Genomic DNA, 92830 nt, shown 5'->3' with positions numbered 1-92830 from the left:
TGGCAGCGGCGGTCAACGACCCGCTGCTGCCAGTACCACCTCGCCAGAAGATCAGTACCACCTGAGTGGACTAACGGTTCCAACTACGGCTACTCGCCACCTGGGATTCGAGGAGTGCAGCTTCGATGAGCGCGACCTGCGCGAGCGCGAGCGGTGAGCCGAGGGGTGCGAGTTCGTTGTCCACGACCGAATCTATGCGCGGTCAAACATTGATAATGCTCGGGACTCCTGGAGTCACGCTAAGCGTGGTTATCGCTCGTTGAACCTGCCGCTAGGGGACTCGCACGTTTCGGCGAATGCCAGAGGCGGAACCGGCGGGCCTCGGCGATGAGTGGACCGATTGAGCGCCGAGCCGCGAACAGCCACGTGGTTACCATGGCCACTTCAATCCGAGTGTCCCCCAGAGACTAAAAGCCAATAACGTACCGCCCATTATCACGAGTCCATGGCCAGCAACTTTGAACGTGTCCTGCAGCTTGCCGCGAACAAGCTCTGATAGCGCTTGGAAAATCAAACCGACCAAGGTCACAGTCCCGAGAACTGCGTTGAGCGATGGAATCCCCAACGGTTGACTAAATGAGTACACCATCGTGGCATATACGGTGACCGCAATAATCCCTAGAACCAAGACGATGACAACCATCTTTCCTACCCGGGCCAGCAATGACTCCTCGGCATGTCCGGACTTGTCATCGGTCTCAGAAGGTGCCGTCGGCGGCTTATTCTCAGGTCCTAGGATCTCCTCGTCTGATCCAGACGCGTCATCGCGCTGAGAAGCTGCCATCGGCAGCTCGTTCTCAGGTCGCACGATCACTTCCTCCGCGAATTTATCCTTCGTGCGCGGCGTGAAAAGACCAAACACGACCCCTGCGAATGCGAGGAGTGCAAAAGCACCTACGGCAATCGAGCGGCGTGGGATCGCCGTCAGGATCTGTCTACTCATTCAACTGTCTCGTTTCTGGGTGCGGCAAATAGGAGTGGGCTGATACAAAGATTCGAGCATCAGTCAGGCACCCAGTACCGAATTGCAGAGGCTCCCGGATCGTCCAACACGATGGCCACGCTGTGCCGAGCTCTTGTGGCTGCAACGTAGAACTTTGCGCGTGCGCCCTCCACCAGGACAGAACCGTCCGACAAATACTTCGCAATTGGTCCCGTTGGTTGAATGAGGACGCGCGGGAATGTCATGCCTTTGACCTCACCCATGTTCCGTCTGGGCAGACCGTGGTGTTCGCTGCGACGGTCCCAGACGAGGAGTTGTGGCGAATAGGTAGCGACGTACTGAGGAATTTGATCTTTCCGGAGGAGAAAGACGCCATCGTGCCCGGTAGCGCTCACGTTGAGTGATCTTGTGTCGGCAAACTCTGGGTAAAGTGCATCGGCGAAATCGCAGATCGCTTGCCCGCAGCGCCAAGAATGGTTGCGCTCTTCCAAGCTCAGGAGGTCGAGTTTCTCCATCTGAGCGAGCCATTTGATAACGTTCGACTTGGTCAGACCACGATTGGTTCGAGATGCCGTCGTCGAGTACGTGCCTTGCCTAGGGTCACCGGAAAGCGTCATCGTCACAGGCGATTCGAGCAGTAGCTGCAGAAACTCGAAGTCGCGGGCGGATACATCCTGAATCTCATCGAAGAAGAAGTGCCCATAGATTTGTGCGATTCTCGCGACGACCGCGCCGCCCGACTCCTCATTGAGGAGCAATGCGAACTCGGCCAAGAAGTCACGGTAGACACGAAAGGACTTGTCCAAGTAGTAAGGCGCGGTGCTCTTTTTGGGAAACCCAGGTCGTCTTTCGAAATGTAGACCACTCACGAGGTTCGGCCCCAAAACGGGATTCTGGTAGGGCTTGACACCGTGTCGAATGAGGAATGTCAGCCATGGGATTACTTCGATGTTTGAAGGAATAACACCGTTCTTCAAAACTATGCGGGCGCGGATCTCCCTGGCGCCGTTGTCCGTGTAAGTGGTGAGAACGACCCCCTCGCTAGCAGGCACAGCCAGGGCGCGATTGACAATGTCCTCAGTCTTGCCTGAGCCCGCAGAAGCGATGAACGCTTTACTTGACGAACGCAATTGCTTCGTCGATATAGTTCGGCATGGGAATCGTGTCTGCATACGAAAATACAGCAAGAGCCGCTTCGGTCTTTTCGGCGGTCATATAGTTTTGCAGCAAGTCGTCCGTATCGAAATCAGTCTTGAACACGGCATTAAGTAAGTCCCGCCCCGCGGCGGCCACCAGCTGAGGCTCTAATGTCCTGCCGTTTGGCGCTTGGCCGACGAAGCCTCTAACGACGCCGTCCCGCTCAAATGCTTCGAATCGTTTTCTGGCTTTCGCGTCACTGGCATCGTCGTCGAGGTCGGTCACGACGGCGATCTTGCACCCAAGAGCTTGACCCAATGCGAGGAACCTCTTGAAGGCTAGAGCCTGCACGCTCATTACGTCGACGCCGTCTTCAAGCGGCATGCACCCGTATTTCTGGACGTACGCCTTTTGCACGACCAGTTCGTCCGACGGACCCTCGACGAGAATTACAGCGCGCGCGAGCACCATGCGGAGGGTGTCGTACCCCGACAATCGAAGAAAGTAGCTTTGGGTATCGGCCTCAAGGCCGTTTAGGACCCCGACCGTCCCGTTCGAGATGAGACGAAGCTTCTCGACACCGAGTTTATTAAGAACAAACGAGCTGTGTGTCGTCAGTACCAACTGCTGGCCGACGCTACGCTCGCGAATCAATCCAATTAGGGTGTTCAGGTTGCTATGTGACAGGTGGTTCTCTGGCTCTTCAATCATCACGACGTTTCGGTCCGAAGCGCTCTTCTCCAGAGCGAGCAGAATCTTGAATGCAGATTGCTCGCCCTGCCCAATTTGAGAGAACGGAATTCCGTCAAGGTGCGGGATAATTCCGGATTCCCATGAGGCCCGAGCAGAAGAATCTGTGGAGAGAGCGAGACTCTTTTTGCTGAGCGTGGTGCGCTCAGAGCCAAGCTGTGCGTTGGCAGCAACAAAGGCCGGGTCGGACAGCAGTCCCTCACGATGGCTTCGAAAGGCCAGGGACAGTTTGGCGCGCGCCTCAGGCGTCAGGTTCTGAGATATTGATTTCCGTAAGTAGTAGTCGGTACCGCTTTGCAGACGCAAAGTCGATGCATCGATGACCACTGCAGTCACTAACGCTCGCGTTCCGACGACGCTCTCTCCGGCAAAGTCCCGACGGTCCACACGATAGAACTCGATAGGCACGGACTTGACAGCTGTCGGCTCGGATATATAGGCAGCGTATTCCGCTGAGTAGGCGCGGTCGAGGCTTACCTCGAGACGGATTCCAGGCACATCTCTGGCCAGGGAGTTGTTCTTCCCCTTGAGCCGAGCCAACGCCGCATCGTCCCGAAAATACACCTCGATGACAATTGTCGGCGGTTCAACCTGGTTTCCGGCGATGATCCCGGAAAGGTAGTTCTCTACTGCAGACTGAGTGAACCAAAAGGGGGACAATTCTGGTTCTAGAGAACGTCCTCCAATCCGGCCGGCAAGCACCATCTCTAAAGCTTGGATAACCGTCGACTTACCTGCATCATTATTGCCAACGAGGATGTTGAGCTCCGGATCCAGGTCAAAAGCGAGGCTTTCAAACTGTAGAAAATTCTCGATGACGAGCTTCTCAATCACTGTGCGCCCCTCGGTTCTGCAGTTTCGGTCCCCGATGCAGGCCCCGAAGCTCAGTCTGGCGCATCGCGGGAGCGAGCACGCACCTACTCGTCCTTGCAGGGTTGATGTCGGTCTGGTTCTCGCGAACCGTTAAATGTTAGATCGCGGCTACAAACGAAGAACTGCTTCAGCTAACGCCAAGCGAGGTCACCACTGGTCGAAGCGTCCGTTCCATAGCAACGGTCACGCTTCACCCCGGGGTGATTCGCTATCTTCCATCCTCCATAAACCGGTCTTTGGCCGAGCATGAAGGGCCGTCTTTTGCTGGAGCATGTGGACTTGCTGAAGACATGGCGTCCAGGATCGCTTTCGGATGCATTAGTGTCCCTTACGCTCAACGTGTGCCCAGCGACGCAGCGTCCGCCCAATTGTCATTTACAAACCGATATCCGGCCATTGTCCCGGCGACGTTTGCCGGAGGCTTGGCTCTTGTCGGAGCATTAGACCTGCCATACGGTTTCTACTTCTACTTCCGAACCGCATTGAGCTCTGCAGCCGTTTTGCTTGCGTTCTTTGCAATCCGGTCTGAGCGCCCAGCTTGGCTTGCGCTTTTTGTTCCAATATGCATCCTGTGGACCCCGGTCGCGTGGATCCATCTCTCCCGTGGGACTTGGCAAGTTCTGGACGTAATTGTGGCTGGATTCCTCATCGCCGTTGGCTTTGCAATCCCAGCACCGCCGGAACAAAAGAACGACGACGACGGAACAGTCCTCAAGCGCATGGTGTGGTGGAAGATGACAGCCATCGCCCTTGCGCTGACCATCTTTTTCGTGATGGCGTTCAGCGGGTCCGGCTCCGGGAACCCGGATTGCGTAACGACGTATGACCGAGTCGCGTCATGTGAGTAGTGGACACGGCACTTCTCCATGCTGCCCCTCAAAAGAGCGCCTCGCCGTCTCCAGACGGACCCCGTGGGTTAGGCGCCGGGGCATCGATCTCAATGACTCGGCAGACCTGGGAACAGCTGCCCTGGGTGAGCCCCCAGGGTCCGGGGTCGATGACGACGATGTCGATGACGCGGTCCTTTATAAGCCCACTGAGGGCGCCCGTTACGAGCTCGCGTCCAGCCGTCCCCCTCGCCCCGGAGTCGAGCACAACCAACCGTTCCAGCTGGCTCAGCGACGGTTGCTCAGCAAGGAAGGCTCGCAGCGCGCGGATGCGCCGGCTGAAGTCCTCGAACTCCCCGGCCCGTTCGCCAGCCAGCCTCACACTCGTCAGGGAAATATCCACCAGCGGGCCGACGTCCACACCCGCCGCACTTCGAAGGTCAAGCTCAACTTCTTCTTCCTCGGTCTGACCGGCCCAGCCGTCGCTGATGGTGGCGATACGGATGCCCGCGGCCGCTGCCCTTGCGATGAGCTCGAGAGAATTCTCTCGGCCTGCCATCGCCGGCGGAGCATCTAAGACATCGCCCGATGCCCGAGCAAAGAGCTCACGCTCCAACGCTCCGTTGCGAGACGTGTCACGGTTTATTGCGCTGGGGCCGAGTACAAGGAGTTGCATACATGCTCCCTATTCGCTGTGGCGCGGAGAGCTGGGCTCAGGCACCGGCCAGCCGCCAAAAGTGAACACCCCAGCGCGGTGATCATCGGTCTCCGCGTGCTCCCACGAATAGGACATGCGCGCGTCCCTGGCGTTGTTCTCACGCCGTGGAGCGAGCTCCCGCATCTCCCGGACAGTCAACACCCTATAGACGCGCAACGGCGCATCGAGCTCCTCCATGAGTTCCCACTGCCGCGTCTGCAGGCCGGACCGCGACGCGAATCGCGAGGCCTCGGTAAGAGTGCCGGTCATGAGCAGGTCGGGATTGAAGATGTCCATAACTACCTCTATGCGCGGTGCCTCAGAAGCCTCACTCGATTGCACCGCCGACAATCGAGGTGAGCACCTGGCCAGGTGCGGCGGCGGCCCCAGTCAGCCAGGCGCGAGCTCTATGCGCGGTGCGCCTGCCTAGCCGTGAGCACAAACATTTCACAAACAATTTCCATCCACGGCAGTCATTTCCGGTGATCTGGAGTGACCAAAGTTCCGCGGAATTATACGGTTCTCTGGACGGTGACTGGGGTCGCAGCTTCCTTCACACGGAAGAGGTCATCGGTTCGAGTCCGGTATCGCCCACTCCTACACAGGAGAAAACCCCGCCGGAGCGGGGTTTTTTTGTACCCTCGACTGGGGGGGCCAATCCCGCCAACCTGAGTGCGTCCTGTGCCAAGCTCTTCTTCAAGCCGAAGGACCATCCCATTGGATCCCCGGCCCAGCGAACCCTCCTTCGTCTTCATCACGAAAGAGCGCTGTACTCCCGTCCTGTTCCGTGAAGTGAACCGAGTCGCATCGTTCGCTTCCCGGGACTCGTGAACGCCGCACGACGACGGCTGCGTTCGACCTGCCGCATGCACGCCTCGCGGCAGACCTCGTGCGTCCGTCGTCGGCCGTTCCAGACACCACCCGGTAATCCCCCCAGCAGTAGTACAACAGCCAGAAAGGCTCCTCTCATGACTTCCGTCGAAACCACAACGGCCACCCCCGGCAAGATCCTCGGCATCGTCGGGTTCATCCTCGCCTTCATTCCCTACCTCCAGCTGCCCGGCCTCATCGTGAGCATCATCGGCTTCAACCAGGCCAAGAAGGCCGGCGCCCCCAACGGCCTCGCCAAGGCCGGCATCATCCTGAGCGCGATCTTCCTCGTGCTCTTCGTGGTCATCCTTGTCGTCATCTTCTCTGTGGCAGCCGCCAACCCGACGCCCAGCGCCTAAGCACCCGGTTCAGCGCGTCCCGCTCCCCCTCAGGCCCCGGCCTTCAGGGGAGCGGGACGTTTTCCATGTCCGGCGCTCTGACCCTGGCAACGTCCGGATGGCCTCGCCCACCTAGTCTGTGAACATGGATCTCCTGCTCGGCTTCTGGGAACGTGTCACGGCCAGGAACGATGTACTCCCCCTCATCCCCGCCTGGCTCACCATCGCGGCCGCGGCCGCCATCGTGCTCGTCCCGGCGTTGTGGCGGGCCTGCAGGAATGTGGTCACCATCGCGCATGAGGGCGGCCACGCGCTCGTCGCGACCCTCGGCGGCCGACAGCTCGACGGCATCCGGCTGCACTCTGACACGTCGGGGCTCACCGTCAGCAGGGGCAAACCCAGCGGACTCGGGATGGTGCTGACCCTGCTCGCCGGCTATTCCTCGCCCGCCCTGCTCGGACTCGGTGCGGCCTGGCTCCTGAGCCTGGGGTATTCGGTCGGACTGCTCTGGCTCCTGCTCGCGGCCCTCGCCCTGCTTCTCATCCAGGTGCGCAACTGGTTCGGACTCTGGTCCGTGCTCGCGACGGCCACGGTGATCTTCGCGGTCACCTGGTTCGGTTCCGCGTTCGTGCAGAGCGTCTTCGCCCTGCTCGTGACGGCATTCCTTCTTCTCGGCGCCGTACGCACGGTGCTCGAGCTTCAGGGATCACGCTCCCGCCGCCGCGGCACAGCCTCGGATGCCGACCAGCTCGCCCGCCTCACGCACATCCCCGGCCTGCTCTGGGTGGGTGTCTTCCTGATCATCGCGATCGCGTGTGCTGTGCTCGGCGCCGGCCTCCTCGGATCGGGCGGCTGAGCCGAGATCCCCGTCGCGACGGGGGTCGACCGGAGGCCGGCGCGAGCGTGGAGAATCCTCCTTGCACTCTGAGTGTCCGCTGTGCCATGCTCGACCCAAGCCAGACAAGAACTACAGTTCCCGACGACTGACCCAGCGAACCCTCCGGCGCATCAGTGCGACAGAGGGCACCTTCTTGTCCAGCATCGATCTCTCGGCGCAGCGCACACGACGCCCCCTGCTGCCGTTCGTGCTTTCTGCTGCCGCACGTCACCCGAGCAGCCGCCACCCGGACGATCACCCGACCGACCTCCGGTTCCTTCAGCTGTCTGGGTTCCCCATACCCATCTGCCGCCTGCCCGTCCGGGTTCCGGCGCCCACAGAAAGGCCGTCACCATGACGACTCCCGTAGCCTCCGCAGTCAACCCCGGCAAGACCCTCGGTATTGTCGGTCTCATCCTCTCCCTCGTCTCGCTGCAGCCCTTCGGGCTCATTGTCAGCATCGTCGGCTTCGTCAAGTCGAAGAAGGCAGGACTCGGCAACGGCTTCGCCCTCGCCGGAATCATCATCAGTGTCGTCGGCATCATCGTCGTCGGGATCGTGATCGCGGTCGCAGTCAGCGCGGGCGTCAACCTTGCGGCATTCTGCACGGAGCACGGCGCAGGCGTCTTCGACAACAACGGAGTCACCGTCACCTGCGGGGCATAGTCCCCCGGCTTCCCGAACGCCCGACAGGGCCCCCTCGACCGTTACCGGCGAGGGGGTCCTGTTGTCAATGGGCTCCCCGCTCGGCCGCCGGACCGCCAGTGATACGGGTCAGCCCGTTCCGAAACGGGTCGTGACGCCCGGCGAATACAGCACCGAATCCGGTACGCGCCCGCTGAGCGCCGGGAAGCCGGCCTCGGCCAGCAGAGTGTCGTCCAGGTGCACGAGCTCGGCCTGGACGAGCTCCCAGGGCTCGTGGTGGTTACGGAGGTAGACCGTGCGCCCCCTGGCACGGGTGAAAAGCGCCCAGCGCGCCGTGAGGAAGTCCGCGAGCGGTTCACCGGTCACCGGTTCCATCCCCGGCCGGACGACGATATCGGTCCTGGCCCGGCCTGCGAAGTGCCGCAGGGAGGAATAGCGGTACTCGCCCGCCACGACGGCCAGCCGCGTCCGCGACCACATGTACGGAAGTGCGAACGCGGCACGGGCAGCGAGCACCGCCGCGAGCCGCGACGCCTCGAGGGAGACGAAGACGACTCCGCGTCGCCCCTCGGCGTCGACGGCGTAGAGCCGGACATTCACCTCCACGAAATTCCCGAAGTACGGAATGGGTGGGCTGCCCCAGATCGTGGCCCGATCCAGGACGAACGGGATGAGGCCCACCCAGCTGGTGCCGTCGAATTCGTCGGGAACCAGGCCCGCGGGCAGGAGCGGTGCGACCTCGGCGGCCGGCACGCGCCAATGCACGAAGCAGAGGTGCGACCAGCGCTGGCTCGCAACAGCCCGGCCGGCGAGGGGCGGCGCAATCGACGAGGCCGGGTGACTGCTCGGCATGGTCCTAGTTCCAGCCGTAACGGCCGCGCAGGACCGTCGCGATGCGCCCGTAGCGCGCGGCATCGACCCTGGCGGCCTCACGACGCATGCCGCCCGGGTTCACGATGAAGACCCGGTCCACGTTGACCCAGCTGGGACGGCCGCTCCTGTCCCAGTCGCCGACGCCGAGCGCCACATAGTCGGGGTGCCCGGTTCGGTCCTTGCTCGTCAACTGGACGGCCAGGACGGCCCCTTTGCCCGCCTCGGCCACGATCACGACCGGGCGGTCCTTGCCGCGCCCGTCACGTTCCTCGAAGGGAACCCAGGTCCAGACGATTTCTCCAGGGTCCGGACTCGCATTCCGGGTCGGCCGGTAGGCGAGCCGTACATCACGAAGACTCCGCGGGTCGACTTCGACGGTCGCGCCCGCTCCGGTTCGACCAGGGCTCGGAACCGTCGACCGGTCACTGCGAGGCCTCGTCGGCGCGAAGAGTCGCCGCAGGGCACTGAAGAAACCGCGGATGGCTGACACAGCCACACTGTATCGCACCCGATCCGTCAGGCGCTGACGGGCGACTGCTGGGTCGACGGTCAGCATCCGCTCGTGCACAGGCACCGGATCGGACGCAAGAAGGGGCGCATCCGCGTGCCGCGGATGCGCCCCTTCTTGTTTCGGCTGGCTCTGGTTTCAGCTGCCCGCGCAGAGAAAGTGCCGGTTAGACGGCGTCGAGCGCGTAGCCCTCTTCGCCGTGCACGATGGTGTCGACACCGGCTACTTCGTCTTCGTTCGTGATGCGGAAGCCGATCGTCTTCTGGATGATCCAGCCGATGGCGTATGCCATCACGAAGGAGTAGATGCCGATGCCGAATGCCGCGAGGGCCTGCACGCCGAGCTGGTTGAAGCTGCCCGTCTGGAGGAGGCCGACGTTGTTGCCGACGAGACCGACGTAGAGCGTTCCGATGATGCCGCCGACGAGGTGGATGCCCACGACGTCCAGGGAGTCGTCGAAGCCGAGCTTGAACTTCAGGTCGATCGCGACGGCACAGACGGCGCCCACGATGAGCCCGAGGAGGATGCCCCACATCGGGGTCAGGATGTTACACGCGGGGGTGATCGCGACGAGGCCTGCGACGGCGCCCGATGCTGCACCGATCATGGTCGGCTTGCCGTCCTTGATCTTCTCAACGATCAGCCAGCCGATGATACCGGCGGCGGGTGCTGCGAGGGTGTTGATCCAGGCGAGGGCGGCGATACCGTCGACGGCGGCTTCGGAGCCGGCGTTGAAGCCGAACCAGCCGAACCAGAGCAGTGCGGCGCCGAGGAGGGTCAGCGGCACGTTGTGCGGCTTGGAGATGCCCTTCTTGAAGCCGACGCGCTTGCCGAGGACCAGGGCGAGGGCGAGGCCGGCCGCACCGGCGTTGATGTGCACCGCGGTGCCGCCGGCGAAGTCGTTGACCTTGAGGAGGAAGGGAGCCCAGCCGTCCGTGAGGTTGAACACCCAGTACGCGACCGGGAAGTAGACCAGGGTGGCCCAGACGCCGGCGAAGATCATCCACGCGCCGAACTTGGCCCGGTCGGCGATCGCTCCGGAGATGAGGGCGACGGTGATGATCGCGAAGGTGGCCTGGAAGCCGGCGAACGCGAGGGCGCCCAGGTCGGGTCCGCCGTCCTTGCCGCTCGTCAGGAGTGCGTTGAGGCCGATCAGCTCGGACGGGTTTCCGAGCCAGCCGCCGATGAGCGGCGGTCCGAAGGACAGGCCGTAACCGTAGAGGACCCACAGCACGCCGATCAGGCCCATGGCGCCGAAGCTCATCATCATCATGGAGATGACGCTCTTCGCCTTGACCATGCCGCCGTAGAAGAAGGCCACGCCCGGAGTCATCAGGAGGACGAGGGCTGCCGCGACGAGGAGCCACAGGGAATTGATGTTTGTGGTAAGTGCATCAGTCGTATCGTCCAGCAGGACCGACAGTTCAACCATGGATATGGTTACCTCTCTCTAACTAACAGGGATGACCGCCGACGTGCACAGGGTGAGCGTGAAGCGTGTATCGGCAGGTACAGAGACAGTGTGGAGTGCACACGTTTCCGCACACGCTCAGGGATGTTTCGACCGCGTTACGCGATTGTTGACCGTGTTAACATCGTGTTTCCTGACGCCCGGTATCTCCCGACTCCGCGTTTCCCGGCTTGACTCAGCCGCCGATTCGACAGGGCCGTTCCGGCAAACAGGCACGTCAGAGCCGCATTCGGCCGCGACGGATCCCGGTTTCAGTCGTGCGGAGGGAGCTCGCCCGTTGTCAGTGCCACCATCCGCGACTGGGAGCGCTGGTACTTCTTCCGGTAGCCGCCCGCGAGCATCTCATCGTCGAAGACCTCCGCGAGGGGCAACCCGCTCGCGACGATCGGTATTTCGGCGTCGTAGACGCGATCGATGAAGGCGACCAGCCGCAGGGCATCCGTCTGGTCGGTCAACAGGTAGCTGTCGGTCAGGGCGATGACCTCGACCCCGGCGATCAGTTTGATGTACTTCGACGGATGCACGGTGCTGAGATGCCGGATCAGGGAACCGAAGTCGTCTTCCGTCACGTTCGCTCCCCTGGCCACGAGCGCCGCGACGAGCCGGTCGAGTTCGGGTCCCTCGACGGCGACGGAGTGGCCTTCGATGTCGCGCCTGCGGTAGTCGAGCCCGTCGATGCGGAGGATTTCGAAGTTCGCGGACATGGCGCGGATCTCGCGAAGGAAGTCGATGGCCGCGAACCGGCCCTCACCGAGTGAATTCGGCGGCGTATTGGAGGTCGCGGCGACCCGGGTGCCCGAGGCCACGAGCTCGCCGAGCAACCGCGTCATCAACATGGTGTCGCCCGGGTCGTCGAGTTCGAACTCGTCGATGCAGATGAGCTTCGCCCCGGAGAGCTGCCGGACCGCCGCAGCATAACCGAGCGCCCCGACGAGGGCGGTGTATTCGATGAAGGTGCCGAAGTACTTGGGGCCCGGCGCGGAGTGCCACAGCGCGGCGAGCAAGTGGGTCTTCCCGACGCCGAACCCACCGTCGAGGTAGATCCCCGGGAGTTGCGCTGGAGCCTTCCGGGTACGTGAGAAGAATCCGCCGGGGCGCTGCGGTCGCCAGGCCTCGGCGAAGGCCGTGAGCCGGTCGACGGCCTCGAGCTGGGAAGGGAAGTTCACATCGGGCCGGTAGGACTCGAATGAGGCGTGCTCGAACTGGGGAGGCGGCACGAGTTCGGCGACGATTTCGGCCCCCGTGATCTCGGGAGAGCGTTCCGCGAGCCGATGCAGCCGACTGGGAGCCCGGGGCGCCTCTGGAACCATCGTGGAATACCCGTGTTTCTGTCTCGGTTGGCCATATGGGCTGCTTTTCGGACATTCGTGTTGAAGTATTTCACCACGAATGCGCGACCAGGCCGGACCGCGTACATTCGAAGCGCGGGCCGGAAGACCAGCCTAAACCGCGTTCAAATGATCCCGGGGCACCGCCCGGCCCCACTGGAGGTTCCCATGCCCGTCGATCTCGATCCGGATGCCAAGTTCGCCGCGTACGCTCATCCCGAACGGCTCGTCAGCACGGCCTGGCTGCGCGAACACCAGGGTGATGCCGGACTCACTGTCCTCGAGTCCGACGAGGACGTGCTCCTCTATGAGAGCGGCCACATCCCCGGCGCCGTCAAGATCGACTGGCACACCGAGCTCAACGACGCGGTCCAGCGGGACTTCGTCGACAGCGCTGCCTTCGCGGCCGTCCTGGGTTCGAAGGGCATCGCGCGCGATTCCACCGTCGTGATCTACGGCGACAAGAACAACTGGTGGGCCGCGTACGCGCTCTGGGTGTTCAGCCTCTTCGGCCACCCCGACGTGCGCCTGCTCGACGGCGGCAGGGACAAGTGGATCGCCGAGGGCGGAGCCCTGACCCGCGAGGCCACGGAGGTGGCTGCCGCGGAGTACCCCCTCGTCCCCCGCAACGACGCGCCGATCCGCGCCTTCAAGGACGACGTGCTCGCACACTTCGGCCGCCCGCTCATCGACGTCCGCTCCCCCGAGGAGTACACCGGGGAGCGCACCACGATGCCCGCATACCCGGAGGAAGGCGCCCTGCGCGGCGGCCACATCCCCTCTGCGGCCTCCGTGCCGTGGGCGCGCGCCGCGGCACCGGATGCAACCTTCAAGTCCCGCGCGGAACTCGAGGCGATCTACCGCGGCGAGGCGGGGCTCCGCGAGAACGATGCCGTGATCGCGTACTGCCGGATCGGCGAGCGGTCGAGCCACACCTGGTTCGTGCTCACCCACCTGCTCGGATTCGAGGACGTGCGCAACTACGACGGTTCCTGGACGGAATGGGGCAACGCCGTGCGGGTCCCGATCGTCACGGGAGCGGCCGCCGGTACGGCCCCCGAACCCCGCTGAACCAGGACAGGATCTGATTGATGACCACCACCGAACTGCCCGCGAAACTGGCCGAGATCCAGGAAGACTTCCTCGAGCTGGAACAGAAGGACCGCTTACTCCTTCTGCTCGAGTTCGCCGATGAACTCCCCGAGCTTCCGAGCCGGTACCAGGAGCATCCCGACCTGCTCGAACGCGTCGTCGAGTGCCAGTCACCCGTGTTCATCTTCGTCGATGTCGACGACCGGGACGCGGTGCACCTGCACGCGACGGCGCCCAGGGAGTCCCCGACGACCCGGGGATTCGCGTCCATCCTCGCGCAGGGCCTCGACGGCCTGTCCGTCGCCGAGGTGCTCGCCGTGCCGGACGACTACCCGCAGACCATCGGACTCACGCAGGCGGTCTCGCCGCTCCGCATCCGTGGCATGTCCGCGATGCTCGCCCGCACCAAGCGCAAGCTGCGCGAGCGCCCCTGAGACCGCTATCCGGCCGGGTGGAGCGGATCATCAGGCCCGGTCGGTTCCGCCGGGGATTCGAGTTCGCCGAGCCAGGTCCCGATCGCCGCGTTCCATCCTTCCCTGTCATAGTTCCAGAGTTTGGTGTGCCGCGCGACGGTGAACGGTAGAAAGGTCACGATGTCGGGCCGGCGAACCGCGAGGGCGCGCGACGGGCTCGAGGGCACGTAGCCGTCGTCATCGCTGTGCATCAGGAGCACGGGGAGCTCGAGGTCGTCGGCGCGGGTCACGAAGTCGAGCCTGCGGAAGTCGATCGGACTCGCCTGGCCGGTGAGGCGGCCGCCCCACCGCCGGCCGAGGACCTGCATGGCCCCCGTGGCAACGAGGCCGGGCAGGCGAAGCGTGCTGCCCTGGAACGCGACGACGTCTGCCCAGTCGATCACAGGCGAATCGAGCACGATGCCGGAGAGCAGGTGCGGGTAGCCCGTACGCGTCGCGGTTTGCAGCACGATCGCGCCGCCCATCGACCACCCCATCAGCACGATGCTCGTCGCGCCGCGAGCCGCCGCGAAACCGATCGCCGCATCGATATCGCGCCATTCGGTATCCCCGAGTCCGTACCGGCCGTCGTCGCTTCCCGGCGCGTCGCCGTCGTTGCGATACGAGACCAGGAGGCAGCTGTAGCCCCTGTCGTGGAACACAGGGACGGCCCGCAGGGTCTCCTGCCGTCGCACACCCCGCCCGTGCACCTGGATCACCCAGCGACCGTCCGGCCGCTCGGCGGGGACCAGCCAGGCCGGGGCCTCGCCGACCTCCGTCTGCACCTGCACCTGCTCGAACGGGAGGCCGAGATCCCAGGGACCCAGATAGGAATACCCGCCGAGGCGGCCTCTGCGGGCCTCGCTCAGGTCCCCGTAGTCGATTCGGGCTATCCGGCGGATGACCGCCGTCTTCGTCACGCGGAGGACCTCGCCGAGCTGGGCGTGCCCGGACTCACGCTCGAACCAGAAGCTGTAGTCACCGGGCAACACGGAATCCGGCGTCACCGCGAGCGTGATCGTCGCGGCCTCGAGATCGACGCCGAGAACGTCGGTGTCGTCGGCGCGTGCGTCGGACGGCGTCACGATACGACGCGCCATCACGGCGGCCAGCACGCTCACTCCCGCCACCACGACCGTGGCCGCGCCGGCAACTACGAGAGCCGTGACCGCGACGACCAGTCCGCCCGGCGTCCCTGACCTCGATTTTTCCCGCACGCGTACCTCCGGCTGCCCGGCGTGCCTCACCGACCCGCCCGGAAAAAACTCTAGTCTGCAGACGTGCCCGAAACACAAGAACCACTCCCCCCGGAGTTCGCCGCTGCGCTCGCGGCCATCCGCAGAGCGCACACCCGCACCGACCTGGTGCTCAGCGAAATCCCGGCCCCCGGGAAGCTCGCCCCGCACGCCGTTGCCCTCTCCGCGGATGTCGCCCCGTCACGCCACGGAGGCAACTCCGATCTCGGGACCGGCCGTTTCATCCTCCTCTATGACCCTGAGGAGCCGGAGGCCTGGGGCGGAGCACTCCGGGTGGTCTGCTTCGCGCAGGCTCCCCTCGAGACGGAGATCGGTGTCGACCCTTTCCTCGCCGAAGTGGCCTGGGCCTGGCTGATCGATGCCCTCGACTCCCACGGAGCCCGCTATACCGCGGCATCCGGAACCGCGACTAAGATTATTTCGTCGGGCTTCGGCGAACTTGCGAAGCAAGGCGACGGTGCGCAGATAGAGCTGCGTGCTTCGTGGACACCTGTGGACCACAATCTCACCGCTCACGTCGAAGGCTGGGGCGAATTGATCTGCATGCTCGCAGGTCTTCCCCCGATTGGCGAAGGAGTCAGCATGTTGTCCGCACGCCGAACTGGTCGTGGTTGATCACCGCGTGATCGATACGCGGGACGCCTATCTGGCGGCCACCGCTGCCCTCAGCGAGGGAACGGGACCGATCGGCATCGACGCCGAACGGGCATCCGGTTTCACATACTCCCAGCGCGCGTACCTGATCCAGATGTACCGGCGCGGCGCGGGCACCTTCCTGTTCGATCCGCCGGCGATCGGGGACTTCTCCGAGCTCAACGCGGCGATCGCGGGAGACGAATGGATCTTCCACGCCGCCAGTCAGGACCTCGCGTGCCTGAGGGAGGTCGGCCTCGACCCGCACATCATCTTCGACACCGAACTGGCCGCACGCCTTCTCGGCTTACCGCGGGTCGGCCTCGGCACGGTCGTCGAGGAACTCCTCGGCATCCATCTCGCCAAGGAGCATTCCGCGGCGAACTGGTCGACCAGGCCGCTCCCGGAGAGCTGGCTCGTCTACGGCGCCCTCGACGTCGAGCTCCTCCCCGACCTGCGCGACCGTATGGTCGAGATGCTCGCCGCCGACGAGAAGACCCAGATCGCCGCCCAGGAATTCCAGGCGACGCTCGACCACGAGCCCAAGCCGATCAGCGCAGAGCCCTGGCGCAGGCTGTCCGGGGTGCATTCGATTCGTTCCCAGCGCAACCTCGCCGTCGCGAGATCCCTCTGGCTTGCCCGCGACGACCTCGCCAGGCACCTCGACGTGTCGCCGGGGCGCCTCGTCCCCGACGCGTCGCTCGTCGCCGCTGCACGGGTGTTGCCGGCCAGCAGGCAGGCGCTCGCCGATCTCCGCGAGTTCAGCGGCCGCGCGAGCCGCAGCGAACTCGACAGGTGGTGGACTGCGATCCAGGACGGCATCCGCGCGACGGACCTCCCCTCCCTGCGCGGAACCGGTGACGCCCTTCCCCCGCCGCGGGCGTGGTCTGACCGGAATCCAGAGGCCGACCTGCGGTACAAGGCAGCGCGGCTTGCTCTCGGCCAGATCTCCGAGTCCTTCGCGATCCCGATCGAGAACCTCGTCACTCCGGACTTCGTGCGCCGGATCGCCTGGACGCCACCGGAGCCGATCGAAGTGGAATCCATCAGCGAGGCGCTCGCCGCCCTCGGTGCCCGCGACTGGCAAATTGAACTCACTGCACAACAGATCACGGCTGCCTTTGTCGAAGCCAACCAAAACATCGCCGTAACCGTCGAGGTCGATTCGTAGGATCCGTCCAAGGATTCGACCCGTCAATCGTGCCACCCTAGGATCAACCGACACCTGATCTGATTGATGGAGGCACCGTGGCCGAAAGAGCAGAAGTCGTGTTTGTGGATGGGGTTCGTACCCCGTTCGGACGCGCCGGCGAAAAGGGCATGTACTGGAACACCCGGGCGGATGATCTCGTGGTGAAGGCCATGATCGGCCTGCTGGAACGGAACCCGAAGGTTCCGGGGGAACGTATCGACGAGGTTGCGATCGCCGCGACGACGCAGTCGGGAGACCAGGGACTCACCCTCGGTCGCACCGCGGCGCTGCTGGCCGGGCTGCCGAAATCGGTGCCCGGATACGCGATCGACCGGATGTGCGCCGGTGCGATGACCGCCGTGACCACGGTCGGCGCCGCGATCGGCTTCGGGGCATACGACCTCGCCATCGCCGGCGGCGTCGAGCACATGGGCCGGCACCCGATGGGCTCCGGCGTCGACCCGAACCCGCGGTTCCTCTCCGAGCGGCTCGTCAGCGAAGACGCCCTGAACATGGGCTCGACCGCAGAGCGCATCCACGACCGCTTTCCCGAGTACACCAAGGACCGGTCGGACCGGTACGCGCTGCGCAGCCAGCAGAAGGTCGCAGCGGCGTACGCGGCAGGCAAGATCCAGCCGGACCTGGTCTCCGTCGCCATTCGCAGCGAACAGGGCTGGGGGCTCGCGACCCGCGACGAAGCGCCGCGCCCCGAGACGACCCTCGAAGGCCTCGCCACGCTGAAGACCCCGTTCCGGCCCTTCGGCCGGATCACGGCAGGCAACGCGTCCGGGCTCAACGACGGCGCGAGCGCCTGCCTGCTCGCGAGCGGCGCCGCCGCCAAGGAACTCGGCCTCAGCGTCAAGATGAAGCTCGTGAGCTTCGCCTTCGCGGGTGTCGAGCCTGAGGTCATGGGCCTCGGCCCGGTACCGTCCACCGAGAAGGCCCTCCGCAAGGCCGGCCTCGGCATCACCGACATCGGACTCTTCGAGCTCAACGAGGCCTTCGCGGTCCAGGTCATCTCCTTCCTCGATCACTTCGGCATCGACGACGACGACCCCCGCGTCAACGAGTACGGCGGTGCGATCGCGATCGGCCACCCGCTCGCCTCCTCTGGCGTGCGCCTGATGAACCAGCTCGCGCACCAGTTCGCCGAACACCCCGAGGTCCGTTACGGCCTGACCGCCATGTGCATCGGCCTCGGGCAGGGCGGCACCGTCATCTGGGAAAACCCGCACTTCAATCGGAAGGCAAAGTAAGCGATGACCGACTACACCGCACTCGATTTCTCCGAACTCGTCGCCCTCTCCGGTGACGAGGTCGTCACGCATTCCTTCGTGCGCGACATTCCCCTGTCCGGGGCGCGCACGCTCGCCCTCGTCACCCTGGACAACGGCAGGGACCACACCCGTCCGAACACCCTCGGTCCGGTCACCCTTCTCGAGTTCGCCGCCACCCTCGACGCCCTCGCCGAGCGGGCGGCACGCGGTGAGATCCACGGCGTCGCCGTCACAGGCAAGCCGTTCATCCTCGCCGCAGGCGCCGACCTCGGCAAGGTCAGCGAGATTCCCTCGCTCGCGACGGGCAAGCTGCTCGGCCAGCTCGGCCACCACGCCCTCGGGAAGCTCTCCACGCTCGGTGTGCCCTCGTTCGTCTTCATCAACGGGCTCGCACTCGGGGGCGGTCTCGAGATCGCCCTCAACGCCGACTACCGCACGGTCGACGCATCCGTCGCCGCCGTCGCCCTCCCCGAAGTGTCCCTCGGGTTGATTCCCGGCTGGGGCGGCTCCTACCTGCTGCCGAACCTGATCGGCATCGAGAACGCCCTCACCGTGATCATCTCGAACCCGCTCAAGAACCGGGTCCTCAAGGCCACCGACACCGTCGAGCTCGGCATCGCCGATGTGCTCTTCGGGTCCGCGGCATTCCTCGAGCATTCCATCGCCTGGGCGGACGGCGTGATCGCCGGCACGACGACGGTCACCCGGCCGAACAAGCCGGGAAAGATCGAGCGCCTCGTGAAGTGGGACGCCGCGATCGGAATCGCCAGGCGGATGCTCGAAAGCCGGATCGGGACTGTCGCGCTCTCCCCGTATATCGCACTCGACCTGCTCAAGGCCGCCAAGAGCGGCACACGCGAGGAGGGCTTCGAGCGCGAGGACGATTCCCTCGCCGCGCTCATCGCCGGCGACCAGCTCCAGGCCAGCATCTATGCGTTCAACCTCGTGCAGAAGCGCGCCAAGCGCCCGGCCGGTTCTCCGGACAAGAAGCTCGCGCGCCCGATCACGAAGGTCGGCGTCATCGGTGCCGGCCTGATGGCGAGCCAGTTCGCCCTGTTGTTCGTTCGCCGCCTGCAGGTGCCCGTCGTCATCACGGACCTCGACCAGGCCCGCGTCGACAAGGGCGTCGCGTACATCCACGGCGAGATCGCGACGCTGCAGTCCAAGGGCCGCATCACAGCGGACGAGGGCAACCGGCTCAGGGCTCTCGTGACGGGCACGACGGACAAGGCGAGCTTCTCCGACGCCGACTGGGTGATCGAGGCCGTGTTCGAGGAACTCGGCGTCAAGCAGGATGTCTTCGCCGAGATCGAGAAGTACGTGTCGCCGGAGGCGATCCTCGCGACGAACACCTCGTCTCTCTCCGTCGAGCAGATCGGTGCGAAGCTCGCCCACCCGGAGCGCCTGGTCGGCTTCCACTTCTTCAATCCGGTCGCTGTGATGCCGCTCATCGAGGTCGTGAACACCCCGCAGACGAACGAGACGACCCTCTCGACCGCGATGGTGATCGCGGGCAAGCTGAGGAAGAACGCCGTGATCACGCGTGACACCCCCGGCTTCGTGGTCAACCGCATCCTCGCGAAGCTCCTCGGTGAGGCCATGCACGCTGTCGACACCGGCACCCCGTTCGAGGTCGTCGACGGCGCGATCGCGCCGTTCGGACTCCCGATGACGCCGTTCGAGCTCCTCGAACTCGTCGGGCTCAAGGTCGGAGCGCACGTCCTCGACACGCACCATGCCGCGTTCCCCGACCGGTTCTTCGAGAGCGACAACCTGCACCGGCTCGCCGAGCACGGCAAGATCCTCGAGCGCGATGCCAAGGGAAAGGTCACGGGCTTCGACAAGACCGCGAAGAAGATCGTCGCCGGCGGCACGACGCCGATGACGGGCGAGGAGATCCTGCGACGCATCGAGGACGGACTCGCCGACGAGATCAAGCGGATGCTCGACGACGACGTCGTGCACGCGGCGGAGGACATCGACCTGTGCGTGATCCTCGGGGCTGGCTGGCCGTTCCAGATGGGCGGGGCCACCCCGTACCTCGACAGGGTCGGCGCGAGCGAGCGCGTCTTCGGCGGCACGTTCCACACGCCGATGATCCGCGGAGTCTCGTCGGAGGTTCCCGTAGCCCTCTAGCGTCCGCTGCCCGCCTGAGTTGCGCAAAAAACACCCTCGTCGAGTCGGCGAGGGTGTTTTTTGTGTGGCTCAGGCGGGGAGGCGCCCTGGTTACCTGTTGACCCCTGACATGTCGGCGTAGCGGTCGCCCGCGGGGGCGTCGAGCGCGCCGAGGGTGGCGAGCTGCGCTTCCGTGAGGATGAGGTCACCGGCGGCGACGTTCTTTTCGACCCTGGCGACCCGCTTGGTCCCGGGGATCGGGGCGATGTCGTCGCCCTGGGCCAGCAGCCAGGCGAGCGCCACCTGGGCAGGGGTCGCGTCGAGTTCCGCAGCGACGGCATCCACCTGTTCGACGATGCGGATGTTGGCGGCCAGGTTCTCGCCCTCGAACCGAGGGTTCGAGCGGCGGAAATCGCTCGCGTCAAGCTGGTCGAGCGAGCGGATGGTCCCGGTCAGGAAGCCGCGACCGAGCGGCGAGTATGGCACGAAGCCGATGCCGAGCTCGCGCAGGAGTGGGAGAAGCTCCTTCTCCGGGTCACGGCTCCACAGCGAGTATTCGGTCTGCAGCGCCGTCACGGGGTGTACGGCGTGCGCGCGGCGAATCGTGTCCGGTGCGGCCTCCGAGAGCCCGTAGTGGCCGATGACGCCCTCCTCGATGAGTTCGGCGAGGGCGCCGACGGTCTCCTCGACCGGGACGCCCGGGTCCATCCGGTGCTGGTAGTACAGGTCGATGTGGTCGGTTCCGAGTCGGGACAGGGAGCCATGCACCGAGAGGCGCACGTTCTCGGGGCTGCCGTCGAGGCCCCTGCTTCCGTCGCCGCGGTGCAGGATGGTGCCGAACTTGGTCGCGACGACGACCTCGTCGCGCCGGTCGGCAAGTGCTTTTCCGAGGAGTTCTTCGTTGAGGTACGGTCCGTAGATCTCCGCGGTGTCGAAGAGCGTGACGCCGAGGTCGATCGCGCGGTGGATGGTGCGAATGGACTCCGCTTCATCCGTTCCGGCACCGGAGTAGAACGCGGACATGCCCATGCAGCCGAGTCCGAGCCGGGAGACGATGAGGCCGGTGCTTCCGAGAGTGATGTTCTTCATGCTGGAGAGAGCCTTTCCGATTCTGAGTGGAGGGAGGTCGTCGCCGACCTCGGGGATCGAGACCGTGCTGGGCGGGGTGGGCATGCTGCAACCCTAAAACCTCGAGGGCGGTTCAGGGATGACGGATGCCGACGCCGGCGAGGAGGGAACGGTACCCCTCCCGATAACTCGGGTAGGCGAAGCGGAACCCGCTCGCGAGCAGGAGGGCGTTGCGACAACGCTTGTCGCCGCCGCGAGGTCCGGGCGACGCCCGGCCCGCTGACCCGACGGGACTCGCGGGACTGTCGGCCGACTCCCCCACCACTGTCGATGCGCGGCTCGCGAGACCGACCGGATCGGGAACGCCGAGTTCTGCGGCGAGGAAGGCGAGGACGTCACCGCGCCGCGCGGGAAGGCTGTCCGCGCCGAGGTAGAGCGGCGCGGGCTCCGCGTCGCCGGTCACGAGGTGCACGATGGCCGCTGCCGCGTCGTCCCGATGGATGCGGTTGGTGTGGCTGGACAGGCCCTCCGCAGCGGTCGTCCCGTCGCGGACCTGGCCGATCAGGCGTTCCCTGCCGGGCCCGTAGATCCCGGCGAGCCTCAGCACGGTGGCGCCGGGCAGGCGGCCGCGCAGCAGGTCCTCGGCTTCGAGGAGCACGGCACCGGTCCCGGACGAGGGCACAGCGGGAGTTCCCTCGTCGATCCAGCTCCCGTCGTTCACGCCGTACACGGCGGTCGAGGACACGAGCAGGAAGCGGCTCGGTTCGACGCCCGCCGCATCGAGGGCGTCGAGGAGGTTGCGCAGGCCGTCCACGTAGGAGGTGCGGTAGGCATCCGCGGTCGGGCCGGCCGCGGCGATCGCGACGATCACGATGTCGGTATCGGCGGGGACCACGGGCCGCTCACGGGTGAGGTCGACGGCCTGGCCCTCGATCGCGAAGGGAAGAACGCCCGGCGACCTGCGCAGCCCGACGACGCGGTGTCCGAGTGCCGCGAGCCGCAGCCCGACCTCGGTTCCGAGATCGCCGCAGCCCGCGATCATGACCGTCATCGGCATGCCCCGTCGCGCATACGCGGTGCGGGCGAGCCGGCCCAGGGTCGCCCGGTCACTCCGCGCGGCCGCCGCGCATCGTGATCGATCCCGTGTCCGTTCGATCGGCGGGGAGCGGCCGCGCGTGCGGGAGCTTGCTGCCGAGCACCATCGCCACGACGTCGCGCGCGATGTGCTGTGGCGTGAGGCCGACCCGTTCGAGGATCTCGGCGCGGGTGCCGTGGGCGAGGAATTCGTCGGGCAGTCCGAGTTCGGTGACGGCCGTGTCGACGCCGGCCTCGCGCAGGTCCTGGCGGATGCGCGTGCCGATTCCCCCGACCCGGATCCCGTCTTCGATGCTCACGACGAGGCGGTGCTCAGCGGCGAGCCCGACCAGGCTCCTGGGCACAGGGACGACCCAGCGCGGGTCGATGACGGTCGCGCCGATCCCCTGCGCTGACAGGCGCCTGGCGACGTCGAGGCCCATGGCCGCCATCGGTCCGACCGTGACGATGAGCACGTCTTTCTGCGTCGATTCGAGGAGAACGTCGACGCCGTCGTCGAGGCGGGCCACAGCGTCGAACTCGACCCCGGTGCTGCCCTTCGGGAAACGCAGCACGGTCGGTCCGTCCTCGACGGCGACGGCCTCTCCGAGCTCCTCGCGGAGCCTGGTCGAGTCGCGCGGCGCAGCGAGACGGATGCCGGGGACGACCTGAAGGATGGCAAGGTCCCAGATGCCGTGGTGGCTCGGCCCGTCCGGGCCGGTCACGCCCGCGCGGTCGAGGACGAAGGTCACCCCGGCCTTGTGCAGGGCGACGTCCATCAGGACCTGGTCGAAGGCGCGGTTGATGAAGGTCGCGTACAGGGCGACGACGGGGTGCAACCCGCCGAAGGCTAGGCCGGCGGCGCTCGTCACGGCGTGCTGCTCGGCGATGCCGACGTCGTGCACCCGGTTCGGGAACCGTTCCGCCATCCGGTGCAGCCCGGTCGGACGCAGCATGGCCGCCGTGATCCCGACGATCCGCTGGTTCTCGGTCGCGAGGTTCAGGAGTTCGTCGGCGAAGACCGAGGTCCAGGACGGCGCGCCGGGGGTCTCGGTCGACTCCCCCGTCTCCGGGTCGATCTGGCCGACCGCGTGGAACTGGTCTGCGGTGTCCTGCATGGCAGGGTTGTAGCCCTTGCCCTTCTGGGTGATCGTGTGCACGATCACCGGCGCACCGTAGTTCCTGGCCTGCTGGAGCGCCTCGAGCATCGCTTCCATGTCGTGCCCGTCGACCGGGCCGATGTACTTGATGTCGAGGTTCGAGTACAGCGCCTCGTTGTTGGAGAATCGGGCGAGGAAGCCGTGCAGCCCGCCGCGGACACCGCGGAAGAACGCACGGGCCGGTGCGCCCATGTTGTCGAAGGCGCGGCGGCTGCTCAGGTAGGCCGCGTGATAGCTGCTGCGGGTGCGCACGGTGTTGAGGAACCGGGCCATGCCGCCGATCGTCGGGGCATAGGAGCGGCCGTTGTCGTTCACGACGATGATCAGGCGGCGGGTGTTGTCGTCGCTGATGTTGTTGAGCGCTTCCCAGGTCATCCCCCCGGTGAGCGCACCGTCTCCGACGACGGCGATCACGTGCCGGTCGCTCTGCCCGGTCATCTCGAAGGCGCGGGAGATGCCGTCAGCCCAGGACAGCGAGCTCGAAGCGTGGGAGCTCTCGACGATGTCGTGCACGGACTCCGAGCGCTGCGGGTACCCCGCGAGGCCGTCCTGCTGGCGGAGGCCGCTGAAGTCCTGGCGGCCGGTCAGGAGCTTGTGCACATAGGACTGGTGCCCGGTGTCGAAGACGATCGCGTCGCGCGGCGACTCGAAGACGCGGTGGATGGCGATGGTCATCTCGACCACGCCGAGGTTCGGCCCGAGGTGCCCGCCGGTCTTGGAGACCTCGCTGACCAGGAAGCCGCGTACTTCCGCCGCGAGCTGGACCAATTCTTCGAGCGAGAGGCGGTCGAGGTCACGCGGCCCCGTTATGGTCTCCAGCAGGCTCATCGGCAACACCTTTCGAGTACGACGTCGCGGGCAGAAAGGAACCGGCGCGTAGCTTCAACAGGAGTTGAGTCTACGCGCCGGTCCCGAACGGTTACCCGGTAATCGTGCCGGTTACGCGACCAGTGAACGAAGAACGTACTGCAGGATGCCGCCGTTCCGGTAGTAGTCGGCCTCACCGGGCGTGTCGATGCGGACCACGGCGTCGAATTCGACGGTCGCCTTGCCCGCTGCCGAGTTCTCGCTCGGGGTCGCGGTCACGTGGACCGTCTTCGGGGTGACGCCGGCGTTGAGTTCCGTCAGGCCCGCGATCGAGACGATCTCGGTGCCGTCCAGTCCCAGGGACGCCCAGCTCTCGCCGGCCGGGAACTGCAGCGGGACGACGCCCATGCCGATCAGGTTCGAGCGGTGGATCCGCTCGAAGCTCTCGGTGATGACGGCCTTGACTCCGAGGAGGCTGGTTCCCTTGGCCGCCCAGTCCCGTGAGGAACCGGAGCCGTACTCCTTGCCGCCGAAGATCACGAGCGGGATGCCGGCGGCCTGGTAGTTCTGGCTCGCGTCGTAGATGAACGACTGCGGCGCGCCCGCGACGGTGAAGTCGCGGGTGTAGCCGCCCTCGACGTCGTCGAGGAGCTGGTTGCGCAGCCGGATGTTGGCGAAGGTGCCGCGGATCATGACCTCGTGGTTGCCGCGGCGCGATCCGTAGGAGTTGAAGTCGCCGCGGGCGACCCCGTGCTCGACGAGGTACGCTCCGGCGGGGCTGTCGGCCTTGATGTTGCCTGCCGGGCTGATGTGGTCGGTCGTGACAGAGTCGCCGAGCTTCGCGAGCACCCGGGCGCCCACGATGTCGCTCACCGGGGTGGTCTCGAGCGTCATGCCGTCGAAGTACGGGGGCTTCCGCACGTAGGTGGACTCGCTGTCCCACTCGAAGACTTCGCTGTCTGGCGTCGGCAGGGAGCGCCAGCGCTCGTCGCCCTCGAAGACGGCGCCGTACTCCTTCGTGAACATCTCGGTGTCGATCGAACTGTCGATCGTCGACTGCACCTCGGCGGAATCCGGCCAGATGTCCCTGAGGAACACCGGGTTGCCCTCGGTGTCGTCGCCGAGGGCATCCGTCTCGAAGTCGAAGTTCATCGAACCGGCGAGGGCGTATGCGATCACGAGCGGCGGGCTCGCCAGGTAGTTCATCTTGACGTCCGGGCTGATCCGGCCCTCGAAGTTGCGGTTGCCCGAGAGAACGGCCGTGACGGCGAGGTCGTTCTCGTTGATCGCGGCGGACACCTCGTCGATGAGCGGACCGGTGTTGCCGATGCACACGGTGCAGCCGTAGCCAACGGTGTAGAAGCCGAGGGCTTCGAGGTCACCGGTGAGGCCGGCCTTCTCGTAGTAGTCCGTGACGACCTTGGAGCCCGGTGCGAGGGTCGTCTTGACCCACGGCTTGCTCGTGAGGCCCTTCCTGACGGCGTTGCGGGCGAGGAGCCCGGCCGCGAGCATGACGCTCGGGTTGGACGTGTTCGTGCAGGAGGTGATCGCGGCGACGGCGACGGCCCCGTGGTCGAGGGTGTAGCTCGCCCCCGCGGCGGTCTCGATCGCGACCGGGCTGGAGATGGTCCGCGGCGGGTGGCTCACGTGGGTGTGCGAGATCGCGTGGGCGCTGCTCTCGTCCTGGGCGGTGAACCCGATCGGGTCGGAGGCGGGGAAGGTCGCCTCGACGGCGGCATCGACCTGGGACAGGTCCTGGGTCGCGTAGCTCTGCAGGTCGGTCTCGAACTGGTCCTTGGCGCGGCTGAGCTCGACCCGGTCCTGCGGACGCTTGGGACCGGCGATCGAGGGGACGACGGTACCGAGGTCGATCTCGAGGTACTCGCTGAAGACGGGCTCACGGGCCGGGTCGTGCCAGAGGCCCTGCAGCTTCGCGTATGCCTCGACGAGGGCGACCTGTTCCTCGCTGCGGCCGGTGAGGCGCAGGTAGCCGAGGGTGACATCGTCGATCGGGAACATGGCGGCGGTCGAGCCGAACTCGGGGCTCATGTTGCCGATGGTCGCGCGGTTGGCGAGGGGAACCTCCGCGACGCCTTCTCCGTAGAATTCGACGAACTTGCCGACAACGCCGTGCTTGCGGAGCATCTGCGTGATGGTGAGGACGACATCCGTCGCGGTGACGCCGGTCGGGATGGAGCCGGTGAGCTTGAAGCCGACGACCTTGGGGATGAGCATGGAGACGGGCTGGCCGAGCATGGCCGCCTCTGCCTCGATGCCGCCGACGCCCCAGCCGAGAACGCCGAGACCGTTGACCATGGTCGTGTGCGAGTCTGTACCGACGCAGGTGTCCGGGTAGGCCTGCAGCACGCCGTTGACGACGCGGGTCATCGTGACGCGGGCGAGGTATTCGATGTTGACCTGGTGGACGATGCCGGTTCCCGGCGGGACGACCTTGAAGTCGTCGAAGGCGGTCTGGCCCCAGCGCAGGAACTGGTAGCGCTCGCCGTTGCGCTCGTATTCGATCTCGACGTTGCGCTCGAGGGCGTTCTCGCTGCCGAAGAGGTCGGCGATGACCGAGTGGTCGATGACCAGTTCGGCGGGTGCGAGCGGGTTGATCTTGTTCGGGTCGCCACCGAGCTCTGCGACGGCCTCGCGCATCGTGGCGAGGTCGACGATGCAGGGCACGCCCGTGAAGTCCTGCATGATCACGCGGGCGGGCGTGAACTGGATCTCGGTGTCCGGTTCGCTCGTGGGAACCCAGGCGCCGAGGGCGCGGATGTGATCGGCCGTGATGTTGGCGCCGTCTTCGGTGCGGAGGAGGTTCTCCAGCAGCACCTTGAGACTGAACGGCAGCAATTCGTAACCCTGCACCGAGTCCAGGCGAAAGACCTCATAGTCTGTCGCTCCGACGCGGAGGGTGTCCTTGGCTCCAAAACTGTTTAACGCAGACACGATGCCCTCTCCTTTGTGGAAACTGACGGGAATCCGTCCGCAGTCCCCAATCCTGACGAACGGACCAGCGCAAGGCCAGCAAGGGTAACCTAACCGGCGGCGTCACCGAACGATATCACCGTCAAACTATCTTGACGTAGAGATAACTCTAGCAGGGAGCGGCTGCCCGGTCTTCCCCTGGCGCGCCCTATTCGCGGTCGAAAACGAGACCGGTGCGCCGCGCATGCCGGTACATGAGCTCGATGCCCGCCGCTCCGAGCGCCCCGATGCCGATCCCGAAAAGCAACGGGAGGTCGAGGCGCACGTCGATGACGAAGAACGCCCGGGTGAACGGGATCGTGCACGCGAGCACCATCGCAGCGGCCATTCCCGTGACGAGGGCGAGACGGGGACCCGTGAGCGGCCGGGCGAGCACGCAGAGAATCCAGAGCGAGACGACGAAAAGCGCGATGGTCGTGACGCTCCGCGCCTCGTGGAGCGGAATCCTGCCGTAGAGGAAGAGGAACGTCACGAGGGCCGTCGCCGCGGCGATGGCGCCTGTCGGCACGGCGTAGCGGAGGATGCGGCGCAGGACCCCCGGGGTGTAGATCCGCCGGTTGGGCGCAAGCGCGAGCACGAACGAGGGGATGCCGATCGCGAGGCCGGAGACCAGCGTGAGCTGCCGGGGCAGGAACGGGAACGGCAAGGCGAGCAGGGAGGTCGTCAGGGCGATCAGGATGCCGTAGACCGTCTTGGACAGGAACAGGTTGGCGACGCGTTCGACGTTGGCGATGACCCTGCGACCGAGGCCGAGCACCTCGGGGAGGCGGTCGAAGCGGTTGTCGAGCAGGACGAGGCGCGACGCCGCCTTCGTGGCAGGGGTCGCAGACCCCATCGCGATGCCGAGGTCGGCGTCCTTGATCGCCATCGCGTCGTTGACGCCGTCCCCCGTCATCGCGACCGTCCGCCCCTGTCCCTGCAGCAGGGCGACGGCCGTCCGCTTCTGCTCGGGGCTGACCCGTCCGAACAGGCTCGTCGTTTCGAGCGCGGCCGCCAGTGCTTCGTCATCGTCGAGTTCTGCAGCGTTGACCGTCTCGCCGGCCACGCCGAGGCTGCGCGCGATCGCGGCGACCGTCACGGGGCTGTCCCCGGACATGACGATCACGCGCACCCCCTGCGTCGCGAAGTACCGCAGGGTCTCTGCCGCGTGCGGGCGAACCGATTCGCGGAACACCACGAGGCACACCGGTTCGAGGCTGGAGTGCTCCGGGTCGATCGCCGTGTCGAGGGGTGTCGTCCCGTCCAGGCGCACGAGCGCGAGGGTGCGGTGTCCCTCGGCGGCGATAGCGGATGCCGCCTCCAGCGATTCGGGGTGCGCCGCGAGCAGCCGCTCGGGGGCCCCGAAGAGCCACGACGAACTGCCGCGCCCGGGAAGGTCGAGGGTGATGCCGCTGAACTTGCGGGCGGAGCTGAACGGGAGCCGGGCGCCCACGACGGCCGCCCCCGGTTCGAAGTGCAGCCCGAGCACCCGCGCGGTGAGGTTCGCCGCATCGTCCGTGCCGATCAGGCCGAGCACGAGCCGGGCATCCGCTTCATGCGCCGCCGACTGCACGACGAGCCTGTCGAAGTCGAGCGTGCCGCTCGTGAGGGTGCCGGTCTTGTCGAGGCAGAGCACGTCCACCCGCGCGAGCACCTCGACAGCGGCGAGTTCCTCGATGAGGACCTTGTGCCTGGCCAGCTGGATGGCGGCGAGGCCGAAGGCGAGGCTGATCAGGAGGACGAGGCCCTCGGGGATCATGCCGACGACGCCGGCCACCGAGTCGCGGAGTGCGCTGCGCCACGGAGCATCCGGCCCGGTGAAGAGCGCGTCGAGCCCGCCGTATGCCGCGATGCGCCCGATCAGGGTGAGGAGGATCACCGGGCCGAGCAGCCACGACAGCAGCACGAGGATGCGGTTGGTCGCCGCCCGGAGCTCGGAGTGGACGAGGGAGTGCCGCTTGATCTCGGCGGTGAGCCGGTTCGCATACGAGTCAGCACCCACGAACGTGAGCCGCGCGTAGCCGGAGCCGCCCGAGATGTACGAGCCGGACAGGAGTTCGTCGCCGACGACCTTGACGACCGGATCGGACTCCCCGGTGAGGAGGGACTCGTCTGCGACGAGGTCGTCTCCGTCGAGGACGACGGCATCAGCGGGCACCTGGTCGCCCGGCCGGAGGATGAGCACGTCGTCCTGGACGACCAAGCCGAGCGGGACGATGTGCGCGAACCCATCGCGCTTGACCGCGACTTCGGGAACCGCGAGGAGCGCGAGGCGGTCGAGCACGAGCTTCGCACGGACCTCCTGCACGATCCCGATCAGCGCGTTCGCGACGACGACGAGGTAGAAGAGGCCGTCCCGGTAGTCGCCGAGCACGGCGACGGCGATGAAGCACACGGTCAGGATCGCGTTGAACAGGGTGAAGACGTTCTCCCGCAGGATGTCCGCCACCGTGCGCGACGTCGACTGCCGGACGTCGTTGCCGCGACCGTCCGCGAGCCGCTCGGCGACCTCGGCGCCGCTCAGCCCATCGTGAACCCCCGCGCCGGTCATGAAGCTGCGCCGGTCACGACGCTGCTGTGGTCATGGATCAGTTCCCGGATTCACCGTCGGCGGGCGGGCTCGGACGGTAGACGGACCGCACCATCAGCCACGACACGATGAGGAGCGGCGCATACAGCGGGATGCCCATCAGGAGCTTGGTCGCGCCGAGCCAGGCGACGTTGCCTGCGTAGTACAGCGGGAGTTCCACGGCGAGGCGCAGGAGGAACAGCCCTGCCCAGAGGGCGGTCAGCAGGGTGAGCACCCGGCGCTTGGACGGGTCGGACCGCCAGTTCACGCCGTCGCCGACCAGGAAGCCGACGGCGAGGCCGATGAGCGGCCACCCCACGATGATCGAGATCACGAGGGCTCCCCCGTACACGCCGTTGATCCAGAACCCGGAGAGGTAGAAGTCCTCTGCCTTTCCGGAGAGCAAGGCGAGCACGGCGCTGATGCCGATGCCGACGAGTCCGCCGACAGCCTGCGTCACGGTCTGCCTCGCCGCGACACGCAGGCCCGCCATCACGACACCGATCACGATCGGGGCGACGAGGGACGGAACCAGGGCCCGGGTCAGGGTGTATGTGACGAGGAAGACGAGCCCGGGCACCACGGCCTCGACCAGGCCGCGGATGCCGCCCATCGCTGCGAGCAGGGCGTGGCCGCTGATCGGCTCCCCCTCTGCCGCGGGCGAGAAGCCGGCACGTCGCGCCGCAGCGGCCATGCCGTCGGCGAACACGGCCTTCGGGGCCGGCTCCACCGGGTCGGGGGTCTCCGGCTCGTCGCGGGATGCTGGGGTGTCCGTCATGTCGGGGCGATCTTCCTGGCGGGAACGGGTGGGGTCAGGCGTCGGACGGTTCTGCGGGGCCGGCGGGCGTGACCGGCATGCGCAGCGGGATCAGGTCGCGCGGCGGCATCGGTGCGGACCCCCGCACGACGACGATGCTGCGGAAGAGGTCCTCGATCTGCGCGGCGGCGTCCGGGTTGATGGCGCCTTCGCCCGCGATCACTCCGCGGAGGAACCAGCGGGGGCCGTCGACGCCGATGAAACGGGCCAGCCTGCTGGTTTCGGAGGCGTCCTGGCCGGTGGCTACTGGGATCTCCGCGACGAGCTCCGGACCGAACGGTCCTTCTCGCAGCGTCGTCGTGCCGCCCTGCTTGCCGATCTGGTCCGCGATCTGGTCGCGGATCTCGTGCCACAGCCCACTCGACCGCGGTGCGGCGAACGGCTGGACCTGCAGGGTCGAACCGGCGTAGTCCAGGCCGATGGCCACGACCCGCTTGCTGCCCTCTTCGATCTCGAGGCGCAGGTGCAGGCCCTCGCGCGGCAGGACCTTGACGCCGCCGAGGTCGACGTACGGTCGCACCGGGTTCGCCTCGCTCTCGTCGAGGGGCCCCTCTGTCTCACGGTCCTCCGGCGCCGACTTGGGCAGTGGTTCCGGGAATTGGTCCGCATTCGCGACGTCGGTCACGGGGTGTCTCCTGACATTGGTGAGCCGGCGGTCTGCCGGCCGTTTCCCGATTCACTCACACCCGTTGATCCGAAGCCGCCCGCGCCGCGCTGGCTGTCTGGCAGCCGGTCGACGGGAATGAAAGCGGCCCGGGAGACGGGCGTGATGATGATCTGGGCAATGCGATCGCCCACGGCGATCGCAAAAGATTCGGTCTGGTCGGTGTTGAGCAGCGAGACCTTGATTTCGCCCCGGTAGCCGGCATCGACGGTACCCGGCGAGTTCACGATCGTGATGCCGTGCTTGGCCGCGAGGCCGCTGCGGGGCACGATGAACGCCGCATAACCGTCCGGGAGGGCGATCGACACGCCGGTCCCGACCAGGGCACGCTCGCCGGGGGCAAGAACACGCTCTTCAGCCGAGTGCAGATCTGCTCCGGCGTCGCCCGGATGCGCGTACCGCGGAACGATGGATGCGGTTATCAACACTTCGACGCTTTCTGCCACGTGTCGAGGGTAGTGCAGAAGTCTGATCGAATAGAGCCATGCCTGAATATCGTGAAAAACTCTGGGCCTCACCAGCCCCATTCCTCGCGACCGCACTGCTGATGCCGGCGAGCATCCTCGTTTTCGCACCGATCTCGATGCTCTGGGGAATCATCATCGCCATCGTGCTCTACGGTGCCGCTATCCTCACGCTGCTGCTGACTGCTCCGGTCGTCTCCGTCGCGGACGGTGTCTTCACGGCGGGTCGCGCGCGAATAGGAACGGAGCTGATCGGGGAGGCCGTGCCCTTCGAGGCCGCAGAAGCGACGCTCGAGCGCGGGCGCAGGCTCGACGCGCGGGCCTGGCTGTTGATCAGGGGCTGGATCGGTCCCGTCGTGCGGGTCCCGATCGAGGATCCCCAGGATCCGGCACCGTACTGGCTCGTCTCGACACGCCACCCAACGACGTTGGCCGCCGCGATCAATGGATCACGACGGCCGGCATCAAGTAACTAAAACGCGCTTTTAGGAGTCGCACTCCAGGCAGACCGGGCCGAGCTTGGTCTCGTGCGACATCTGCGAGCGGTGCTTCACGAGGAAGCACTCTACGCAGGTGAATTCATCGGCCTGCGGGGGCAGGACGACGACATCGAGGTCGAGGTCGGACAGATCGGCACCGGGTAAATCGAACCCACCGGGGTTGTCTGAGTCGTCTACATCCACGACGCCAGACATCTTGTCCGGTACGCGCTCCTTGAGGGCCTCAATCGACTCAGAGTCGTCTTCGGACTTTCGGGGTGCGTCGTAATCGGTTGCCATGCCCATCCATTCATTCATTTAATGCCGATTAACGAAATCAGCGGGCACAGTTTGCAACAATCCCGAAGGAATAGCAAACTCTCGCCGCTGATAACTTCGGCTGAGTGGTCAACTTACGGCACGCCCGGCGTATTCCCCGGAATGAGGGGCGTTTCATGACAGTGTTGGCCAATCAGTGATCGCGAGAGGGCTTTCGCCATGCAGGATTTGAAGGTAATCGGAGTAGAGAACGGCGCGCTGCTTGCAGCGAGCGAGGATGGTGACCGTTTTCGGATCCCCATCGACGAGGTTCTCCAGTCCCGGCTTCGCCAAACCCAGATAGAACACACCCCGAAAACAAAGCTGTCGCCGCGGGACGTACAGGCGCACATCCGTTCCGGCATGTCGGCTGAGGACGTCGCCGCCGTGACGGGAGCCCCGATCGACTTCGTCCGTCGCTTCGAGGGTCCGGTTGTCGCCGAACGCGAGTACATCGTCTCGTGCGCCCTCGGCGTGCCCGTCCACACCGCGATCGAGCCCGATCCCGGAGAGGGATCCGCGACGTTCGGCGGCGTCATCCGCGAGCGCCTCGCCTCCCTCGGGGCAACGGACGAACGTTGGGCCAGCTGGAAGGAACCCGGCGCCGGCTGGATCGTCAAGCTTGCCTTCACCGCGGACGACATCGACCACGATGCCCGCTGGTCCTTCGAACCGAAGAAGAACGCGCTCTCCCCCCTCGGCAACGAGGCCATCGCACTCTCCCAGCAGGGCGAGCTCAAGGGCGCGCTCATCCCCCGCCTCCGCGCGGTCGGCGCAGAGACGAGCCCCGCCGACGTATCCCGCTTCGACAGCGGCGCATTCACGTTCAAGGAGTCCCTGCCGGACGAGCTCATGAACGACACGGCGCCCCAGCTGGATCCGATCCCCTATTCCCGCTCGGCCGGAACGACGGAGGCCGTGTCCAAGGCGGCGATCAAGCGTGCCGCAGAACCGCCCAAGAGCCTGAGCGAGACCGCGGACCTGCTCGAGTCCCTGCGCCGCCGCCGCGGCGAGCGTGAAGCCGCCGTCCTCGGCTCAGGCACCCCCGTCCCGGACTCCCGGGGCGAAGCGCCGGCACCGGGCGGACCGCGACTCATCGACGACCCGGCCCAGGCATCCGTCGCCGATACCCCGGTCGAGGCCCCGCGTACGGACCCGACCCGCAACGCCTGGGCCTCCCAGGCGGCCACCGGGCAGCCGCGCAACACCGGCAACCTCGGAAAGCGTGGACGCGCCTCGATGCCGAGCTGGGACGAAATCGTCTTCGGCGCCCGCACCGACGACGACCTCGCCTGAGCGCTCACCCCCTCCTCCTCCCCCCGCTTCCGTTCTCCGCGGGCGGGGACCCGGCCCGGCCACGATCCGACTTCGTCGCCGTGGCTGGTATTCGGCGAGCCTCGTTGTTATAGTTTTATCGAACATACGTTCGATACGGCAGGCGAGGTGATCAGTGGTCCCGATCGACGGGCAACACCCTGAACCCGTCACGGTCCAGACGAACAGCCGGGGAGAACCCCGCCGGATCTTCTGGCGCTCGCGGCGATTCCGGGTGACGGACACGCCGACCGCCCTCGTCGGCACGGCGGACTGGTGGCGCCCCTTCGCACCGAACACCTTCGGTGTCGGGCATCCGCCGCTGTGCATCGCCGGCTGGCGGTTCCAGGCGACGGCGGAGGACGGCGAAACGCACGTCTTCGACGTGCGCCATGCGACGGAAGACGACGACTGGTTGCTGCTGCGGACCTTCGACTGACCCGGCCGGTTCCACAGTGTCCCCGCCCGGCGTCATACTGGCCGCATGCCCACGCGTGCCTCCCGCTCCGATGTCCTGCGCCTCCGACTGGTGAGCCACGGGCTTTCCGGGCCCGCAGGAGAGGCCGGCGGGCCGGACGGCCCGCTCGCCGTGGTCGAGCGGATGCTCGCGGTGCAGGCCCAGGACCTTCCCGCGGCGAGCTGGGCGCTCGGGGTGCGCTCCCCAGGCACCGTCGCCGCCGACGTCCTGTCCGCGCTCGATGCCGGGTCGATCGTGCGCTCGTATCCGATGCGCGGAACGCTGCACCTGGTCGCCGCGACCGACGTCCGGTGGATGCTGGACCTCACCGCCACGAGGGTGCTCGCATCGATGGCGACCAGGCAGAGACAACTCGGGCTCGACGACACCATCATCGCCGCGGCCGCTGAGGCGGCCACCGGCCTCCTCTCCGGCGGCAGGCGCCTCAGCCGCACCCCGTTCCTCGCCGGGCTGCGGTCCGCGGGGATCAACCCCGACGGCCAGCGCGGCTATCACCTGATCGCCGCGCTCGCGCTCGCGGGGCTCGTGGTCTGGGGTCCCAACCAGGACGGCCAGCCTGCGCTCGCCCTGCTCGGCGAGTGGGCGCCCGCGCAGCGCCGCCTCGACCGAAGTGAGGGACTCGCCGAGTTCCTCGTCCGCTACCTCGATGGCCACGGCCCCGCCACCCTGCGCGACTTCGCGGCGTGGACCCAGCTCACGGTCGCTGACACCCGGGTCGCTCTCGCGGAAGCCGGCGACCGGCTGGAGGAGCTCGAGGTGGACGGCGAGACCCTGCTCCTCCCCGCGGCCACGGAACGCGGCACCCTCGGCTCACGACCGGCACAGCGCACCCCCGTGCTCGCGCTGCCCGGCTTCGACGAGTACCTGCTCGGCTACCGCGACCGGTCGTACGTCGTGGACGACGCCGATTTCCCGCGGGTCGTCCCCGGTCTCAACGGGATCTTCCTGCCGCTCATCGTCGCGGACGGGCGCGTGATCGGCACCTGGCGGAAAGAAACCACGCGCACCAGGGCGGCCGGACCTATCGTCGCGGTCGAGGCTGCGCCGTTCGGCACCCTCACCGCACGGCGAACCACCGGCTTCGCCAGGGCGATCCGCGACTATTCCGCCTTCACCGGACTTCCCACGACGATCACTCCCCCGACTGCCCCTTCCGCTCGAGCGGGCACGATATCCTGAACGGGTGAGAATATCGGCCCGCGTTCGATCCTCGAGCCGGATTCCGTTGCTCCAGGCTGTGAAGACCTCCCTCGCCGTCATGCTCGGCTGGGTGCTTTCGCAGGGACTCCTGCACACTGAGCTCCCGATCTTCGCCGCGATCGCGGCGCTTCTCGTCGTGCAGCCGAACATCAACCAGACCCTCGGCCGGGCGATCGAGCGCAGCCTCGGCGTCGTCGGCGGGGTGCTCGTCGCCTATGGCGTCGGCGTCGCATTCGGCAAGTCGAGCTGGATCGTGCTGCTCGCGATCGTATTCTGCATCCTGCTCGCCTGGGCGCTCCGCCTGGCCCCGAGCTCGGCGAGCCAGATCCCGATCAGCGCCATGATGGTGCTCTCCATCGGAGCCACGACGCCGGAATACGCCAGGGATCGCATCATCGAGACGATGATCGGCGCCGCGGCCGCACTGTTCGTCAACGCGCTCATCGTGCCGCCGGTGCTGCTCGCGCCCGCGCACGAGACGGTCATCCGCCTCGCTCGCGAGGTCGCGGACACCCTGGACCGCATCGTCGACGCGCTGCGCTTCCCGCAGACGCAGACGCAGATCGAGGAGATGATGATCAAGGCGCGGCTGCTCAGGCCGATGCTGAACAAGGCGGAGAAGGCCCTCAAATCAGCGGAGGAGAGCCTGACCCTGAACCCGCGCCACACCACGAACCGACGCCTGCTCGACGTCGACGAGGAGTTCTACAACCGGCTGACCTCTCTCGTGACCCGTGCGATCGGCATGACGAGGTCGCTCAGGGACCACTACGACCATTCCCTGCATCTCGAGCCGACGGTGCTCGCGATCACCGTCGAGCTGAGCCGCTCCGCGCACGACCTCCGGCTCCTCGCTGCGGAGGCGGACTATCCCGATCGGGATCACCTGCCCGTCGCGGTGGAACCGCCCGCCCTGACCGAACCGCTCCTGATCATGACGCCGCATCCGCAGCACTGGATCCTGATCGGATCGCTCATGGAGGACCTGCGGAGGGTCCGCGAAGAGATCAAGGGCGAGTAGTAGCCCCCAAAAAGGGGCCCCACCGAAGTGGGACCCCTTTTCACGAACCGGGAAGACTACGCCTGGTTGAGGACGGCCTGCAGCTCGATCGTGATGGTGACCTTGTCACCGAGGAGGAAGCCGCCGGTCTCAAGCGCTGCGTTGTAGTTGAGGCCGAAGTCGGCGCGGGTGATCTCGGTCTTGGCCGTTGCACCGGCCTTGTAGTTGCCGTACGGGTCGGTGCCGAAGCCGCCGAACTCGAAGTCGAAGGTGACGGGCTTGGTGACGCCCTTGATCGTGAGGTTGCCGTCGACGAGGAACTCGCCCTTGACTTCACGGACACCGGTGGAGACGAAGTCGATCGTCGGGTAGGTCTCGGCCTCGAAGAAGTCGCCGGTGCGGAGGTGGCCGTCGCGGTTGGCTTCGTTGGTGTTGATCGAAGCGACGTCTGCCGAGGCGGTGACGACGGAGTCGAGGGGGTTCTCGCCGGTGACGAAGGTCGCTGCGAAGGTGTCGAACGTGCCCTTGACCTTGCTGATCATGATGTGGCGGATGCTGAAGCCGACCTCGGAGTGGGTCGGGTCGATGGTCCAGGTTCCGGCCTTGTAGCCCGGGATGGTCGTCGCGGTGGTTTCGGTCATGATGCTCCTCAAGTCTGCGTGACGGATGGATCGCCGCCCTCGGATACATGCAAGCGCATAGAGAGCGGGATTATTCCGGATCGGGGAGAAACTCCCGAAATACTTTTGCCGGACTACACTCGGCCATCACAGGGGAGGCCGGTCATGCTGCAGCTTCGGGACATCGCGGGCGAGGCCGTCATGCTGCTCGCGGGCGGTCGCTCCATCCTGCTCCAGCTCGCGGATCCGGCGATCGGGCACGGGGTCGCCCACCACAGCGATTTCGAGAACCGGCCGCTCGACCGGCTGGCCGGCACCCTGAGCTACGCATACGCCGTGACCTGCGGGACTCCCGATCAGGCCAGGGCTGCGGTCCGGCGGGTGAACCGGGCCCACGTTCCCGTCGTCGGCGCGGCAGCCGGCGGGGCGCCAGCGTACAACGCCTTCACGCCCGAGCTGCAGCTCTGGGTGGCCGCGACGCTCTACGACTCGGCCGTCGGCATGTACGAACGGGTGTTCGGAGCGTTCGACGAAAGCACCGCCGAGTCCCTGTACCGGGAATACGCGGTGCTCGGCACGGCCCTGCAGGTCCCCGAAGCGCTGTGGCCGCGCGATCGGGCGGCCTTCGCGACCTACTGGCAGGAGAGGCTCGATGGGCTCCGGACGGATGACACCACCCGGGAGGTCGCCAGGCGGCTCCTGTACCCCCGCAGCGGGCCGCTGCTGTTGCGCCTGGCCATGCCCCTCGCCCGCCTGGTCACCGTCGGACTGCTGCCACCCTCCGTGCGCGACCTGTTCGACCTGAGCTGGTCTCCTCGTCGGCAACGCCGCTTCGACCGGATGCTGCGCCTCACGATCCGCGTCTACCCGCTGCTCCCGAGGCGCGCGCGGCACTGGCCGCGCGACCACTACCTCGGCTCCCCCGCTCCGTCAGCCGCACGGATTCGTGTTCGCTGATCCGTTTCGCTGATCCGTGGAACGCCGCGTTTGCCGGGGCGATACACTCTCGCCATGGACAGCACGACGGACACCGTTCGCCCCACGACGACGCAGCATGAAGAGCTGGGCCGTGCAGCTCGGATGCGGCTGCCGCGATCGTCGCTCGCCGCCTGGGAGGCCCCGGCGAATCGCTCCGATCCGGTGGACCTGCTCCTGGGCCAGGCGAGCACGAGAGACCCGTCCCTGATCCCGCTGCGGCATGCCCGGATGGGCGTGTCACCGTTCACGTTCTTCCGTGGAACGGCGCTCGTGATGGCGCGGGACCTCGCCGCGCTTCCGGACACGGGGCTCGGCACCCAGCTCTGCGGTGACGCGCACCTGTCCAATTTCGGCCTGTTCGCGAGCGAGGACCGCCGCGTCGTCTTCGACGTCAACGATTTCGACGAGACCTGGCGCGGACCCTTCGAGTGGGACGTGAAGCGCCTGGCGACCTCGTTCGTCCTCGCCGCTGCCGACGCCGGCCTTCCTGCCGAGATCGGCAGGGCTGCTGCCCTCGAGGCCGCGCACAGCTATCGCAGCACGATCGCGGACTATTCGAGCATGCCCATCATGCGCGTCTGGTACGACCGGATGGAATCGAGCCACGTCGAAGCCATCATCTCCGCGTCGACGGGCAAGACCGGTCGCCGCGCGGTCAGGGACAGCGTCGCCAAGGCGGAGACCCGCGACACCTGGTCCGTCGTGCGCAAGCTCACCCGGGTGGTGGACGGGCACCGGCGGTTCCTCGACCAGCCGCCGCTGCTGACCAGGATCCCGCTCGCCGGCTCGACGGCCGAAATCGTCGAGGCGACCTTCGCCGCCTATCGCGCATCGCTCAACGAAAGCCGCAGGCGCCTGCTCGACCGCTTCCACATCATCGACTTCGCCCACAAGGTCGTCGGGGTCGGCAGCGTTGGCCTGTACTCCTGGGTCGTCCTGCTCGAAGGGATCGGACCGGAAGACGTGCTCGTGCTCCAGCTCAAGGAGGCACAGCGATCGGTGATCGACCGGAGTGATACGGCGACTGGGTCGAACGCGGGGCCCGCCCATGCCGGCCAGCGCGTCGTCGAGGGCCAGCGCCTGATGCAGGCCTCGGGAGACGTGTTCCTCGGTTGGGCGACGACCCCGCTCGGCGGGCAGTACTACGGGCGTCAGCTGCGCGACATGAAGTGGTCGCCCGATCCTGCGACGTTCACCGCGGCAGGGCTGCTCGCCTATGCCCGGCTGACCGGCACGACACTCGCGCGCGCCCACGCCCGCTCCGGAGACCCGGTGCCGATCGCCGCCTACCTGGGCCTGGGCGGCAAGGCCGACAGGGCGTTCGCCGACTTCGCGGTCGCATACGCGGAGCAGGCCACGGCGGACTACGCCGGTTTCGTCGCCGCGATCAGGTCAGGGCGCCTCGTCAGCGCTTAGTGGAAACCGTCGCCTAGAAGAAACCGTCGGGCGTGCCCGCCGCCTTGGTGACCTCATCGGTGCCGATGTGGGCTGCGGTGAGCTTGGCCATCGCCACGCGGAGTCCCGATTCCATCTGGGCAGCCCAGACCTCGGTCTCCCGGCTCGACGCGTCCGCGACGTCGGCCCGCTTGATCGCGGTCTCCTTCTCGGCGCGCTCGTTCTTGACCTGCTGAATGCTCAGGGTGATTCCGTAGTACGCCGCGACCATCGACGCGATCGGAGTCGCGAAGACGGCGAGGGCGTTGATGCTCTCGCTCGAGACGCCGACGAGGATCATCACGACGAACGCCAGTCCGAGCATCCCGATGGCGGCGAGCACGACGAGCGCAGTGCGCGACGCGCCGCTCCCGCTGGCCGAAACGGCGGATGCCGGCCGAGGCTGCTTCTCCGGCGGGGCCGAGATCGCCCGGGACCCGGTCTCCGTTCCAACGACCGGGGTCACGGCCGTGTTGTCACCCGTGTTGTACGGGGTGGTGCGGTTGAAGTTCTCTGTCGGAAAATCAGTCATGGTGGTACTCCGTCATCCCTGTGGTTTCGGCACGTATGTGGTTTCGGCACGTGTGTGTGGGTCTGAAGCTGCGGGCATCCGCCCGATCCGGTTCACGTGGTCTGGCCGGCCTGGCCGGACGCGTCCGGCGGGCTCGGCACGTCGTCCGCTGCGTCGAGGAAGACCCGTTTATACGAGCGGCCGTCCGGCAGCTCGATGGTCTGGCTGGCCAGTTTACCCCGGCTCACCCGGAGATAGACGGCCTGGACGGTGATACCGAGCCTCGTCGCCGCCTCCGCGACCGAGTATCCGGGCAGTTCGGTCGGCACGGAACTCGGACGGGCCGATCGCTTCCGGCCTGCCTCGAGGCGGGCGGCGATCTCGGAATCCGAACCGCTCCACCGCCACCTGGCCGCCGGTGGTTTCAGCCCGGCCGCCGCCGCGATAGCCTCCCAGCCGGTACCGGCGGCGAGGGCGTCCCGCACCGCGGCGAGGGTCGCCGGGTCGGCGTCGAGGGCGAGCAGCAGCCGGCGGATGCCGCGTACGCGGTCGAGCGGGTCCGCTGCGGAATCGAGGGCCGCGAGTGCGGCAAGGGCCGTTCCGGTCTCCGCGGACAGGAAGCCGCGCTGACCGCTCACGAGGCCGCCTGGGCGAGGACGAGCACGGAGTGCGGTGCCAGCACGACGGACCCGTCATCCGCACGGGAGAGCAGCGCAGGCCCGTCCGTCCCGAAGTCGAGCAGCACGGCGCCGGTCCCGGCAGGCATGCGCCGGGCATCCGCTGCGAGGTTCACCAGGATCTCCGCGGAACCACGGACCAGGCGCAGCCAGGACCCCTCGGCGTCGTACTCGACACCGACCCGGTCAAGGCGCGGTTCCGTGAAGGACGGCACCTCGCGGCGCAGTTCTGCGAGCCGTCGGTAGAGGCCGAGCAGCCGTGCGGGTCCTGGACGCTCGGATTCGTCCCAGTCGAGCCGGGACCTCGTGAACGTCGCCGGATCCTGCGGGTCGGGCACGAGTGCGGGATCCCAGCCCATCCGCGCGAATTCGCTGATCCGCCCGGTCGCGGTCGCCGCGCCGAGTTCCGGCTCCGGGTGCGAGGTGAAGAACTGCCACGGCGTGGTCGCACCCCATTCCTCCCCCATGAAGAGCATCGGGGTGAAGGGGCCGAGAAGGGTCAGGGTCGCGGCGATGGCGAGCTGGCCTGCGTCGAGCGTGCCGGTCAGGCGATCGCCGGTGGCGCGGTTTCCGATCTGGTCATGGTTCTGGCTGCCGACGACGAGACGCCAGGCCGGCATCCGTTGCCTGTCGATCGGACGGCCGTGCCTGCGGCCGCGGAAGCTCGAGAACGTTCCGTCGTGGAAGTAGCCGTCGGTGAGGACCTTGGCGAGGGCGCTGAGCGGGGCGAAGTCGGCGTAGTAGCCGGTGGTCTCCCCGGTCAGTGCGACGTGCACGGCATGGTGGAAGTCGTCGCTCCACTGTGCGTCGAGGCCGTAGCCTCCGGCCTCCGCCGGGGTGATCAGGCGTGGATCGTTGAGGTCGGACTCGGCGATCAGGGTCAGCGGGCGACCGGCGAAGGCACTGAGCGCGGCGACCTCCCCGGCCATTTCCTCGAGCAGGTGGGTTGCCCGATCGTCGCGGAGGGCGTGCACGGCGTCGAGGCGCAGCCCGTCGACGTGATATTCGTCGAGCCACATCAGGGCGTTGTCGATGATGTGCCGCCTGACCGGATCGGAGTCCGGTCCGTCGAGGTTCAGCGAGGAACCCCAGGTGTTCCCGGCCGCCTCGCTGAGGTACGGCCCGAATTCCGGCAGGTAGTTCCCACTCGGCCCGAGATGGTTGTAGACGACGTCCTGGATCACTCCGATGCCGGCCTGGTGGCAGGCGTCGACGAAGCGCTGGTAGGCGGCGGGTCCCCCGTAGCCCTCGTGGACGGCGTACCAGAGCACGCCGTCGTAGCCCCAGTTGTGGGTTCCGTTGAAGGCGTTGACCGGCAGGAGCTCGACGAAGTCGATCCCGAGTGAGACCAGGTGGCCGAGGCGTGCTGCCGCGGCGTCGAGGGTGCCCTCCGGGGTGAAGGTACCGAGATGCAGCTCATAGATCGTGGCGCCCGCGAGCTGGCGGCCGGTCCACCGCGAGTCCTGCCAGGCGTGCGCGCCGGGGTCGAAGGTGCGGGACAGGGCATGCACGCCGTCGGGCTGGCGGCGGGAACGCGGGTCGGGGAACGGCCCTGCGCCGTCGATCACGAATCCGTAGTCGCGAGGCTCTGCCCGGCCGTCGGACATCCGCAGGCGCCACCAGCCGCCCTCCGCCCTGGCCAGGGACCGGGTGACCGGTTCCCCGGCAGAGCCGGGGGCGGTGTCGCGCAGGAACAGGTCGACCGCCTGGGCGTGCGGCGCCCAGACCTCGACATCCCAGGCCTCGTTGGTGGGCTCTGCTCTGCTCATCTGCCGGCCTCCCCCGTGACGATCGGTGATTCGATCCCCTGGCCCGTGCCCTGATCCGGCACGAGGAGGGCGACCGGGTAGCGGCGCAGCAGGTCGCGCACGAGGAGGGTGCCGCCGGCGAACCGTTCGCCGGTGAGGACGTCGGTCACCGGGATGCCGGCGAGCACGATCGTGGTGTCCCGCCAGCCTCCCTGTGCTGCGAGGCCGAGCGGAAGCCGGGTGGCGACCGTGACGGCGTCGCCGCGGTCGAAGGCGAGCAGGTGTGCCGCGGCGGCGCCGTATGCCGGAACGGCCGCGTGGCGGAAGAACCGTTCGGGGGCGTCGCGGCGCTGGCGCAGCGCGCGGCTCGTGACGAGCATCTTCGCGGCGCCGGTCTCGTCGATGGGCGGCAGCCATCCGTCGTCGATACGGGCGAGGATGCCGCGGCGGACGGTGTAGTCGACGGGGCGCCGGTTGTCCGGGTCGACGAGGGAGGTCTCCCAGAGTTCGCTGCCCTGGTAGACGTCCGGTGCTCCCGGCATGGTGAGCTGCACGAGCTTGGCCGAGAGGGAGTTGCTCCAGCCCGCCTGCCGCACCCGTTCCACGAAGTCCGTGAGGGCGGCCGTGACGGTGGGGTCGTCGAAGGCCGCGGCGACCAGGGTCTCGAGCTTCTCCTCGAAGGCGGCGTCCGGGGCGTTCCAGGTCGTCGACGTTCCGGATTCGCGGGCGGCCTTGAGCGCGTATGCGCCCAGGCGTTCGCGGCTGGCCGGCCAGGACCCGACGACCGCCTGCCAGAGCAGGTTCTCGAGCGGGCCGTCGCCGAGCGGCACATTCGTGCGAAGCGTGTCCAGGGTCGCCTCCCACTCCGCGGGGATCTCGGCGATGACGGTGATGCGGGCGCGGACGTCCTCTCCCCGTTTCGTGTCGTGGGTGGAGAGCGTCGTCATCGAGTCAGGGAAGGTCGCCGCCCTGGCCTGCTGGCGCGCGTGGAAGGTATCCGCATCGATGGAGAATTCCGAGGGGTCTGCTCCGACCTCGTTGAGCGAGGTGAGCCGGCTGTAGCGGTAGTACGCGGTGTCCTCGACGCCTTTGGCCATCACCATGCCGGAGGTCTGCTGGAACCGGACGGCAGCGGGGGTCCGCGGGTCGGCCAGCACGGCCAGGAGCCGGCCGATCGTTCCGGCGAGGTCCGGCCTGCGGTCGGACGCGCGCCGTGCGGCCTCGTCGACCAGCTCGAAGCCGAGCGGGAGGTAGGAGCGGTACACCGGCATGGCGGTGAGCAGCTCTGCGAGGGCGTCGACCGCCTCCGGCCCGGGGATCCCGGGGATGAGGCGTGCGATCCTGCGCACCTCTGAGCCCAGGATGCCGTCGGCGATGCCTCGTTTCCGCTCGGAGACGAGCTCGGCCCAGGTCTGCGGGCGGCCGTTCTCCCCCGGTTCCGGGGAATCGTCCTGCAGGCGTTTCTCGAGGGCGTCGAGGGCCGGCCGTCCCGCCGGGTCGACGAGGATCCCGTCGACGTCGGCGAGGGCGTCGTAGCCCGTCGTGCCCCTGGTGGACCAGCTCGTCGGCAGGGTCTCGTCGCCCTCGAGGATCTTCTCGACGAGCACGTACGTTCCGTCGGTCGCCAGGCGCAGCCGGTCGAGGTAACCGCCCGGGTCGGCGAGGCCGTCGGGGTGGTCGACCCTGATGCCCTGAACGAGGCCGTCCCGCACCCAGCGAACGATCTCGCGATGCGACTCGTCGAAGACCCAGGGAACCTCGACGCGGATGCCCGCAAGGCTGTTCACGGCGAAGAAGCGCCGGTAGTTGAGGTCCCGGTCGGCACGGCGCCAGTTGACCAGCGTGTAGTGCTGCCTCGAGTGCACGGTCCGGGGATCGGCGCCGTCGTCGGCCGTGCCGGGGAGGATCGGGAACCGGTGGTCGTAGTAGTGCAGCTCGTCGCCGACGATCTCGAGCCGGTCGAGTTCGCTGCCCTCTCCCGCGTCGCCGAGGGCCGGAAGCAGGATCTTTCCATCGCCCGCCGCCCAGTCGACGTCGAACGCCTCCGAATAACGGGAGTCCTGCCCGAATCGGAGCAGGTCCCACCACCAGGCGTTGCGGTGCGGGTCGTCGACGCCCATGTGATTGGGCACGATGTCCACGAGGATGCCGCGCCCGGCATCCGCCACCGCTGCAGCGAGCAGGCGGAGCCCCTCAGGCCCGCCCCTGGCGGGGTCGATGGCCGCGTGGTCGACGACGTCGTAACCGTGGTCGGAGCCGTCGGCGGAGGTGAGGAGCGGCGAGAGGTAGATCCAGTCCGCGCCGAGGCCGACGATGTAGTCGAGGACCCTCTCAGCGGCGGCGAGGTCGAAGGCCGCGGTGATCTGCAACCGGTAGGTCGAGTGCGGGATCCTCATGGTTCGACCGGGTGGTCCGGGTTGAGCGCGAGCGCCGTCGGCGTTCCGGCGAGGCCGGCGAGGGAGGCTGCCACGGAATGGTCAGGCGCGACCTCGGGCGCCTGGTAGGCACGCAGCACGACGACGGACCGGGACTTGACGGTCTGGATCGCGCCGGCCGGGCGCGGGATCGCGTCGGCGCCTTCGCCGGCCGTGTCGACCACGATCTCCCACTGCGGGGCGTAGATCGCAGGGGGCAGCCGGAATTCGACGTCCTCGGCGTCCGTGTTGAAGCACACGAGGAAGTTGACGTCGACGACGGGCTGGCCGCGATAGTCACGTTCCCGGATGCCGTCGCCGTTGAGGTACATGGCGACCGTGCCTGCCCTGCCCTCGTCCCAGTCCTCCGTGCGCATCTCCTCGCCGTCGCTGTTCAGCCAGACGATGTCGCTCAGGGTGTCGCCGTCGGCGGCGCGGACGTTGGGATGTCCGTCGAAGAAGCGGCTGCGGCGGAAGGTGGGGTGGTCCTTGCGCAGCCGGGAGATCGCGGCGGTGAATTCGATGAGCGGCTGGTCTGCCGTGTCCCAGTGGATCCAGCTGAGCTCGGAGTCCTGGGCGTAGGTGTTGTTGTTGCCCTGCTGGGTGCGGCCGAGCTCGTCGCCGTGCAGGAGCATCGGCACGCCCTGGGACAGAAGGAGGGTGGTCAGGAAGTTGCGGTGCTGCCTGGCGCGCAGGGCGAGGACTTCCGCGTCGTCCGTCGGGCCCTCCGCACCGGAATTCCAGGACCGGTTGTGCGACTCACCGTCGTTGTTGCCCTCGCCGTTGGCGTCGTTGTGCTTCTCGTTGTAGGAGACGAGGTCGGAGAGGGTGAAGCCGTCGTGCGCCGTGACGAAGTTGATCGAGGCCACCGGACGCCGCCCGGAGTGCTCGTAGAGATCCGCGGAGCCCGTGATCCGCGAGGCGAACTCTCCGAGGGTCGACGGCTCACCCCGCCAGAAGTCGCGGACGGTGTCCCGGTACTTCCCGTTCCATTCCGTCCACTGGGCCGGGAAGTTGCCGACCTGGTAACCGCCGGGGCCGACGTCCCACGGCTCGGCGATGAGCTTCACCTGGGAAACGATCGGATCCTGCTGGACGAGTTCGAAGAAGGTGGAGAGCTTGTCGACGTCGTAGAGGTCCCTGGCCAGGGCGGAGGCCAGGTCGAACCGGAAGCCGTCGACGTGCATCTCGATCGCCCAGTACCGCAGGGAATCCATGATGAGCTGGAGGACATGGGGGTGGCGCACGTTGAGCGTGTTTCCCGTGCCCGTGTAGTCCATGTAGTACCGCTTGTCGTCGTCCATCAGACGGTAGTACGCCTCGTTGTCGATGCCCTTGAACGAGATGGTCGGGCCGAGGTGGTTGCCCTCTGCGGTGTGGTTGTACACGACGTCGAGGATGACCTCGATGCCGGCATCGTGCAGGCTGCGCACCATTCCTTTGAACTCCTGCACCTGCTGGCCGCGATCCCCCGTTGAGGAGTACGCGTTGTGCGGGGCGAAGAAGCCGATCGTGTTGTAGCCCCAGTAGTTGCGGAGCCCCTTCTCCTCGAGCGTCCCGTCGTTGACGAACTGATGCACCGGCATCAGTTCGATGGCCGTGACTCCGAGTTTCTGCAGGTGGTCGATGACCGCGGGATGCGCGACCCCCGCGTATGTGCCGCGCTGCGACTCAGGGACGAGCTCCATGAGCTCGGTCAGGCCCTTCACGTGGGCCTCGTAGATGAACGATTCGCTGTACGGCGTGCGCGGCGGGCGGTCGCCGAGCCAGTCGAAGAACGGGTTCACCACGACACCGAGCATCATGTGCGACGCAGAGTCGTCGTCGTTCCGGGAATCCGGGTCGCCGAAGTTGTAGGAGAAGAGCGACGGATCCCAGTCGATCGTCCCGGAGGTGGCCTTGGCGTACGGGTCGAGCAGGAGCTTGTTCTCGTTCAGGCGGTGTCCCGTTGCTGGGTTGTAGTCGCCGTGCACCCGGTAGCCGTACCGCTGCCCCGGCTGCACGAGCGGCAGGTAACAGTGCCAGATGAACGCACTCGACTCGATGACCTCCACCCGGGTCTCGGTGCCGTCATCGTCGAAGAGACACAGTTCGACGCGTTCCGCCGCCTCGCTGAAGATGGCGAAGTTCGTTCCGGTTCCGTCGAACGTCGCTCCGAGGGGGTACGCGGTGCCTGGCCAGGTTTCCAAGGGACTCCTTATGCTGATTTCCGGTGGATGCGCTCACCCGAGCGGGCAGGCGGCACCCCTTGTACGCTACCGCGTCACGAACCTCCCCAGCTGGAAGATCAACCCAGCGCGTCCCGCACCAGCGGAGCCACCCGGGTGCCGTACAGCTCGATGCTCGACATGAGTTTCTCGTGGCTGAGGGTGCCGAGGCTGTACTTCAGGTCGAAACGCGACAGGCCGAGGCCCTGCGCCGTCGTGACGATCTTGGCCGCCACGGTCTCCGGCGAGCCCACGAACAGGGCGCCCTCCGGTCCGGCATCGTGTTCGAACTGGGCGCGGCTCACGGGACCCCAACCCCGCTCCCGCCCGATGCGCTCCTGCATCGCGGCATAGTGCGGCCACATCTCCTCGCGCGCCTGCGCATCCGTTTCGGCGACGTACCCCGGGGAGTGTTCACCGATCGGCTGGGTCGGACGCTTGAATTCGCCGAGGGCGCGGTGGTAGAGCTCGACGAGGGGTGCGAAGGCGAGGGGTGAGCCGCCGATGATCGCGAGCATGAGCGGGAGCCCGTAGTGGGCGGCGCGGACAACGGACTGCGGGCTGCCGCCGACGCCGACCCAGGTGCGCATGGACCCGGACTCCGTCGGCGGGTACACGCTCTGGTCGGTGAGCCCCGCGCGGGTCGTTCCCGTCCAGGTCACCGGTTCTTCCTTGAGGAGTTCGGCGAAGAGGTTGAGTTTCTCTTCGAAGAGCCGTTCGTAGTCACCGAGGTCGAGACCGAAGAGCGGGAAGGATTCGGTGAAGGAGCCGCGGCCGAGGATGACCTCCGCGCGGCCGTTCGATACGCCGTCCAGGGTCGCGAAGCGCTCGAACACCCGGACCGGGTCGTCGGAACTCAGCACCGTCACGGCAGATCCGAGCCGGATGCGTTCGGTCCGCCCTGCGATCGCCGCGAGCACGACCTCGGGCGCCGAGACCGCGAAGTCCGTGCGGTGGTGCTCCCCGATGCCGAAGAAGTCGAGGCCGACCTGCTCGGCGAGGACCCCTTCAGCCACGACGTTGCGGAGCACCTGCGCCTGGTGCAGGGGCGCGCCGTCGGCATCCCAGGTCACGTCTCCGAAGGTGTCGAGTCCGAGTTCAAGCTCCTGTGCCATGCCATGCTCCTCTGTTGCCGGTCGTGGTGTTGCCGGGTCTGGTCCTGCCGCGCATCCCTGCACATGTCTATGCAAATGCATCCACTACCCGAACCTCCGGCACCACGCTGGTATTCCGCCCGGATCGCATTATCGTGTCAGCATCCGTCTTTCATCGCCACGTCGCGTCGCACGCCCCCCACGAATGGAGAAAGCATGGACTGGAAGATCGAGCTCATCTTCGTTCCCGTGACCGACGTCGACCGGGCGAAATCCTTCTACGTCGATCAGGTCGGCTTCCATGCCGACTTCGATTCCCAGGTCAGCGACACGCTTCGTTTCGTGCAGCTGACCCCGCCCGGTTCCGCGTGCTCGATCGCATTCGGCACCGGGATCACCGATATGGCACCGGGCTCCCAGCGTGGGGTGCAGGTCGTCGTGCCGGACGCGGACGAGGCCTGGCGGCATTTGCGCGACCACGGTGTCGACGCCACGCCCGTCGATGAGCAGCCCTGGGGTCGCTTCGTGACCTTCGCCGATCCGGACGGAAACGCCTGGACGCTCCAGGAGCTCCCTCCGCGCGACTCGTGACCGGGCCCTCCCGCGCCCGGTCGGGGCACGGGTCGGGTCAGACCTCGGCGTCGACGTAGTACCAGCGCTGGGCGACGCGGGTGAAGCGGCTCACCTCGTGTTGGGCGCTCCGCACACCGCCCTGGCGGCAGTATGCGGTGAATTCGACCACACCGGTCGAGTCGAATGGTCCGCCCTTTTCGGTGCGTTCGATATCGAGACGTGTCCAGTGGAGGGTGTCGTCGAGTTCGAAGTGCGCGGGTCGGGTGCTCGGATGCCACGAGTCGAGCAGGTAGTCCACGTCGCCGACGGCGAAGGCGGAGTAGCGCGATCGCATCAGGCGCTCAGCCGTCGGTGCGGAACTGACCCCGGCGTGCAGCGGGCCGCAGCACGCCGAATAGCGCTCGCCGCTCAGGCACGGGCAGTGTTCCGGGCGTTGCGCGTGCGGATCGGCGCGGGGGTCACGGGGGTTCGGCACAGCACCATTATCGCCGCCGCCGGAAGACCGGGGCGAATTCCGGGCAACGGGATCAGGGGCGAGGAGATCAGTACTGGACGTCCGACTCCGGTTGGGCGCGCACCTCGGTGGCGTCGTCACCCTCCGCAACGCCGACCAGCCCGGCAGCCTCGCCGGATTCTCCGGTCTCGGCCCCGGCCAACAGGTAGGACACGAACCAGTCGCACGCGAGGTTCGCCGCGGTGGCGAGGGCTCCGGGTTCCTCGAAGAGGTGGGTCGCACCCTCGACGACCGCGAGCCGGTTGCGACAGCGCATCCGGGTCCTGGCCCGGCGATTGAGGTCGAGCACGCCCGGGTCTGCGCCGCCGACGATCAGGAGCGTCGGGGCCGTGACCTCGGGGAGCCGGTCCCCCGCGAGGTCGGGACGGCCGCCGCGGCTGACGATGGCCGCGAGCCGTTCGTCGGCGTCGGCAGCGGCCCAGAGCGCGGCGCCGGCACCTGTGCTCGCACCGAAGTAGCCGATCCGGCAGGACCGGGTGTCCGGCCGGCCGAGGAGCCACTCGGTCGCCGCGGCCAGGCGCCCGGCGAGGAGCCCGACGTCGAACACGTTGGCCCGGTCTGATTCTTCCCCCGGCGTGAGCAGGTCGAGGAGCAGGGTGCCGAGGCCGGCGCGGTGCAGGACGTCGGCGACGAACTGGTTGCGCGGGCTGTGGCGGCTGCTCCCGCTGCCATGGGCGAACACGACGACCGCGGGGGCGTTCTCGGGAAGGTACAGGTGCCCCTCGAGGACGACCGTGCCGACCGGGATCTCCACGTCACGGTCGAGCCCGGATCCGCCGGCATGGCGTCCGGAACGGATCCGCCTGGCGGCGGCGTCCAGCAGCGCGGTCACTTCGTCGTCGGTTGTGGCCGCGAAGTCGATGTAATGGTTGCCGACGGCCACGAGGCGGCGCGGCACGTTCACGCAGACCAGTTCGTCGAAGCTCGTGAGGTCGAGCAGCGCTTCCGCCGAAGCCACCGGGACGGCCAGGATCACCCGCGTTGCGCCGTGCAGCCGGGCGACGTCCCCGGCGGCGCGCGCCGTCGCACCCGTCGCGATCCCGTCGTCGACGATGACGACGGTGTGACCGCGCACGTCGACCCGTTCCCTGCCCTTGCGCAGCTCCGCGACGCGGGCGTCGAGAATGGCCCGTTCGTGGCGTTCGACCGTCGCGAGCTCGTCCGCGCTGATGCTGGCCATCGAGAGGATGTCCGGGTTGAGTTCCCTGACGCCGTCCTCGCCGATCGCTCCCATCGCGAGTTCCGGCTGGAAGGGAACGCCGAGTTTTCGGACCACGATCACGTCGAGCGGCGCGGCGAGAACCCTCGCGACCTCCGCAGCGACGGGCACCCCTCCCCTGGGCAGGCCGAGCACGATCGTGTCGGTACCCCGCAGGTACTCGAGCCGCTCGGCAAGCTGCCGGCCGGCATCCACCCGGTCACTGAACAGGACCATCGCCCCCACCTCCTCTGGACTGCAGAATCGTTCACCATCATGGTCCGGTGCGGCGAATCGCAATAGGGCGTGTTCGAGACGGGCACGGCCGAAAGCCGATTCATTCCGCGGTCGGAATGAATCCCGGAGGGGTGGCGGATCGCCGAAAGGCGCACCGGCGACCGGGTGGACGAGCGATTCAGACCGCCACGAGCGAGCGAAGTCCGGGGTGGAGGTCGCGCAGGGCGCGCTCGACGCGGGCGTGCAGGGTGAACCCGACGGCGGGACATCCGCTGCAGGAGCCGGTCAGGCGCACCGTGACGACCTCGTCGTGTGCAGAGACGAGCTCGACGACGCCGCCGTGGGAGCGGATGAAGTCGCCGACGCGCCCGGACAGCACGGTGCGGGCCGCCACGGCGAGGTCGGCGTCGCGCGTGCCGGGAGTCCCCGCAACGGCAGGAACCCACTCCGCGGGATTCTCGAGGGCGGCGTGCAGCGCGCTCCGCACCGCCGCGCCCTCCGAGGACCAGCTGCAGGTCGCGGAAAGGCACGTCGTGACGGAGCCGGCACCGACCGTGAGCCCGGTGAGCACGCCGGTGTCGAGCAGGCGACCGAGGTCGCCCGGTGCCGATCGGACGGCACCGGTGAATCCGAGCGAACCGGGCGGCATCGCCCAGCGGAGCGCCTCTGGGCGGTCGTGCACGGCTTCCGGGTGCAGCGGGATCATCTCAGGCCGTCCCGGTCGCGAGTGCGACGATGCCGTGGACGATCCACGCCGAGCTCCAGGCCAGCACGAACATGTACCCGAACGCGATGGCCGGCCACTTCCAGGTGCCGGTTTCCCGCTTCATCACGCTCACCGTGGACATGCACTGCAGCGCATACACGAAGAAGACCAGAAGCGCGGCGATCGTCGGGGCCGTGAAGACCCGGTCGCCGGCATGGGCGCCGTCGGTGTACGTCATGGCGGAGAGGGCAGCGGACGGGTTGTCCGGGTCGTCGGCTGCGGCGATCTGGCCGAGCGTTGCCACGAAGGTCTCCCGCGCGGAGAGGGAGGCGACGACGCCGATGTTGACGCGCCAGTCGAAGCCGAGCGGCGCGAAGACCGGTTCGACGGCACGGCCGATCGAGGCCGCCGCACTGTGGTCCATCACGAAGGACGTCACCGCGCCCTCATCCGTGACGTCGACACCGGATGCCGTCAGTTCTGCGGTCGAGTGCAACGGGAAGTTCAGGAGGAGCCACAGCACGATCGTCGTGAGCATGACGATCGTTCCGCACTTGCGCAGGAAGGCCCGGGACGAATCCCACATCGTGAGGCAGATGGACCGCAGCGTCGGGACGCGATACGGCGGCATCTCCATGTAGAACGGCATCAGGAGGCCGTTCCGGTCCTGCACGGTCTTCACGATCCAGGCCGCGAGCATGGCAGACACCGCCCCGAGAAAGTAGAGGCAGAACATGATGACGCCCTGGGTCTGCAGCGGGCCGATGCGGGACTCCGGGCTGACGAGCATCCCGATCAGGAGGATGTAGACCGGCAGCCGTGCCGAGCAGGTCATCAGGGGCGCGCCCATCATCGTCGCGATGCGGTCCTTGGCCGACGGCAGCGTGCGGGTCGCCATGATCCCGGGGACCGCGCACGCGAAGGAACTCATCAGCGCGACGAACGCCCGGCCCTCGAGCCCCGCCCGCGACATGATGCGGTCCATCAGGAACGCGGCCCGGCACATGTAGCCGACGCCCTCGAGCAGGGAGATCAGCAGGAACATCAGCATGATCTGCGGGATGAAGACGACGACGGCGCCCACCCCTCCGATGATCGCGTCACCGAGCAGGCCCGCGAGCCAGGGCACCGGCACGAAGACGTCGACCAGTCCGGCGAGCCAGCCGAAGAACGTCTCCACGAGTCCCTGCAGGGGTGCTGCGAAGGAGAAGATGATCTGGAAGAAGGTGACCATGACCGCGATGAAGATCGCGGTGCCCCACACCGGGTGCAGCAGCACCGCGTCGATCCGCTGGGTGGTCTTGTCGGGCTGCGCCGGGCGGTACTCGCTCGCCAAAAGGATGGATTCGGTCCAGGCCTCGAGCTCGGCCGGGTCTGTCGGTGGATCGAGCACGGGCACCGACCAGTTCCGCCAGCCGGCGATCTTCGTGCGGAGTTCGGGGATGCCGATGCGCCGGTTGCCGATCACCCGGACCACCGGCACGCCGAGGGCCCGTTCGAGCCCGGCGATGTCGAGGCGCCCGCCGCGGGTGATGAGTTCGTCGGTGAGGGTCACGGCGATGCACACCGGCCGGTGCAGGCGCAGGACCTGCGACACGAGCCGCAGTGACCGCCAGAGCGTCGTCGCGTCGATCACGACGACCAGGGCGTCGGGCGATTCGACCCCGGTGAGCCGGCCCTGGAGCAGGTCGGTGACGATCTGCTCGTCCGGACTCACCGGCTCGAGGCCATAGGTGCCTGGCAGGTCCTCGACGACGAAATCCTGGCCGCCCGAGCGGAAGACGCCGACGGACCGGCCGACGGTGACGCCGGGATAGTTGCCGGTCTTCGCCCGGAGTCCTGTGAGGGCGTTGAAGATGCTCGTCTTGCCGGCGTTCGGGCTGCCGACGAGCGCCGTGCGCGGGGCGCCGGTGACGACGGTGCCGCCGGTCGGTCCGCCGTGGCAGTCCTGCCCGCTCGATGCGTCCGTCACAGAGTCGTTGTCACGCGGATGCCGCGGGCCTGCGCGAGTCGGAGGCAGATGTCGTAGCCGCGGACCCGGTACACGGCAGGGTCTCCGAGCGGCGCCCGGCGGAGGAGCTCGATCCTGGCGCCGGCGACGAAGCCGAGGTCACCGAGGCGACCGGCGTACGGGGCCGTACCGTGGTCTCCCACATCGATGATGCGGGCAGGCACTCCGATCGGCAGCGCCTCCAGGCCGCAGGGGTTCGACAGCGGAGGTGTGGTGGCCGCAGGCGATCCGTCTACCCGGCTGGACACTCTCACTTCACGTTCTCCTCGGCGTCGTCGGGTCTCCCCGCCGACTGCGGAGCGCTCACCCTCAGCCTAGCTGAAGTTAGGGCAGGCTTACCTACTCCCGCTCCCGGCCGGGTGGGTTCGCCCGCTCGCTCGCTGCGCCTATGCCGGATACTGGGTTCGGAAAGCGGGAGCGAAAATGACAGGAATAACGCCAGGGCGGTACCGGCACTACAAGGGCAATCTGTACGACGTGATCGGCGTCGCCCGGCACTCGGAGACCGAGGAGGAGCTCGTCGTCTACACGGCGCTTTACGGCGATCGTGGCCTGTGGGTGCGTCCCCTGGTGATGTTCCTGGAGTCCGTCAACATCGACGGACAGGCGGTTCCCCGGTTCACCCCGATCGACACCGACAGCGGAGCACACTCCGTGCTGGATATCCGGGACTGAATATTCCGAGCTGAATATTCCGAGCTGACATCGTGCTGGAAGCAGCTCTGATACAGGAAAAGCCCCGACCGAAGTCGGGGCTTTTCCTGTCTTGGTGGATCCGAGGGGATTCGAACCCCTGACCCCCTGCATGCCATGCAGGTGCGCTACCAGCTGCGCCACGGACCCAGATTGTGTTTCAGGTTTTCCCCCGAAACAACTTCTCTAGGCTACTACATGCGGAAGCCTGTTGTGACCACTGTCAGTCCTGGACCTTGTGGACGGGCAGTTCGATCGGGATGACGGGGCAGTCCTTCCAGAGTCGCTCGAGGGAATAGTACACGCGCTCCTCCTCGTGGAAGACGTGCACGACGAGGTCGCCGAAGTCGACGAGAACCCAGCGACCCTCAGCGCGGCCTTCGCGGCGCAGCGGCTTGTGACCGGCTGCGGTGAGCTGGTCTTCGATCTCGCCGGCGATGGCGACGACGTTGCGCTCGGAGCGGCCGGTGACGATGAGGAAGATGTCGGTCAGTGGGAGAGGGCTGGAAACGTCGATCGCGACGAGGTCCTCCCCCGCTTTCGAGTCTGCGGCGGCGGCGGCCAGCTTGAGGAGCTCGAGAGCGTGGGCAGAAGCGGTCATCGAATGAATCCCTGTGTTAGTGAAAGCGAGTGAAATGGCATTAAAAGATGTGGAGGAAGTAGCCGACCGCGAACAGGGCCAGCACGCCGACGGCGAGCACGCCGACGGTGACGGTGAGAACGGTGGGAAGCGTGAGTCCGCGCTGTTTCGGCGGGGCCATGACGCCTCGGGTCGACGCGTGGGTGCTGACGGCGCGACTGGCGCTCACCGGGACGATCCCGTTGCGGTGGCCGCCCTCGTCGAGCTGGTCGAGCATGCGGTCCATCTCGGAGGAGTCGTAGACGTTGGGGTGCACCCCGGTTTCGCCGAGGCTGCGTGGCAGGTCGATCGAGCCCGTGATCATGATTTCACCGGTACTCGTCAGCGGACCAGAGGAGTTGCCCTGGTGCGGGATCGAGGGAAGGATCAGCGCGTTCGTCGTGGTCGGGATGCCGCCGGCGCTCACGCCCTGGTTCACCAGCTGGTCGAACGGGGCGAGCGTCTCGAACCCGGGCAGCAGGTCGTTCTCTTCGCCGCGGTCGAGCGACCAGTGCCCGACAGGAGGGTGCAGGGAGCCGGGACGGGTCTCGCCGAGGGGGCTCGGCGCGACGTCGACCATGAAGGCGATGGGTTCCGGCTCGACCGGGGGACCCTGCGGGCGGACATTGTCCTGCTCCTCGGCGCGGGAAGCTGGCGTAGTGAGGGGTCGGGATGCGGTGAGCGTCGCGACGGCCGCGAGCAGGGAATCCTCGGCCGGAGGCGCTTCGGCGGCTTGCAAGGCGCGGAGTTCGCGCCGGGTCAGGGTGTGCTCGCGGACCGGAACGTCCGCGGCAGTCCCGGCGCTGGTTTCACCGGGAGTCTCGACGGCGTCGGTCGTTGCGCCGGATTCCGGCGCCGCCGGGGTTTCAGCTTCGGCTTCAGCTTCGGCTTCGGGAACGAGCTCAGCGAGGATAACGGGTCCGGATTCGGCCGCGGGTCCACCGGTCGACGGCAGGACCAGAAGAGACTCGGGCTCGACAGTGGGGGCATCCGCTGACGGGGCCGCCGGGGTGACCGGTTGCGCGGGCTGCGTGTGGTGCGGGGAGTGTTTCTGCGCAGCGGAGGGCGCGTCGGGCTGGTGCCCGTTTGCCAACTCGCGCGCTTGACGACGCGTCAGTGGCGGTGGGTTGATACCCAACGTCATGCCACACTCCGATACAGATGATGCTTTGAGATGTACTGGACGACCCCGTCGGGAACCAGATACCAGACCGGGAAACCCCGGTTCACGCGTGCACGGCAGTCGGTGGACGATATCGACAATGCCGGAACTTCCAGCAAGCTTACGTCCTGGTTCGGCAATCCCGAAATGGTGAGCTCATGTCCCGGTCGACTCACAGCGACGAAATGGGCGAGGTCCCAGAGTTCCTGCACGTCTTTCCAGCTCAGGATCTGGCGGATGGCGTCGGCACCGGTGATGAAGAACAGTTCGGCATCAGGGCGCTGGGCGTGCAGGTCGCGCAGGGTGTCGATCGTGTACGTCGGGCCGACCCTGTCGATGTCGACGCGGCTCACGGTGAAACGGGGGTTCGACGCCGTCGCGATCACGGTCATCAGGTAGCGGTGTTCGGTTTCGGTCACGTCGCTCTTCTGCCACGGCTGCCCGGTCGGCACGAAGACGACCTCGTCGAGGTGGAAGCTCTGCGCCACCTCACTCGCGGCGACGAGGTGGCCGTGGTGGATGGGATCGAAGGTGCCGCCCATGACGCCGATGCGGGGGCGGCGCTCAGTCACGGAGACGGTGTCCCTAGTGCTCGTCGACGCGGCCGTGCGCTGCGGCGTATGCGCGCGCCTTTTCGGCGTGGCGGTTGGCGACATCGCGGTAGGACCAGACGACCCCGCCGAGGGCGCCGAAGGTGACCAGGGCAATCAGGCCGTAGACGAACGTCGGCATATACACTCCTTTTCTGCGGGACGGCACGCGTGACGTGCAGTACCGCACCATTCTAGTGGGGCCGTTCGGACTAGGCCCGCACCTGTCCGCTGCCGCGCACGATCCACTTCGTGCTCGTGAGTTCCTGGAGTCCCATCGGGCCTCGGGCGTGCAGTTTCTGGGTGGAGATGCCCACCTCGGCACCGAAGCCGAATTCGCCGCCATCGGTGAACCGGGTCGATGCGTTGACCATGACGGCCGCGGAATCCACTTCGTTCAGGAACCGTTCGGAGTTGACGATGTCGTTCGTGATGATCGACTCGGTGTGGCCCGTCGAATACCGGCGGATGTGCGCGAGCGCCCCATCGAGGCCGGGAACGACCGCGACCGCGAGGTCGAGGCTCATGTATTCCGTCTCCCAGTCGAATTCGGTCGCGGGGACGGCGTCCGGGAAGAGCGCCTGGACGCGGGCGTCGCCGTGGATGGTGACCCCGGAGGCGGCGAGACGACCGAGGACGGCAGGCAGGAGACGGTCAGCGGCGCCCTCGTGGACGAGGAGGGTCTCGACGGCGTTGCAGACGCTCGGGCGCTGCACCTTCGAGTTGTGCACGATCTCGACGGCCCAATCCCGGTTGGCGCTCTCGTCGAGGAAGATGTGCACGACGCCGGCACCGGTCTCGATGACCGGGACCTTCGACTGGGTGACGACGGCATTGATCAGGCCGGCGCTTCCGCGCGGAATGAGCACGTCGACCTGGCCGCGGGCCTGCATGAGTTCGGTCGCGCCCTCGCGCCCGAAGGGATCGATGGTCTGCACCACGTCCCCCGGCAGGCCGACGGAGTCGATGGCCGACTGGAGGAGGGCGACCAGGACCCGGTTGGTGTTCTCGGCGGCGGATCCGCCGCGGAGGACGACGGCGTTGCCGCTCTTGAGCGCGAGCGCCGCGATATCGACGGTCACGTTGGGCCGCGCCTCGTAGATGACGCCGACGACGCCGAAGGGCACCCGCACCTGGCTGATCTTCACACCGTTGGGCAGGCTGCTGCCTCGGACGACCTCGCCGACGGGGTCTGTCAGGAGCGCGATCTGGAGCACAGCGTCCGCGAGGCCGGCCACGCGGGCCTCATCGAGGGTGAGCCGGTCGAGGAGACCGGTACTGAGTCCGTTTGCGGCGCCGGCGGCGAGGTCGTCACGGTTCGCCGCGAGGATGTCTGCCGTGTTCCTGCGCAGGGAGTCCGCGATCGCGGTGAGCGCCCTGTTCTTCTGCGAGGTCGGAGTGGACGCGAGGACGATCGAGGCCCTGCGCGCCGCATCGAGGGTCAGGGTGAGCCGGAGGGAGTCGACGGGTGACTGCAGCATGCCGGTAGTTTACGGCACGTTTCCCACCCCCGCGGGGCCAGGACCGGACAGGTTACAGCCGGGGAGTCGGTTCGAACCAGGTGCCGACGTAGTCGCCGCGCAGGGCCTGGGCGACGAGCCCTGTCGAGGTGACCAGCACGGCCGTTCCTGCTTCCGCTGCAATCCGGGCCGCTGACACCTTCGTACCGGCCCCCCCGGTGCCGACACCGGAGGAGCTCGCGCCGAATTCCACGCCGGGAAGCCGGTCGCCTGCCGCGATGTGCGGGATGCGTTCCGCCCCTGGGAGATGCGGCGGGCGGGTGTAGAGGGCGTCGACGTCGCTCAGCAGCACGAGGAGGTCGGCTCCGATCAGGGTCGCGACGAGGGCCGCGAGCCTGTCGTTGTCGCCGAAGCGGATCTCGTGGGTGGCGACGGTGTCGTTCTCGTTCACGATCGGGAGGATCCGCAGCCCGAGCAGCCGGTTCATCGCGCGGCGCGCATTGGACCGGTGTGACGGGTTCTCGAGGTCGCCGGCGGTGAGCAGCACCTGCCCGGCGATGATCGAGTAGCGACGGAGACTGTCCTGGTAGCGGAAGATCAGGAGGTTCTGGCCGACGGAGGCCGCGGCCTGCTGGGTTGCGAGGTCGGTGGGCCGTTCCTCGAGGTTGAGGTACGGCATCCCGGTCGCGATCGCACCGGAGGAGACCAGGACGATCTCGGCGCCGCGGGCGTGCGCCTCGGCGAGGGCGTCGACGAGCGGGGAGATCTGCGACACGTTCGCTCCGCTGATCGAGGATGACCCGACCTTCACGACGATGCGTGCCGCCGTCTTGATGTCGTCCCGCCCGAGGACGCTCACTCGGAGTCTTCCTGGCTGCTTTCCGAGCCTGCTGGGGCGCTCTCGCCGTTGTACTCGACCTCGCCAGAGGTCCACATTCCGGCGTCGCGCTCGCGGATGAGCTCGGCACGGGCGGCCGCCTTGGCGTCCATCCGGCCGAAGTACTCTTCCCGGCGCTCGCTGCTCGTGCGACGCTTCGAGTCGTCGAGGCGGGTGTCGGTGCCGCGGGGGGCCGTGATGAGCTCCGCCGTCGACGTGAGAGTGGGCTCCCAGTCGAAGACGACACCGTTGCCTGCGCCGATGATCACGGTCGAGCCGGCGACGGCTCCCGCCTTGAAGAGTTCGTTCTCGATGCCGAGCTTGGCCAGGCGGTCGGCGAGGAAGCCGACGGCCTCGTCGTTGGTGAAGTCGGTCTGCTGCACCCAGCGCTCGGGCTTGGTGCCGATGATGCGGTAGATGTTGCCGAACGAGCCGCCCTCGACCTTGACGACGAAACCGCTGTCGTCGACGGCCTTGGGACGGATGATGATGCGCGGCTTGGCCGCGAGTGCGGCGGCGGACTCGATGCGGCCTGCTTCGACGAGTTCGGCGAGGGCATAGTTCAGCTGGCGGAGGCCCTCGTGGCTGACGGTGGAGATCTCGAAGACGCGGTAGCCGCGGGCTTCGAGGTCTGCCTTGACGAAGTCCGCGAGTTCGCGGGCCTCTGGAACGTCGATCTTGTTGAGCGCGACCAGCTGGGGACGGTCGAGGAGGGGTTTCTGGCCTTCGGGAACCGGGTAGGCGCCGAGTTCTCCGAGGATCACGTCGAGGTCGCTGAGCGGGTCGCGGTCGGGGTCGAGGGTCGCGCAGTCGAGGATGTGCAGGAGAGCTGTGCAGCGTTCGACGTGGCGCAGGAATTCGAGGCCGAGGCCCTTGCCCTCGCTCGCGCCCTCGATCAGGCCGGGAACGTCTGCCACCGTGTAGCGCACCTCGCCGGCGTCGACGACGCCCAGGTTCGGGAACAGGGTCGTGAAGGGGTAGTCGGCGATCTTGGGCCTCGCGGCGGACATGGCCGCGATCAGGCTGGACTTGCCTGCGGAGGGATAGCCGACGAAGGCGACGTCCGCAACGGTCTTGAGCTCGAGCTGGACATCGCCTTCCCAGCCGTAGGTGCCGAGGAGTGCGAAACCGGGGGCCTTGCGCTTCGAGGAGGCGAGTGCGGCGTTGCCGAGCCCGCCCTGGCCGCCGGGGGCCACGACGATCCGGAAACCCGGTTCGGTCATGTCGGCGAGTTCGTTGCCGTCGACGTCCTTGACGACGGTGCCGAGGGGTACGGAGAGTTCCATGATCTCGCTGCTGAAACCGGCGCGGTGGTCGCCCATGCCGGGACCGCCGTTGACGGAGCTGCGGTGCGGGGACCGGTGGAAGCCGAGGAGCGTGGTCACCTGGGGATCGGCGACGAGCACGATGTCGCCGCCGTTTCCGCCGTTGCCGCCGTCGGGGCCGGCCAGGGGCTTGAACTTCTCCCGCTTGACGGACACACAGCCGTTGCCGCCGTTGCCCGCGCGCAGGTGCAGCGTGACCTGGTCAACGAATGTGGCCATGGGGGTGCCCCTTTCAGGTGGCGTAAAACAAGCAGAGGGCGAGCCGAAGCCCGCCCTCACGCTTACAGATTGTGGATGCCTACGCGGCAGCCACCACGATGTTGACGACCTTGCGGCCACCCTTCGCGCCGAACTCGACCGAGCCGGCCTCGAGGGCGAACAGCGTGTCGTCGCCACCGCGGCCGACGTTCACGCCGGGGTGGAAGTGGGTGCCGCGCTGGCGGACGATGATCTCGCCCGCTCCGACAACCTGACCACCGAAGCGCTTCACGCCGAGGCGCTGGGCGTTGGAGTCGCGACCGTTGCGAGTGGAACTCGCACCTTTTTTGTGTGCCATTTGTTCTGCTCCTCGGGCCTAGGCGATGCCGGTGACCTGAACGCGAGTGAGCTCCTGACGGTGCCCCTGACGCTTCTTGTAACCGGTCTTGTTCTTGAACTTCTGGATGACGATCTTCGGGCCGCGGAGGTCGTTGAGGACCTCGGCGGTCACGGTGACTTTGGCCAAAGACTTCGAGTCAGAGGTGATCTTGTCGCCATCGACGAGGAGCACTGCGGCCAGCTCGACGTTGCCGTCCTTGTCAGCCTTGATTCGGTCCATCGTTACGATGGTCCCGACCTCTACCTTCTCCTGCCGCCCACCGGCGCGCACAACTGCGTAAACCACGTTACGTACCTATCTCTGGGGAGCCGTGAGGCCCCGATTCCTATGATGGAAAGTTACTGCGTAAACGGCCCAAGTCGGCCCGTCTCTGTCAGAAAACCTTAGGTGTCAGCGCGGGCTCAGGCCCAACGCACACCAACAGTCGAGTTTAGCTGATCAACCTGCCCCGGTCAAACTGGGGCTGGGATCGACCGGGGATCGCCTGCTCCCCCGGCACAACGCTGCGGGGAACATACAATCTTGGTATGACCGTGTTGATAGATCAGCCTACATGGCCCGCGCACGATACGGTCTGGTCGCACCTCGTCAGCGACGTGTCGCTCGAAGAATTGCACGGTTTCGCCGCGGCGAACGGCATTCCCCTGCGGGGTTTCGACCTGGACCACTATGACGTGCCCGCGCACCGCTACGAGGCCCTCGTGGCGGCTGGGGCGCTTCCGGTGGGCAACAGGGAGCTCGTGCTGCGCTTGCGCGCGAGCGGGCTCCGCGTGTCCGGACGCGAACGCTCCGGACGCTGAACCCACCGCGGCCCGGCGGCGTGTCTCGGCGTGTCGCGGGTACGGAAAACGGCGGCCGACCGAAGTCGACCGCCGTACGGCCCCGATGTCCCTGGGCTCGTGCTGAACTAGTTCTGCGTCTCCCGTGCCGGCAGCACGATGGGCTGCGCGTTCGACGTCGAGCCGCCGGCCGTCGTGACCCTGCGGCTGCGCGAGCGGCCCTGGCCGGGCTGCTTGGGCTCAGGGAGCGACTCGAGCACCGAGTCGAGCAGCTGGTCGGTGACCTGCTTGCTCACGGTACGACGGGCGCGGGACGACTTCCGCACCGGGATGTCGAGGATCTCGACGGAACCGGTGTTGGCCTCCGTCAGGTCCGCGGCAACGGCCTGGGTGATGCTCGGCGCCTCCACGGGGGCGGATGCCTCGGCGACGGGCGTGACCGTGGGCTCGACCGGGGCTGTGGACTCGTTCGCGTGCACCTCCTGCTCTGCGGAGACGGGGACGGACGCGGGGGCATCCGGCACGTGGATGATCGGGATGGACCCGGTCAGGGCGCGCGGGATGGTCCTGGCCGCGATCAGGGCGAGTGCGTGCTTGGCGTCCTCGGTGATCCCGTGCGTACCCGATGTGGCCTTCGCCTGCTCGGACACGGAGCCGTTGGTGCCGGAGTTACCGCCGCGGTGGCCGTTGTTGCCGCCGTTGCCGTTCCCGTTGCCGCCGTTGCTCCCGTTGCCGTTGCCGTTGTCGTTCCCTGAGTTGCCCGACTTGCTGCGCGGGCGGCGCTCCTGGGGCGGCTGGGCGGTCTGGCGGTGCTTGGTGACGGGGTCGTGGTGGATGACGACTCCGCGGCCCGCACAGGCCTCGCAGTTCTCGCTGAACGACTCGAGGAGTCCCAGTCCGAGCTTCTTGCGGGTCATCTGCACAAGCCCGAGCGAGGTGACCTCCGCGACCTGGTGCTTGGTGCGGTCGCGGCTCAGGCATTCGAGCAGGCGGCGCAGCACGAGGTCGCGGTTGGTCTCGAGGACCATGTCGATGAAGTCGACGACGATGATGCCGCCGATGTCGCGCAGCCGGAGCTGACGCACGATCTCCTCTGCGGCCTCGAGGTTGTTCTTCGTGACGGTTTCCTCGAGGTTGCCGCCGGAACCGACGAACTTGCCCGTGTTGACGTCGACGACGGTCATCGCCTCTGTGCGGTCGATCACGAGGGAACCGCCGGAGGGCAGCCAGACCTTGCGGTCGAGGGCCTTCTCGATCTGCTCGGAGATGCGGTACTCGTCGAAGGCGTCGTTTTCGCCCTCGTAGCGCTCGACGCGGTCGACGAGGTCGGGGGCGACCTGGCCGAGGTAGGTCTGGATCGTCTCGCGGGCTTCGTCCCCGGAGATGACCATCTTCTGGAAGTCCTCGTTGAAGACGTCGCGCACGATCTTGATCAGCAGGTCGGGCTCACCGTGCAGCAGCGCGGGCGCCTGGACAGTGTCGACGAGCTTGGAGATGGATGCCCACTGCTCGGTGAGGCGGTTGACGTCGAGCGTCAGCTGCTCGTCGGTGGCACCTTCCGCGGCGGTACGCACGATCACGCCGGTGTTGTCCGGCAGGACCTCTTTGAGGATCTTCTTGAGGCGGGCACGCTCGGTGTCCGGAAGCTTGCGGCTGATGCCGTTCATCGAGCCGTTCGGCACATAGACGAGGTACCGGCCGGGAAGCGAGACCTGGCTCGTGAGCCGGGCGCCCTTGTGGCCGATCGGGTCCTTCGTGACCTGGACGAGCACCTTGTCGCCTGGCTTGAGCGCGAGCTCGATCCGACGCGCCTGGTTGCTGTTGGCGGCATGTTCCGCCGCGGCTTCCCAGTCGACCTCACCGGAGTACAGCACGGCGTTGCGGCCGCGTCCGATGTCGACGAAGGCGGCTTCCATGCTCGGGAGCACGTTCTGTACCCGGCCGAGGTACACATTCCCGATCAGGGATGCGTCCTGGTTCTTGGCGACGTAGTGCTCGACGAGTACGCCGTCCTCGAGGACGCCGATCTGGATCTTGTTGTGTTTGGCCCGAACGACCATGACCCGGTCGACCGATTCACGGCGGGCGAGGAACTCGGCCTCCGTGATGACCGGACGGCGACGCCCGGCGTCGCGGCCGTCGCGGCGGCGCTGCTTCTTGGCCTCGAGGCGGGTCGAGCCCTTGATCCGCTGCGGCTCGGTGATGAGCTCGGGTTCGCGCGGAACGCGGACCCGGACGACGGTGTTGGCGGGGTCGTCGGCACCGGAGCGGTTCTCGTCGCCTGGCCTGCGGCGGGCGCGGCGGCGGACGGTCGACGTCTCGTCCGGGTACTCATCGCGGTCCGAGCGGCCGTCGGGACGGTTGTCCGAGCGGCTGTCCGAGCGGTTGCGGTCGTGACGGTTCTCCGCGCCGTTGTCCTGGCGGTTGCCCGAGCGGCTGTCCTGACGATCCCCGTCTGGGCGGTTGCCGTCCTGACGATCGTCGAAGGCACGCGAATCGTCGCGCCTGGCTCCGGCACGTGCCGGAAGCGGCACGATGTTCGGCGCCTGGAAAAGAAGAGAGGTCGAGGGCCTGCGAACCGGCTGTGCGGGTTCGACGGGCGGAGTCGGCTGGTCCACGGTGGTGTCCTGTTCGGCTGGGGTCGTCGCGGTGGACGCCCAGGGTGCGGGCTCCCCCTCGAGGAATGGTGCTGTCGGTGCCTCCACGGCGTCGGTCGCGGCGCCGGGTACCGTGGCCGGTGCTTTTGTTGGCGCGATCGCCGCGGCGGCTACACGCCGACGGCGGGATCCGAACAGACCTTTGCGTTTTTTGGTGTTTTCGTTGTCTTCCACCATTACTGGTGCGCTCCTTGACCGTTTTGGGCGACCGCGCCACCCATCCGGCTACTCTCTCGTGCGAGAAAAACGCTTGCGCGTTCACCTCGGGAATCCTCTTCGTTCGCAACCGGCTCTTGGCTCTGGCTGCTAATACCTTTGGTCGTGGGACCAATGAATCTGGGCTGTTACGGCCCATTAAGCCTTCTCTGGCTGTGCTTGAGCGCGGCCCAAGCATCCGTGTTGATTATCGCATGTATTGTTCAGGATCGAGTGCGAGGCGCATGACATAATCCTGAGGTGCAACAGACCGAGCAATCCAGGCGCCCCACCGGGCTCGCCATCTTCATGATCATCGGGGGTGCGATCGCCCTCGCGGCGGCCTTCGCGCTGACCCTGGACAAGATCGCCATCCTCGAGGATCCGCAGGCGCAGCTCTCCTGCAACTTCAGCGTGCTCGTCGGCTGCAGCACCAACCTCGGTTCCTGGCAGGGTGCGCTGTTCGGTTTCCCGAACCCGTTGATCGGACTCATCGCCTGGACGGTCGTCATCACGATCGGCGCCGCGATCCTCGCTGGCGCCCGGTTCGCCCGCTGGTTCTGGATCGGACTGAACGTCGGCGTGGCGCTCGCGCTCGTCTTCGTGATCTGGCTGATGGGCCAGAGCTTCTTCGTGCTCGACGTGCTCTGCCCGTGGTGCATGGTGACCTGGGTCGTCACGATCCCGATGTTCCTGGCCGTGACCCTCTACAACCTCAGGACGGGCACCCTCCCGGTTCCGGCCGGGGTGCGGCGCTTCGCCGCCGGCGCCTCCTCGTGGATCGTCGTCATCACGATCGGCTGCTACCTCGTGGCCGCAACGGTCGCCCAGCTCAAGATGGACTTCCTGCACCGCCTCTAGCACTGCACCGCCTCCAGCCGGGCGGATGCCGACCGTCGCCTTAACCGCAGAGTGTCGCCGTTCCTCCGCCTGGTTTCGGCGGGGACGGCGACACTCGGCGCGACGGGGCTGCAGTTCTAGTCGAACCAGAGCGCCAGTTCGCGGGACGCGGACTCTGGCGAGTCTGAACCGTGCACGAGGTTCTGCTGGACCTTGGAACCCCAGTCGCGGCCGAGGTCGCCGCGGATCGTGCCGGGTGCTGCGGTCGTGGGATCGGTCGTGCCCGCGAGGGAGCGGAAGCCCTCGATGACGCGTTCGCCGGCGATGCGGATCGCGAGGATCGGCCCGCTCTCCATGAACTCGACGAGGGGCTCGAAGAAGGGCTTGCCCGCGTGCTCCGCGTAGTGCTCGGCGAGAAGCGAACGGTCGGCCTGCACGAGCTTGATGTCGACGAGGGAGTATCCCTTCTGCTCGATGCGTCGCAGGATCTCTCCGGAGAGGTTGCGTGCGACGCCGTCGGGCTTCACCAGGACGAGGGTTTCTTGGACCGGGGTACTCATGAGTTCTCCTTGTTGTTGTCTAGTCTCGAGCCGGTGACCATGCAGTATGCCCACATGCCGGTGAACAGTGCGCCGACGATGAACATGACCGGGTTGACGAACCCGGTCAGGACGATGATGGCCTGGACGATCCAGCCGATCGCGTATGACCAGTTGTAGCGGAGCAGGCCGATCGTCGCGACCATGACGAGGCAGAGCAGTGCTCCCCCGCCGAGGGCGAGCCAGGCCGGCAACGAGCCGAGCCCGAAGAGCAGCAGCGCCGCGAGGAACACGATGATCGTCTCGAAGCCGAGCACGATCGACGCGAGCGACTCGCGCACAGAACGGTTCCGCCGCGAACGCGGGGCGTCGGTCATTTCTTGAGCCACTCCCTGGCTACGGCGAGCGACAGGGCCTCGCCGACCAGGGTGATCGAACCGGTGACGATCACGCCGCGACGTGGGGCGTCTGCGGCCCAGGTCCTCGCGGCGTCGAGGGCGTCGGCGACGTCGTCGAAGCGGCTGACGGCATCCTCGTCCGTTCCGGCCGCGACGATGTCGGCGAGGTCGTCGACGGGGATCGCCCGGTCGGACTGGGACTGGGTGACGTGGAACCGGGTCACGACGGGAGCGAGCGCCGCGACGATGCCCGCTGCGTCCTTGTCGGCGAGGATCCCGATCACGGCGACGACCTCATCGAAGTGGAAGTAGGTGCCGAGTGCCTCGGCGAGGGCGCCGGCCCCGTGCGGGTTGTGCGCGGCATCCACGAGCACGGTCGGTTCGATGCCGATCAGCTGCAGCCGCCCGGGTGAGGTCGCGGTCGCGAGCCCCTCCGTGAGGATGTCGTGGTCGAGCGGGCGGGTGCCCGCGCCGAGGAAGGACTCGACGGCGGCGATCGCGACGGCAGCGTTGTGCGCCTGGTGGGTGCCGTACATCGGCAGGAACAGGTCGGGGTATGTCGCGGCGAGGCCGCGCACCGTGATGAGCTGCCCGCCGACGCCGACCTGGCTGTCGAGCAGGGCGAACTCCTCCCCCTCGCTCGCGAGGGTCGATTCGGTCAGTTCGACGGCGCGTTCCAGTTCGGCCTGCACGGTCTCGGCCTGCCGGGCGCTGATGACGGATGCCGCAGGCTTGATGATCCCTGCCTTGGTGCGGGCGATCTCCGCGACGGTGCTTCCGAGCCGCTTGGTGTGATCGAGCGCGACCGGGGTGACGACGGCGACGAGGCCGTCGGCCACGTTTGTGGAGTCCCATTCGCCGCCCATGCCGACCTCGATCACGGCGACATCGACGGGAGCGTCCGCGAAGCAGGCGAAGGCGAGCACGGTGAGGGCTTCGAAGAAAGTGAGCGGCTCCTCGTTCTTCGCACCGAGTTCGGCGTCCACCATCGCGAGGTACGGCTGGATGTCCTCCCAGTTCGCGGCGAGGGCGCGGTCGCTGATCGGTTCCCCGTCGATCACGATCCGTTCGTTGAGGCGGACCAGGTGCGGGCTCGTCATCATGCCGGTGCGCAGTCCGTACGCGCGCAGGATGCTCTCGGTGATCCGGCTCGTGCTGGTCTTCCCGTTGGTGCCCGTGATGTGGATCACCGGGTAGGTGGCCTGCGGGTCGCCGAGCAGTTCGACGACCCGCCGGGTCGGGGCGAGCCGCGGTCGTGGAGCGGCTTCGCCGACCCGGTCGAGGAGGGCTGCGAAGACGGCCTCTCCCGCGTCGCGGTACTCGTCGTCTTCGGGCAGGTTCTGGTCCATCGAATCAGACATTCACGATTCCGTTCTCTCGGGCGACGGCGACGAGCACCGGCCCGCGGTTGGCGTAGTGGCCGGCCTCGAAGCGCACGTAGTGCTCGACGGGGGCCCCCGCGAGCTGTTCCAGCCACTCGGAGGGCACCGTGCCCGCGAGGATGGCCGGGTCGACCTCGGTCGGGGCGTGCGCGGCGAAGCGCACGGTGAGCGTTTCCGCGGCCACGTCGACTCCCGGCGCGAGGCGCAGGGTGTCGAGGTCGGCCTGGTCGAAGAAGACGAGGTCGAGGCGGATCCGGTCCGCGACGAAGAATCCGGCCGACTTGCGGGTGTCCTGCACGGCGCGGATCAGGTCGCGGGCGAAGCCCTCGGCCTCGAGCTCCGGCGTGGTCACGGTGTCGAGCAGCACGAAGCCGCCGCCCTGGAGCAGCGCGAGGGCGGGTCCGGTCTGCTCGACGGCCGCGGATGCCGCGTCGGCGTTGCTCGCCCCTGTGCCAGCCTGCAGCACGAGTTCGTATTCGCCGGCCTCGAGCGCGATGCCGCCTGCGGTCACGATCCCGTCGGTTTCGCTCCAGTCGCCGCTGCGCGCGGCCTTGATCGCGGCCTGCACCTGCTTGCCGAGCCGGGGCCCGGCCGCGCGGGCGTTGACGGTGAGCCGGGAGGTGATGCCGTAGTTCGCCGCGCTGTCCTCGGCGAGTTCGACGAGGTTCACGCTCTTCACGTTGAGCTCGTCGCGCAGGATCGCCTCGAACGGGGCGAGTGCCGCCGTTTCGGTCGTGACGACGGTGAGCTGCGCGAGCGGCAGCCGCACGCGCAGGCCCGCCTGCTTGCGCAGCGAGAGCACGGTGGAGCTGATCGTGCGGATCTGGTCCATCGCGGTGACGAGCCCGTGGTCCGACGGGAAGAGGCCGGCGTCCGGCCAGTCCGTCAGGTGCACGCTGCGGCCAGCGGTCAATCCCTGCCAGATCCGCTCGGTGACGAGCGGCAGAAGCGGCGCGGCGACCCGGCAGACGGTCTCGAGCACGGTGTACAGGGTGTCGAAGGCTTCCGTGGCCGTACCGCCGGCGACGGCGCCGGTCCAGAAGCGGTCCCGGGAGCGCCGCACGTACCAGTTGGTCAGCACGTCGGCGAAGTCGCGGAGGCGGGCGGTCGCCTGGGTCGAATCGAGCGCCTCGAGGTCGCTCGTGACGTCGACGATGAGGTCGCGGGTCTTCGCGAGCAGGTACCGGTCGAGCACGTCGGTCGAGTCGGTGCGCCAGACGGCGTCGTAGCCGTACTCCCCCGAGGCGTTGGCGTAGAGCGAGAAGAAGTACCAGGTGCTCCAGAGCGGCAGCATCACCTGGCGGGTGGCCTCCCGGATGCCCTCCTCCGTGACGATGAGGTTGCCGCCGCGCAGTACGGAGGAGCTCATCAGGAACCAGCGCATCGCGTCGCTTCCATCGCGGTCGAAGACCTCGAAGACGTCGGGGTAGTTGCGCAGCGACTTCGACATCTTCTGGCCGTCGTTGCCGAGCACGATGCCGTGGCTCACGACGTTGGTGAACGCCGGCCGGTCGAAGAGAGCGGTCGAGAGCACGTGCAGCAGGTAGAACCAGCCGCGGGTCTGGCCGATGTACTCGACGATGAAGTCGGCGGGGTTGTGGGTGTCGAACCAGTCGCGGTTCTCGAAGGGGTAGTGCACGGCCGCGAACGGCATCGACCCGGAGTCGAACCAGACGTCGAGCACGTCGGTGATCCGGCGCATCGTGGAAGCCCCGGTGGGGTCGTCCGGGTTCGGCCGGGTGAGCTCGTCGATGTACGGGCGGTGCAGGTCGGTCGGGCGCACCCCGAAGTCGGCTTCGAGCTCGTCGAGCGAGCCGTAGACATCCGTGCGGGGGTAGTTCGGGTCGTCGCTCTTCCAGACCGGGATCGGCGAGCCCCAGTACCGGTTGCGGCTGATCGACCAGTCGCGGGCGTTGCCGATCCACTTGCCGAACTGGCCGTCCTTGACGTTCTCCGGCACCCAGGTGACGTCCTGGTTGAGTTCGACCATGCGGTCGCGGAACTCGGTGACGCGCACGAACCAGCTCGACACCGCCTTGTAGATCAGCGGGTTGCGGCAGCGCCAGCAGTGCGGGTACGAGTGCTCGTAGCTGGCCTGGCGCAGCAGCCGGCCCTCGGCCTTGAGCATCTGGGTGAGCGGCTTGTTCGCGTCTGACCACAGCAGGCCGGCGACCTCCGGCACGTCGGCGAGGAACTTGCCGCCCTCGTCGAGGGAGATGATCACGGGGATGCCGGCGGCCTCGCAGGCCTTCTGGTCCTCTTCGCCGTACGCGGGCGCCTGGTGCACGATGCCGGTGCCGTCTGCGGTCGTGACGTAGTCGGCGAGCAGGATCGTCCAGGCCTTCTGGGTGTTCCAGACGGATGCGTCGGCGTAGTAGTCGAAGAGACGGTCGTATGCGACACCCTCGAGTTCGCGTCCCGTGACCGTGCGCGCAACGGCCGCGGAGGCCTCCTCAGGCGTGTCGTAGCCGAGGTCCTTGGCGTAGTTGCCGACGAGGTCGATCGCGATCAGGTACTCGGCGCCGAGCACGGACACGTCCACGCGGGCGTCGTCGCTGCCGGTGACCGACTCCTCGCGGAGCACGGTCGCGTCTGGCGTGCCGTTCGGACCGGCCGGGACGACGGCGTAGACGATGTCCGGCCCGACGGCGAGGGCGAGGTTGGTCGGCAGGGTCCAGGGGGTCGTCGTCCACGCGAGGGCGCGCACCGCGGTGAGGCCGAGGGCTTCCGCCTTCGTGCCCACGAGCGGGAACGTCACGGTGACGGTCTGGTCCTGGCGCATCTTGTAGACGTCGGCGTCCATGCCGAGCTCGTGGTTGGAGAGCGGCGTCTGGTCGCGCCAGCAGTACGGAAGCACCCGGTAGCCCTCGTAGGCGAGGCCCTTGTCGTGCAGGGTCTTGAACGCCCAGATCACGGATTCCATGAAGGTGATGTCGAGTGTCTTGTAGTCGTTCTCGAAGTCGACCCAGCGGGCCTGGCGGTTGACGTAGCGCTGCCAGTCGTCGGTGTACTTGAGCACGGAGTCGCGGGCGACCTTGTTGAAGGCGGCGATGCCGAGCTTCTCGATGTCGGCCTTGTCGGTGATTCCGAGCTGCCGTTCGGCCTCGAGCTCGGCCGGGAGGCCGTGGGTGTCCCAGCCGAAGCGGCGGTGCACGAGCTTGCCGCGCATGGTCTGGAAGCGCGGGAACAGGTCCTTCGCGTAACCGGTGAGGAGGTGCCCGTAGTGCGGCACGCCGTTCGCGAAGGGTGGGCCGTCGTAGAAGACCCACTCCGGCTCATCCGCCCGGTTGTCGATCGACGCCTGGAAGGTGCCGTCGGCCGCCCAGTACGCGAGCACCTCTGTCTCGATCGCCGGGAAGTTCGGCGAGGGCACGATGGGGGTGGATGCGGCGAGCGCGGCCTGCTCGGGTGCTGCGGCCTGGTCGTCTGCTGCGGGGAAGGGCGGGGCTTTGGGGTACACGTGCATCTCCTGGACAAAAGGGGCCGACAGGCCCTGTTCCACGAGGACGCCGACTCCGGGAAGACTCGACGCGGTACCACCTCGCTTGCCGTCTTCGTGCTGTGACGACCGCTTGTTCAGAGGCTGTGACGGGCCCGACCCGTTCGGTTCTACCAGGGGTCCGCCTTGCGACGGTTCCCGTTCTTCCGAAGACTCACCGGTGATGGCCGGATCACTGTCATGCGAGCGCAATTCTATCCCGTCGGAGCGATACTTACGGGAATTTCGGGCCGGACCGTGATGTTTTACGATGGGACCCGGCCCGGCCCCGCTACGCCGAGAGAGATTCCTTCCCCATGCCCCCTCTGGTTCACCACTCACGCGTGCCGCGTTCGCTCGTCGCCGTCGCCACCCTCGCCCTGCTCCTGACCGGGTGTTCCGCATCCCCGCAGGCCACGGAGAGCACCGCTCCCGTCTCCGGCGGCACGCTCAACTACGCCTCCGGCGACGCCGAACCGACGTGCCTCGACCCGCACGTCGGCGGCAACTATCCGCAGGCCCTCGTCGGCACCCAGTTCCTCGAGTCGCTCGCCTCCCGCGACAGCGCAGGCACGATCATCCCGTGGCTCGCGTCGAGCTGGTCGCAGAGCGCCGACGGCCTCGCGTGGGACTTCACCCTCCGCGAGAACGTGACCTTCACCGACGGGACGCCCTTCGACGCGGCGGCCGTGCAGGCGAACATCGCGCACGTGCAGGACCCGAAGACGGGATCGTCGACCGGGTACCTCGCCGTGCGGAAGGTGGTGTCGACATCCGTCGTCTCCCCCACCGTGGTGCGCCTGACCCTGAGCGAACCAGACAGTGCCCTGCTCGAGTCACTCAGCCAGCCGTGGCTCGCGATGGAGTCGCCGACGGCGCTCGCCCGCAGCCAGGACGAGAACTGCGCGGCCCCGGTCGGGACCGGTCCGTTCACGGTCGCCTCCTGGGTCAAGCAGGACGCGATCACCCTCGTCAGGAACGACGCGTACACCTCCCCGCCTGCCGACGCCGCCCACACCGGGCCCGCCTACCTCGACTCCATCGTCTGGCGGTTCATCCCCGACTCGGCCTCCCGCTACGCCGCCCTGCAGTCCGGCGCCGTCGACGTGATCGACAACGCCCAGCCGGACACCATCGTGCAGGCCGGGAAGAGCAGCACCATCCGCCACCTCGACGCGCCCCGGCCTGGCGCATCCAACCGGATCGAGCTGAACTCGGGCAGGGCCCCGTTCAACGACCCGCTCGTGCGCGAGGCCTTCGTCCGTGCCTCCGACGTCGACTCCGCGGTTGCGAGCCTGTTCCAGGGCACGGCGACCCGCTCGTTCTCGGCGCTCTCGAGCATCGAGCCGCTCGGGGTGTCCCGGCCGGACCTGTTCGGCTACGACCCCGAGGCCGCCGCCACCCTTCTCGACGAGGCCGGCTGGACCGGTCGGGACTCCGACGGGTACCGCACGAAGGGCGGCGTGCGCCTGTCCGTCGTCTTCCCGGTGAGCACCAACCAGTCGATCCCGGCGGAGCAGTCCCTGTTCGAGCAGCTGCAGGCGACCGCGAAGGCCGTGGGCTTCGACGTGGTGCTCTCGCCGCTCGACCTGTCGGCCTGGTACACCGCCCTCGGTTCGAACTCCTATGATGCGGTGAGCGCGCCGTACACGAAGGTGGGCCCCGACGTGCTCCGCACCCTCTTCGACTCGGCCGGCATCGTGCCGGCCCCGAGCGGGTACTTCGCCAACCACGCCCAGGTCAACGACCCCGAGGTCGACGCCTGGCTGACCGAGGCCTCCCAGACGGCGGATGCACCCAAGCGCGCCGCACTGTACGCCCAGGCGCAGAACCGTGTCCTCGAGGGCTTCTACGTGCTGCCGCTGTACGACCAGCAGAACCATTACCTGCTCTCCTCCGTCGTCTCGGGCACCCGGGCGATGCCGACGGTGTCGACGCCCACGTTCTACGACGCGTGGCTGAACCGGTAACCGGAGCCCACCCGGCCGGCCTCTCCCGGCCGGCCGTACTGCGGCGCGCCCTGCCGCGTCGAGCCCTGCTGCGAGCGATGGCCCGGCTCGGCGGGGCCGTCCTCGTGCTCTGGCTCGTCGCGACCGTCACCTTCTTCGCGATGCGGCTCGTCCCCGGCGACCCGGCGGAGGCCGTGCTCGGCGGACCGGGATCGCAGACCTCGCCGGAAGCGCTCGCGGCGGTGCGGGCCCAGTACGGCCTCGACCAGCCGCTCCCTGTGCAGTACGTCGCCGAGCTCGGCCGCCTCGTCACGGGCGACCTCGGCCGTTCGTACGCGCTCCGCGTCCCCGTCGCGCCGCTCCTGCTCGGGCAGCTCGGTGGCACCCTGCTTCTCGCCGTGCTCTCCCTGCTGCTCGCGTGGCTGTTCGCGATCGGCCTCGCCCTGTTCTCCACCCGCGCAGGCCGCTGGGGGCGGATGCTCGGTTCCGGCCTCGAAATCGGCGCGGCCGCCCTGCCGCACTTCTGGCTCGCGAGCGCGCTCATCGTCGTGTTCAGCAGCTGGCTCGGCGTGCTGCCGCCGGTCAGCACCCCAGGCCCTGCCGGACTCGTGCTGCCCGTGCTGACCCTCGCCATCCCGCTCGCCGGTTTCCTCGGCCAGCTCATGCGGGAGTCGATGCTCACGGCGCTCGAAGCCCCGTTCGTCGTCTCCGCGCGGGCCAGGGGGGAAAGTGAGGGCGGCATCCGCCGGGTGCACGTGCTGCGGCACGCGAGCCTGCCCGGGATCAGCCTCTCCGGCTGGGCGTTCGGTTCGCTGATCAGCGGGGCCGTCGTCGTCGAGACGATCTTCGCCAGGCCGGGACTCGGCCGCACCCTGCTGAACGCCGTCACGGTGCGGGACGTGCCTGTCGTGATCGGTGTCGTGCTGTTCGTCGCCGCCGCTTACATCCTGATGACCCTTCTGACCGATGTCGCCCAGCGGATCGCCGACCCGAGGCTGCGGCGCGCATGAGCGACCTCGAGATCCAGGCCGGCCTCGCCGGGGCTGCGGCGCGGCGCCAGACGGGAAGGGGCCTCGGCACGAGGTTCGGCACGCGGTTCGGCGGTCGGGTCGGCCTCACCGAGGTCCTCGCCGCCGGTTTTGTGCTGTTCCTGCTCCTTGCCGCCTTCGCACCCGGCCTCGTGGCGCCGGGAGACCCGCTCGCGATCGACCCGCGCGCGGCGTTCCAGCCCCCCTCGTCGGCGCACTGGTTCGGCACGGACGAATCCGGGCGCGACGTCTACACCCGGGTCAGCCACGGCACCGGGGGCTCGCTCCAGATCGGCGTGGCGGCGACACTGATCGGCCTCGGCCTTGGGGCCGTGCTCGGGATCATCGCCGGCATGCTCGGTTCGATCGTGGACTTCACCGTGAACCGACTGCTCGAGGTCATGTTCGCGTTCCCCGGCCTGTTGCTCGCCCTGCTGTTCATCATGGTCTTCGGGCCGGGGCCGGCGACGGCGACCCTCGCCGTCGGTCTCGCGACCGCGCCCGGCTACGCACGCATCATCCGCGCCCAGCTCGTCTCCGTGCGATCCTCGGCCTTCGTCGAGGCCGCGACCGTTCTCGGTCGCAGCCGCACCCGGATCCTCGTGCGGCACATCCTCCCGAACACGCTCGCACCGCTCCTCGTGCTCGGCACCCTGGGCATCGGCCAGGCCATCATCTGGGCGGCGGCGCTCAGCTACCTCGGCCTCGGCGCCAAACCGCCCGCCGCGGAATGGGGCGCGATGCTCTCGGCCGGGCGCACCTACCTGAACACCGCCGTCTGGATGAGTTTCTTCCCCGGACTCTTCGTCGTGCTCACCGCGATCTCCGCGACCGTTCTCGGGCGCGCGATCGAGCGACGGCTGAGGCACGCGTGACGGGGGCGCGGGCGGATGCCGGCGCGCCGGCCCTGCTGGTCCGCGGGCTGAGCGTCGGTTTCGGAAGTAAACCCGGACGGGATCCCCTTGTCGACGACGTGTCGTTGGAGGTCGCTCCCGGGGAATGCCTCGCGATCGTCGGCGAATCCGGTTCGGGGAAGAGCCTCACGGCGCGCAGCCTGCTCGGCCTGGCCGGGACCGGATCGTGGCTGCACGCCGACGAGCTGAGCGTCGGCGGGACATCCGTGCTCGGTCTGAGCGAGAACGCCTGGCGGCGGAGGCGCGGCAGGGACGTGGGACTCGTGCTCCAGGACGCGCTCGTGTCGCTCGACCCGCTGCGGCCGATCGGGCGCGAGATCGGTGACACCCTGCGGCTGCACACGAACCTCTCTGCGGCCGCGCGGGCTCGCCGGGTGCTCGAGCTCCTCGCCGAGGTCGGGCTTCCCGACGGCGAGCTCCGGGCCGGCCAGCGTTCCGGTGAACTCTCCGGCGGCCAGCGCCAACGCGCCCTGATCGCATCGGCGATCGCGCTGCGGCCGCCCCTGCTCATCGCCGACGAACCGACGACGGCCCTCGACGTGACCGTGCAGGCCAGGATCCTCGACCTGTTCGAGGCTCTGCTGCACGCCGGGACGGCCCTCGTGCTGATCAGCCACGACCTCGCCGTCGTCAGCCGGATCGCCGACCGCGTCGCGGTGATGAGCGGCGGCCGGATCGTCGAGACCGGCACGACCCGCGCGCTCCTCGACGACCCTCGGCACGACGAGACCCGGCGGATGATCGCCGCGGTCCCGGCCGGGCAGCCCCGAGGAGCCCGGCTCTCGGCGCAGGACCGGCCGAACCGGCCGGCACCCGGTGTCGTTCCTGGGGCCGTTCCTGCTGCCGTTCCCGCGGTCGCCGATCGCGTCGTGCTCGAGGCTTCCGGGCTCGTCAAGAGCTTCCGGATGCCCGACCGGAGCCGGCTGTTCGCCGTCAACGACGTGTCCTTCACGCTCGACCGCGGCACGACGCTCGGCATCGTCGGTGAGTCCGGTTCGGGCAAGACCACGCTGGCCCGGCTGCTGCTCGCGCTCGAGTCCCCGGACGCCGGCGAGGTCCGGGTGCTCGGCGAGACCTGGACCGGGATCACCGAACGCGCCCGCCGACCGATGCGACCGGCGCTCGGCGCCGTCTACCAGGACGCCCTGGCCTCCTTCGACCCGCGGCTCACCGTCGGCGCCGTCCTCCGCGACGCCGCCGGTTCCGCGGACCGGTCGGTCGAGCTCCTCGACCGGGTCGGGCTCGGCGCGGCCGTGCTCGGCCGCCGCCCGCTCGAGCTCTCCGGCGGCCAACGACAGCGGGTCGGCATCGCGCGCGCCCTCGCGAAGCGGCCGCAGGTCCTGATCTGCGACGAACCGGTGTCCGCGCTCGACATGACCGTGCAGGCCCAGGTGCTCGACCTCCTCGACGAGCTGCAGCGCGACCTCGGCCTGAGTCTCGTGTTCATCTCGCACGACCTCGGCGTCGTGCAGCACGTCAGCGACCGGATCGTCGTCATCGAGAACGGATCGGCCGTCGAGACCGGCCCGACGGAGCAGGTCTTCGCCGCGCCGGCGCATCCGTACACCCGGCGCCTGCTCGACGCCGTGCCGCGCCTGCCCGCCCCCTGCCCCCCCCCCCCCGAATCGCCGGTGAACGGGGCATCGGGTAGGTTGGGTTAGGCCAATATTCAGGCACCTCACCGCAGACACGGTGCCGCAGACAGTGAATCGGAGAACCATGACGATCCCGAACGTTCCGGACAAGCCAGCCCTCGAGGGCCTCGAGAACAAATGGGGCGGCACCTGGGACACCGAGGGCACGTACCGCTTCGACCGCGACTCCGCGACCAGGGCGAACATCTTCTCCATCGACACTCCCCCGCCGACCGCGTCCGGCTCACTGCACATCGGCCACGTGTTTTCGTACACGCACACCGACGTCGTCGCCCGCTTCCAGCGGATGCGCGGCCGCGACGTGTTCTACCCGATGGGCTGGGACGACAACGGCCTGCCGACCGAACGCCGGGTGCAGAACTACTACGGCGTGCGCTGCGACCCGTCGCTGCCGTATGCCCCCGACTTCACCGCGCCCTTCGAGGGCGGCGACGGCAAGAGCACCAAGGCCGCCGACCAAGTCCCGATCAGCCGCCGCAACTTCATCGAACTCTGTGAACGCCTCACCCTCGAAGACGAGAAGCAGTTCGAAGCGCTCTGGCGCGACCTCGGCCTGAGCGTCGACTGGACCCAGACCTACCGCACGATCGGTTCGCACTCGATCGCATCCTCCCAGCTCGCCTTCCTCGGCAACGTCGCCCGCGGCGAGGCCTACCAGGCCATGGCGCCGACCCTCTGGGACGTCACCTTCCGCACGGCCGTCGCGCAGGCCGAGCTCGAGGACAAGGACATGCCCGCCGCGTACCACCGGGTCTCCTTCCGCAAGCCCGACGGTTCCACGATCGAGATCGAGACCACCCGGCCCGAGTTGCTGCCGGCCTGCGTGGCCCTCGTCGCGCATCCGGACGACGAGCGCTACAAGCACCTCTTCGGCACGACCGTGCGCACCCCGCTCTTCGACGTCGAAGTTCCTATCCTCGCCCACCACCTCGCCCAGAAGGACAAGGGCAGCGGCATCGCGATGATCTGCACCTTCGGCGACGTGACCGACGTGGTCTGGTGGCGGGAGCTCGACCTGCCGAACCGCGCGATCATGGGCTTCGACGGCCGCATCATCGCCGAGGCGCCCGAGGTCATCACGAGCGAAGCCGGAATCGCCGCGTATGCCGAGCTCGCCGGAAAGACCGTTTTCTCGGCCAAGCAGGCCGTCGTCGCCCTTCTCACGGCGAGCGGCGACATGATCGGCGAACCGAAGCCGATCGTGCACCCGGTCAAGTTCTTCGAGAAGGGCGACAAGCCCCTCGAGATCGTGTCGACCCGCCAGTGGTACATCCGTAACGGAGCGCGCGACGAGGCACTCCGGTCCCGCCTGCTCTCGCACGGCGCCGACCTGCAGTGGCACCCCGAATTCATGAAGGTCCGCTACGACAACTGGGTCAACGGCCTCACCGGCGACTGGCTCGTCTCCCGCCAGCGCTTCTTCGGAGTTCCGCTTCCGGTCTGGTACCCGCTGGATGCCGACGCGAACCCGGTCTTCGACCAGCCGATCGTCGCCACCCGCGACCAGCTCCCGGTCGACCCCTCTTCCGACACCGCGCCGGGGTACGCAAGCACCCAGCGCGGCCAGGCCGGCGGTTTCGTCGGCGAGGTCGACGTGATGGATACCTGGGCGACGTCCTCGCTCACCCCGCAGCTCGCCGGCGGCTGGGAGCGCGACCCACAGCTCTTCGACCTCGTCTACCCGTACTCGCTCCGCCCGCAGGGCCAGGACATCATCCGCACCTGGCTGTTCTCCACCCTGCTCCGCGCCGAACTCGAGGACGGCCGGTCCCCGTGGAAGCACGCGGCCCTGTCCGGGTTCATCGTCGACCCCGACCGCAAGAAGATGTCGAAGTCCAAGGGCAACGTCGTCACCCCCGCCGACATGCTCGTGCAGCACGGTTCGGATGCCGTGCGCTACTGGGCCGCCTCCTCGCGCCTCGGCACCGACGCGGCCTTCGACCCCAAGAACCCGACGCAGATCAAGATCGGCCGTCGCCTCGCGATCAAGATCCTGAACGCGTCGAAGTTCATCCTCGGCTTCGACGGGGCAGCGGACGCCGCGATCACCGAGCCCCTCGACCGCAGCATGATCGCCCGCCTCACGAGTGTCGTCGCCCAGGCGACGACCGCGTTCGACAGCTACGACCACGCCCGCGCCCTCGAGGTCACCGAGAGCTTCTTCTGGACGTTCTGCGACGACTACCTCGAGCTCGTCAAGGAACGCGCGTACGGCGAAGCCGGCGCCGGGCAGGCCTCGGCCGTCGCGGCGCTCCGCACCGCACTGTCGACCCTGCTCCGTCTGTTCGCCCCGTTCGTGCCGTTCGCGACCGAAGAGGCGTGGTCCTGGTCCAACGAGGGATCCGTGCACCGGGCCGCCTGGCCCATCGCGGCAGACCTCGCCGCAGGTTCAGGGGGGAACCCCGCACTGCTCGAGCTGTCCAGTCGCGCGCTCACCGGCATCCGGCGCGGAAAGACGGATGCGAAAGCGTCCCAGAAAACCGACGTCGCATCTGCTGTAATTAGCGGTACGGCTGCAGAGGTTGCCCTGCTCGCGCAGGCTGCCGCAGATCTGCAGGCTGTCGGCCGGATCTCGGAATTGGTTTTTGTCGAAGGCGGCGAGTTGGCAGTCACGGAAATCGTGCTCGCCACGGTGTCGGAGAGTTAGGGAGAACCAGATGGCTATTCACGTACGAGCATTGGGCGACAAGGACTTTTTCGCCTGGCTGGGCCTCTTCGAGGGCTACAGCGAGTTCTACAAGAGCGAACTGACCGATGAGAAGGCCCTCCGCGTCTGGAGCTGGATCATCGATCGGAACCACGTGCTGAACGGCGCGGTCGCAGTCAGTGACGACGGCGACTTCGTGGGCTTCGCGCACTACCGGGAGGTGCCGAACACGCTCAGCGCCACCCGCGGTCTCTTCATCGACGACCTGTTCGTCGTGCCGGAGCACCGTACGGGCGGCGTCGGCCGTTCGCTGATCGAGTTCGCCAAGGACTACGCGGCCGAGCACAAGCTCACGACCGTGCAGTGGATCACCGCCGCGGACAACGAGACCGCCCAGCGTCTCTACGACGACGTCGGCACCCGCACCGACTGGGTCACCTACGAGATCGAGCTCTGAGCCCGTTGCAGGTGGGAACCCGCTGGTCGTTCGGCGGCACGGCGCCGTCCGGTCTGCCCGAGGTCGTCCTCCTCGCGGTCAGCACGGTCGAGCAGGACCTCACTGTCGCCCCGAAGGACGGTACGGATTCGTGGCGTTGGACGCTGACCTGGCTCGAGGCCAAGCCGGTGATCGAGCTCGATGACGGCACCGTCATCCGCTACAACGCGGTCGACGACAGCGCAACGATCACGCAGCCCTCGATCGAGGTCGAGGACGACGAGGACTGGATCTAGACCCGGAGGTCCCGCGGGTATCAGTCGCGCGGGATCACCGGTTCCGTCGCGCCCGGCCGGTCCGGTCCCGCCGAGAGGGCGAGACGGATCATCGCGGCGGCGCCCAGGATGGGACCGGGCACCAGGACCAGCAGGGCGTACTGCCAGCCCACGAGTCCGGCGAGCACCGGGACGACCTGGATCGTGACGACTGTGATCAGGAAGCCGATGGCCGTCTGGACGGTCAATGCCGTGCCCACGTAGCGCGGATCGGCGGACTCGCTGAGCGAAGTGGAGAAGACGCCGGAATCGGCGATGACGGATGCGCCCCACACCGCCAGGACGATGACGAGGGTCACCGGCGCCGCAGTGAAGAACAGCGGAGAGGCGAGGGCACAGCTGCCGCTGACGATCAGGGCTCCGGCACCCGCAGTACCGCGACCGTATCGGTCGGCCGCCCACCCGCCCAGCAGGGCGCCGGACGCACCGGCCACCCCGATCACGAGAAAGATGACGAGTGTGTCCCAGGCCGCCACGGACTCTCCCGCCGCCGACCGGCCGGCGCGAACGAAGGCGGGCAGCCAGGTCCAGAGCGCGAACAACTCCCACATGTGGCCGAAGTAGCCGAAATTGGCCAGGCGAGAACGTCTGTCCCTGAACATGTCCACGGCGTACCGCGGGTTGATCGGGGCGCTCCCGGACGAACCGTGCGGGCCCGACCGGATCAGGAGCGCCGCAACGACCGCGGCGACCGCGGCGAGAACCGCGGAGACGTTCATCACGTCCCGCCACGCCAGATCGGGCAGTCCGCGGACGAGGTGCGGCAGTGCTGAGCCGAGGGTCAGGGCCGCGATCATCAGGCCGAAGGCCCGCCCCCTGGCCAGGGACGGCGCCCAGGACGCCGTGAGTTTCATCCCGACCGGGTACACGCCCGCCAGCAGCGCACCGGTCAGGAAGCGCGGGAGGAGCGCCGTCGCGAGGTCCGTCGCCGTCGCGGTGAATGCGAGAATGCACCCGGCGGTGCCCAGCGCGCACCCAGCCATCAACAGCTGGGGCGGTATCCGGTCCGCCGCGTTCAGGACCGCGGACAGGACGGCGCCGACCACGAAACCGAGCTGCACGGATGCCGTCAGCCAGACCGCGTCGACCGTCGAGATATTCCACTCCAGCCTGAGCGCAGGAACGACCGCGGACGCGGAGAACCAGGCGGACATGGCCAGGACCTGGACAAGCGCGATCAGCAGCCGCTGGCGCTTCTGCCGGGTCACGACCGGTCGCCCGCCCCCGGATCCCGGCGGCAGGGGCCGGGCCGCCGGGCCCGCGGATCAGGCCTGCGGCACGACATACCGCAGGTACACCATTCCGTTTCGGAATCGTCGTTCACCCCGGAGCTCGAGCGGCATCCTCAGGTGCTCCGGCAGGAACCGGGTGCCGCCGCCGACGATGATCGGCGTCACGAAACGGTGGATCTCATCGACAACGCCCGCCTTGAGCGCGTGCGCGGCGAGCCCAGGACCGCCGATGGACACGCTCAGCCTGCTGTCCGCGACGAGGCTGCGTACCTCGGCGGCGTCGAAGGAGCGCTCGATGCGCGTCCGCGTCGTCGTGACCGCCGCGAGGTTGTGCGAGTAGACGACCTTTTCGGCGGCCTGCCAGATATCGGTGTACTCCCGCACCACGTCGGGCGGATCGACGAGTTCTCTCGCGGTCTCCCAGAACGCCATCGTCTCGTACATCCTGCGTCCGTACAGGTAGGTGCCGATCTTGCGTTCGAGGGCGTTGATGAAGGCGTGCACCTCCTCGTCGGGCGTCGCCCAGTCGAAATCACCGGCGGCATCCGCTGTGTACCCGTCGAGCGACGTGATGCCCGAGTAGATCAGCCTGGCCATGTGTCCTCCCGTCGCCCCTGCGTCTGCAGCTTCATACTGGCCTGCCCTGTCGCCCAGCGGAAGAGCCCTGAGACGAACGAACCCCTAGCCGGGCGCGCCCTCCCAACGGAAGAGCGCCGCGAGCCCGAGACCGCCGGCGATGCTGACCATGGCGAGGGCGTGCGCCCCCTTCGGGGCATCCGCCCCCTTCGGGGAATCCGCCCCCTCGACACCGTCGGCGCGGGACTGTGCCAGAAGCCGCAGCACGATCAGGGCACCGGATGCGCCGAACGGGTGCCCGAGGGCGAGCGCGCCGCCCTGCCGGTTGGCTCTGTCCTCCGGCACGTCGATCAGGTCGAGGGAGGCGAGCACCTGGGCTGCGAAGGCTTCGACGATCTCGACGCGAGCGAGGGCCTCGGCAGGGACGCCCGTGCGCGCGAGCAGGGACCTGCCTGCCTCGCCGCCGCCGGCACCGAGCAGGTTCGGGTCGGTTCCGGCCGGGACGGCGTCGACGAAGGTGAGGAAGCCGGGGCTGCCCGTTCCGGCCTGCAATGAGCCGCTCGCCAGGAGGTCCATCGCGCGGGCCCTGCTCGTGACGAGCACGACCACGGCGCCGTCGGCGTCTGCGCAGGAATTGCCGGCCGTGACCGTTCCGCCCGGGCGGAAGGCCGCTGGGAAGCGGCGGAGCAGGGCAGCGTCGAGCTTCGGGCGGGGACCTTCGTCGGCCGTGACGCGTGCGCCCGTCCCGTCGATGCCGGCGATCCCGACGATCTCTGCCTCGAACGCTCCCGCACCCGCGGCGGCGACGGCGAGACGGTGGCTGCGGGCGGCGAAGGCGTCCTGGCGTTCCCTGCCGATTCCGAAGTGCGCGGCCACGTTCTCGGCGGCGACGCCCATGTCGGGGTCGCCGACCGAATCCGGCGCGAACCGGACGCGATCGAAGAAGTCCGGCTCCCCCGGCGCCGAACTCACGCGGTGCGCGCGGAGGGGCGCGGTGCTGCAGCTCTCGACACCGCCGGCCAGGTAGAGGCTGCCGGCGCCCGCGGCGACGAGGCGGCAGGCGAGCACGATCGCCTCCAGCCCGGACCCGCACTGCCGGTCGACGGTCAGGCCCGGCACGCTCACCGGGAATCCGGCCTCGAGCAGCGCGAGGCGGGCGAGGTTCCCGCCGCCGCCCGTGGCGTTCCCGATGATCACGTCGTCGATGTGCGCGGGATCGAGGCCGAGGTCGGCGACGACCGCGGAGAGCACGGGGGCGAGCAGCCGGTCGGCGGTGATCAGGGACAGGGCTCCGCCGCTTCGCCCGAAGGCCGTGCGACGGCCCCAGAGGATGACGGGCTCGCGGTCGGCGGCAGGAGCCGCAGCGGTGTGCTCAGTCGAGGCGCTCGACACGGGGGTCTCCTTCGGTGATCCAGTCGGCAAGCAGGCGGCGGCTGACCTTGCCCGCCCGGGTGACGGGCAGGTCCGTGATCCGGTAATAGGCGCGCGGGCGTTTCGGCGGGGCGAGGCCGGTCGCGGCCGTCCGCAGGTCGGCGAGGGTGAACGCCCCAGCGCCGGGGTCGGGTGCCTCGAGGAGCGCGGCGACGAGCAGCGTACCGCGCCGGGCATCCGCGAGGCCGGTCACGACGACCTGTGCTCCGGCCCCGCCTGCAGCGGAGCCGCCGAGGCCGGTGAGGAGGGTCGCCTCGACCTCCTGCGGGTAGACGTTGTGACCGGAGGTGACGATCATGTCGGCCCGGCGGCCCTCGAAGTGCAGTTCGCCGGCGTCGTCGAGATGGCCCTGGTCGCCGACCGTGCACCACTCGCCGGTCTGGTCAGCAGCGACGCGGGCGAACGCCGTGCCGTCGTCGCCCCAGGCGTAGCCTGCGCTGACCAGGCGGCTGCGCACGACGATGGTCCCGGTGGCTCCGGGGGCGGATGCCCGGCCCGCGTCATCGAGGACGCGCACGTCGACGCCGGGGAACGGCCGGCCGACGGCCGTCGGCGACTCGGTCCGGTCCTCACCGGGGCGGAGTCGCCTGGCGGTGACGAAGCTCAGTTCCGCGGCGCCGTAATAGTCGAAGACCGTAGCTCGGGGCGCCCAGTTCCGGACACTCGCGAGAGTGGCGGCGTCGAGCCGGGCGCCCGCGCTGACGATCGCGGTGAGCGCGCCTCCGTCCACGCCGGCGATCAAACCCCGCTCGGCGAGCATTCGGAGCGCGGTCGGGACGGCGACGATGCGGGTCACGCCGGCGTGTGCCACGGAGTCGAGGGCATCGCCGACGTCGAAGTGCGGCAGGGTGTGGAACGCAGCCCCCGCGTAGAGGGTTTCGGCGAGGGCGTAGAGCGTCAGGCTCGCCGACAGCGGTCCGGGGGCGAGGACCCGGTCGTCGGCGCGGAGGTCGAACAAGGCGGAACTCGCTGCGAAGGCCCGCTGCCAGGAGTCCCTGCCGCGGGTGAAAGCCTTGGGCAGCGCGGTGGTGCCCGAGGTGAAGCCGTAGAGGAAGACCGAATCCGCTGGCCCGTCGCGGAGGCCGGCTGGCGCCGGTGGCGTCGTCGGCGCCCGCGATGAAGACGCCGGTAGCGGCGTCGAGCCGGCCTCGCGCAGCATCCGCTCGATCGCCGTGCGCTGCAGGGCCGGCCAGTCCGGGTCGAGCACGGCGACAGTACCCACGCCCGCGACCGCGGCGACGAAGTCCACGACGAAGTCGAGACCGTTCGGCAGGCAGAGCACGGTCGGGCCGCCGGACGACTCCCCCGCCAGTTCGCGGGCGCGGCGGCTCGACCGGACCTGGAGTTCGGCGTAGCTGAGCCGGTCCGCACCAATCGTGACGGCGTTCGCGTCCGGCTGCAGGGCGGCCCAGTGCTGGAGGCGGTCGAGGAAGGGCACGCTCGAGTCTACTTTTCCTGAGGTCCCCTGCTCGGTGACAAAAGCTACTTGACCGCGATGATCTCGCCGTGCGGCATGCCGAACCAGCCATCGGGGTCGCCTGCCCACTGCCGCCAGGCTGCGGACATGGCGCGCAGGTCGGTGAGGTCGGCGGCCCCGGATTCGATCGCGTGCGCGGCGAAATCGGACTCGGTCGCGCGCAGGGCCCAGGATTCCCCCCACCAGTCGCGCTCGGCATCCGTGGCGAAGCACCAGATGGACGCACTGCTCGTCACCGCGTCGAAGCCGGCGAGCCTGGCCCAGGCCTTGAGCGCGCGGCCGGCGTCTGGATCACCTCCGTTCCAGTAGTGCACCGCACGGTAGGCGGTCATCCAGGACTGGAGGCCGGGGAGCTTGGGGTACCAGGCCACGCCGCCGTAGTCGACATCGCGGGCGGCGAGGATGCCGCCCGGTTTCAGCACGCGGCGGAGTTCCCTCAGGGCGGCGACCGGGTTGGCCAGGTGCTGAAGCACCTGGTGCGCGTGCACGAGGTCGAAGCTGTCGTCCGCGAAGTCGAGGGCATAGACATCGCCGACCCGGAAGGCGACGTTGGGCACACCCTCGTCGACGGCGAGCCCGGCCGCCTGGGCGACGATCGCAGCGGAGGCGTCGACGCCGGTGACCGTGCCCGGAGAAACCCGGCGCGCGAGGTCGACCGTGATCGTGCCAGGCCCGCAGCCGACATCGAGGACCCTCAGCCCCGGCGTAAGGTGCGGGATCAGGTACGCGGCCGAGTTCAGGACGGTACGCCAGGTGTGCGAGCGGAGCACGCTCTCGTGGTGCCCGTGCGTATAGGTGTCGCGGATCGCCTCGCCGTGCGGGGCGATCTCGACGCGGTCGGCGTCCCTGTCGTCCGGCTGGGAGTGTGCGGGCTCGCGTGTTTGCTCGGCGGTCATGCTGACAGCCTAGGACCTGTACCGAATTCAGGAGTCGGGATCCCGGAGGACACCGCTGGCCGGCATCCGCCGCACTGATCCGGGCTCCGGCACCCCACTGGCGGGTCGTACTCCTGAATTCGGAACTAGGTTTAAGGCATGGACCAGCACAACCCCTTCGCCCGGCCGAGCACGCTCCCGTTCCAACTCCCGCCGTATGCCGCCATTCGCGACGAGCACTACCGGCCCGCGTTCCTCGAAGGCATGGCCGAGCAGCTCGCCGAGGTCGAAACGATCTGTTCCGACCCCGCGGAGCCGTCCGTCGCGAACACCCTGCTGGCGCTTGAACGGAGCGGCCAGTTGCTCGACCGGGTCGCCGCGGTGTTCTTCAACCGGAGCTCCTCAGATTCCAGCCCGTTCACGATCGCCCTGGAGGAGGAGCTCGCTCCCCTGCTCGCGGCCCACTCCGACGCGATCCGGCTGCGCCCCGAGCTCTTCGCGCGCATCGCGGCCCTGCACGCGCGCGCAGACGAGCTCGGGCTCGACCCGGAGACCCGGTACCTCCTCGAGCGGTATTTCACCCAGTTCACCCTCGCCGGCGCCGGGCTGTCCGACGCAGACAAGGCGCTGCTCCGCGACTTCAACACGCGGCTCTCCGTCGCCACAACCCGGTTCGAGAAGAACCTTCTCGCCGACACCAACGACCTCGCCCTCGTCGTCGACGACGCTTCGGAGCTCGACGGTCTCTCTGCCGGCCAGCTCTCCGCCGCGGCCCAGGCCGCAACCGACCGTGGCATGCCCGGCCGTTTCGTGATCACCCTCGTGCTCTTCACCGGCCACCCCTACCTCGCGCTGCTCACCAACCGGGGCGTGCGCGAACGGTTGCTCGCCGCCTCGCGTGCCAGGGGCATCCGTGGCGGAGAGCACGACAACCGCGCCCTCGTGCTGTCGATCACCCGCCTCCGCGCCGAACGCGCCCGCCTGCTCGGCTTCGCGACCCACGCGGCCGCGGTCACGGCCGACGAGACCGCCAGGACGCCCGCCGCCGTCGGGGACCTGCTGCACCGGCTCGCGGTTCCGGCCGCCCGCAACGCGCGCGCCGAGCAGGCCGAACTGCAGGCCCTCGTCGACGCCGACGTCGCTGCGGGGATCCTCGCGGAGGGCTTCGACATCGCCGCCTGGGACTGGGCGTTCTACTCCGAGCGGATGCGCCGGGCCAGGTACGACGTCGACACGGCCGCCCTGCGCCCCTGGTTCGAGCTCGAGAGCGTGCTGCGCGACGGCGTCTTCTACGCCGCCCAGCGCCTCTACGGGGTGACCTTCACCGAACGTGCCTCGCTCGCCGCGTGGCACCCCGATGCGCGGGTGTTCGAAGTGTGCGAGGAGGACGGCTCCCCCGTCGGCCTGTACATCCTCGACGTGTACACCCGGGATTCCAAGCGCGGCGGGGCGTGGATGAACGCCCTCGTCTCGCAGTCGGATCTGCTCGGCACGCCCGTGATCGTCTGCAACAACCTCAATGTGCCGCAGCCGGCCGCCGGGGAGGCCACGCTGCTGAGCCTCGACGAGGTCACCACGCTCTTCCACGAGTTCGGGCACGCCCTCCACGGGCTTTTCGCGCGGGTCACCTACCCGAAATTCGCCGGGACGAACGTGTACCGGGACTTCGTCGAGTTCCCGAGCCAGGTCAACGAGATGTGGCGCTTCGACCCGGAGGTGCTCGCGAACTATGCGCACAACCGCGAGACCGGCGAGCCGCTGCCCCCGGAGGTCGTCGCGGGCATCCACGCGTCTGCGACCTTCAACGAGGGCTTCGCGACGAGCGAATACCTCGCCGCCGCACTGCTCGACCAGGCCTGGCACGGCATCGAAGCGGATGCCGGCACCGAGATCACCGATGTCGCCGCCTTCGAGGCCGCCTGTCTCACCGCCGCCGGCCTCGACAACCCCGCCGTGCCGACCCGGTACGCGAGCACCTATTTCGCGCACACCTTCTCCGGCGGGTACGACGCGGGCTACTACTCGTACATCTGGAGCGAGGTGCAGGACGCGGACACCGGCGCCTGGTTCGCCGAGCACGGCGGCCTGACCAGGGAGAACGGTGAGCGGTTCCGGGAACGCCTGCTCGCTCGCGGGGGCGGCATCGACCCGCTCGAGGCGTACCGGGACTTCAGGGGGCGCGATGCGATCATCCAGCCGCTGCTCGACCGGCGCGGCCTGAACTAGCCGCGCCGACCTCCCTGTCCCGGCAGAGACTCAGTGATACAGCGCGCTGTATGCGTTGATTGCCGGCTGGCCGCCGAGGTGGGCGTAGAGGACGTTGCCGTCCCTGGCAATGTCGCCCGTCGTGACGAGGTCGATCAGTCCGGCCATCGACTTTCCCTCGTAGACGGGGTCGATGATGACGCCCTCGAGGCTCGCCGTGAGCCGGATGGCGGCATTCGTCGACTCCACCGGTATCCCGTAGAAGTTCCCCGCCCAGCCTTCGAGCACGGTGATCTCGTCGTCGGTGATGAGACGCCCCACGCCGATCAGTTCCGCCGTGTTGCGCGCGATGCGGGCGACCTGGTCGCGAGTGGCCTCGATCGTGGCGGATGCGTCGATCCCGAGCACGCGCCGCTTGCGACCCCCGAAGTTCGCCTCGAGGTCGGCGAATCCGGCGATCATGCCCGCGTGGGTCGACCCAGTGACGCTGCAGACCACGATCGTGTCGAAGAACACACCGAGCTCTTTCTCCTGGGCGGCCACTTCGTGGGCCCAGTTCGCGAAGCCGAGTCCGCCCAATCGGTGGTCGGAGGCACCAGCCGGGATCGGATACGGGATTCCACCCGCGGCCACGACGTCGGCGATGGCCTGCGTCCACGAGTCCTTGAAGCCGATTCCGAAGCCCTCGGATGAGATGCGCACGTCGGCGCCGGTGAGCCGGGAGAGCAGGATGTTGCCCACCCGGTCGTTGACGCTGTCCGGCCAGTCCACCCACTGCTCCTGCACCAGAACAGCCTTCAGGCCGAGGTGGGCGGCGACCGCGGCGACCTGCCTGGTGTGGTTGGACTGGATGCCGCCGATGGAGACGAGGGTGTCCGCACCCTGGGCAAGGGCCTCCGGAATCAGGTACTCCAGCTTCCGGGTCTTGTTACCGCCGAAAGCGAGGCCGCTGTTCACGTCATCACGCTTGGCCCAGACACGGGCGCCACCGAGGTGGGCGCTGAGCCGGTCGAGCGGGTGAATGGGGCTCGGGCCGAAGGTGAGCGGGTGACGGGGAAAATCGCGCAGTGCCATGGGGTCCTTTGGATCGGGGTGGGGGTTCAGGGGTTCAGGGGTTCAGGGGTTCAGGGTCACGTTGGCAGTCGCGGCCAGCATCCGCCCGAGGGTGAGCCAGTTCTCGCGTACGGCCGTGCCGGCTTGGTCGGCTTGCCCGGCAGCGCAGAATCCGATGATGCGCTCGTGGTCGGCAACGGATGCCCGCCCCGCGAGGGAGGAGAACCGGGCGCGTTCCAGGCGCCTCAGGGTGGGCGTGACCTGCTCGAGCAGTGCCGGCAGCAGCTGGTTCGCGCTCGCGCGCACCGCGACGTCGTGGAAATCGTCATCCGCGGCGATGGCGGCATCGACGTCGTTCGTCGCCAGGGCGAACTGGAACCGGTCGTTGGCCGCCTTCATCGCGGCGATGTCCCCGGCGGTGAGCTGGGCGACCGCCTCGCGCGCGGCGAGTTCGTGGAGCGCTGCGGCGATCGCCTGCGCGTTCAGTGCCGTCCGTTCGTCCAGCGGCGCGACGACGGTCTGCCTGGCACGCTCGGTTCGAACGAGACCTGCGGTTTCGAGCCGGGCGATGGCCTCGCGGATCGGCGTGCGACTGACCCCGAGCCAGGACTCGAGCTCGGCGTCACGAAGCTTCTCGCCGGGGGCGAGCGTTCCGTCGACGATCGCGGTGCGGAGTGCCTCGTAGGCATAGTCGCGCAGGGAGGCTGGGCGATGCAGCGCATCGGGAACGGGAACCGGCATGCAATATATTAGATATTGCCAGTGGCGCCCTGTCAAGTGGCCGCCGACCCGCCTGCACCAAAAACCGCCCCCGACTGTGGTCGGAGGCGGTTCAGGTCGTGATGGGTTTCGGGGCTAGGCGGACTTCTCGACGCGGCGAGCGGCCTTGTGCAGCACGATGGTCGGGGCGGCGTTGTCGAGCACGGCAGCCCTGGTCACGATGACCCTGGCGACCTCGCTGGAGGACGGCACCTCGAACATGATCGGCCCGAGGACCTCTTCCATGATCGCGCGGAGGCCCCGGGCGCCGGTCTTGCGCAGCACGGCGAGGTCGGCGATGGCCTCGAGTGCGGGCTGCTCGAAGTCGAGTTCGACGCCGTCGAGCTCGAACATCCGCTGGTACTGGCGCACCAGGGCGTTCTTCGGAACCGTGAGGATCTGCATGAGGGCGACCTGGTCGAGCTGGGTGACCGTCGTGACGACGGGCAGCCGGCCGATGAATTCGGGGATGAGTCCGAACTTGTGCAGGTCTTCGGGGAGGACCTCGCTGAAGAGGTTCACATCGTCACCCTTGCTGTGCAGCGGGGCGCCGAAGCCGATGCCCTTCTTGCCAGCACGGGTGGAGATGATGTCGTCGAGTCCCGCGAACGCGCCGGCCACGATGAACAGCACATTGGTCGTGTCGATCTGGATGAATTCCTGGTGCGGATGCTTGCGCCCGCCCTGCGGGGGCACAGACGCGACGGTTCCTTCCAGGATCTTCAGCAGAGCCTGCTGCACGCCCTCACCGGACACGTCCCTGGTGATCGAGGGGTTCTCGGCCTTGCGGGCGATCTTGTCGATCTCGTCGATGTAGATGATGCCCGTCTCGGCACGCTTGACGTCGTAGTCGGCGGCCTGGATGAGCTTGAGCAGGATGTTCTCGACGTCTTCGCCGACGTATCCGGCCTCGGTGAGTGCGGTCGCGTCCGCGACGGCGAACGGCACGTTGAGGCGCTTGGCGAGCGTCTGGGCGAGATAGGTCTTGCCGCAGCCGGTCGGGCCGATCAGGAGGATGTTGGACTTGGCGATTTCCACGTCGTCGTGGATCGCGTCGGCGGCGGTGAGCGTGGCACGGGAGCGCACGCGCTTGTAGTGGTTGTAGACGGCGACGGCCAGTGCGCGCTTGGCGGCTTCCTGGCCGATGACGTATTCCTCAAGGAACCCGAAGATCTCCTTGGGCTTGGGCAGTTCGAACTCGCCCGTGGTCTCTTCGGCGCCGGCCTCGGCCAGGCGTTCTTCGATGATCTCGTTGCACAGCTCGACGCATTCGTCGCAGATGTAGACACCGGGACCGGCGATCAGCTGCTGGACCTGCTTCTGACTCTTCCCACAGAAGGAACACTTCAGCAGGTCGGCGCTTTCGCCTATTCGGGCCATCCGTCAGCCTCCTCCATCGGTCGTGCTGGTAACGCTTGTTTCGCTGAACCGAGCCTAGCCTCTGGGGGTGACACTGGGGTGCAAGCGACGCGGATCGGTGGAAACCCGTAATAATCCCCCGCGGGTGGGATATCGCGCGGCGCCCGACCGGCGAAAACCGGAACGCGGCGGCCTGCCGGTGCTTGCGCATCCGACCGGCCGCCGCGCGGGCGACAGGAGAACGGGGACCTGCCCCGTCGCGAAAGGGAACTGCTACTTGACGAGGACCGGAACGTTCTTGCGGCTCGTCAGGATCTGGTCGATCAGGCCGTATTCGAGGGCCTCGGGGGCGCCGAGGATCTTGTCGCGGTCGATGTCCTTGTGGACCTGCGCCGAGGTGCGGTTGGAGTGGTGCGCGATCGTCTCTTCGAGCCAGTCGCGCATCCGCTGGATCTCCGCTGCCTGGATCTCGATGTCGGAAGCCTGGCCGCCGCCCTGTCCACCGGCCGAGGGCTGGTGGATGAGGATGCGTGCGTTCGGCAGCGCGAGGCGCTTGCCGGGCGTTCCGCCGGCGAGCAGCACGGCGGCGGCGGACGCCGCCTGGCCGAGGCAGACCGTCTGGATGTGCGGACGGATGTACTGCATCGTGTCGTAGATCGCCGTCATCGCGGTGAAGGAGCCACCCGGTGAGTTGATGTACATCACGATGTCGCGGTCCGGGTCCTGGCTCTCGAGCACGAGGAGCTGGGCCATGACGTCGTCAGCGGACGCGTCGTCGACCTGGACGCCGAGGAAGATGATGCGGTCCTCGAAGAGCTTCGCGTAGGGGTCCTGGCGCTTGTAGCCGTAGGCCGTGCGTTCTTCGAAGGTGGGGAGGATGTACCGAGACTCGGGAGCCTGCGGTGCGCGGCCACCGGCCTGGTGACCAAAATTCGTGAATTCCATGTCGTGTACGCCCGTCCTAGATCTTGTTCACTGAGTCGTCGGTGCCGCCGCCGCCGATTACTTCCGACGCGGAGCCGCGCAGGTGGTCGACGAAGCCGTAGGTCACGGCTTCCTGGGCGGTGAACCAGTTGTCGCGGTCGTTGTCGATCAGGATCTGCTCGACCGACTTGCCGGTCTGCTCCGCCGTGAGTTCCGCCATCCGCTTCTTCATGTCGAGGATGACCTTCGCCTGCGTCTGGATGTCTGCCGCCGTGCCGCCGAAGCCGCCGGACGGCTGGTGCAGCAGGACCCGCGCGTTCGGCGTGATGTACCGCTTGCCCTTGGTGCCGGAGGACAGCAGGAACTGGCCCATGGAGGCCGCCAGCCCGATGCCGACGGTGACGATGTCGTTCGGTACGAACTTCATCGTGTCGTAGATGGCCATGCCGGCCGTGATCGAGCCGCCGGGCGAGTTGATGTACAGGAAGATGTCCCGCTCAGAGTCCTCCGCGGCGAGCAGCAGGATCTTGGCACAGATCTCGTTGGCGTTCTCGTCCCGGACCTCCGAACCGAGCCAGATGATGCGGTCTTTCAGCAGTCGGTCAAAAACGCCGGGTGTTGGGGTCATATCGGCCATGTCGCGCTCCGTTTCACTTGTCGCTTGAGATTGAATCTATAGGAGCCTGAGAGCCAGAACGGCCGTGTTCGCCCTCGGCAGATTGCGCGGCTCCCCCGCGCCCGGGAACACGGAAGGGCCGGACGTCCTGAGACGCCCGGCCCTCGTTCGCTGGAGTACAGCGGGTGCTGGCAGCGGATGCTGCCCGCGGGTGTTACTTCTTGGCTGCGGCCTTCTTCTTCGGCTTCGCGGGGACCTCGGCGGCCTCGTCGTCAGCGTCTTCCGACGCGGCGGCTGCTGCGGCATCCG

General features: G+C 67.9%; 85 protein-coding genes and 2 tRNA genes (1 of these 87 running past the window's edge). 30 read left to right on the top strand and 57 right to left on the bottom strand.

The genetic code is table 11. The features are described 5' to 3' along the window. Positions 1 to 370 precede the first annotated feature (370 nt). The 3 genes from E3O39_RS11565 to E3O39_RS11555 all read right to left on the bottom strand — a co-directional run bounded on the left by E3O39_RS11565 (position 371) and on the right by E3O39_RS11555 (position 3664). On the bottom strand, positions 371 to 943 hold the full coding sequence (locus E3O39_RS11565) for a hypothetical protein (protein WP_134448034.1): 573 nt from the start codon (positions 941 to 943) through the stop codon (positions 371 to 373). 59 nt (positions 944 to 1002) lie between these two features. Beyond that, the gene (locus tag E3O39_RS19875) at positions 1003 to 1716 is read right to left on the bottom strand and encodes a hypothetical protein (protein WP_166787321.1); all 714 of its coding nucleotides are present in this window, start codon (positions 1714 to 1716) and stop codon (positions 1003 to 1005) included. A 340-nt stretch (positions 1717 to 2056) separates the two neighbouring features. Next, positions 2057 to 3664, bottom strand: coding sequence for an ATP-dependent endonuclease (locus E3O39_RS11555; protein ID WP_134448030.1), 1608 nt, complete (start codon positions 3662 to 3664; stop codon positions 2057 to 2059). Positions 3665 to 4044: 380 nt separating this feature from the next. Here E3O39_RS11555 and E3O39_RS11550 point away from each other — a divergent pair, with 380 nt between their 5' ends. After that, entirely contained in the window at positions 4045 to 4551 is a 507-nt protein-coding gene (locus E3O39_RS11550) for a DUF6804 family protein (protein WP_134448028.1), read from the top strand. Positions 4552 to 4579: 28 nt separating this feature from the next. Here the strand turns inward: E3O39_RS11550 and E3O39_RS11545 are convergent, their stop codons facing one another. After that, the gene (locus E3O39_RS11545; RefSeq protein ID WP_134448026.1) at positions 4580 to 5206 is read right to left on the bottom strand and encodes a hypothetical protein; all 627 of its coding nucleotides are present in this window, start codon (positions 5204 to 5206) and stop codon (positions 4580 to 4582) included. Positions 5207 to 5215: 9 nt separating this feature from the next. Then, entirely contained in the window at positions 5216 to 5524 is a 309-nt protein-coding gene (locus E3O39_RS11540; RefSeq protein WP_134448024.1) for a hypothetical protein, read from the bottom strand. Between the two features lie 229 nt (positions 5525 to 5753). On the opposite strand from E3O39_RS11540, the gene E3O39_RS11535 reads away from it, so the two are divergent. The 4 genes from E3O39_RS11535 to E3O39_RS11520 all read left to right on the top strand — a co-directional run bounded on the left by E3O39_RS11535 (position 5754) and on the right by E3O39_RS11520 (position 7978). Beyond that, a tRNA-Ser gene (locus tag E3O39_RS11535) sits at positions 5754 to 5821 on the top strand. A gap of 374 nt (positions 5822 to 6195) precedes the next feature. Further along, the gene (locus E3O39_RS11530; protein WP_134448022.1) at positions 6196 to 6456 is read left to right on the top strand and encodes a hypothetical protein; all 261 of its coding nucleotides are present in this window, start codon (positions 6196 to 6198) and stop codon (positions 6454 to 6456) included. A gap of 124 nt (positions 6457 to 6580) precedes the next feature. Beyond that, on the top strand, positions 6581 to 7291 hold the full coding sequence (locus E3O39_RS11525) for a M50 family metallopeptidase (RefSeq protein ID WP_134448020.1): 711 nt from the start codon (positions 6581 to 6583) through the stop codon (positions 7289 to 7291). A 375-nt stretch (positions 7292 to 7666) separates the two neighbouring features. Then, a complete protein-coding gene (locus E3O39_RS11520) occupies positions 7667 to 7978 on the top strand; it encodes a hypothetical protein (RefSeq protein ID WP_134448018.1) in 312 nt (103 codons plus the stop codon). A gap of 108 nt (positions 7979 to 8086) precedes the next feature. Here the strand turns inward: E3O39_RS11520 and E3O39_RS11515 are convergent, their stop codons facing one another. From E3O39_RS11515 to zapE, 4 genes are all read right to left on the bottom strand, one after another. Further along, positions 8087 to 8809 carry a YqjF family protein gene (locus tag E3O39_RS11515; RefSeq protein WP_134448016.1) on the bottom strand — a complete coding sequence of 241 codons (723 nt, stop codon included), beginning with the start codon at positions 8807 to 8809 and terminating at the stop codon, positions 8087 to 8089. 4 nt (positions 8810 to 8813) lie between these two features. Beyond that, complete coding sequence (locus E3O39_RS11510; protein ID WP_241985051.1) at positions 8814 to 9320, bottom strand: type II toxin-antitoxin system PemK/MazF family toxin; 507 nt, start codon at positions 9318 to 9320, stop codon at positions 8814 to 8816. Between the two features lie 184 nt (positions 9321 to 9504). Continuing rightward, a complete protein-coding gene (locus E3O39_RS11505; protein WP_370294846.1) occupies positions 9505 to 10671 on the bottom strand; it encodes an ammonium transporter in 1167 nt (388 codons plus the stop codon). Between the two features lie 389 nt (positions 10672 to 11060). Further along, positions 11061 to 12119: a cell division protein ZapE gene (gene zapE, locus E3O39_RS11500; RefSeq protein WP_134448012.1), complete on the bottom strand. Its 1059-nt coding sequence runs from the start codon at positions 12117 to 12119 to the stop codon at positions 11061 to 11063. Between the two features lie 186 nt (positions 12120 to 12305). Here zapE and E3O39_RS11495 point away from each other — a divergent pair, with 186 nt between their 5' ends. Both E3O39_RS11495 and E3O39_RS11490 read left to right on the top strand, forming a co-directional pair. Then, positions 12306 to 13208, top strand: a complete 903-nt coding sequence (locus tag E3O39_RS11495; RefSeq protein WP_134448010.1) for a sulfurtransferase — start codon at positions 12306 to 12308, stop codon at positions 13206 to 13208. Positions 13209 to 13228: 20 nt separating this feature from the next. Further along, the gene (locus E3O39_RS11490; protein ID WP_134448008.1) at positions 13229 to 13663 is read left to right on the top strand and encodes a SufE family protein; all 435 of its coding nucleotides are present in this window, start codon (positions 13229 to 13231) and stop codon (positions 13661 to 13663) included. Between the two features lie 5 nt (positions 13664 to 13668). Here E3O39_RS11490 and E3O39_RS11485 read toward each other — a convergent pair whose 3' ends face one another. Continuing rightward, positions 13669 to 14898 (bottom strand): S9 family peptidase, encoded by a 1230-nt coding sequence (locus E3O39_RS11485; protein WP_134448006.1) that lies wholly within the window; start codon positions 14896 to 14898, stop codon positions 13669 to 13671. A 63-nt stretch (positions 14899 to 14961) separates the two neighbouring features. Between E3O39_RS11485 and E3O39_RS11480 the strand changes: the two genes are divergently transcribed. From E3O39_RS11480 to E3O39_RS11465, 4 genes are all read left to right on the top strand, one after another. Continuing rightward, positions 14962 to 15552: a DUF3000 domain-containing protein gene (locus tag E3O39_RS11480; protein ID WP_134448004.1), complete on the top strand. Its 591-nt coding sequence runs from the start codon at positions 14962 to 14964 to the stop codon at positions 15550 to 15552. Then, complete coding sequence (locus E3O39_RS11475; RefSeq protein ID WP_134448002.1) at positions 15545 to 16741, top strand: HRDC domain-containing protein; 1197 nt, start codon at positions 15545 to 15547, stop codon at positions 16739 to 16741. Before E3O39_RS11480 ends, E3O39_RS11475 begins: the two co-directional genes overlap by 8 nt. 77 nt (positions 16742 to 16818) lie before the next feature. Beyond that, positions 16819 to 18018: a thiolase family protein gene (locus E3O39_RS11470; RefSeq protein ID WP_134448000.1), complete on the top strand. Its 1200-nt coding sequence runs from the start codon at positions 16819 to 16821 to the stop codon at positions 18016 to 18018. A 3-nt stretch (positions 18019 to 18021) separates the two neighbouring features. Then, the gene (locus tag E3O39_RS11465; RefSeq protein ID WP_134447998.1) at positions 18022 to 20175 is read left to right on the top strand and encodes a 3-hydroxyacyl-CoA dehydrogenase NAD-binding domain-containing protein; all 2154 of its coding nucleotides are present in this window, start codon (positions 18022 to 18024) and stop codon (positions 20173 to 20175) included. Positions 20176 to 20265: 90 nt separating this feature from the next. Here the strand turns inward: E3O39_RS11465 and E3O39_RS11460 are convergent, their stop codons facing one another. The 8 genes from E3O39_RS11460 to dut all read right to left on the bottom strand — a co-directional run bounded on the left by E3O39_RS11460 (position 20266) and on the right by dut (position 31729). Beyond that, complete coding sequence (locus E3O39_RS11460) at positions 20266 to 21243, bottom strand: aldo/keto reductase (protein ID WP_134448118.1); 978 nt, start codon at positions 21241 to 21243, stop codon at positions 20266 to 20268. A 112-nt stretch (positions 21244 to 21355) separates the two neighbouring features. After that, complete coding sequence (locus tag E3O39_RS11455) at positions 21356 to 22273, bottom strand: NAD-dependent epimerase/dehydratase family protein (RefSeq protein WP_134447996.1); 918 nt, start codon at positions 22271 to 22273, stop codon at positions 21356 to 21358. Between the two features lie 55 nt (positions 22274 to 22328). Further along, positions 22329 to 24284: a 1-deoxy-D-xylulose-5-phosphate synthase gene (dxs, locus tag E3O39_RS11450; RefSeq protein WP_134447994.1), complete on the bottom strand. Its 1956-nt coding sequence runs from the start codon at positions 24282 to 24284 to the stop codon at positions 22329 to 22331. Positions 24285 to 24395: 111 nt separating this feature from the next. Beyond that, positions 24396 to 27215 (bottom strand): aconitate hydratase AcnA, encoded by a 2820-nt coding sequence (gene acnA / locus E3O39_RS11445; RefSeq protein ID WP_134447992.1) that lies wholly within the window; start codon positions 27213 to 27215, stop codon positions 24396 to 24398. A 187-nt stretch (positions 27216 to 27402) separates the two neighbouring features. Next, positions 27403 to 29784, bottom strand: a complete 2382-nt coding sequence (locus E3O39_RS11440) for an HAD-IC family P-type ATPase (RefSeq protein ID WP_134447990.1) — start codon at positions 29782 to 29784, stop codon at positions 27403 to 27405. A 37-nt stretch (positions 29785 to 29821) separates the two neighbouring features. Further along, positions 29822 to 30580 carry a DUF3159 domain-containing protein gene (locus E3O39_RS11435; protein WP_134447988.1) on the bottom strand — a complete coding sequence of 253 codons (759 nt, stop codon included), beginning with the start codon at positions 30578 to 30580 and terminating at the stop codon, positions 29822 to 29824. A 34-nt stretch (positions 30581 to 30614) separates the two neighbouring features. After that, positions 30615 to 31244 carry a DUF3710 domain-containing protein gene (locus tag E3O39_RS11430; protein WP_134447986.1) on the bottom strand — a complete coding sequence of 210 codons (630 nt, stop codon included), beginning with the start codon at positions 31242 to 31244 and terminating at the stop codon, positions 30615 to 30617. Next, a complete protein-coding gene (gene dut, locus E3O39_RS11425; protein WP_241975429.1) occupies positions 31241 to 31729 on the bottom strand; it encodes a dUTP diphosphatase in 489 nt (162 codons plus the stop codon). Before dut ends, E3O39_RS11430 begins: the two co-directional genes overlap by 4 nt. 38 nt (positions 31730 to 31767) lie before the next feature. Between dut and E3O39_RS11420 the strand changes: the two genes are divergently transcribed. Beyond that, positions 31768 to 32223 carry a DUF3093 domain-containing protein gene (locus E3O39_RS11420; protein ID WP_134447982.1) on the top strand — a complete coding sequence of 152 codons (456 nt, stop codon included), beginning with the start codon at positions 31768 to 31770 and terminating at the stop codon, positions 32221 to 32223. 9 nt (positions 32224 to 32232) lie between these two features. Here the strand turns inward: E3O39_RS11420 and E3O39_RS11415 are convergent, their stop codons facing one another. Beyond that, entirely contained in the window at positions 32233 to 32526 is a 294-nt protein-coding gene (locus E3O39_RS11415; protein ID WP_134447980.1) for a DUF4193 domain-containing protein, read from the bottom strand. Positions 32527 to 32724: 198 nt separating this feature from the next. Between E3O39_RS11415 and sepH the strand changes: the two genes are divergently transcribed. The 4 genes from sepH to E3O39_RS11395 all read left to right on the top strand — a co-directional run bounded on the left by sepH (position 32725) and on the right by E3O39_RS11395 (position 36557). After that, the gene (gene sepH / locus E3O39_RS11410) at positions 32725 to 33840 is read left to right on the top strand and encodes a septation protein SepH (protein WP_134447978.1); all 1116 of its coding nucleotides are present in this window, start codon (positions 32725 to 32727) and stop codon (positions 33838 to 33840) included. Between the two features lie 154 nt (positions 33841 to 33994). After that, positions 33995 to 34297, top strand: a complete 303-nt coding sequence (locus E3O39_RS11405; protein ID WP_241975428.1) for a hypothetical protein — start codon at positions 33995 to 33997, stop codon at positions 34295 to 34297. 45 nt (positions 34298 to 34342) lie between these two features. Then, positions 34343 to 35515, top strand: coding sequence for a winged helix DNA-binding domain-containing protein (locus E3O39_RS11400; RefSeq protein WP_134447976.1), 1173 nt, complete (start codon positions 34343 to 34345; stop codon positions 35513 to 35515). Positions 35516 to 35573: 58 nt separating this feature from the next. Continuing rightward, positions 35574 to 36557 carry an aromatic acid exporter family protein gene (locus E3O39_RS11395; protein WP_241985050.1) on the top strand — a complete coding sequence of 328 codons (984 nt, stop codon included), beginning with the start codon at positions 35574 to 35576 and terminating at the stop codon, positions 36555 to 36557. A gap of 56 nt (positions 36558 to 36613) precedes the next feature. On the opposite strand, the gene E3O39_RS11390 is transcribed toward E3O39_RS11395, so the two are convergent. Next, positions 36614 to 37177, bottom strand: a complete 564-nt coding sequence (locus tag E3O39_RS11390; RefSeq protein ID WP_134447972.1) for a YceI family protein — start codon at positions 37175 to 37177, stop codon at positions 36614 to 36616. Positions 37178 to 37321: 144 nt separating this feature from the next. Between E3O39_RS11390 and E3O39_RS11385 the strand changes: the two genes are divergently transcribed. Beyond that, the gene (locus E3O39_RS11385) at positions 37322 to 38113 is read left to right on the top strand and encodes an oxygenase MpaB family protein (protein WP_134447970.1); all 792 of its coding nucleotides are present in this window, start codon (positions 37322 to 37324) and stop codon (positions 38111 to 38113) included. A 54-nt stretch (positions 38114 to 38167) separates the two neighbouring features. Next, positions 38168 to 39550 (top strand): DUF2252 domain-containing protein, encoded by a 1383-nt coding sequence (locus E3O39_RS11380; protein WP_134447968.1) that lies wholly within the window; start codon positions 38168 to 38170, stop codon positions 39548 to 39550. 13 nt (positions 39551 to 39563) lie between these two features. Here E3O39_RS11380 and E3O39_RS11375 read toward each other — a convergent pair whose 3' ends face one another. The 6 genes from E3O39_RS11375 to E3O39_RS11350 all read right to left on the bottom strand — a co-directional run bounded on the left by E3O39_RS11375 (position 39564) and on the right by E3O39_RS11350 (position 48240). Continuing rightward, positions 39564 to 40100: a hypothetical protein gene (locus tag E3O39_RS11375; RefSeq protein WP_134447966.1), complete on the bottom strand. Its 537-nt coding sequence runs from the start codon at positions 40098 to 40100 to the stop codon at positions 39564 to 39566. A 92-nt stretch (positions 40101 to 40192) separates the two neighbouring features. Next, positions 40193 to 40717 carry a hypothetical protein gene (locus E3O39_RS11370; protein WP_134447964.1) on the bottom strand — a complete coding sequence of 175 codons (525 nt, stop codon included), beginning with the start codon at positions 40715 to 40717 and terminating at the stop codon, positions 40193 to 40195. Beyond that, a complete protein-coding gene (gene treZ / locus E3O39_RS11365; RefSeq protein WP_134447962.1) occupies positions 40714 to 42525 on the bottom strand; it encodes a malto-oligosyltrehalose trehalohydrolase in 1812 nt (603 codons plus the stop codon). Before treZ ends, E3O39_RS11370 begins: the two co-directional genes overlap by 4 nt. After that, positions 42522 to 44900, bottom strand: coding sequence for a malto-oligosyltrehalose synthase (gene treY / locus E3O39_RS11360; RefSeq protein WP_134447960.1), 2379 nt, complete (start codon positions 44898 to 44900; stop codon positions 42522 to 42524). Before treY ends, treZ begins: the two co-directional genes overlap by 4 nt. Continuing rightward, positions 44897 to 47107, bottom strand: coding sequence for a glycogen debranching protein GlgX (gene glgX / locus E3O39_RS11355; RefSeq protein WP_134447958.1), 2211 nt, complete (start codon positions 47105 to 47107; stop codon positions 44897 to 44899). Before glgX ends, treY begins: the two co-directional genes overlap by 4 nt. A 98-nt stretch (positions 47108 to 47205) precedes the next feature. Next, complete coding sequence (locus E3O39_RS11350) at positions 47206 to 48240, bottom strand: LLM class flavin-dependent oxidoreductase (protein WP_134447956.1); 1035 nt, start codon at positions 48238 to 48240, stop codon at positions 47206 to 47208. A 195-nt stretch (positions 48241 to 48435) separates the two neighbouring features. Between E3O39_RS11350 and E3O39_RS11345 the strand changes: the two genes are divergently transcribed. Continuing rightward, positions 48436 to 48810 carry a glyoxalase superfamily protein gene (locus E3O39_RS11345; RefSeq protein ID WP_134447954.1) on the top strand — a complete coding sequence of 125 codons (375 nt, stop codon included), beginning with the start codon at positions 48436 to 48438 and terminating at the stop codon, positions 48808 to 48810. Between the two features lie 37 nt (positions 48811 to 48847). Here E3O39_RS11345 and E3O39_RS11340 read toward each other — a convergent pair whose 3' ends face one another. The 5 genes from E3O39_RS11340 to E3O39_RS11320 all read right to left on the bottom strand — a co-directional run bounded on the left by E3O39_RS11340 (position 48848) and on the right by E3O39_RS11320 (position 53712). Then, entirely contained in the window at positions 48848 to 49267 is a 420-nt protein-coding gene (locus E3O39_RS11340; protein WP_134447952.1) for a YchJ family protein, read from the bottom strand. Positions 49268 to 49334: 67 nt separating this feature from the next. Then, complete coding sequence (locus E3O39_RS11335; RefSeq protein ID WP_134447950.1) at positions 49335 to 50741, bottom strand: phosphoribosyltransferase family protein; 1407 nt, start codon at positions 50739 to 50741, stop codon at positions 49335 to 49337. A gap of 178 nt (positions 50742 to 50919) precedes the next feature. Beyond that, on the bottom strand, positions 50920 to 51447 hold the full coding sequence (locus tag E3O39_RS11330; RefSeq protein ID WP_134447948.1) for a NifU family protein: 528 nt from the start codon (positions 51445 to 51447) through the stop codon (positions 50920 to 50922). Position 51448: 1 nt separating this feature from the next. Then, complete coding sequence (locus tag E3O39_RS11325) at positions 51449 to 53419, bottom strand: ferrous iron transporter B (protein ID WP_134447946.1); 1971 nt, start codon at positions 53417 to 53419, stop codon at positions 51449 to 51451. Continuing rightward, the gene (locus E3O39_RS11320; protein ID WP_241975426.1) at positions 53416 to 53712 is read right to left on the bottom strand and encodes a FeoA family protein; all 297 of its coding nucleotides are present in this window, start codon (positions 53710 to 53712) and stop codon (positions 53416 to 53418) included. Before E3O39_RS11320 ends, E3O39_RS11325 begins: the two co-directional genes overlap by 4 nt. A gap of 169 nt (positions 53713 to 53881) precedes the next feature. Here E3O39_RS11320 and E3O39_RS11315 point away from each other — a divergent pair, with 169 nt between their 5' ends. Further along, positions 53882 to 54133 (top strand): DUF1653 domain-containing protein, encoded by a 252-nt coding sequence (locus E3O39_RS11315; RefSeq protein WP_134447944.1) that lies wholly within the window; start codon positions 53882 to 53884, stop codon positions 54131 to 54133. Between the two features lie 92 nt (positions 54134 to 54225). Here the strand turns inward: E3O39_RS11315 and E3O39_RS11310 are convergent. The 10 genes from E3O39_RS11310 to rplU all read right to left on the bottom strand — a co-directional run bounded on the left by E3O39_RS11310 (position 54226) and on the right by rplU (position 61067). Next, a tRNA-Ala gene (locus E3O39_RS11310) sits at positions 54226 to 54301 on the bottom strand. 73 nt (positions 54302 to 54374) lie between these two features. Further along, positions 54375 to 54752 (bottom strand): ribosome silencing factor, encoded by a 378-nt coding sequence (gene rsfS / locus E3O39_RS11305; protein ID WP_134447942.1) that lies wholly within the window; start codon positions 54750 to 54752, stop codon positions 54375 to 54377. Positions 54753 to 54792: 40 nt separating this feature from the next. Continuing rightward, positions 54793 to 55863 (bottom strand): hypothetical protein, encoded by a 1071-nt coding sequence (locus E3O39_RS11300; RefSeq protein WP_134564419.1) that lies wholly within the window; start codon positions 55861 to 55863, stop codon positions 54793 to 54795. A 47-nt stretch (positions 55864 to 55910) separates the two neighbouring features. Further along, positions 55911 to 56504 (bottom strand): nicotinate-nucleotide adenylyltransferase, encoded by a 594-nt coding sequence (nadD, locus tag E3O39_RS11295; RefSeq protein ID WP_255454114.1) that lies wholly within the window; start codon positions 56502 to 56504, stop codon positions 55911 to 55913. Positions 56505 to 56517: 13 nt separating this feature from the next. Further along, the gene (locus tag E3O39_RS11290; RefSeq protein ID WP_241975425.1) at positions 56518 to 56664 is read right to left on the bottom strand and encodes a hypothetical protein; all 147 of its coding nucleotides are present in this window, start codon (positions 56662 to 56664) and stop codon (positions 56518 to 56520) included. A gap of 70 nt (positions 56665 to 56734) precedes the next feature. Then, positions 56735 to 58003, bottom strand: coding sequence for a glutamate-5-semialdehyde dehydrogenase (locus tag E3O39_RS11285; protein ID WP_134447934.1), 1269 nt, complete (start codon positions 58001 to 58003; stop codon positions 56735 to 56737). Between the two features lie 52 nt (positions 58004 to 58055). After that, positions 58056 to 58841, bottom strand: coding sequence for a glutamate 5-kinase (gene proB / locus E3O39_RS11280; RefSeq protein WP_134447932.1), 786 nt, complete (start codon positions 58839 to 58841; stop codon positions 58056 to 58058). Further along, on the bottom strand, positions 58838 to 60403 hold the full coding sequence (gene obgE, locus E3O39_RS11275) for a GTPase ObgE (RefSeq protein ID WP_134447930.1): 1566 nt from the start codon (positions 60401 to 60403) through the stop codon (positions 58838 to 58840). Before obgE ends, proB begins: the two co-directional genes overlap by 4 nt. Before the next feature lie 79 nt (positions 60404 to 60482). Further along, a complete protein-coding gene (rpmA, locus tag E3O39_RS11270; protein WP_066595878.1) occupies positions 60483 to 60740 on the bottom strand; it encodes a 50S ribosomal protein L27 in 258 nt (85 codons plus the stop codon). A gap of 18 nt (positions 60741 to 60758) precedes the next feature. Beyond that, on the bottom strand, positions 60759 to 61067 hold the full coding sequence (gene rplU, locus E3O39_RS11265; RefSeq protein WP_134447928.1) for a 50S ribosomal protein L21: 309 nt from the start codon (positions 61065 to 61067) through the stop codon (positions 60759 to 60761). A gap of 242 nt (positions 61068 to 61309) precedes the next feature. On the opposite strand from rplU, the gene E3O39_RS11260 reads away from it, so the two are divergent. Continuing rightward, a complete protein-coding gene (locus tag E3O39_RS11260; protein WP_134447926.1) occupies positions 61310 to 61582 on the top strand; it encodes a DUF4031 domain-containing protein in 273 nt (90 codons plus the stop codon). Positions 61583 to 61689: 107 nt separating this feature from the next. On the opposite strand, the gene E3O39_RS11255 is transcribed toward E3O39_RS11260, so the two are convergent. Further along, positions 61690 to 64395: an Rne/Rng family ribonuclease gene (locus tag E3O39_RS11255; RefSeq protein ID WP_134447924.1), complete on the bottom strand. Its 2706-nt coding sequence runs from the start codon at positions 64393 to 64395 to the stop codon at positions 61690 to 61692. Positions 64396 to 64674: 279 nt separating this feature from the next. Here E3O39_RS11255 and E3O39_RS11250 point away from each other — a divergent pair, with 279 nt between their 5' ends. Then, positions 64675 to 65274, top strand: coding sequence for a vitamin K epoxide reductase family protein (locus E3O39_RS11250; protein ID WP_241985049.1), 600 nt, complete (start codon positions 64675 to 64677; stop codon positions 65272 to 65274). A 116-nt stretch (positions 65275 to 65390) separates the two neighbouring features. Here the strand turns inward: E3O39_RS11250 and ndk are convergent, their stop codons facing one another. From ndk to ileS, 4 genes are read right to left on the bottom strand one after another with little or no spacing between them, the layout of a single operon-like run. Continuing rightward, positions 65391 to 65813, bottom strand: coding sequence for a nucleoside-diphosphate kinase (gene ndk, locus E3O39_RS11245; RefSeq protein ID WP_134447922.1), 423 nt, complete (start codon positions 65811 to 65813; stop codon positions 65391 to 65393). Beyond that, positions 65810 to 66169, bottom strand: a complete 360-nt coding sequence (locus tag E3O39_RS11240; RefSeq protein WP_134447920.1) for a DUF4233 domain-containing protein — start codon at positions 66167 to 66169, stop codon at positions 65810 to 65812. Before E3O39_RS11240 ends, ndk begins: the two co-directional genes overlap by 4 nt. Then, positions 66166 to 67551, bottom strand: a complete 1386-nt coding sequence (locus tag E3O39_RS11235; protein WP_241985048.1) for a folylpolyglutamate synthase/dihydrofolate synthase family protein — start codon at positions 67549 to 67551, stop codon at positions 66166 to 66168. Before E3O39_RS11235 ends, E3O39_RS11240 begins: the two co-directional genes overlap by 4 nt. Then, positions 67544 to 71038, bottom strand: coding sequence for an isoleucine--tRNA ligase (gene ileS, locus E3O39_RS11230; protein WP_134448108.1), 3495 nt, complete (start codon positions 71036 to 71038; stop codon positions 67544 to 67546). Before ileS ends, E3O39_RS11235 begins: the two co-directional genes overlap by 8 nt. Positions 71039 to 71367: 329 nt before the next feature. Here ileS and E3O39_RS11225 point away from each other — a divergent pair, with 329 nt between their 5' ends. The 7 genes from E3O39_RS11225 to E3O39_RS11195 all read left to right on the top strand — a co-directional run bounded on the left by E3O39_RS11225 (position 71368) and on the right by E3O39_RS11195 (position 79975). Next, positions 71368 to 73020: an ABC transporter substrate-binding protein gene (locus E3O39_RS11225; RefSeq protein ID WP_134447918.1), complete on the top strand. Its 1653-nt coding sequence runs from the start codon at positions 71368 to 71370 to the stop codon at positions 73018 to 73020. Positions 73021 to 73097: 77 nt separating this feature from the next. Next, complete coding sequence (locus E3O39_RS11220) at positions 73098 to 74009, top strand: ABC transporter permease (RefSeq protein ID WP_134448106.1); 912 nt, start codon at positions 73098 to 73100, stop codon at positions 74007 to 74009. Continuing rightward, positions 74006 to 74902 (top strand): ABC transporter permease, encoded by an 897-nt coding sequence (locus tag E3O39_RS19310; protein WP_134447916.1) that lies wholly within the window; start codon positions 74006 to 74008, stop codon positions 74900 to 74902. The genes E3O39_RS11220 and E3O39_RS19310 overlap by 4 nt, the downstream gene beginning before the upstream one ends. Then, entirely contained in the window at positions 74899 to 76602 is a 1704-nt protein-coding gene (locus E3O39_RS11210; RefSeq protein ID WP_198413426.1) for an ABC transporter ATP-binding protein, read from the top strand. Before E3O39_RS19310 ends, E3O39_RS11210 begins: the two co-directional genes overlap by 4 nt. Positions 76603 to 76660: 58 nt before the next feature. After that, the gene (gene valS, locus E3O39_RS11205; protein ID WP_134447912.1) at positions 76661 to 79243 is read left to right on the top strand and encodes a valine--tRNA ligase; all 2583 of its coding nucleotides are present in this window, start codon (positions 76661 to 76663) and stop codon (positions 79241 to 79243) included. 10 nt (positions 79244 to 79253) lie between these two features. Then, on the top strand, positions 79254 to 79700 hold the full coding sequence (locus E3O39_RS11200) for a GNAT family N-acetyltransferase (protein ID WP_134447910.1): 447 nt from the start codon (positions 79254 to 79256) through the stop codon (positions 79698 to 79700). Between the two features lie 11 nt (positions 79701 to 79711). Next, positions 79712 to 79975 (top strand): hypothetical protein, encoded by a 264-nt coding sequence (locus tag E3O39_RS11195; protein WP_241985047.1) that lies wholly within the window; start codon positions 79712 to 79714, stop codon positions 79973 to 79975. Between the two features lie 20 nt (positions 79976 to 79995). Here E3O39_RS11195 and E3O39_RS11190 read toward each other — a convergent pair whose 3' ends face one another. The 5 genes from E3O39_RS11190 to E3O39_RS11170 all read right to left on the bottom strand — a co-directional run bounded on the left by E3O39_RS11190 (position 79996) and on the right by E3O39_RS11170 (position 85626). After that, the gene (locus tag E3O39_RS11190) at positions 79996 to 81222 is read right to left on the bottom strand and encodes an MFS transporter (protein ID WP_198413425.1); all 1227 of its coding nucleotides are present in this window, start codon (positions 81220 to 81222) and stop codon (positions 79996 to 79998) included. 57 nt (positions 81223 to 81279) lie between these two features. Next, positions 81280 to 81843, bottom strand: a complete 564-nt coding sequence (locus tag E3O39_RS11185) for a dihydrofolate reductase family protein (protein WP_134447906.1) — start codon at positions 81841 to 81843, stop codon at positions 81280 to 81282. Positions 81844 to 81927: 84 nt separating this feature from the next. Then, the gene (locus E3O39_RS11180; RefSeq protein ID WP_241985046.1) at positions 81928 to 83214 is read right to left on the bottom strand and encodes a thiolase family protein; all 1287 of its coding nucleotides are present in this window, start codon (positions 83212 to 83214) and stop codon (positions 81928 to 81930) included. After that, complete coding sequence (locus E3O39_RS19500) at positions 83195 to 84691, bottom strand: class I adenylate-forming enzyme family protein (protein ID WP_241985045.1); 1497 nt, start codon at positions 84689 to 84691, stop codon at positions 83195 to 83197. Before E3O39_RS19500 ends, E3O39_RS11180 begins: the two co-directional genes overlap by 20 nt. A gap of 44 nt (positions 84692 to 84735) precedes the next feature. Beyond that, on the bottom strand, positions 84736 to 85626 hold the full coding sequence (locus E3O39_RS11170; RefSeq protein ID WP_134447900.1) for a methyltransferase domain-containing protein: 891 nt from the start codon (positions 85624 to 85626) through the stop codon (positions 84736 to 84738). Between the two features lie 138 nt (positions 85627 to 85764). Here E3O39_RS11170 and E3O39_RS11165 point away from each other — a divergent pair, with 138 nt between their 5' ends. After that, complete coding sequence (locus E3O39_RS11165; RefSeq protein WP_134447898.1) at positions 85765 to 87831, top strand: M3 family metallopeptidase; 2067 nt, start codon at positions 85765 to 85767, stop codon at positions 87829 to 87831. Between the two features lie 30 nt (positions 87832 to 87861). On the opposite strand, the gene E3O39_RS11160 is transcribed toward E3O39_RS11165, so the two are convergent. The 6 genes from E3O39_RS11160 to tig all read right to left on the bottom strand — a co-directional run. Then, positions 87862 to 88884, bottom strand: coding sequence for a 1-aminocyclopropane-1-carboxylate deaminase (locus E3O39_RS11160; RefSeq protein ID WP_134447896.1), 1023 nt, complete (start codon positions 88882 to 88884; stop codon positions 87862 to 87864). Between the two features lie 42 nt (positions 88885 to 88926). Continuing rightward, entirely contained in the window at positions 88927 to 89604 is a 678-nt protein-coding gene (locus E3O39_RS11155) for a GntR family transcriptional regulator (protein ID WP_134447894.1), read from the bottom strand. Positions 89605 to 89718: 114 nt separating this feature from the next. Then, positions 89719 to 91002 carry an ATP-dependent Clp protease ATP-binding subunit ClpX gene (clpX, locus tag E3O39_RS11150; RefSeq protein ID WP_134447892.1) on the bottom strand — a complete coding sequence of 428 codons (1284 nt, stop codon included), beginning with the start codon at positions 91000 to 91002 and terminating at the stop codon, positions 89719 to 89721. 252 nt (positions 91003 to 91254) lie between these two features. Beyond that, complete coding sequence (locus tag E3O39_RS11145) at positions 91255 to 91926, bottom strand: ATP-dependent Clp protease proteolytic subunit (protein ID WP_134447890.1); 672 nt, start codon at positions 91924 to 91926, stop codon at positions 91255 to 91257. Positions 91927 to 91942: 16 nt separating this feature from the next. Then, complete coding sequence (locus tag E3O39_RS11140) at positions 91943 to 92542, bottom strand: ATP-dependent Clp protease proteolytic subunit (protein WP_134447888.1); 600 nt, start codon at positions 92540 to 92542, stop codon at positions 91943 to 91945. A gap of 193 nt (positions 92543 to 92735) precedes the next feature. Then, positions 92736 to 92830: the final stretch of a trigger factor gene (gene tig, locus E3O39_RS11135; RefSeq protein ID WP_134447886.1), read on the bottom strand. It continues 1354 nt past the right edge of the window; only the last 95 of its 1449 coding nucleotides appear in the window; its start codon lies off the right edge, out of view; the stop codon is at positions 92736 to 92738.

This window comes from Cryobacterium sp. MDB2-A-1 (assembly GCF_004402675.1).
Lineage (GTDB): Bacteria > Actinomycetota > Actinomycetes > Actinomycetales > Microbacteriaceae > Cryobacterium > Cryobacterium glucosi.
Note: the sequence above shows the minus strand (reverse complement) of the source record. Positions and strands in the feature narration are given on the sequence as shown.

Bases quoted from the DNA above. Each gene is read 5' to 3' on its own strand.
- E3O39_RS11160 (WP_134447896.1), bottom strand. From the start codon at position 88,884: ATGGCACTGCGCGATTTTCCCCGTCACCCGCTCACCTTCGGCCCGAGC.
- E3O39_RS11530 (WP_134448022.1), top strand. From the start codon at position 6,196: ATGACTTCCGTCGAAACCACAACGGCCACCCCCGGCAAGATCCTCGGC.
- E3O39_RS11490 (WP_134448008.1), top strand. From the start codon at position 13,229: ATGACCACCACCGAACTGCCCGCGAAACTGGCCGAGATCCAGGAAGAC.
- E3O39_RS11525 (WP_134448020.1), top strand. From the start codon at position 6,581: ATGGATCTCCTGCTCGGCTTCTGGGAACGTGTCACGGCCAGGAACGAT.
- E3O39_RS11435 (WP_134447988.1), bottom strand. From the start codon at position 30,580: ATGACGGACACCCCAGCATCCCGCGACGAGCCGGAGACCCCCGACCCG.
- E3O39_RS11505 (WP_370294846.1), bottom strand. From the start codon at position 10,671: ATGACTCCGGGCGTGGCCTTCTTCTACGGCGGCATGGTCAAGGCGAAG.
- E3O39_RS11565 (WP_134448034.1), bottom strand. From the start codon at position 943: ATGAGTAGACAGATCCTGACGGCGATCCCACGCCGCTCGATTGCCGTA.
- E3O39_RS11385 (WP_134447970.1), top strand. From the start codon at position 37,322: ATGCTGCAGCTTCGGGACATCGCGGGCGAGGCCGTCATGCTGCTCGCG.
- E3O39_RS11335 (WP_134447950.1), bottom strand. From the start codon at position 50,741: ATGGTCCTGTTCAGTGACCGGGTGGATGCCGGCCGGCAGCTTGCCGAG.
- E3O39_RS11200 (WP_134447910.1), top strand. From the start codon at position 79,254: ATGGCTATTCACGTACGAGCATTGGGCGACAAGGACTTTTTCGCCTGG.
- ndk (WP_134447922.1), bottom strand. From the start codon at position 65,813: ATGAGTACCCCGGTCCAAGAAACCCTCGTCCTGGTGAAGCCCGACGGC.
- E3O39_RS11285 (WP_134447934.1), bottom strand. From the start codon at position 58,003: ATGCTGCAGTCACCCGTCGACTCCCTCCGGCTCACCCTGACCCTCGAT.
- E3O39_RS11520 (WP_134448018.1), top strand. From the start codon at position 7,667: ATGACGACTCCCGTAGCCTCCGCAGTCAACCCCGGCAAGACCCTCGGT.
- E3O39_RS11460 (WP_134448118.1), bottom strand. From the start codon at position 21,243: ATGAAGAACATCACTCTCGGAAGCACCGGCCTCATCGTCTCCCGGCTC.
- E3O39_RS11515 (WP_134448016.1), bottom strand. From the start codon at position 8,809: ATGCCGAGCAGTCACCCGGCCTCGTCGATTGCGCCGCCCCTCGCCGGC.
- E3O39_RS11315 (WP_134447944.1), top strand. From the start codon at position 53,882: ATGACAGGAATAACGCCAGGGCGGTACCGGCACTACAAGGGCAATCTG.
- rsfS (WP_134447942.1), bottom strand. From the start codon at position 54,752: ATGACCGCTTCTGCCCACGCTCTCGAGCTCCTCAAGCTGGCCGCCGCC.
- E3O39_RS11455 (WP_134447996.1), bottom strand. From the start codon at position 22,273: ATGACGGTCATGATCGCGGGCTGCGGCGATCTCGGAACCGAGGTCGGG.
- E3O39_RS11495 (WP_134448010.1), top strand. From the start codon at position 12,306: ATGCCCGTCGATCTCGATCCGGATGCCAAGTTCGCCGCGTACGCTCAT.
- E3O39_RS11440 (WP_134447990.1), bottom strand. From the start codon at position 29,784: ATGACCGGCGCGGGGGTTCACGATGGGCTGAGCGGCGCCGAGGTCGCC.
- E3O39_RS11400 (WP_134447976.1), top strand. From the start codon at position 34,343: ATGCCCACGCGTGCCTCCCGCTCCGATGTCCTGCGCCTCCGACTGGTG.
- E3O39_RS11380 (WP_134447968.1), top strand. From the start codon at position 38,168: ATGGACAGCACGACGGACACCGTTCGCCCCACGACGACGCAGCATGAA.
- E3O39_RS11170 (WP_134447900.1), bottom strand. From the start codon at position 85,626: ATGACCGCCGAGCAAACACGCGAGCCCGCACACTCCCAGCCGGACGAC.
- treY (WP_134447960.1), bottom strand. From the start codon at position 44,900: ATGAGGATCCCGCACTCGACCTACCGGTTGCAGATCACCGCGGCCTTC.
- E3O39_RS11165 (WP_134447898.1), top strand. From the start codon at position 85,765: ATGGACCAGCACAACCCCTTCGCCCGGCCGAGCACGCTCCCGTTCCAA.
- obgE (WP_134447930.1), bottom strand. From the start codon at position 60,403: ATGGCCACATTCGTTGACCAGGTCACGCTGCACCTGCGCGCGGGCAAC.
- E3O39_RS11185 (WP_134447906.1), bottom strand. From the start codon at position 81,843: ATGGCCAGGCTGATCTACTCGGGCATCACGTCGCTCGACGGGTACACA.
- E3O39_RS11330 (WP_134447948.1), bottom strand. From the start codon at position 51,447: ATGATCCCGCTGCACCCGGAAGCCGTGCACGACCGCCCAGAGGCGCTC.
- E3O39_RS11220 (WP_134448106.1), top strand. From the start codon at position 73,098: ATGGCCCGGCTCGGCGGGGCCGTCCTCGTGCTCTGGCTCGTCGCGACC.
- E3O39_RS11345 (WP_134447954.1), top strand. From the start codon at position 48,436: ATGGACTGGAAGATCGAGCTCATCTTCGTTCCCGTGACCGACGTCGAC.
- E3O39_RS11290 (WP_241975425.1), bottom strand. From the start codon at position 56,664: ATGCCGACGTTCGTCTACGGCCTGATTGCCCTGGTCACCTTCGGCGCC.
- ileS (WP_134448108.1), bottom strand. From the start codon at position 71,038: ATGCACGTGTACCCCAAAGCCCCGCCCTTCCCCGCAGCAGACGACCAG.
- sepH (WP_134447978.1), top strand. From the start codon at position 32,725: ATGCAGGATTTGAAGGTAATCGGAGTAGAGAACGGCGCGCTGCTTGCA.
- E3O39_RS11465 (WP_134447998.1), top strand. From the start codon at position 18,022: ATGACCGACTACACCGCACTCGATTTCTCCGAACTCGTCGCCCTCTCC.
- valS (WP_134447912.1), top strand. From the start codon at position 76,661: ATGACGATCCCGAACGTTCCGGACAAGCCAGCCCTCGAGGGCCTCGAG.
- E3O39_RS11350 (WP_134447956.1), bottom strand. From the start codon at position 48,240: ATGGCACAGGAGCTTGAACTCGGACTCGACACCTTCGGAGACGTGACC.
- clpX (WP_134447892.1), bottom strand. From the start codon at position 91,002: ATGGCCCGAATAGGCGAAAGCGCCGACCTGCTGAAGTGTTCCTTCTGT.
- E3O39_RS11140 (WP_134447888.1), bottom strand. From the start codon at position 92,542: ATGGCCGATATGACCCCAACACCCGGCGTTTTTGACCGACTGCTGAAA.
- E3O39_RS11155 (WP_134447894.1), bottom strand. From the start codon at position 89,604: ATGCCGGTTCCCGTTCCCGATGCGCTGCATCGCCCAGCCTCCCTGCGC.
- E3O39_RS11240 (WP_134447920.1), bottom strand. From the start codon at position 66,169: ATGACCGACGCCCCGCGTTCGCGGCGGAACCGTTCTGTGCGCGAGTCG.
- E3O39_RS11225 (WP_134447918.1), top strand. From the start codon at position 71,368: ATGCCCCCTCTGGTTCACCACTCACGCGTGCCGCGTTCGCTCGTCGCC.
- E3O39_RS11545 (WP_134448026.1), bottom strand. From the start codon at position 5,206: ATGCAACTCCTTGTACTCGGCCCCAGCGCAATAAACCGTGACACGTCT.
- E3O39_RS11255 (WP_134447924.1), bottom strand. From the start codon at position 64,395: ATGGTGGAAGACAACGAAAACACCAAAAAACGCAAAGGTCTGTTCGGA.
- treZ (WP_134447962.1), bottom strand. From the start codon at position 42,525: ATGAGCAGAGCAGAGCCCACCAACGAGGCCTGGGATGTCGAGGTCTGG.
- zapE (WP_134448012.1), bottom strand. From the start codon at position 12,119: ATGGTTCCAGAGGCGCCCCGGGCTCCCAGTCGGCTGCATCGGCTCGCG.
- E3O39_RS19310 (WP_134447916.1), top strand. From the start codon at position 74,006: ATGAGCGACCTCGAGATCCAGGCCGGCCTCGCCGGGGCTGCGGCGCGG.
- E3O39_RS11260 (WP_134447926.1), top strand. From the start codon at position 61,310: ATGACCGTGTTGATAGATCAGCCTACATGGCCCGCGCACGATACGGTC.
- E3O39_RS11235 (WP_241985048.1), bottom strand. From the start codon at position 67,551: ATGTCTGATTCGATGGACCAGAACCTGCCCGAAGACGACGAGTACCGC.
- E3O39_RS11375 (WP_134447966.1), bottom strand. From the start codon at position 40,100: ATGACTGATTTTCCGACAGAGAACTTCAACCGCACCACCCCGTACAAC.
- rpmA (WP_066595878.1), bottom strand. From the start codon at position 60,740: ATGGCACACAAAAAAGGTGCGAGTTCCACTCGCAACGGTCGCGACTCC.
- E3O39_RS11145 (WP_134447890.1), bottom strand. From the start codon at position 91,926: ATGGAATTCACGAATTTTGGTCACCAGGCCGGTGGCCGCGCACCGCAG.
- E3O39_RS11540 (WP_134448024.1), bottom strand. From the start codon at position 5,524: ATGGACATCTTCAATCCCGACCTGCTCATGACCGGCACTCTTACCGAG.
- dxs (WP_134447994.1), bottom strand. From the start codon at position 24,284: ATGAGCCTGCTGGAGACCATAACGGGGCCGCGTGACCTCGACCGCCTC.
- E3O39_RS11390 (WP_134447972.1), bottom strand. From the start codon at position 37,177: ATGACCGAAACCACCGCGACGACCATCCCGGGCTACAAGGCCGGAACC.
- E3O39_RS11420 (WP_134447982.1), top strand. From the start codon at position 31,768: ATGCCTGAATATCGTGAAAAACTCTGGGCCTCACCAGCCCCATTCCTC.
- E3O39_RS11415 (WP_134447980.1), bottom strand. From the start codon at position 32,526: ATGGCAACCGATTACGACGCACCCCGAAAGTCCGAAGACGACTCTGAG.